The following is a 115,105-nucleotide window of genomic DNA, read 5'->3' as shown; positions in this document are numbered from 1 at the left end:
TGGTGCGAGAGGTAGCTTTCTGTCCCTGGTCAAGAACGGCCTCGGGCAGTTGCTCAGAAATAGCCACATCGACTCCAGCCCCGGGCAAGCCCGGAATTGTTATTGGTGAGGCGGCTCGGCCTGGAGGCCGGGCACGGCCTCCCATACAACCGGTGCGAAACTTCGCTCCATGTACTGGCCTCCCCGATCAGCCGGCGGTTTTGCCTGCTGATAGCTACAACGTAATTCCATAGCAACTAATTTCCGGCTTCATCTGTCGGCGATTCCTGTTGCGGCCGTGTGAATTCCGCGTGAACGGAGCTGACGGGTCAGGTGCCGAAGCGCCGCTGCCGGCCGGCATAGTCCCGGAGGGCGCGAAGGAAGTCCACTTTGCGGAAAGCGGGCCACAACGCCTCGCAGAAGTAGAACTCGCTGTAGGCGCTTTGCCACATCAGGAACCCTGACAGCCGCTGCTCCCCGGACGTCCTGATGACCAGGTCCGGATCCGGCTGGCCACGCGTGTACAGGAAGCGGGAAATATCGTCGACGGACAGCGTGTCAGCCAGTGCCGAAATGTCCGAGCCCTTGGCGACGGCGTCGTGAAGCAGCTCCCGCACGGCGTCGACGATCTCGCGGCGTCCGCCGTAGCCCACCGCCACGTTGACATGGATCTTTTCGCGTACCGGTGTGCGGGCTGTGAGCTTATTGAGCCGTTCAGCCAGGTAGTCGGGCAGGAGTTCGGGTGCACCCATGGCGTTGACCGAGATGTTCGCGTCCTCGTCCAGGCGGTCCAGGGTGTTGGCAATGATCCCCATCAGAAGATCCAGCTCCTCGCTGGACCGGCTCATATTGTCCGTGGACAGCATGTACAGCGTGACTACCTTGACCCCAAGTTCCTGACACCAGCCGAGGAATTCATGGATCTTGTCCGCGCCAGCCTGGTGTCCTTGGCTGGTGGGTGCATTGAACTGCTTGGCCCAGCGGCGGTTACCGTCCACCATCACGCCGATGTGCTTGGGAATGCGGCCGCCGGCAAGCTCGCTGAGCAGCCGCCTCTCGTAGAAGCCATAAAGGAACCCGGGCAATTCCATGGGGAGACTCACCTGACTTCCGTTACTGTTCGACGGCATTGCACATCCTAGGCTACCGTCCGCGACCGGGGCGGGTGTGCCGGGACGTGCCCGGCTGACCTGCCATGATTGTTACCCATGAGTAACTTAGGCAAACAGAGGATATTCTGAACCCATGAACAGCCAGACTCCTGACGGCCCCCGCGCGCCCTCCGCGGACCACGGCCACAGCCCCCTGGACGACGCAGCCGTCCGGCTGGCCGAGCTCCTGATGATCAAGCCCAAGTGGCGCGGGTGGATCCATACCGTCACGGCGCCGCTGGCACTGGCCGCAGGAATCGTCCTGGTGGTCCTCGCCCCCACTACGGACCGGAAAATCACCTCGGCCATCTACGCCGCCACTGGCGTCCTGCTATTTGGCATCAGTGCCATCTACCACCGCGGCAATTGGTCACCGGGCGTGAAGATTGTGCTCAAGCGTCTGGACCACACCAACATCATGCTGGTCATCGCCGGCAGCTACACACCCCTGGCCTGGTCGCTCCTGGAGCAACCCAAGGCGGTCCTGCTGCTCTGGGTCATCTGGTCCGGGGCCATCCTCGGCGTGCTGTTCAGGCTGCTGTGGACGGACGCCCCGCGCTGGCTGTACGTACCGATCTACATTGCACTTGGCTGCGGGTCGCTGTTCTACCTGCCCGAATTCTTCGCGGCCAGCGTCCCAGCGGCCGTTCTGATCTGTGTGGGCGGAATCCTGTACATCACCGGCGCAGTGTTCTACGCACTCAAGAAGCCCAACTTCAGCTACGAGCACTTCGGCTTCCACGAACTCTTCCACGCACTGACAGTCCTGGCGTTCGCGGCACACTTTACGGCGATCGCCATCGCCGTCCTCAGTTGACCGGGCGGGACCCGTGGAACTGGCCGGACCGGTGAATTGGCGGGGTCCGGCGGGTTCGCGGGAGTTCGGCCTGCGTTAGTCGCGGGGCCGGGACCGATCTGCGGACTGGCCCTGCCCGTTTCCTTCGAGGCCAGCCTCGCCGATCTCAGCATCCGGCTCCCCGGCAGCAACGAGGCCGTCGTGGTCGTCGGCCGCTTCAATGTCCGCGGCCTCGGCCGCTGCCTGGCGCTGTTCTTCCGCCTGCGCGCGGTAGCGGACGCGGCGGATGCGGCGGACCATGTCCACAATCAGCAACGTGGTGGCCAGCACAAAGAAAGCAGTCATGATGAAGCCCCACAGCCCAGGGGTGATCTGGTCCTCGGAGATGCCCTCACGCAGGCCGGGCGTCGGCAGCGGTGAGGGCGTGGTGGTCAGGGCGAGGAGCAAGTGATGCACTGTTCAAACCTTCTGTGGAAACTGATGGGCAGCCGGCCGGGGATTTCCGGAGGCGGGTCCGCGGGACCCGGACCAGCCCACTGCTTTTCTACACGGCATAGAATATGCTGCCGCCTCTATCTTAGCCCGGCGAAAAGGTCCTTTTCGGGCAATTCTGCGGGGACCCTGGACTCGATCAGGGAGTAGTCTTCCCACGGCCACACGCGGCGCTGCATCTCGGCGGACACGGCAAAGAAGAACCCCAGCGGATCCACCTGCGTGCGGTGCGCGCGCAGGGCGTCGTCACGAGCCTCAAAAAAGTCCCCGCAGTCGATCTGCGTGGTGGTGGCGTGGGCACCCCGCGGCGGCGTGTGGCCCTCCGCGTCCGTTTCCAGCCACGCGGCCAGCCGCTGGGCGTACGGGGACTGCAGGCCCGCTTCCTCCAGGGCAAAATGCAATGCGCGGAACCGGTCCGGACTGAAGGCCCTGTCGTAATAGAGCTTGCTGGGTTCCCAAGCGGCTCCGGCATCCGGATACCTGTCCGGGTCACCCGCAGCCGCAAATGCCTCCACTGCCACCCGGTGCGCCATGATGTGGTCCGGGTGCGGGTAGCCACCGTTTTCGTCGTAGCTGACGATCACCTGGGGCTTGAAATCCCGGACCAGCCGCACCAGCGGCGCCGCGGCGCGCTCCAGCGGCTGGACGGCGAAGGACCCGGCCGGCAGCGGCGGCAGCGGATCACCTTCGGGCAGCCCGGAATCCGTGAATCCCAGCCAGCGCTGCTGGATGCCAAGCACCTTGGCCGCCTGGTCCATTTCCAGTCGGCGCGCCCCGGCCATGTCCCGCTTGGGATGCGGCTCGCCTTCCACGGCAGGGTTCTGGATGTCGCCGCGGGATCCGTCGGTGCAGGTGGCCACCATGACTTCCACTCCGGCTGCAGCGTACATGGCCATGGTCGCCGCGCCCTTGCTGGACTCGTCGTCCGGGTGCGCGTGAACAGCTAGCAGCCGCAGCGTTGCCGGGGTATGGGTGGACGCTGTCATCGGGGACGGCTCCTTATTCTTCTGCGGCTGTTGTGACGGCCACTGGACTGAACGGACTGCATGACTGGACGAACGGGATAGCTGTGCGAGGGAGGGGTGCTGACCCGGACCGGACGGCCACGGCCTGGAACCGAACTAAACTGGACTGGTGACTACCCAGGATCAGCCCGCCGTGTCCCCGCCTGCAGACACTAGCCTAGCCAATCGTTATGGCAGTAAAAAGCAGCCCCTCCCGCGTGCGGTCAAACGTGGCATCGCCATAGCGGCCCTGGCAGCCGGAGTGGGGTTTATGGCCTGGGTCTCCACGTCCTCAGCCGTTTCCGACGTGACGTTCAAGGACGTCGGTTTCAGCACGATTGATGCCACTGCGGCAGAGGTTGATTTCCAGGTCACCAGGGACCCGGGAACGGCCGTCAAGTGCGCCGTGAAGGCCCTCGACTCCAAGTTCGCCGTGGTGGGTTGGAAAGTGGTGGATATCCCGCCCGGAGACGCTAACGAAACGGCCGACGGCGGCAGGACAATTTCGCAGCGCGTGACCCTGCGGACGGAGTCCTTGTCCGTTTCCGGCGTCGTGGACGACTGCTGGATTCCGGGCGCCGGGACGTAGCACCATGTGATCTGTGCCCCATCCCGGTTGGGTATGTCCAGAGTTTTGATTACAATGGGTCAATACCTTTACCCCGCTGAGCTGGTTGCTGAGTTCCACAAGTGGCCACCATTGCGGGGTCTTTTGCATGTATGACCATTAGGAGAAGTCCGTGTCTACCACCAACAGCGCGCCTGCAGCCTGGCTCACCCAGGAAGCTTTTGACCGCCTGAAGGCAGAGCTGGACCACCTTTCCGGCCCTGGCCGTGCGGAGATTGTCCAGAAGATTGAAGCTGCCCGGCAAGAGGGCGACCTGAAGGAAAACGGCGGCTACCACGCTGCCAAGGAAGAGCAGGGCAAGATCGAGGCCCGGATCCGCCAGCTGACCGCCCTTCTGCGCGATGCCCACGTAGGCGAATCCCCCGCTGACGACGGCATCGTCGAGCCCGGCATGCTCGTTGTGGCCCGGATCGCAGGCGACGAAGAAACCTTCCTGCTGGGATCCCGCGAAATCGCCGGCGACTCAGACCTGGACGTGTTCAGCGAGAAGTCACCCCTCGGCGCCGCAATCGTCGGCCACAAAGAGGGCGCGAAGCTCAGCTATACCGCGCCGAACGGCAAGGACATCACGGTGGAAATCATCTCTGCCAAGCCTTATGTAGGCTAAACGCGTCACACTGAACGCGCTCCAGGCCCAACAGGCCTGGCCAACGCCGGCTCCCCGTCAGGGGGCCGGCGTTTTTGCGTGCTTGGGGCTCAGCAACAGGGCAGCGACAACTCCTCCTGCCGCCCCGCCAAGATGCGCCTGCCAGGAGATGTAGCTTCCCATGATCGGCAACACACCCAGCAGGATGCCGCCGTAGACCATAAACAGCACCACGGCGAGCAGGATCTGCCGCCAGCTGTGGTTGAAGAAACCCCGCACCAGGAGGAAGGCGAACAACCCGAAAACCAGGCCGGAGGCGCCGACGGTGATGCCGCCGTCGCCAATCAGCCACACCGTCAGTCCGGAGCCCAGCCAGCTGAACCCCAGGGCCGTCAGGAACACCCGCGCGCCGGAGAGGAACACCAGGAAGCCGAAGACAATCAGCGGCAGGGCATTGGACAGCAGATGGTTCAGGTTGGCGTGCAGCAGCGGGAACGTCAGGATGTCCAGCAACCCGTCAGCGGACCGCGGCCGGAGCCCGAATGTCCGGTTCAGGGCGTGCAGGGTCAGCATGTTGAACAGTTCGATCACAAAGAGCACGGCCACAAAGCCGCCGGCCACCAACAGCCCGCCCTTCGCCCGCGAGGCTGTGGTTTCCCGGTTCCGCGGCTTTCCGTCCCCCATCGCGTCAAGCATGGCTGCTCCTAATGCACCACAATGGGCTGGAAGCCCTCAGCGCGGAGGGCGCCGAGGACCTGCTCACAATGTTCGTGGCCCTTGGTTTCCAGGTTCACGGTGATGGAAACGTCGCCCATGCTGATGGAACCACCAACACGGGTGTGGTCCAGGCCCGTGACATTCGCATCGTTTTCGGCGATGATGCGGGCGATGGTGGCCAGCGAGCCCGGCCGGTCATCAAGCATCATCCGAACTGTCATGTAGCGCCCGGCGGCGGACAGGCCCCGCTGAATGACTTTAAGCATCAGCATCGGATCAATGTTGCCGCCGGACAGGATTACGGCCGTGGTCCCGGGGTTTTCGATCTTGCCGTCCATCAAGGCGGCAACCCCCACTGCCCCGGCGGGTTCCACCACCATCTTGGCCCGCTCCAGCAGGAAGATCAGGGCCCGCGCGAGGGAATCTTCGCTGACGGTGACAACATCGTCCACGAGCTCGCGGATGATGCTGAAGGGCAGCTGTCCGGGCCGGCCCACGGCGATGCCGTCAGCCATGGTGGACACTTTCTTTAGCGGAACCAGTGCGTCGGCGGCGAGTGACGGCGGATATGCCGCAGCGTTTTCGGCCTGGACGCCGATGATGCGGATTTCCCGCCCAAGTTCCCTGGCCCGGGCCTTGACGGCTACAGCGACTCCGGCCAACAGCCCGCCGCCGCCCACACCCATCAGGATGGTGTCCACGTTGGGGATCTGCTCGAGAATCTCCAAGCCGATGGTTCCCTGGCCGGACACCACATCCACGTTGTCAAAGGGGTGCACAAACACCATGCCGGATTCGTCGGCGTAGCGCTGCGCCTCGGCGAGGGCCTCATCCACGTTGTGGCCGTGGAGGATGACTTCTGCGCCGTGGCTGCGGGTGGCCGCCAGTTTCGGAAGGGCTACGCCCAGCGGCATGTAGATGCGGGCTTTGATGCCCAGGCTCTTGGCAGCCACGGCCACGCCCTGGGCATGGTTGCCGGCTGACGCGGCCACAACACCGCGTTTTTTCTCCTCAGCCGAGAGCTTGGCCATGCGGACGTAGGCACCGCGGACCTTGAAGGAGCCGGCCCGCTGCAGGTTTTCGCACTTGAAGAAGACGTCGCCGCCTACCATCCCGCCCAGCGCCCGTGACGATTCCACCGGGGTCCGCATGATAATCCCCTCGAGCAGCTTCTGCGCCTCCAGGACATCGTCCAGCGTGACGGGAAGGGTTTCAAGGGTGTTCACGGACTTACTCTCCTTGGGTGGATACGGCTCCGGCGCCTTGGCTCAGGCCTGGGCGTCCGGATTGGCTGCTTCTGTGCTGGCTGCGGCGTCCTTGCCGCGCTTGGGCCTGCCGCCCGGCAACCGGACATCCCTGATGGAGTCATCATGGTCCGGGCCTGGCGTCACTGACCCTCCGGGGGTTGCCAGCACCTGTTCATGTTCCCACGTTCTGGCCGCGATGTAGCGAATCGCGGAGTTTGCTACGGCGAGGATGGGCACTGAGAACAGCGCGCCGGGGATACCCGCAAGGTACGAACCCGCCGCCACCGAGAGGATGACCGCCACCGGATGCAGGGACACTGCCTTGCCCATCACGAGGGGTTGCAGGATGTGGCTCTCCAGCTGCTGGACCAGCAGGACGATACCCAGCATGATCAGGGCGTTGACCGGCCCATTGGCCACCAGGGCCAGGAGCACGGCGACGGCCCCGGTCACCAAGGCACCGACCACCGGGATAAAGGAACCGATGAACACGAGCACACTCAGCGGCAGGGCCAGCGGCACCCCGATGATGGCTGCGCCGGCGCCGATCCCTACGGCGTCAACAAACGCAACAAACATCTGGATCCGTGCGTAGCTGACCATGGAAGCCCAACCCTTGCGGCCGGCACCCCAGGTTGCCGCACGCGCTTTTTTCGGGAGGAGGCGGACCAGGAACGCCCAGATCCTGTCGCCTTCGAGCAGGAAAAAGATCAGGATGAACAGGGCCAGCACCAATCCCGCGGCGAAGTGTCCCGCGGTGCTGCCGAAGGACAATGCACCGCTGAGGATGCTACTGCTGTTGTCCTGGAGTGCGGTGGATGCTTCCTTGAGGTACTGGTCGATCTGGTCGGCCGTGAGGTGCAGGGGTCCGTCGGCCAGCCAGTCCTGGACCTGCTTCACACCCGTCAGCGCCTGGGACCACAATTCGCCAAAGCCTGAAGCCAACTGGCGTCCCACCAAGGCGAGGGCGCCAACAATCACCCCGATGAACCCCACCACCGTAATGGCCACCGCGGCGCCGTTTGGCAGGCGCCTGCTCCGCAGCCAGCGCACCACGGGGCTCAGCAGCCCGGCCAGCAGTGCGGCCACCATGACGGGGATAATCAGCAAGGTGATCCGGCTGAGCAACCAGATCAGGGCACCGGCCATCAAAAGAATGAGGCCCAGCCGCCAGGCCCACGACGCAGCGATCCGGATACCGTACGGAATGTCCTGCTCAATCTCCCGGTCTGCACGCGCACTGGCTGGGCCGACAGTTTCCACCGGCCGGACCGTATCGGGTGCAGTGCCTGTGGGTGTTGAAGCGGGTGGGGTGGCGTCCTCGGCTGGCGTCATAGCCTAATACTTCCTCAGCACCGCCCCTTATGCGAAACGGCTACCCGGCCTCGCCCAGCACAGCTTCGATCCCCCAGGCCATCGTGAACGCTTCCCCGGCCGGGAGCCAGCGCAACCCGTCACCGGAGTTGAAGGCGTTGGCCGGACCGGTCATGGGTTCGATGGCCACCGCCTTGGGCCTGCCGGGCAGTTCAGTTGTCACAAAGATGTGGACGTAGCCGCAGGATTCGTCCTGCCACAAGGTGACGCTGCGGCCGTCAGGTGCGCTGAGCACATGGCGGGCCGCCCCGCCGTCGAACGTCAGGTCAGTCAGGGCGACGTCGACCTCGAGGTCCCCCAGCCGTTGGCCGCTGCGGAAGTCGCTGTCCCCGCTGACGGGCTCCGCGCTGCGGGGGATCAGGCGTTCGTCCGCCACCAGGCGGGTGCCGGCGACGACGGTCAGGGTCAGCTGGTCAACGTCTGCGTCGCCCAGCCGCAGGTATGGGTGGGCACCCAGGACGAACGGTGCCGGGGCACTGGAGTCGTTGACCAGCGTCTGCCGGACTTCCAGGCCAAGGTTCTCAGCGAGAAGGTACTGGACGCGGTGCCGCACCAGGAAGGGGTAGCCATGCTGCGGGTAGACAGTCGCCTCGAGGGTCACTGAGTACTGCGATTCATCAACCAGGCTGTAGGCGGAGTTGCGGAGCAGTCCGTGGCTGGCGTTGTTCCGTGAAACCTCGGTGATGTCCAGCTGCTGCTTCTTTCCATCGAGGTACCAGACCCCGTCCTCCACCCTGTTTGCCCAGGGCGCGAGGGTGATCCCGGCGGCGCCGGGGGAAATCTCGGCGTCCCCATAGGTCTCTGTGAGCAGGACACCGGCACGGCTGTACAGCCGCAGGCCTGCCGCCAGCTCAGTCACAACGGCCAGCGCGTCACCCCTGCGGAGTTCGTACTGCCGGCCGGTGGCGTAGGTCTGGAATCCGGCGGGAATGCCCGCGGCTGGGGCTGCACTCGAAGTCATGAGCACCACCGTAACAGGGGGCACGGCCAGCCTGCCATTGCCACAAATGTTATCTTTTGTGTGAAACTATTCTTTTTTGAGCGAAATATGGAATAATCGAGGCAACGCCCGCCGCCTGCCGGCACCAGCACACAAAGGACCCCCGCCATGACAGGTATAACCGCCACCACGCTCGCCGATGGCCGGGAGCTGATCTACTTCGATGACCTCGCAACCGCCCAGCCCCGCCCAGTGTCCACCACCACCGATCACCGGCCTCTGCCGGAGCGCGGTGAGCCTGGCGAAGTCCGGTTCGATGCCCTCACAGACGAATGGGTGGCCGTCGCGGCCCACCGGCAGTCCCGCACGCACCTTCCGCCCGCCGACCAGTGCCCCATCTGCCCCACCACGCCGAACAACCCCTCCGAGATCCCCGCGCCCGACTACGACGTTGTGGTGTTTGAAAACCGCTTCCCATCGCTGGGTCCGGCAGTGGGACCCGTGCCGTCCGCGCCGGCCTGGGGCACCACGGGGCCCGCCTACGGACGCTGCGAAGTAGTGGCATTCACGCCCGAGCACACGGGATCCTTCAGCAGCCTGAGTGAGGCACGCGCCCGGACTGTTGTAGAGGCGTGGGCGCACCGCACCGAAGCCCTCAGCAAACTGCCGGGGATCAAGCAGGTGTTCCCGTTCGAAAACCGCGGAGCTGACATCGGCGTCACACTTCACCACCCGCACGGCCAGATCTATGCGTACCCTTACGTCACACCCCGCGCTGGGGTCATCGGAGCGGCGGCACGCAAGTTCTATGATGGGTCCGACGGGCGCCAGACGCTCACTGGATCGCTGCTGCAGGCAGAACGGGAGGACGGGAGCAGAATGGTGATGGAGGGCGAAAATTTCAGCGCCTACGTGCCGTTTGCTGCCCGCTGGCCGCTCGAGATCCACCTGGTGCCGCACCGGCAGGTACCTGACCTGGCCGCCTTGAGCGGGGAGGAAAGGGACGAACTGGCGCATGTCTACCTTGACCTGCTCAAACGGCTCGATGCGCTGTATCCGACGCCAACACCGTACATTTCAGCCTGGCACCAGGCACCTCTCGACGACGTCCTGCGCCCCGCCAGCTACCTGCATCTCCAGCTGACATCGCCCCGCCGGGCAGCGGACAAGCTCAAGTTCCTGGCCGGCTCCGAGGCCGCCATGGGCGCCTTCATCAACGACACCACCCCGGAAAGCGTCGCGGAGCGGCTCCGTGCCGTAGTGGTGCCGGCGTCCAGCCACTCCCCTGCCCCAACTTCCCCCGCCCCGCTGGGGGCACTGCCTGAAGGAGCACACGCGTGAGCGCCTCCCCTGACCCATTAACTGCCCCGCTGGCCAGCCCGCCGGAACCCGGCACGGCCGATCTGGTCGCCCGCTTCGAGCAGGCGTTCGGCAGGCTGCCCGACGGCGTCTGGCAGGCACCGGGACGCGTTAACCTCATCGGCGAGCACACCGACTACAACGAGGGTTTTGTGCTCCCGTTCGCGATCGACAAGACCGCGCGGGTGGCTGTCGGAGTCCGCGCGGACTCCACGGTCAGGCTCCTGTCCACTTACGGTGACCACGGTATGGTCAGCGCCGACCTCGGCTCCTTGGCTGCGGCTTCCGCCAAGGGCTGGACGAAGTATCCGCTCGGTGTGATGTGGGCATTGCAGCAGCAGGGCATCACCGTTCCCGGGGTGGATCTGCTGCTGGATTCCAACGTCCCCCTGGGTGCCGGCCTGTCCTCGTCGCACGCAATCGAGTGCGCAGTCATCTCGGCGCTCAACGACCTGACGGGCGCAGGGCTGGAGGCGGAGGAGATGGTCCTGACCACGCAGCGCGCTGAGAATGATTTTGTCGGCGCACCCACAGGCATCATGGACCAGTCAGCGTCGCTGCGGGGATCAAAGGGGCACGCCGTGTTCCTGGACTGCCGCGACCAAAGTGTTCAGCTGGTTCCCTTCGAAGCAGAACCCGCGGGACTGGTGATGCTGGTGATCGACACCAAGGTCTCCCACTCACACTCCGACGGCGGCTACGCCTCGCGCCGTGCGTCCTGCGAACTGGGCGCCGAGGTCATGGGCGTCAAGGCACTGCGTGACGTCCGGTTGGAGGACCTGGAAGAAGCCGCCGGCCTCCTGGACGAGGTCACGTACCGGCGCGTGCGCCATATCGTGACCGAAAACGACCGCGTGCTGCAGACCGTGGAGCTGCTGGCCAGTGCGGGCCCGGGTTCCATCGGTGCCCTGCTGGACGCCAGCCATGCTTCCATGCGGGACGACTTTGAAATCTCCTGCCCGGAGCTGGATCTGGCGGTCTCCACTTCGCGCGCCAACGGAGCAATCGGCGCCCGGATGACCGGCGGCGGCTTCGGCGGTGCAGCGATTGCGCTCACCCCGGTGACATCGGAGCAGCAGGTGCGCGCCGCCGTCGTGCGTGCATTCTCGGAGGCGGGCTATACAGCACCTGACATTTTCACCGTGACCCCGGCGGCTGGAGCCATGCGTATTTCCTAGCGCGGATACACGCAAAAGAGGGCCCCACCTGATGCGAAATGCATCGGCGGGGCCCTCTTCTATTTGGTCGAAATTACGACGGCGGAGGCCAGGTTCTGCTGTCAGTCCTCGCCGCGGAGGATGGCCAGGACGCGGATGATCTCCACGTAGAGCCAGACCAGGGTGACCGTCAGTCCGAAGGCTGCGGTCCACGAGAAGCGCTGCGGTGCACCGCTCTGCACACCTGCTTCGATGCTCGTGAAGTCCATCACCAGGGAGAACGCGGCCAGGCCGATGGCCAGGATGCCGATGACAACACCAATAATGCCGCTGCGCATTCCGAACATTCCAGTCTGCAGGCCCGTCATCATCATCACGAGGTTGACCACGGAGAACAGGCCATAACCCACCATGGCGATCATGAAGAACTTCATGGCCTTGGGCGAGGCACGCACCTTGCCGCTCTTGAACAGGAGCAGCGTCACGGTGAACACAGACAGCGTACCGATGACAGCCTGCAGGCCGACGCCCGGGTACATCAGGTCGAGCACGCGGGTGAGTCCGCCGAGGAACAGGCCTTCGAGCCCGGCGTAGGCCAGGATCAGGGCGGGTGACGGCTGCTTCTTGAACGTGTTGACCATCGCCAGGACGAAGCCGCCCAGTGCGCCGACGATCATCAGGATGCTGGCCAGCCCCATGCTGACGAACATCGTCACTGCGGCGCCTGCCAACAGGACGCCAAGGCAGGCAGCTGTCTTGACGATGACGTCGTCATACGTCATCCGGCCGGTGTCCGCGGGGCCTGCAGCCGGCTGGTTGTACATCTGGCGTAGCTGCTCATCGGTCATGTTCTGCTGCTGGCCCCGACCGTTCTGGGGATCCATGACCTGGCCGGGAGCCCGCTGGCTGTAAGGCTGCTGGCCATACTGGGCCTGACCGTAGGGTGCCTGCGGGACACGCGGTGCCTGCGTTGCTCCACGGAAATTCTTTCCGTTGAAGATCGGGTTTCCGCCAAGTGCCATTGCTGGTGTCCTCCAAGTAAAGGGTTGAGTCGCGAATTAAGAACCACGCTACCAATATCTACGCGCTCACGCCCCAATAAGTTCCCCGGCCCATGGTGCCGAAACGCAACCGTGATGCATCCGCAGGGACAGTCGCCCGCCCCGCGGGCCGCGCGCAAGCCACGACGTCGCCTGAGGAATACCGTTGATCAACAGAAGTTGATTCGCGAACACTTCGCCAGGGCGCCTTAGCTGTAATGCAGTTGTTATGCGATTGCTACCGGACGGCCTCCTCTTACCCTAAAATTTGCCCCTGACGAGCTGTAACATAAACCACACACGGTGACGGATATCACAATCAGGCCCCCAACCTGGAAAAACACACCACCATCCGTCCCGTGACGTTTGCAGCGGTTGCAATGGCGCACCCCTGGCCACCCCACCCAAGTGGAGGATTTGAACTTGAGAAGTACACCCAAAGGCTTGCCGCACAGACGGCCGGGCGGATTGCTGAGAATGATAGGGGCCCTCTTTGCCTCTGTCGTGGCAATACTGCTCGTCGTTGCCCCCGCATCACAGGCCACTTCGCCGTCTCCGACACCATCCCCGTCGATTACGACCTTCCAGAACAACATCAGCGGCTTCCTACGGGATGACGCTCGCGCCCCCATCGCCGACGTGACCATAACCGCCAGGAGCGGGGACTTCGAAGGGACCGCCAAATCCGTGGCCAACGGGTCCTGGAGCATTGGCGTCCCGGTCCAAGGCACTTATGAGATCGAGCTGGACGAATCGACCCTGCCAGAGGGCATCAAGCTCGCGGACGGCCAGGAAAACCCCCGCAGCGTAACGTTCAGCCAGACCTCTAACCTCTCCGTGATTTTCGCCTTCGGTAAGGGGATCGTGGTCCAGCAGCAGGACTTCGGCCAGAACCTCCTCAACCGGCTCGTAGCGGGATTGAGCTTTGGGCTCTTGCTGGCGCTGGCGTCCGTGGGGCTTTCCCTGATCTTCGGAACCACGGGGCTGACTAACTTCGCCCACGGGGAAATGGTCACCCTCGGCGCTGTGCTGGTGTTCGGCTTCAACGCTATCGGCCTTCCCTTCTGGCTGGCGTTGATCCTCTCGCTCCTCGGCGGCGGCCTCTTCGGCTATGTCCAGGACGCCGGACTCTGGAAGCCGCTTCGCCGCCGCGGAACCGGCCTGGTGCCCATGATGATCGTCAGCATCGGACTCGCCCTCGCCGTCCGGTACGTCATCCAGTTCTACTTTGGCGGCGCCACACAGCAGCTGCCGTTTGCCCAGAGCACCGAGATTCAACTGGGTCCGGTGTCAATCTCCCCCAATAATCTCTGGTCCCTCGTCATCAGCGCTGTCGTGATCGCACTGATCGGAATCGTCCTCTTGAAAACCCGGCTGGGCAAAGCCACCCGCGCGGTGGCCGACAACCCCGCCTTGGCGGCTGCCTCCGGCATCGACGTCGATTCCGTCATCCGGATTGTCTGGGTTACCGGCGGCATGCTGGCCTCCCTCGGCGGAATCCTTTGGGCCTACTACCGGCCCGGTGTGACCTTCGACATGGGTTCGCAGATCCTGCTGCTCATCTTCGCCGGTGTGACCCTCGGCGGCCTCGGCACCGTCTTTGGCGCCCTCATCGGATCCATCATCGTCGGCATCTTCGTAGAGCTGACCACCGTTTTCGGCCTCGCTGCCGACCTCAAGTATGTGGGAGCACTGTTCATCATGATCGTTGTCCTCTTGTTCCGGCCCCAGGGCATCCTGGGTCGTCGCGAGCGCGTGGGTTAGGAGACAGCCATGGACTTCGGATTCATTCTCTCCAGCGCTGCCGGCGAACTCTTCAGCCCGACCACCGCGGCCTACGCACTTGCTGCCCTCGGACTGGCCGTCCACTTCGGCTATTCAGGCCTGCTGAACTTTGGCCAGGCCGGGTTTATGGCGGTAGGTGCCTACGGCTTCGCCATCTCGACGCTCACATTCGGTGTGCCCTTCTTTGTGGGACTGCTCATCGCCGTGATCTGTTCCGCCATCTTCGCCCTACTGCTCGGCATCCCCACCCTGCGGCTGCGAGCTGACTACCTGGCAATAGTCACGATCGCGGCCGCGGAAATCGTCCGCTACATCGTCACCACCAATCAGCTGACCGCGGTCACAGGGTCAGCAAACGGACTGGCCGCCTTCGAAGGCAGCTTCTATGCCATGAACCCGTTCCCGGCGGGTTCGTACGCTGGCATGAACAACCGGGACTTCTTCATCCGCGTTGTTGGCTGGGGTCTGGTCATCATCTGCTGCACCCTGGTGTGGCTGCTGATGAGGAGCCCCTGGGGCCGCGTACTCAAGGGCATCCGCGAGGACGAAAACGCGGTCCGGTCCCTGGGCAAGAACGTGTACGCCTACAAGATGCAGGCCCTTGTCATCGGTGGCGTGCTCGGCGCCCTGGCGGGCATGATCTTTACGCTCCCCCGTGGCGCGGTCCAGCCGGCCAACTACGGCACCGAACTGACGTTCTTCCTCTACACCTGCCTGCTGCTCGGCGGCCTCGGCACGGTGTTGGGACCCGTCATCGGCGCGATGATCTTCTGGGTAGTGCTGTCCCTAACACAGGGCATCCTGTACGGCCTGATCGAATCCGGCGCAGTCACCTGGCTGAACACAGTCCAGGCCGGCCAGCTGCGTTACATCCTTGTGGGTGTCGCACTGATGCTGCTGATGATCTTCAGGCCCCAGGGCGTCTTCGGCAACAAGAAGGAGCTGGCGTTCGCATGAGCACGCAAAGCGAAGAACCCCGTCCGTCGGAGGAAATTGACTACATGACGGACACGCGTCCGATCGCCGCCGGGGACACCGCTCCCGGCTGCAAGAAACGCGATCCGATCGTGGTGGCGGAAAACGTCACCCGCAGCTTCGGCGGCATCAACGCCGTCGACGTCGAATACCTGGAGATCCCGCGGCACAAGATCACAGCGCTGATCGGCCCGAACGGTGCAGGCAAGACCACCCTCTTCAATCTGCTGACCGGATTCGATATGCCGAACTCCGGCAAATGGCAGTTCGAAGGCAACAGCCTTGCAGGGGTTTCACCCTACAAAGTGGCACGGATGGGGATGGTGAGGACCTTCCAGTTGACCAAGGTCATGGGAAAACTCACCGTCATGGAGAACATGCGGCTCGGCGGCTCGGAACAGCCCGGTGAGCGCCTCTCCAAAGCCCTGTTCAAGGGCCTCTGGGGCGGACGGGAGAAGGAGATCACTGCCCAGGCGAACGTCCTGCTTGAGAAGTTCAAGCTGGACGCCAAGAAGGACGACTACGCCGCCTCGCTTTCCGGAGGCCAACGTAAACTACTGGAAATGGCACGTTCACTGATGGTCAGGCCCAAGCTGGTCATGCTGGACGAGCCCATGGCAGGCGTCAACCCGGCGCTGACCCAGTCCCTCCTGGACCACATCAAGAACCTCAAGGCCGAAGGCATGACCGTGCTTTTTGTGGAGCACGACATGAACATGGTGCGCCATATTGCCGATTGGGTGGTGGTGATGGCGGAAGGAAGGATCGTTGCCGAGGGCCCTCCTGGCGAGGTTATGAAGAATCCAGCAGTCATCGATGCGTATCTGGGAGCCCATCACGACGTTGACCTTGGCGACGCTGAGGGCATCAAGGAACTCGCAGCCGAGCTGGTGGCCGACGAAGAATCGATTGTCGGTACTGAGAACGCGGGCATCATCGCCATCGACGTCGTCGCAGAATCAGACAAGGCCCGCCACGAGAAGAAGGACAGCGAATGAGTGCCACGAGCGCGGCTCCGGCCGCAAGCACCGCAGGCTCCCAGGAATCCGTAGTTAAGGTGACGGACCTGATCGCTGGGTACCTTCCGGGTGTAAACATCCTGAACGGCTGCAGCATAGAAGCCCGCAAGGGTGAACTGATCGGCATAATTGGCCCTAACGGCGCCGGCAAATCGACGCTCCTCAAGGCCATGTTTGGTCTGGTCAAAGTCCATTCGGGCACCGTTGTGGTTCGCGGCCAGGACATCACCGGGTTGAAGGCCAACAAGCTGGTGACGAAGGGCGTGGGATTCGTCCCACAGAACAACAATGTGTTCGCCGCGTTGACCATCGAAGAGAACATGCAGATGGGCATGTTCCAGCGCCCCAAGGACTTCGCCGAGCGGTTTGATTTTGTGACCAGCCTGTTTCCCGAGCTCGGCAAGCGCCGGGCCCAGCGGGCAGGGTCGCTGTCCGGCGGCGAACGCCAGATGGTGGCCATGGGCCGCGCGCTGATGATGGAACCCGCAGTTCTGCTCCTTGATGAGCCCTCCGCAGGCCTCTCCCCCGTCAAGCAGGACGAAACCTTCCTGCGGGTGCACGAGATCAACCGGGCAGGGGTTTCCGTGATCATGGTGGAACAGAATGCCCGCCGTTGCCTCCAGATCTGCGACCGCGCTTACGTGCTGGACCAAGGCAGGGACGCTTACACCGGAACCGGGCGGGAACTGATGAAGGACCCAAAGGTGATCCAGCTCTACCTGGGCACCTTGGCGGACGAGGTCTAAGCCGCCTCCGTCGAGCCACCGTCCAGGAGCTGCACAAGGGCCGTCACCGTCAGGTGGCGGCCCTTCTGCGTGGCTGGCATGGTTCCCCGGTCAATGGTGCTTTCACAAGCACCTGCCTCCGTCGCCCTCAGCGTTTGCCGCACCCCTTCGCGCACCAAAAAAGAACCCCCGCCCGGTGCAATCCGGGCGGGGGTTCTTTGTGCAGGAAGCGGCTTTACAGCTTGCCGAATTCTTCCTTGGACGGTGCGTACTTGTTGTCGTCCTGGTACTCGTAGATGCCGATGTAGGCTTCCGTCGGGTCACCGGCGTCGGAGAAGGTCACCGGACCCGACTGGCCGTCGTAGTCGATGTCCTTGCCGTTGCGGAGCAGCGTGACGCAGGAAGCGAAGTCGGTGCACTTCTCACCCGACTCCGAGACTGCCTTGAGCTGCTTGGCAATTTCAACGCCGCTGGTGCTCTTCGCGGCTTCAGTGGCAAGGGCGATCAGGTTCACGGCGTCGTAGGATTCCCCTGCGTAGCTGTAGTCCTTCAGCGCCGGATCAATGGTCAGCAGCTTCTTCTTGAACGCATCCTTGGCGAACGTGCCTGGGATGGTTCCCTGGGCGCCCTTCAAGGTCCCGGCCTGGAAGTCCTTACTGTAGTCGGAGGTGTTGCCGTCCACGAGGAACATCTGGGTGGGCTTGACGCCCTTGCCCGTCATCAGCGGCACGATGCTCTTGGCCTGGTCAAACGTGATCAGGGCAATTGCGTCGGGCTTGGCCGCGATGACCTTGTCCACCTGGCTGCTGAACTGGGAGTCACCCTCGTTGAACAACTCTTCCGCAACCACCTTGCCACCAGCCGCTTCGAAGGCGGACTTGACGTTCTTGGCAAGGCCGGTTCCGTAGGCGTCGTTAAGTACGATCATGCCCACCGTCTGTGCACCACAGGTGGCCATGTAGTTGCCCAGGACCTTACCCTGCAGGACATCTGAGGGTGCTGTGCGCCAGTAGAGGCCCTTGTCATCCCAAGTGGTGAAGTCCGGGGAGGTGTTGGCCGGCGAGAACTGGATTACACCGGCACCGGTGATCTGGTTGATGACCGTCTTGGAGACACCGGATGACGCGGCGCCGATGATGGCGCTGACGCCCTGGCCGAGGAGGGCGCTGGTGGACTGCGTGGCGATATCTGTCTTGGTGTCGCCGGAGTCGCGGTGGATCACTTCCACAGGCTTGCCCAGGACACCTCCGGCATCATTGACTTCCTTGACGCCAAGGTTGACACCCGCGATCTCGGGCGGGCCGAGGAACGCCAGGGAGCCGGTGGTGGGGAGCAAGGAACCCAACTTGAGCGGCGTTTCCGTGACGGTGGTTGCAGCCGGAACAGCGCCGCCGGCGCTGGCCTGTGCTGTGCTTCCGGGAGCCGCGCCGGGAGCGGGGCAGGAGATCCCAGTTGCTGACGTGGTGGTTTCTGTCGAGCTCGGGGTGGAGGTACCACCACAGGCTGTAACCAGAAAGGCGACGCCGACGCTAAGCGCTGTGAGCTTGGCAAGACGGGGTGCCGCCGGGGAAAGTGAAATCATTGACAATCTCCTGGATCGAAAGGTGCGAACGGCCTTTGACGCGGATGATCAGGTGTTCCTGATTTAACTTCAAGCTAATGCAAATCCTCGGAGGATATAAGTGACTGAGGTCACATCCTTATAACAGTCGTTGCATATGCGGAATCAACGGCGGCAGTGCTCCGTCAGCGGTCATGCGGGAGCCCGCAAGGTGCCACGGGGGATAAATTTGTACCCCAGGTGGGACTCGAACCCACAACACGCGGATTTTAAGTCCGCTGCCTCTGCCAATTGGGCTACTGGGGCGCCCGGTCCATGGTATCCCGTCAGACGCCCGCAAGCGGCGCGGCGTACCGGAACGTCCCGTGGACCCCGCCGGGCCAGACTGCCAGCGGGAGCAGCTGGAAGTGGTCACCCCAGGCTTCGTCGGGCGGCAGGACACCAAAGGATGCGGCCGGGACAAAGCCAAAGCGCGGGTAGTATTCCGGGCTGCCCAGCAACGCAATCCCACCCTCCCCGGCCGCGTTGGCCCGGGCAATCGTGTCATTCATGAGGGCGCTGCCGATCCCATGGCGCTGCAGCCTGGGTGTCACGCCGATGGGCCCGAGCCCCAGCAACCCGAAGTCGCCCACCCAGCCCCGCGTGCTGATGACATGGCCGACGATTTCGTCGTCGAGCACCGCCACCACGCTGAATGCGGGCAGATAGTCGTCGCACTCGAAGAGCTGGCGGAGCACTTCCACCTCCGCAGGCTCCCCGTCCACCGGCAGGCCTGTGACCGGCGAGACTGCGAACGCATCGGCCGTCAACGCCAGGATCTTGTCCCTGTCCGCAGCCGTCTCGTTCCGGAGCACCAACTCGGGCCGTGGCACGTGCCGGCTGGCCGCTGACAGCTCGGCGAGTGCTTCGACGGCGCGTGGTGCGTCCGCCACCGGCACGAGCAGGTGGTCGTGGTGGAAGCCGGCCAGCACATTACAGCTGATCCTGGCCTCGGTCAGGGCTTTCCCGACGGCGGCGGTCAATCCTACAGCTTCCAGCGCAGAGTGCACCTCCAGGGTGATCCACGCCGCCACAAAGTCGTAGTGCAGCCCCAGGCTGTCCGCCCTCTCCCGCGGCAGGACCACAGTCAGGCCCTCGGCCTCGCGCACGGCAGCTTCGATGCCGGGCTCGAGCGGCCTGCCGTGCGGCCACAGGACGTAGACGTACTCCCCCTCCCGCAGTACCGGTTTCAGTGTTGCCAGCAGGGTCTGGAGGTTATTTTCGCCAGTCATGCTGACAGTCTAGAAGGGACTCACGGCGGGATACACAAAACGGCGGCCATCCCCGCATGGGGACAGCCGCCGTCGGGCGTTACAAATGCTGGGTCAGGACGCCGCTGCTACTTGGCGTCCGCCGTGACCGACTGCTTGGGGTCCACGCTGGTGGCCTCCGCAGAGCCCGGCTTTGCCGCTCCAGCGGATGCCTCCGGCGTGCTGGCCGCCGGAGCAGGCGCAGCCGCTGCAGGCTTGGGCGCCGGCGTGGCAGCAGCCACGAAGGCGCCGCGCGGGTTATCGAGATCGATCAGCTGGGTGGTGTCGCGGCCCATGAAGAACGCGAGGATCCAACCCATGATGACGCGGACCTTGCGCTCCATGGTGGGCATGGCCATGCCGTGGTAGCCGCGGTGTGCCAGCCAGGCGAGCGGGCCCTTGAGGCCGATGCGGCCCACGAGGTTGATGTTGGCGACGCCCTTCCACTCGCCGAAGCCGGCCACAGCACCCAGGTTCTTGTGCTTGTAGTCCTTCAGCGGCTTGTCCCAGCGCGAAGCCCACAGGTTCTTGGCGAGGCGCTTGGCCTGGCGCAGTGCGTGCTGGGCATTCGGGACGCAGGTGCCGTCCGGCAGCCCGCTGCCCGTGAGGTCCGGCACTGCGGCGATGTCGCCGGCAGCCCAGGCGTTGTCGATGATGCCTTCATCGCCGGCAATGCGCAGGTCCGGCAGGACGCGGACGCGGCCACGCGGTTCCAGCGGGAAATCGGAGGAGCGGATCATCGGGTTGGCCTGCACACCGGCAGTCCAGACGAGTGTGTCGGCTTCGAATTCCTGGGCCAAGGACTTGTCCGGGAGGTTGATGAGCTTCAGGGAACCCTCAGCGCTGTCCAGGGAGGTGTTAAGCAGGACCTCGATGCCGCGGCTGCGGAGGTGCTCCACAACCCATTCGGCCTGCGGTGCCGTGACCTCGGGCATGATGCGGCCCATGGCTTCAACCAGGACGAAGCGTACTTCTTCCTGGCGGATGCGGGGGTTGTTCTTGACCGCGGCGCGGGCCAGGTCTTCCATTTCGGTGATGCACTCGATGCCGGCGAAGCCGCCACCAACAACCACGAAGGTCAGTGCCTTGGCGCGAGCAGCCGGATCCGTGATGGTGGACGCCGCCTCGATGCGCTCCAGCACCTTGTTGCGAAGGGCCACAGCCTCTTCGATGGTCTTCAGGCCAATGCCCTTATCCGCCAGGCCCTTAATGGGGAATGTGCGGGTGATGGCGCCTGCGGCCACCACGATGTCGAAGTAGGGGATCTCGATGTGCTCTCCGCCGTCCGCGGGCGCCACCACGGCGGTGCGGTTGGCGTGGTCGATCGAGGTGACGCTGCCCTGGATGAGTTCAGTCTGCTTCAGGTGCTGGCGGTGCGAGACCACTGCGTGGCGGGCCTCGATGTTGCCGCCGGCCACTTCCGGCAGGAAGGGCTGGTAAGTCATGTAGGGCAGTGGATCCACGAGGGTGACGATGCCACCGGCATTCGCGATCTTCTTCTGCAGTTTGAGTGCTACGTACAGGCCGACGTATCCGCCGCCGACGACGAGTACCCGGGGACGGTCCTGGAGCTCTGGGGTGGTTGCCATGATTTAAGGATACAACAGTTTGTGAAAATCTTCACTAACTACGTTTTGCCGCCGGAATCAACGGTTTGGAAGGCTCCGGTATCGGGTTCTTCGCGCGCCGTTCCTGGGTTTCGGGCCGCCCGGCGCAGCTGGATGACGGCCGCTGCGATGATCGCCAGGAAGAGTGCCACTGAACCGATCACGACGGCGGCGCCAACGGCACTGTCACGCTGTGAAGGCGCCTTCGCCGCGGGCACAGTGGGCTCGGGCAGTGTGGGAACGGCGCTGGCCACTTCGTCGGTGGGCACCGGCGCCGGCGCACCAAGATTGCCCCTGCGGTGTACCCGGATCCAGTCCGAGATGGAGCCGAGCGGGTTGGCGGCGACTTCCGGGACGGAGTCCTTCAGGGCAGCCTCGGCGTTCAGCACGCCAAAGCCGTACAGTGGGTCTTTGCCGGCTGGACCGGCATCCTTGGCTGTGCTGACGATCCGGTTGATGACCTGTTTGGCGCTCATCTCCGGCCATTTGGAACGGATGAGTGCGGCCACGCCGGCAACGATCGGGGCAGCTCCGGACGTTCCCGCCCATTCTGCGTAGCCTCCGCCGGGCATCCCGCCCAGCAGGTTTTCAGCCGGGGCCGCCACTCCGATGCTGATCCCCTGGGAGGACGAGTCGACGCTGGCTATGCCCTTGCGGTCCAGGCCCGCGACGGTGAGGACGCCGGGGATGGTGGCGGGTGCGCCGACCTGGAGGTTGCCGCCCACGCGGTTGCCTGCCGCGGCCACGATCACCACATCTTTCTGCTCGGCATAGAGGAATGCCGCATCCCAGCTCTGGGGCCACTGCGGTGTGGCGCTGCCCAGTGAAATGTTGATGACTTTGGCCCCGTTATCCACTGCCCACCGGACAGCTTCCGGGATCTGGTCCTGATCGCTCTTGCCTGCGGGGTTGGCGGAGCCGAGCCACGTTGACACGGACAGGATCTCAGCTTCAGGAGCCACGCCAATCATGCCGTCCGGACCGCTGGCCGGAGCCTTGCCGGGACTCGGCGAAGCAGTGGCGCCGGCGGGCTGGTGTCCGCGCCCGGCCAGTATGGTCGCTACCAGGGTCCCGTGTTCGGGCTTCACCCCCAGGCTTTTCTGCCCGTTGGGAGTGCCGGCCCCGGACACGTCGAAGCCTCCGGTGACGGCGCCTTTCAGGTCAGGGTGCTGGGCATCCACGCCGCTGTCGATCACGGCGATCTTGACACCGGCGCCCTTGGAAACCTCCCAGGCCTTGGTAATTCCGGATTCGCCAAGCCAGTACTGTTTGTCCCGGTCAGCGTCGGCAGTGGCCGCAGGCGCCAGGGTAAGCCCGGCGGCCAGGCTGACGCCTGCCAGGGTCATCGCCAGGAGAGCTGACGCGGCCCGGCGGAACCGTGCGGTTGCTCTGGTCATGTGGGTTCCCATACGTGGTTGGCTACTGGCCTGGTTAGTGGATGCTCAGGGCAATTCCGTCAAGAATATCGTGTTCGCTGGCGGTGGCAGTCACTATCCGGCCCGCGGTGATTTCATTCAGCCGTTCGAGGATGCGCCGCCACACCAGCCCTCCGGCGCCCATCACGTCGACCCGGCCGGGGTGCATATACGCCAGTTCCGCACGTTCTCCCCTGGTCATGTGGAGGAGGTCGGTGGCGGCTTCGGTGATGGTGCCAAGGGACAGTTCCGCCCCGTGGATGGCCGCCGGCGAATACGCCGGAAGCCGGAGGGCGTGGGCGGTGATGGTAGTGATCGAGCCGGCCACCCCGACGACGGCGGTGGCGCGTTCCAGCGGAACGTCCAGTCCCGCCAGCGTAATGGCTGCGTCGACGTCGGCTTCCGCGGCGGCGATCTGTTCCGCCGTGGGCGGATCGTCCTGCAGGTGCCGTTCGGTCAACCGGACGCAGCCGACATCCACGGACTTCGCGGCCGTGACACCGCCGGCGGTACCGAGGACAAACTCGGTGCTTCCGCCGCCAAGGTCAACTACCAGCACGTGCTCGCCGTCAAGGACCGGCAGGACGCTGCTGGCCCCGGCGAAGGACAGGGCAGCTTCTTCATCGCCCGAGATGACCTCAGGCTCAACGCCCAGCAGGTCCCGGATCCCGTCGACAAAAACCTGGCGGTTGCGCGCGTCCCGGCTGGCCGACGTTGCCACAAAACGGACGGACTGGACACCGTGTTCGCGGATCATTGCGGCGTAATCCGCGGTGGCCGCGAACGTGCGCTCCAGCGCTTCAGGGGCGAGTTCGCCGGTGGCGTCCACGCCCTGGCCCAGCCGGACAACCCGCATTTCCCGGACAACGTCGGTGAGCTTCGGCGCCCCGTTACTGCGGTCGATGTCGGCGATGAGCAGGCGGATAGAGTTCGTGCCGCAGTCGATGGCGGCGACGCGGGTCATGCCCCTGCCCCGTCGGTTCCTGCGGTTTTGCGGACCGGAGCGGGCCGGCCCACGATCTCCGGCAGGCCCTGGGGTCCGTGCCGGCTGAGATCCTTCGACGGAGCCTCCCCCGCGGTGTCCCAGGCGCCGTCGCAATAGCAACGGTCCGCGGTCCACCATTCGCTGATTCCGGCGATGGCCTCATCTCCCAGCGGATTCACACCGGGCCCGGCCGCGAGCGAATGGCCCACCAGGACGTGGAGGCATTTGACCCGGGTGGGCATGCCGCCGGCGGAAATACCGTCAATCTCCGGGACGGACCCGATGCCGGAACGCTCGCCGATGGCCGCGCGGGCTCCAAGATAGTCTTCGTGTGCTGCACGGTAAGCGGCCGCGAGCGGCTCATCGGCGCTCAGGCGTTCATTCATGTCGTTCATCAGCCCGGCTGCTTCCAGCCGGGAAACCGCCGACGTGACGACGGGGTGCGTCAGGTAGAACGTGGTGGGAAACGGTGTCCCGTTGCTCAGCCGGGGCGCCGTGGCGGCGACGAGGGGGTTGCCGCAGACGCAGCGCGCCGGGATTTCCACCACATCGCGCACGGGCCGTCCCAACTGCCTGCTGAGTACTTCAAGATCATGTGCTGATGGCTGGCGGGACTTCTCCGGCGCAGTCGCCGTGTTTTTTTCCACTGGCGCGGGCCATCCTTCCTCTAGCTGTTCAGTCTGTGGCCGCGCGCCTGATGGACTCCCACAGGGAATCCACCCACGGCAGATCGGCGGGGTCTTGTGCTGCCGTGGCGGTCAGGCTACTGCTAGTTCCAGCCGGCAGATCGCTGCCGAAGACCCAGTAGCCGGATTCACCCGGCATAACCATGTTAATGCGGTCACGGGCCTGCTGTTTCACGTAGTTCGGATCCTGCCACCGTGAGATCTGCTGCCGCAGGCCGTCCTGCTCGGCCTGGCGGGCGGCAATATCGGCGCTGAGGGCCGCGAGTTCGGCGCGTTTGTCGAAGAAAATCTTCACGGTGGGCGCCAGCATGATGGTGATCGCAATCATGACCACGGCCAGTGCCAGCATGCGCCCGGAGAACGCCTTGGCAGGGACGGGCTGGGTTTCGTCCGGCGTGGTGTCAGGCCTCGGCGTCTTGCCCGCGGCCTGACCGCCGCTGCCCTTCCCCTGGCCTTTGCTGGCCGTGCGCCCGGTGTTCGTCGTGGACGTTCCGGCGTTCAAGGCCGTGCCGGTTTTGTCCTTGGTCCCGCCCTTTGCGCTGCCGGCTGCACCGCCAAAATCGGCGCGGATGACGCCTGCGTCTTCGTTGGCTGGGTCCGTGGTGGCCTGATGCCTCGAAGCGGCCTTGGGAACTTTGGGACGGCGGGTAGCCATGACACTCCTGAAACGTGCGGCCTGCCTCTGGCCGCAACTCTGCGCTTGATGCCGGCTCAATCAATGCCGGCTAAAACAAAACCGGTGGCTATGGTCTTTCAACCATAGCCACCGGTCAGAGGTTTAAGCGGCTACTAGCCCTTGAAACGCGGGAAAGCGCTGCGGCCTGCGTAGCGTGCGGCGTCGTCGAGTTCTTCTTCGATGCGAAGCAGCTGGTTGTACTTGGCAACGCGCTCGGAGCGTGCCGGAGCGCCGGTCTTGATCTGGCCGGCGTTGGTGGCCACCGAGATGTCGGCAATGGTGGTGTCCTCGGTCTCGCCGGAGCGGTGCGAGGTGATGGTGGTGTAACCGGCGCGCTGGGCCAGGCTGACGGCGTCCAGTGTTTCGGTCAGTGAACCGATCTGGTTGACCTTGACCAGCAGCGAGTTGGCGGTCTTGGTGTCGATGCCGCGCTGCAGGATGGCCGGGTTGGTGACGAAGAGGTCATCGCCCACGAGCTGGACTTTGTCACCGATGCTGTCGGTGAGGGTCTTCCAGCCGTCCCAGTCGTTCTCATCCAGGGGATCCTCGATGGAAACCAGCGGGTAGTCTGCCACGAGCTCGGCGTAGTAGGCGCTCATCTCGGTGGCGGACAGTGCCTTGCCTTCGAACTGGTAGGCACCGTCCTTGAAGAACTCGGAGGAAGCGACGTCCAGGGCCAGGGCGATGTCCTTGCCCGGGGTGTAGCCGGCGTTGGTGATGGCTTCCTGGATCAGGTCCAGGGCTGCACGGTTGGACGGCAGGTTCGGCGCGAAGCCACCTTCGTCACCGAGGCCGGTGGACAGGCCCTTGGCCTGAAGGACGGACTTGAGGTTGTGGTAGACCTCAACGCCCCAGCGGAGGCCCTCGGAGAAGGTCTCGGCGCCGATCGGGACAATCATGAATTCCTGGATGTCCACGTCGGAGTCGGCGTGTGAGCCACCGTTGAGGATGTTCATCAGCGGAACCGGCAGCACGTGCGCGTTGGGGCCGCCGAGGTACTTGTACAGCGGCAGGTCTGCGGAGGCGGCAGCTGCATTGGCAACGGCCAGCGAAACGCCCAGGATGGCGTTGGCGCCGAGCTTGGCCTTGTTGGGCGTGCCGTCCAGGTCAATCATGGCCTGATCGATGCTGCGCTGGTCGGTGGCGTCGAAGCCGGTCAGTGCCGGAGCGATCTGGTCGATGACAGCGTCAACGGCCTTCTGGACACCCTTGCCGAGGTAACGTCCCTTATCTCCGTCACGGAGCTCAACAGCCTCGTGCTCACCGGTGGAGGCACCGGAGGGTACTGCCGCGCGGCCGATCTGGCCATCTGAGAGCAGTACTTCAACTTCTACGGTCGGGTTTCCGCGGGAATCGAGGATTTCGCGGGCGTGGATGGCATCGATAAGCGCCATGGATGTGCTCCTTATGGGCGATTTTGGGGGAACGAACAGCTGGAAAAAGCGTTAAATCTGGGACGTCCTCGTCAGGACCAAGCCTAGTCGAGAGTGGTACAGGTTACGGAACCCTATCCATCACCCGGACGTCATGATGGCGACGCGAACTGGCGCCGGATGGCGCCCCGAAGGGCCCGTTCGGCGTCGAATCCCTTGGTACGCGCAGAGCCGACGACGGCGAGCAGCAGGTCGCCGAGCTCCTCCTCTGTTTCGTATGGCTCCGGTGATTCGGCGTCAGGTGATCGAGTCTGGGCCCACGACCGCAGGGTTCCCTGACCGAGCTTGCGAGGATAGGGAGCGGTTGGGGACCGCGAGGCCCGGTCGAGGTACTTCTGCGCCTTGGCCAGGGCCGGCAGGGCGTCCGGGATCCCTTCAAAGGGCCCCGTCCGCTCCGGGCGTTCCGCAGTCTTCACGGCATCCCACTTCCGGACGATCTCCGCCACCGAGGCAGGGAAACTGTCCTGCAGCCTGCCGTCGGGCCGGAAGACATGCGGATTGCGGCGGACCATTTTGGCACTCAGCCCGCGCGCGACGTCGTCGAACGTGAACGCACCACGCTCCTCGGCAAGCCGGGCGTGCAGCACCACCTGAAGCAGCACATCTCCCAGTTCGCCGCGGAGCTCGGCGTCATCCGCGCCGGTCTCGATGGTTTCGGCAAACTCGAAGGCTTCCTCCAGGAGGTATTCCACCAACGAGGCATGGGTGAGGGCGGCCATCCACGGGCAGTGCTCGCGCAGCTGGGCCAGGATGGCGACCAGCCGATCGATAGGAGCCTGCTCAGCCAAGGTTGTCGTAGGCGTCGTTGATGTACTCCACCAACGCTTCCTTCTCTTCAAGCGGCAGGAAGGATGCCTCGGCAGCGTTGAGCGTGAGCTCCAGCAGGTCGTCGAGGTCGTAGTCGAAGGTTTCCACGAGGAGCTCGAACTCGTCCGTCAGGGTGACGCCGCTCATCAGCCGGTTGTCGGTGTTGATGGTGACGTTGAAACCCAGCTGGTACAGCATGTCCAGCGGGTGGCTCTCGATGCCCTCGCCGAAACCGGCGATCGCCCCGGTCTGGAGGTTCGACGACGGGCAGATCTCCAGGGCGATGCCGCGGTCGCGGATCCAGCTGGAAAGGTCGCCCAGGGTGACCAGCCCGATGCTGTCCTCGTCGCCCGCGGCGGCGTCGTCTTCGTCGAACTCCACCATGATGTCCTCAGCGATGCGGACGCCGTGACCCAGGCGAAGTGCCCGGCCGTCAACGAGGGCGGACTGGATGCTTTCGAGTCCGGCAGCCTCGCCGGCGTGCACCGTCGCGGGGAAGTTGTGCTGGGCGAGGTAGGTGAAGGCGTCCTTGAACCGGGACGGGAGGAAGCCGTCTTCAGCTCCGGCGATGTCGAAGCCCACAGCGCCCTTGTTGCGGTGCCGGACAGCCAGTTCGGCGATCTCCTGGCCACGGTCTGCGTGGCGCATGGCGGTGATCAGCTGGCCCACCTGGATTTCGCGGCCGCTTTCGGTCACGGCGTCCACGCCGGCTTCGAGGCCTTCCTGGACTGCTTCAACAACCTCGTCCAGGGACATGCCCTTCTGGAGGTGCTGCTCCGGTGCCCAGCGAACTTCGCCGTACACCACGCCGTCGTCCGCGAGATCCTCCACGAATTCCCTGGCCACGCGGATGAGGCCTTCCTTGGTCTGCATCACGGCGACTGTGTGGTCGAACGTCTCCAGGTAGCGGACCAGCGAGCCTGAATCGGCGGACTCGCGGAACCACTCGCCCAGGGCCACAGGATCGGCGGATGGCAGCGTGTGGCCAACGGCCTCGGCCAGTTCGATGATGGTGGCTGGACGGAGACCACCGTCCAGGTGGTCGTGAAGCGAAACCTTCGGCAGGCTCTTCAGGTCGAAATCGATGGCAGGGGCAGCGTCAACAATAGGCTCAGTCACCTTCCAACCTTAGGGTCGGCAAGCGGCTTATGCCAGCCGCTACGTTCCGAGCTGCTCCGCCTCAGCCGGGGCAGACGCCAGCAGCGGGGAAGCCGCGGTATGCGCGGGCAGGGAACCTTCCGGGCCGCCGTCGAGCCATTCGTCCACCGTTTCCGCGTCGTTGCGGGCCAGGTGCTTGTGCCACCAGCGCAGCAGGTGGTCGATCAGGATGCCCAGCACGATGGCGAACACCACGGCAATGCCTGCGCTGAGCAGCGGGTTGTGGTGGAGCCAGGGGAAGGAGCTGGCCAGGATCCCGATGCCGATGGAGTACCCCACCCACGTGATGCAGGCGAAGGCGTCCAGCAGGAAGAAGCGGCGGTGCGCAAAGCCGGTGCTGCCTGCCACATAGTTGACCGCCACCCGGCCCCAGGGGATGTAGCGCGCAGTGAAAATCAGGACGGCGCCGCGCTTTTCGAGTTCGTACCGTGCCCAGCCGAAGGCCTTCTGCACTTTGGGCCGGCGCATCCACTTCCAGCGGTCAAGGCCGATCCTGCGGCCGAGCATAAAAGCCATGTTGTCACCGGCGATGGCACCGACCAGTGCAGTGGCGCCCAGGATCCAGAGATTCGGTTCACCGCTGTGCCGGGAGAACGCGGCAAGTGCCACAATCAGCGTCTCGCTGGGGACGACCATAGCAAAGCCGTCCACAAAGAAAAATACGAGCAGGATAGGGTATATCCACCACTCGCCCGCTGCGTGGAGCACAGTGTTATTTATGAACTCCACGGCTTGATTAATGAACTCCACGCGGGTCTTTTCTTCTAGACGGGACAGGCGCCTTCACAGTGACGTAAGTCGCTCTTCAGTGTCCCACGGCCAGGGCGTCGTTCGCTACGCTCGGGCGCCGCAAATCTCAGCCGTCCGGATCCTTCAGCCGCTCCACCACGGGAACCTTTCCCCGGATGCGGTTAATGACCAGATCCACCACTATGCCAAGGCCCACGGCGCAGACGATGGCGATGGCCGCGCCGAGCAGGTGGTTGTTCTCAAACCACTGGCCGAAGAACAGCCCGATACCCACAGAGTAGGAGGCCCAGAGCGTGGCGGAGAGCACCGTCAGGCCAACAAAACGCACGTGCGAATAGTGGGTCACGCCCGCGGTGAGGTTGACGGCAACCCTGCCGATGGGAATGAACCGCGCCACCAGGATGAGCGACGCCGGCCGCTTCCTCAGCTCGTCTCCTGCCCAGCGGAACGCTGCTTGCATACGCGGTCCGCGCATCCAGTGCCAGCGCCGGGTACCCACCCGGCGCCCGATGAGGTAGGCGATGTTATCGCCCGCGAACGCCCCGACGCCCGCTACGGCCATCAGCAGCCACGGATTGGGGACATCTGCGGTTGCGGCCACTGCGGCCAGGCCCACCACCACGGATTCACTGGGGATCGGCGGGAAAAACCCGTCGATCAGGCAGCAGGCCAGCACAAGGAGGAGCACCCATGGCTGCGCCGCGGCAGCGAGGATGAATTCGTTGATGGCCTGCATTGTCCCTATGCTATTCGGTCGATGATGAGCTGCTGCGCCGGGCGCGCCCCTTCCGGGGCGATCGTGACGGCGTGTTCAAGGGCTTCCTTGGCCCGCGCGAACTTCTCCGGCGTGTCCGTCAGCAACGTCATCAGCGGCTCGCCCGCACGGACCAAGGCACCGGGCTTTGCATGCATGCGGATGCCGGCACCTGCCTGGACGGCGTCTTCCTTGCGGGCACGCCCCGCCCCGAGGCGCCACGCCGCAACGCCCACTGCCAAGGCATCAAGCCCAACCAGGACACCGTCGGCCGGGGCGTAAATAACCTCGGATTCCTTGGCGACCGGCAGCTTGGCGCGCGGATCTCCGCCCTGCGCTTCGATCATCCGGTTCCAGACGTCCATGGCCCGTCCGTCCTTCAAGGCGGCGCGCGGATCGGCGTCGTGGACACCCGCGCACGCCAGCATCTCTTCGGCCAGCCGTACGGTGAGTTCGACGACGTCCTCCGGGCCGCCGCCGGCCAGGACCTCCACGGATTCCTCCACTTCGATCGCGTTGCCCGCGGTGAGGCCGAGGGGGGTGCTCATGTTGGTCAGCAGCGCCACGGTGTTCACCCCCGCGTCCTTGCCGAGGGCCACCATGGTTTCGGCCAGTTCGCGGGCCCGGGCCTCGTCCTTCATGAATGCGCCGCTGCCCACCTTGACATCCAGAACCAGGGACCCCGTGCCTTCGGCGATCTTTTTGCTCATGATCGAGGACGCGATCAGGGGAATGGCCTCCACCGTGCCGGTAACGTCGCGCAGTGCGTACAGCTTCTTGTCCGCCGGCGCCAGCCCTGCCCCGGCAGCGCAGATCACGGCGCCCACGTCCTGAAGCTGTGCCATCATTTCGTCGTTACTCAGGGCCGCCCGCCAGCCGGGGATGGACTCCAGCTTGTCCAGGGTGCCGCCGGTGTGGCCAAGCCCCCGGCCGGACAGCTGAGGCACGGCAACACCGAACACTGCCACTAGGGGTGCCAGCGGCAGTGTGATCTTGTCCCCTACTCCCCCGGTGGAATGCTTGTCGCTGGTAGCCTTCACGCCGCCGTCGGGCCGCCGGAGGCCGCCGAAGTCCATCCGTTCACCCGAGGCGATCATCGCGGCCGTCCAGCGCGAAATCTCGGCGCGGTCCATGCCGTTGAGCAGGATGGCCATGTTCAACGCGGCCATCTGTTCGTCCGCGATGACCCCGCGGGTGTAGGCGTTAATGGTCCAGTCGATCTGCTCCGGACTCAGGACACCCCGGTCCCGCTTGGTGCGGATGATGTCGACGGCGTCGAATGCCTCAGTTGCCTTTGTCACCGTGGATCCTCCAGGTTTTGGGGACCGAATGCGTCGGGCAGCACCTGGTCCATGGTTTTGATTCCTTGGGTGGTCATGAGTTCCATGCCTGGTGCGCGGAATTCATAGAGAAGCTGCCGGCAGCGGCCACACGGCATCAGCGCGTTGCCCGCGGAGTCCACGCAGTAGAAGGCCCGCAGCAACCCGCCACCGGTCATCTGCAGGTTTCCCACCAGGGCGCATTCAGCACACAGAGTGAGCCCGTAGCTGGCGTTTTCCACGTTGCAGCCGCTGACCAGCCGTCCGTCCTCGGTGAGGGCCGCGGCCCCCACCGGGAACTTTGAATACGGGGCATAGGCGTTTTTCATGGCGTCGACGGCCGCAGCCTCCAGTGCCCGCCAATCGACGCTGAGCGAAGCCCGTTCCTGTTCCATGGCCGTCACCCCTTGACGTACGGGATGCCGCTGGCCGCCGGTGGCCTGGACCGGCCCACCAGCCCGGCCACGGCCAGCACGGTCACCAGGTAGGGCAGCATGGCCATGAACTGGCTCGGCACCGGGGTCCCGATGATGGTCACGATGCTCTGCAGGTTGTCTGCGAAGCCGAACAGCAAGGCGGCAAAGAACGCTCCGATGGGGTTCCAGCGTCCGAAGATCAGCGCCGCGAGCGCGATGAAGCCCCGTCCGCCGGAGATCTCCTTGGTGAAACTGTCGATGGCCACGAGCGTGAAGAACGAGCCGCCGATGCCGGCGATGGCGCCACCCAATGTGACGTTCCAGAAGCGGGTGGCGTTGACCTTGATGCCCATAGTGTCGGCGGCCTGCGGGTGTTCACCCACCGCGCGGACCCTAAGGCCCCACTTGGTCTTGAAGAGGCCAACCCACACAACGATAACGGCGACGTACATCAGGTAGCCCACCACTGACTGCTTGAACAGGATGGGACCTAGGATCGGGATTCCGGAGAGGACGGGAATCTCGACGATGTCCAGGCCCGGCGGTGAGTTGAACTTTGCCTTGTCCGCCTGCATAACGGTGCTGAACAGGAATCCGGTGACGCCGGAAATCAGGACGTTGAGCACCACGCCGACGATGATCTGGTTGACCAGGTACCTGATGCTGAACACCGCGAGCACCATGGACACCGCCGCGCCGGCAACAGCGGCCGCAAGCAGGCCCACGAAGGGGTTCTGCGTAATGCTGGCCACGATTGCCGCGGTGAAGGCGCCGCCCAGCAGCTGGCCTTCGATGGCGATGTTGACTACCCCGACCCGCTCGCACAGCACACCGGACAAGGAGCCGAACACCAGCGGGACGGCAAGGGTGACCGAACCGGCGATGAGCCCGGCCAGTGAAATGCTGGGCGTCCGTGCACCGCCCACCACCCAGATGAGGAAGGCTACGACAAACAGCACAGTAAAAGTGATGGTCAGCCAGGCCGGGGTGGGCCGGGCCTTGGTCTTCAGGAAGACGGAGTAGGCCGCCAGCCCAAGCATCAGGACCGAGAGAATGATGCCGCCCGGCATTGCGGGAATTTCCAGCGCAGGAAGCTGGAAAAAATCCCCGCCGGTGGAAATTCCGAACCTTGCGGTCTGCGCTGGTCCCATCAGGCCGAAGAAAATGAAAGCGACGAGTCCCAGCGCCGAGAGCAGGACTGGGGTTTTCCAAAGGACCGGTTTGCCGGATGTTGCCTGGGCTTCCTCGGCCTGGGGCGCTGCTCCGGGGGTTCCGCGTCCCGGCAGGGGCGATGTTGCTGTTGCGCTCATGCTGCGCCTCCGGTGGTTGCTGCCTGCTGGGTTTTTCCGGCCGTGGCCGGTTTCTTGCGGCGGGGGTTAAGCCCGAAGACTGCCCGGACCAGCGGAGGTGCCGCGATAAAGAGGACAATCAGCGACTGGACCACCAGGACAATGTCGATGGGAGTTCCGGTCTGGATCTGCATCTGCACGGCACCGGCGCGGAAGGCGCCGAACAGCAGCCCGGCAGCGAAGGTGCCCCACGGCGTCGAACGTCCCAGCAGCGCCACCGTGATGGCGTCAAAACCGTAGGTTGCCGCGACACCGTCGGTCAGGACCTTTTCGGTGCCTGCCACCTGGGCCACTCCCGACATTCCGGCGAGTGCGCCGGCTATTGCCATGACCAGGATGGTGGACCGCGAGACATTGATTCCGGCGGTCAGCGAGGCCTTGGGGTTGGCCCCGACGGCCCGGAATTCAAAGCCGACGGTGGAGCGGTTCAGCAGCCACCACACCAGGACGGTGGACGCGATGGCCAGGACAAAGCCAAGGTGCAGGCGGTACTGGGAGCCGAAAATCTGGGGGTATACCGCGGTGGGATCCAGGATGGGCGAGATCGGGTTGGACTCCCCCGGGCGCTGGAACGCCGGCGTGTTCAGCAGGTATCCCAGGAAGTACAGCGCAATGTAGTTGAACATGATGGTCAGGATGACTTCGTGGGCACCTGTCCGGGCCTTCAGGAGACCAACCAGGCCACCCCAGAGGGCGCCTCCCACGATGCCTGCCACAAGGACGAGCAACAGGTGCAGGCCCAACGGAAGGTGCAGGGCGAAACCGACCCAGCCCGCCAGGATGCCGGCCATGATGATCTGGCCCTGGGCGCCAATGTTGAACAGGCCGGCCCGGAACGCGAGCGCGACGCCGAGGCCTGCCGTGATGAGCGGTGTGGCGATGGTGAGGGTTTCCATCAACGGCGCGAACTGGACCGCGAGGCTGGAACCCCTGGGGTTGAAGACCGAGCCCTGGAACAAGGCAATGTAGGACTGTGTGGCGGCCTGCCAGACTGCGGAGAGGAAGTCTGTGGGCCGGGCGAACAGATACGCCGAGGTGGTGCTGACGCGCTCGTCCGTGGCGGCGATCAACAGTCCGCCCAACACAAGTGCCAGCAGCACCGCCAGGACTGAGACCATGCCGCTGCCGGTGAAGATCTTCCGGAGCAGCGTGTCCGGCCCGCCGGGCAGCTTTCCGCTTTGGGCGCTGGCTGGTACGGCTGAAGGGCTGATGGCGCCGCCGGCCGTGTCCACGGCCACCCCGGCGGCGGTTTCGTCCGCCGCCGGGGTTGGCTCGTCCGCTTTCGCTTGCTGGTCCGCATGCTTAGGGTGACGCTCTTCAGGCATGGTCGCCTCCTTCGGCGCTGGAGGTTCCGCGGCGTTCTGCGGCGGCGGAGTCAGTCTTGTCAGCCGCTGATGTGTCAGCGCCGGTCTTGCTTACGCTCGTCGTGCCTGAGCCGGTCTTGTCAGGGCTCGTCTTATCTGCGCTCGCAGCGTCCTCTGGTGAGATGCCGGCCATCATCAGGCCCAGGACGCCGCGTCCGGTCCCTGCCGGAACGATTCCCACCAGTTTGCCCTTGTAGAGCACTGCGATACGGTCGGCGAGTTCCATGACCTCATCCAGTTCGGTGGAGATGATCATGACAGGCGTGCCCTGGTCGCGTTCGGCCACGATGCGCTTGTGCAGGAACTCGATGGACCCCACATCCACACCCCGGGTGGGCTGCGACGCGATGAAGAGGCGCAGTGGCCGGGACAGCTCCCGTGCCATGACCACCTTTTGCTGGTTGCCGCCGGACAAGGTGCCCGCCGCCAGCATGCCCGACGTCGTCCGCACGTCGAACTCATCGATCCGCGATTTTGCGTTCTCCAGGACCTTCGCAGGGCTCATGCTGATGCCCTTGGCAAACGGTGGCTGATCGTACCGGTCAAGGATCAGGTTTTCGGCGATCGAGAACGTGCCGATAAGGCCGTCAACAGACCGGTCTTCCGGGACGAAGCCGACGCCGGCGTTGAGGACGTCCTTAACGCTGCGGCCCACGAGCTCCTCGTTGTCCAGGAGAATGGAGCCCTGCACGCGCTCCTGCAGTCCGAGGATGGCTTCGGTCAGTTCGGTCTGCCCGTTGCCCTGGACGCCCGCAACGGCCAGGATCTCTCCGCGCGCAATGTCGAAACTGATGCCGTCCACGGTGTGCTGCCCGTTCGGAGCAATGACTGTGAGGTCCTTGACCTGGAAAGTCTTCTCTTTGGGGCTGGCGGGGGCTTTGTCGAGCGTGAGGCTGACGGCGCGGCCCACCATCATGGAGGCCAGCTCTGCTGTGGAGTCACCGGGACTGGCCGAACCCACAACTTTGCCGCGGCGGATCACGGTGATGGTGTCCGAGACAGCTTTCACTTCACGCAGCTTGTGTGAGATGAAGACAATCGAGGTTCCGTGGGACTTGAGCTGGCGCATGATGTCCAGCAGTTCGTCGGTTTCCTGGGGCGTCAGCACTGCCGTGGGTTCATCCAGGATGAGGACCTTGGCGTCGCGGACCAGGGCTTTGATGATTTCCACCCGCTGCTGGACGCCCACCGGGAGGTCCTCCACCAGGGCGTCGGGGTCGACGTCGAACCCGTAGCGGTCAGAGATCTCCTTGATCTTGCGCCGGGTGTCGTCCAGGTTGAGGAAACCGCCGGCTTTGGTGGACTCGGCGCCGAGCGCCACATTCTCGGCCACGGTAAACACGGGAACGAGCATAAAGTGCTGGTGCACCATGCCGATGCCGGCGGCCATGGCGTCTCCGGGGCCGCGGAAGTAAACAGGTTTGTCGTCGATGAGGATTTCGCCCTCAGAGGGCTCGTAGAGCCCGTACAGCACATTCATCAGGGTGGACTTGCCGGCCCCGTTCTCGCCCAGCAGACAGTGGATCTGTCCGGGTTCAACCACCACGTCAATGTGGTCGTTGGCGAGCAGGGAGCCGAAGCGTTTGGTGATCCCTCTGAGTTCAAGTTTCAAAACTCTGACCAATCTCGAAGCGTCCGTACATGAACCGGACGGGATATGAGGCTGCAGCACCAGCCTAGTGCCTTCAGCCCCGGGCGGGCGGTAGCGCGGGGGCATGCAAAGCAACGCAAAGCGCCACCTCCCGGGCAGTCGATGACCTTCCGGGGGCGGCGCTTGGCGAGGATTACTATACCTTGGGGCTTGCCCCTGACTCGACCTTCAGCTTCCCGCCGACGATGTCCTTCTTGAGCTGGTCCAGCTCGGACTTCAGGTCGGACGGGACCTGGCCATCGAAGCCATGGAAAGGTGCCAGCTGGACGCCGTCGTTCGCCAAGGTGCCCACGTAGGGCGTGTTGGTGAACTTACCTTCCTTGTCGTCCTTAACCACAGTTTCAACGGCTTCGCCCATAAGCTTCATGACCGAGGAAAGCATGATGTCCTTGTATTCGGGTGCGGTCAGGAATCCGTCAGAGTCAACCCAGATCATCTTGACGTCCTTGCCGGCCGCTTTAGCCTCCATCAGGGCTGCACCGGCGCCCTTGCCAACCGGACCGGCGACGGGCATCACAATGTCCGCGCCCTGGTCCAGGAAGTTCTGGGTGAGCTGCTTGCCCTTGTCCTGCTTTTCGAAGTCGCCCGTGAAGCTGCCGTCCTGGGCTGCCTTGTCCCAGCCAAGGACCTTGACGTCCTTGCCCTTCTGCTCGTTGTAGTACTTGACGCCGTCGGCAAACCCATCCATAAAGATGGTCACGGTGGGAATCTCCCGCCCGCCGAACGTGGCCACACTTCCTGTCTTGGTGGTGCCCGCTGCCAGGTAACCGGCCAGGAAGGCTGCCTGGGCGGTGTCGTAGATGATCGGCTTGACGTTGCTGATGGGCGGGTCGTAACCGAAATCGATGATGGCGAAGTGGCTTTCCGGGTTGGCCGCGGCCTGGGCCTTGGTGGCGTCACCCAGAAGGAAACCGATGGTCAGGGTGAGGTCGCAGTTGGCAGCAACCATGGCACGGAGGTTCGGCTCGAAATCATTGTTGGTTTTGGACTCGACCTGGTTGACTTTAATCCCCAGATCCGCTTCAGCCTTCTTCAGCCCCTCATAGGAGGACTGGTTGAACGACTGATCATCGAACCCGCCGGAGTCGGACACGATGCAGCCGGTGTAATCGCTCGCCGTTGCGGTGGGGCTGCTCGCCTCGGGAGGCGCACCGCAACTGGTCAACAGGAGTGCGGTAGCACCCATGGTCGCCACGCTTGCAACTGAACCGCGCTTGAGGTGTGCACGCAGTGATGTCTTCAAAATTCCTCCAGGATGAAGAGAGATGCGCTACGACATGGATTCAATGAGTGTCTGTTTCAACCCTGAAATTCTGTTTTCACTGACGGTCCGCAGCACTGCGCCGAGGCGCTCTGATAGAACCAACATTAGTGGCCTGCAGCACATCGGCTACCACATTGGAGCTGGATCCTGAAGATTGTTGAGAATTTGTTACCAACCAGTAGGGAGCGGCTGTGCATCCCCTCCGGTTAGGCGCGAACGTACACTTGGGGCCCCGCGAAACGGGGCCCCAAGTGTACGTTCGCGCCAAATGAGGCGGGGGGTGGCCGCTTAGAGGCGCACCAGCATCTTGCCGGTGTTCGCGCCGTCGAGCAGGTCCATGAATGCCCGCGGGGCGTTCTCCAGGCCGCCCACTACCGTTTCGTCGTACTGGACTGAACCGTCCGCAAGCCAGGCTGACATCTTCTCGAAGAATTCAGCACTGTGCTGGCGCTGTCCGCCCACCAGGAACCCGCGCAGGGTGAGCTGCTTGCCAATGACCAGCATGAGGTTCCGTGGGGCCGGCGTGGGCTCGGTGGAGTTGTACTGGGCGATGGCGCCGCACATGGCCACGCGGCCGTCCACGTTGAGAACAGCCAGTGCGGCTTCCAGGTGCTCGCCGCCCACGTTGTCAAAGTAGACATCAATGCCAGCCGGCCCTGCGGCCTTGGCGAGCTGCTCCCGTACCGGCCCGTCGTTGTAATTAAAGGCCGCGTCGAAGCCCAGTTCCAGGAGCCGTGCAACCTTGTCCGGCGTGCCTGCGCTTCCGATCACGCGGGAGGCACCCATCGCTTTGGCGATCTGGCCCACGAGCGAGCCCACGGCTCCCGCCGCACCGGAGACGAATACGGCGTCGCCGGGCTTGAACTCGGCCACCTTCAACAAGCCCGCGTACGCAGTGAGGCCGGTCATGCCCAGCGCTCCGAGGAACGCCGACGCCGTCGCCAGGTCCGTGCGGGCAACCGAAGTCGCCGCCGCATCCAGCACAGCGTACTCGCGCCACCCCAGCTGATGGACGACGGCGTCCCCCACCGCGCGCCCGTCGGCCCTGGACGCAATAACCTCACCCACGGCCCCGCCGTCGAGCGCTGCATCCAGCGCGAAGGGCGCTGAGTATGACTTGACGTCGTTCATGCGGCCGCGCATGTAGGGGTCCACGGAGATGAAGAGGTTGCGGACCAGGATCTGGCCGTCCTGAAGCTCCGGCAGTGGCGATTCGGCCAGCCGGAAGTTTTCCGGGACGGGGCGTCCCGTGGGGCGCGATGCCAGGCGGATTTCACGGGTTGACGTGGGCAGTGCGGTTATTGTGCTCATGCTGCGAACTCCAGGATCTTGATGTCCACGGTCATGTTTCCGCGGGTGGCGTTGGAATAGGGGCAGATCTGATGCGCTTTGGCCACCAGGGACTCGGCCGTGGCGAGATCCAGGGCCGGCACCGCGATCTCCAGTTCAGCGGCGAGGCCGTAGCCCACACCGTCAGCCAGCGCGCCAAAGTGGATCTTGGCCGCCACGGCTGAGTCGGTCAGGTCTGCGCGCTCCTTGCGCCCCACGAGGCGGAGCGCCGAGTGGAAGCAGGCCGCGTAACCGGCGGCAAACAGCTGCTCGGGGTTGGTGCCCTGGCCGTCACCGCCCAGCTCCACGGGGCTGGCCAGGCTGACATCCAGCTTGCCGTCGCTGGTGCGTGCGTTGCCGTCGCGGCCTTCGCCGGAAGCCAGGGCCTCGGCAGTGTAGAGAGTTTTCATATGTGGTCCGTCCTGTTGGATGTGGATAACGGAAATCTAGGGCGCTCAGTGCGCGCGGTGAAGGGCCTCGGTGAGCCGTTCCAGCGTGGTGCGAAGCTGTTCCAGCTCATCGGCTGACAATCCGGCGGCGTCCGCGAGGTGCCGTGGAATCGCATTGGCTTTGCTGCTGAGCGAGCGTCCGGCCGGGGTCAGGTGGACTGCAACGCGGCGCTCGTCCTCCCCGGACCGGCGGCGTTCCACGAGCCCCATGGCCTCGAGTCGCTTGAGCAACGGCGACAGTGTGCCTGAGTCAAGGCCCAGCTCCTCGCCGAGCTCCTTGACGCCCTTCGGCTCCGACTCCCAGAGGACCAGCATCACCAGATACTGCGGATACGTCAGGCCGATATCTTCCAACACTGGGCGGTAGACCGCTGTTGCCGCGCGGGAGGCGGAGTACAGGGCAAAACACACCTGGCGGTCGAGTCGGGGGGCTTCAGTCATGACCTAAACGATAGTGCACAATTCAGTTGTGCACAACTTACCTCGTTGGGAAAGCGCGAACGTACAGTTGTGGCCCGGCTGTTGGGGCCAGAACTGTACGTTCGCGCTTTATTAGGGGGCTTAAGTGTACGTTCGCGCTTTTTAGGGGCTTAGGTGTACGTTCGCGCTGGTGGGAGGCCTTGGGCCTAGAGGTCGCGGATGGTGCGGAGGGCTGCTGCCGTGAGGACCTGGATACCCAGGCCCAGGGCACGTTCGTCCAGGATGTAGTCACCTCGGTGCAGGTCATACTCTTCGCCGCCCGGGGTTTTGGTGCCCAGCCGCATCATCGCGCCAGGACGCTCAGCCAGGAACCAGGCGAAGTCCTCGCCGCCCATGGACTGCGGCGTCAGCACAACGGCGCCCTCACCAATTTCGGCGCGGGCTGCGGCCTCAATAAGCGCGGTCTCGTGCTCGGAGTTGACCACCGGCGGCACTCCCCTGGTGTGTTCCAGATGGACGTCCACACCATAAGGCGCGGCCACCTGCTGCACCACCTCGTCCAGGAGCTCACCGGCATCGTGCCAGGCGTCGCGGTCCAGGCAACGCATGGTGCCCGCCATGTAACCCGTGCCCGGAATGGCGTTGGGTGCCGATCCTGCGTTGATCTGGCCCCACACCACGGACACGCCGCTGCGGACATCCACCCGGCGGGACAGGACCGCGGGGACGTTGACGGCGATCTGCGCCAGCGCAAACACCAGGTCCTCGGTGAGGTGCGGCCGGGAGGTGTGGCCGCCGCGGCCGCTCAGTTCGATCTTGATGGTGTCCGAAGCGGACGTAATTGCGCCGATGCGCGTACCGATGCGTCCGACGTCGATCCTCGGGTCGCAGTGCAGCGCAAAGATACGCGGCACACCTTCCAGAACGCCCTGCTCGATGCACGAAAGCGCGCCGCCGGGCATGGTTTCCTCGGCGGGCTGGAAGATGATCCGGACGGATCCGCCCAGCGGCGACTCCTGGTGCATGCTCTGGAGGACCAGGGCAACGCCAAGCATGGTGGCGGTGTGGACATCGTGGCCGCACGCATGCGTGACGCCATGGTTCTTGGAGGCAAACGGCAGGCCGGTTTCCTCGATGATGGGCAGGGCGTCAATGTCACCGCGGAGCGCAGTGGCGATCGGACCCTCGCCGATGTCGACGGTAAGGCCGGTGCCTTCAAGCCGACGCGGGGACAGGCCGGCGGCTTCGAGCCGCACCACGAGCTTGTCCGTGGTGCGGAATTCCTTGAAGGAAAGCTCGGGGTGCGCATGCAAATCCCGGCGGAAGTCGATCAGCTCCGGCAGGAGTGGTTCCAACCATGGCCGCACTAATGCGGTGGGCTCGGCTTCAGTAGTGTAATTACGCACTCATTTACTCTAGCGAGCGTCCACGGAATAGCGTCATCAGGGCGGGCGCGTTACAGATTGTGCCGCGGCTGAACATTCCCGACCGGGCTACAGAACGTCGGTATCGCCGCTGGCCTTGAGCGCGTCTACGGCTCCCTTGACCCGCTGCGCATGCTGTTTGGTGGTCACCAGGAGAGCATCACCGGTATCAACGATGACCACGTCCTTGATGCCGATCAGGGCGATCACGCGCTTGGTGTCCGAAACCACCACACCGCTGGCATTTTCGGTGAAAACGCGGGCGCCTTCGCCGATAACGGTGACGTCATCGACTTCCCGCGCACTGTTGAGCCGGCCCACAGAAGCGAAGTCCCCGACGTCGTCCCATCCGAAAGTGCCCGGCACAACGGCCACATCACCGGCGGCGGCGGCTGGCTCGGCCACTGCATAGTCAATGGCGATCTTGGGCAGTGTGGGCCAAACACGGGCGGTGACGGCATCGCGTTCGGGAGTATCCCAGGCCTGGGCGATCTCCTGCAGGCCCTTAAACAGGTCCGGCTGGTTGGCCTCAAGGTGCCGCAGCATCAAGGCAACAGGAGCCACGAACATTCCTGCGTTCCAGACATACTCGCCGCTGTCCACATACTGCTGGGCAACTTCCTCGTCCGGTTTCTCCACGAACTCCACCACGGCCTGCGCGCTGGGCGCACCGTCGATGTGGAGTTTCTCGCCGGCGCGGATGTAGCCGAAGCCGGTGGACGGGTGGGTCGGCTTGATGCCGATGGTCACGATCTTGCCGGCGGCGGCCGTGTGGATGGCCTCGCGAACGGCCTGCTGGAACAGGTGGTCAGGACTGATGACCTGGTCCGCAGCGAAGGAACCCATGATGGTGTCCGGGTCGCGCTCATACAGGATGGCGGCTGCAAGGCCGATGGCGGCGCCGGAATCCTTCGGCTCGCTCTCCAGGACCAGGTCCGACTCCTGAACCTCGGGCAACTGCCGGCAGACGGCGGCCCGGTGCGCAGTGCCGGTCACCACCAGGACGCGCCTACCTGCGAGCGGCTCGAGGCGGTCGTAGGTGGCGCGCAACAATGTACTGCCGGACCCCGTGAGGTCGTGCAGAAATTTGGGAGCGGCTGCTCGTGACAGGGGCCAGAGGCGGGTCCCCACTCCGCCTGCCGGAATCACCGCAATAAAGCGGTTCAGGGGTGAATCCGGGCTTGTCACTTTGTCTGTACTCATCACGGCCTACTTTAGCTGACGCGCCGTGAACTGCCCTTTCAGATCCCTCCGCCAACTCCCGCGGGCGCGCCATAGTGTGGTGTTCGTCTCATCTGCAGGCAAAATGCGGGCATTGCGGGGTCACCAAGGAGTTCCTAAATTGAATAAGCTGTGAGCGAAGCCTAGATTTAGGCCTGAGCTACGAGTTGCTCTCGCAGCAGGCGTTCCCCCCGCGTGGATCTCATGCCAGCGCCGCTGTGTTGCAGGGAGGTTTATCAGTGCCGACAAAACCAGCTGGCACCTTGTACCGCGGCCGTGAAGGCATGTGGTCCTGGGTAGGACACCGGATTACCGGTGTAGTGATCTTTTTCTTCTTGTTGGTCCATGTGCTGGACACCTCATTGGTGCGTGTGTCCCCGGAGGCCTACACGGCTGTCATCGGTGCCTACAAGAACCCCCTTATGGCCCTGGGTGAAACGGGCCTGGTTGCCGCGATTGTTTTCCACGCCTTTAACGGCCTGCGGATCATCGCCGTCGACTTCTGGAAGAAGGGCGCCAAGTACCAGCGCCAGATGCTGTGGACCGTCCTGGCCCTGTGGGTAGTTGTGATGGTCGGCTTCTCCATCCGCCACCTTTCCCTCGCACTTGGAGGTCACTAAGCCATGACTGCAACTATCGAAAACCCGCGGAGCGGGAAAACCAGCAGCGGCAAGATCTCCCCCCAGTACCGCCGGACCGGCAGCAGCAGGGGCAACTTTGAAATGCTGGCGTGGCTGTTTATGCGCCTGTCCGGCATTGTGTTGGTGGTGCTCATCTTTGGCCACCTCTTTGTGAACCTCCTGGTGGGCGAAGGCATCCACGCCATCGACTTCGGCTTCGTCGCCGGCAAGTGGGCTGACCCGTTCTGGCAGGTCTGGGACCTCGCCATGCTGTGGCTGGCCATGCTGCACGGCACCAACGGCGTACGCACCATCATCAACGACTACGCCGAGAAGGATTCAACCCGTCTCTGGCTCAAGATCGTCCTTTACGCGGCCACCACAGTGATCATCGTCCTTGGCACCCTGGTGATCTTCACCTTCAACCCCTGCCCCGTGGTTGACGGAGTTCCGCTGCCCGGCGGCTTCTGCCCCGCGTAGCCAGTTCGTCCGCTGCCCGCGGTGAGCCGCAGGCTGTATTTTGCGGTGCAGGCAACGCCCGCCCGTTGTTTTATAGCGAATTTTGAGAGAAAGAGCGCCCAAGTATGCAGGTCCATAAGTACGACGTCGTCATCGTCGGTGCCGGTGGCGCTGGCATGCGCGCCGCGATCGAGTCCGGTCAGCGCGCGCGAACAGCAGTACTGACCAAGCTCTACCCCACCCGCTCGCACACCGGTGCTGCGCAGGGTGGCATGTGTGCTGCCCTTGCCAATGTCGAAGAAGACAACTGGGAATGGCACACGTTCGACACCATCAAAGGCGGCGACTACCTGGTAGACCAGGACGCCGCCGAGGTCATGGCGAAGGAAGCCATCGACGCCGTGCTTGACCTGGAAAAGATGGGCCTGCCGTTCAACCGCACGCCCGAAGGCCGGATCGATCAGCGCCGCTTCGGTGGCCACACCCGCGACCACGGCAAGGCGCCCGTCCGCCGTGCTTGCTACGCAGCAGACCGCACCGGCCACATGATCCTGCAGACGCTGTACCAGAACTGCGTCAAGCACAACGTGGAGTTCTACAACGAGTACTACGTCCTTGACCTCCTGACGGTCGAGGAAGACGCCGTCCGCGAGGACGGCACCCCTTACAAGCAGAAGCGTGTTGCCGGCGTTGTGTCCTACGACCTCGCCTCCGGTGAGCTGCACGTGTTCCAGGCCAAGTCCGTGATCTTCGCTTCGGGCGGCGCCGGCAAGGTCTTCAAGACCACCTCCAACGCCCACACCCTGACCGGTGACGGCATGGGCATCGCATTCCGCAAGGGCATCCCGCTGGAAGACATGGAGTTCTTCCAGTTCCACCCGACAGGCCTCGCCGGCCTGGGCATCCTGCTGTCCGAAGCCGCCCGCGGCGAGGGCGCGATCCTGCGCAACTCCGAGGGTGAGCGCTTTATGGAGCGCTACGCCCCCACCATCAAGGACCTGGCACCGCGCGACATCGTGGCCCGCTCCATGGCCAACGAAGTCCGTGAAGGCCGCGGCTGCGGCCCGAACAAGGACTACGTCCTCCTGGACCTGACCCACCTGGAGCCGGCTCACATCGATGCCAAGCTCCCGGACATCACCGAGTTCGCCCGAACCTACCTGGGTGTGGAACCGTACACGGAGCCGGTTCCGGTGTTCCCCACGGCGCACTACGCCATGGGCGGCATCCCCACCAACATCACCACCGAAGTCCTGCAGGACAACGACACCGTCATCCCGGGCCTTTACGCCGCCGGCGAGGTTGCCTGCGTTTCGGTCCACGGCTCCAACCGCCTGGGCACCAACTCACTGCTGGACATCAACGTGTTCGGCAAGCGCGCCGGCATCGCCGCAGCGGAGTACGCCAAGACTGCTGACTTCGTGGACCTTCCGGAGGACCCGGAGGCCTATACCATCGAGCTGCTGGATATTGCCCGCAACGGCAACGGCGACGAGAAGGTGGCGGTAATCCGCAAGGAACTCCAGGACACCATGGACGCCAACATGCAGGTGTTCCGGACGGCTGACACGCTGAACCAGGTCCTGAGGGACATCGAGTCCTTCGAGGCGCGGTACAAGAAGATCAGCGTCCAGGACAAGGGCAAGCGCTTCAACCTGGACCTGCTCGAGGCCGTTGAGCTGGGCTTCCTGCTGGAACTGGCCAAGGTCATGACCGTGGCTGCACTGCACCGTGAGGAATCCCGCGGCGGACACTTCCGCGAGGACTTCCCGGAACGCGACGACGAAAAATTCATGAAGCACTCCATGGCATATAAGGATGACCACGCCCCGGCCGACGGCTCGGCAGAGGCAATCGCCGGCATCCGTCTGGGCACCAAACCGGTTGTCTTTACCCGCTACGAGCCGATGGTGAGGAAGTACTAAGATGACCGCTGAACTTGCTGAGCCAGCCTCCAAGATCGAACTGCCCGCACACATCGGAGGCGGCGGAGAGATCCCCACGTTCGACGTCACCCTGCGCGTTCGCCGTTACAACCCTGAGGTGTCCGAGGACGCCAGCTGGGATGACTTCAAGGTGACCATGTACGGCACCGACCGTGTGCTGGACGCCCTGCACAAGGTCAAATGGGAAATTGACGGCAGCGTTTCGTTCCGCCGTTCCTGCGCCCACGGTGTCTGCGGTTCCGATGCCATGCGCATCAACGGCCGCAACCGCCTTGCCTGCAAGACGCTCCTGAAGGACTTGGACACCACCAAGCCCATCACCGTTGAGCCCATCAAGGGCCTGCCGGTGGAGAAGGACCTGATTGTGGACATGGAGCCGTTCTTCCAGTCCTTCCGCGAAGTCATGCCGTTCCTGATCAACAAGGGCCACGAGCCCACCAAGGAACGACTGCAGTCCGCCGAGGACCGTGAACGCTTCGACGACACCACCAAGTGCATCCTCTGCGCGGCGTGCACGTCCTCCTGCCCGGTGTTCTGGACCGACGGCCAGTACTTCGGACCGGCCGCAATCGTTAACGCCCACCGCTTCATCTTCGATTCCCGTGATGACGCCGGCGACATGCGCCTGGAAATCCTGAACGACAAGGAAGGCGTGTGGCGTTGCCGCACCACCTTCAACTGCTCCGAAGCATGCCCCCGCGGCATCCAGGTGACCCAGGCAATTGCCGAAGTCAAGCAGGCAATTCTCTCCCGTAAGATCTAAATTCCGCCAAGCCTAAGCAACGCGGGGTCACTCCGCGCCCAATAAACCCTTGTTATTGGGCCGGAAGTGACCCCGCGTTGCTTTAACTGGAAGGTGAGCGATGTCCCGCTCCGAAAAAGTCAGCTTCGAAGGATCCACCGGCGAGCTCCTGTCCGGCATCGTCGACGTCCCGGAGGGGCCGGTGCGGGGCTGGGGTGTGTTCTCGCACGGCTTCACCCTGGGCAAGGACAGCCCCGCGGCGTCCCGGATGTGCAAGGCGCTGGCTGACACCGGCATCGGGATGCTCCGTTTCGACAACCTGGGGTTGGGCGAGTCCGCCGGCTTTTGGTCGGAGGGTTCCTTCAGCCACAAGGTGGCTGACACCGTTGTTGCCGCCGAGTTCATGCGCAACCAGGGAAGGGCCATCTCCCTGCTGGTAGGCCATTCCTTCGGTGGAGCGGCGGTACTCTCGGCCGCCCGCCAGATCCCGGAGCTCGACGCCGTCGCAACAGTTGGGGCCCCGTTCTCCCCCAAGCACGTGGCCCACGTCTTTGACGCCGCACTGGATAAGATCCTCAGCGAGGGCAGCGCGGAAGTGGACCTCGGCGGGAAACGCGTGGAGATCCGGAAACACTTTGTGGAGGACCTGGAGAACGCGGACCTCACTGACTGCATCCGTCAGCTGCACAAGCCGCTGATGGTGCTCCACTCCCCCACGGACAACACCGTGGGCATCGAGAACGCCAGCACCATTTTCCAGACGGCGCGCCATCCGCGGAACTTCGTCTCCCTCGAGGGCAGCGACCATCTGCTGACCGGCAAGGGCCAGGCCGCCCGGGCGGCCAGGATTATTTCTGCCTGGGCAGACCAGTACCTCGACGCCGGGAAGTAGCAGCCGCACTGCCTGGGTGCCCCGCACCGGGGCGCTTCCCGTCACTGTGACCCTCCACGGGTACCTTGCCTGGCTGGACCCGCCGGGAGCCCCACAGGGCTTTGTCGTGGCCAGCAGGCGCGTGCCTGAGGTCCGCTTCTCTGATGGTGGACCAGCCGGCGGACACCAGGTAGACCTGGCTAACCAGGTTGAACCAGATCAGCAGCCCGATGATGATGGCGAACGGTGCCAGGAGGGGGTTCCGTCCCGCACCGGCGAGCAGTTCGGTGCTGAACACCTGCAGGACCGTGGTGCCCACGGCGGCAAGGATGGTCCCCTCCAGAAGGGCCCGCCTGGATAGCTTGAGGCCACCGGCCAGCCGGAACATAATGACCGCCGTGACCCAGTTGAGCGTGAGCGGCACCCCGATCTTGATCAGGGTGGTCAGCGGACCTGCCACCACCGGATCCAGCTGCAGGAAGTCCGTGACCCAGCCGGCCGCCGTGCCGAACACCAAGGACGCTCCGGCGCTGATCACCAGGGCCACTCCCAGGAGCAGGAGCGTGCCGGCGTCGCGCAGTTTGAGGACAATCGGATTGATCTTCAGGGGCGGCAGCTGCACTACGCCGCGCAGGCCGTCGCGGAGCCCGGCGATCCAGCCCAGTGACGTGATGACCGTAACCACGGCCGCAACCACGGCCGTCCAGCCGAGGCCGTCCGGGTTCAGGAGGTCCTTCGGATCAACGAGGCCTTCTCCCCCGCCCACCTTCAGCAGTCCGGGCGCGCTCTGGGCCACGCTGCCGATAATGGTGTCCAGCAGTGCAGGCTGGCCGCGCAGCACCAGGCCGGCAACGGAGAAACCCGTGGCCAGCAGGCCCGTGATGGAGAAGAACATGTTGAAGCCGATGCCGGCGCTCATCAAGGGGCCATGCTGGAGGTTGTAGTGCTGGAAGGCGCGCATCGGCCGGAAGGCATTAAGCCGGGCAAGCAGCCACTGGAGCATCGCGAGCAAGCTGGCCACCGGGCCGCCGTCGGACCTTCTGGCTTTGCCCCACTCCATCCGTTTCTGGATGACGGCGAGCGACAGGTGCGCCTGATCAGTGGGGAGCGGTGGCTCCGTTTGCGTCGGCGTCCGCGGCTGTGTTGGCGTCCTCGGCGAAGGACCCGCCGTCGTCGTCAGTTTCGGTCCCAAAGTCCAACTCTTCCCGTAGCTGCCAAATGCCGTCGGCATCGTGCTCGTAGAGTCCCATGCTAACCACCGGGAAGGTCGCCCGGTAACTTTCAAGCACCGTTTCGGCTTCGTCCAGGCTTTCGGGCGCAACATCGTGGGCGATGGTGACATGCGGGTGGTACGAGAACGGCAGGTCGCGTTGCAGCGGGCCCGTCTGGAGTTTTTCGTGGAGCTCCACGCAGGAGTCGAATCCGTCCTCCACCTTGATGTAGACCACCGGCGATACCGGGCGGAACGTTCCGGTGCCGGCAATAGTGACCATAAACGGGGCCTGCCGGCGCGCCACCTCGCGGACGTGCGCCTCAGTGGCTGCCCAGTCCTGGGTAGGAGTGGTGGTGACCAGCGTGATGTGCGCCGGCACCACTCCCGCCATGGGGTCCCCGAAGGAGGCCCGCCACCGTTGAAGTTCCTTGGCGATGGCAGGGGGAAAGCCCAGAATGACGCCTACGCTCATTCCTTCGCTGACATTGCTGGCGGCCGACATCGAGCTAGCGGACTCCTGCAAGGCTGAGGGACGGCAGGAAGCCCATGCGCTCATAGACCTGGCCAAGGGTCACAGCGGCGATTTCCCTGGCCCGCTCAGCGCCTTGGGCCAGCAGCCGGTCCAGCTCGGCCGGGTCAGCCATCAGTTCATTGGTGCGGTTCCGCAGCGGCGTGATGAAGTCCACTACGACCTCCGCAAGGTCCACTTTCAGGTGGCCGTACATCTTGCCCTCGTACGCCGCCTCCAGCTCAGCCACGGACTTCCCGGTGAGCGTGGAGTAGATGGTGAGGAGGTTGGAGACCCCGGGCTTGGCTTCGGCATCGAATCGGACCTCGGATCCGGTGTCGGTGACCGCGGACTTGATGCGCTTCGCCGCGAGCTTGGGGTCCTCCAGCAGCTGGATGGAACCGTTGGCCGACTCGCCCGTCTTGGACATCTTGGCGCTGGGATTCTGCAGGTCGTAGATCTTGGCGCTGGCCTTGAGGATGGTGGCTTCCGGCACCGTGAAGGTGTGGCCGAAGCGGGTGTTGAAGCGCTGGGCCAGGTTCCGGGTGAGCTCCAGGTGCTGCCGCTGGTCCTCCCCCACGGGCACGAGGTCCGTCTGGTACAGCAGGATGTCCGCGGCCATAAGCGTGGGGTAGGCGAACAGGCCAAGCGTTGCGGCGTCCGCGCCCGACTTCTGGGATTTGTCCTTGAACTGGGTCATCCGTGACGCCTCGCCGAAGCCGGTGATGCAGTTCAGGGCCCAGGCCAGCTGGGCGTGCTCGGGGACGTGGGACTGCACAAAGAAGATGCTTTTGTCCGGGTCGATGCCGGCGGCAATGTACTGCGCGGCAACCACCCGGGTGCGCTTGGCGAGCTCGGCGGGATCGAAGTCCACGGTAACGGCGTGCAGGTCCGGGATGAAGAAGACGGCATCATATTCGGCCTGCATGTCCACCCAATTGCGGACAGCGCCAATGTAGTTGCCCAGGTGCAGGGAGTCGGCAGTGGGTTTGGCACCGGAGAGGATGCGTTTTTTGGTCACCGGGGAAGTCGGGCTAGTCATGGGGGAAGAACCTTCGGGGCTTAGAGCCGGTAGTCCACTACCAGCGGGGCATGGTCAGAGAAGCGGGTGTCCCACGAGGGCGCCCGGTCAACCACTGCCGAAAACGCGGCGGCGGCGAGGGCCGGAGTGGCCAGGTGGTAGTCGATGCGCCAACCGGTGTCGTTGTCGAACGCCTGGCCACGCTGCGACCACCAGGTGTAGGGGCCGTCGACGTCGCCCGCCAAGCCACGGTGAACATCCATCCAGCCGATGTCCTCGCCGAAGAAGCGGTCAAAATAGGCACGCTCGTCAGGCAGGAAGCCAGCCTTTTTGACGTTGCCCTTCCAGTTCCGGATGTCCCGCTCGGTGTGGCCCACGTTCAGGTCACCCACCACGAGGGCGTGGTCGCTGTGCTTGGTCAGTTCCGGCAGACGGGTGCTCATGGCATCCAGGAACCGGTACTTGTCCACCTGCTTCTGCGTGCCCACTTCACCGGAATGCACGTAGGCGCTGGCAACCGTCAGCTGCGTGGGGTTCCCCGCGGCGTCGGCCACTCTGAAATCAGCCTCAACCCAGCGGCCGGCGGTGGCGAAGTAGTCATCGCCGATGCCGTTGCGGATGTCCAGCGGCTCTTCACGGGACGCAATGGCGACGCCGGCGCGGCCTTTGGCCTCGGCTTCGGCGTGCAGGATGTGCCAGCCATCACCGAGCAGCTGGCGCACGATAGCGTCGGGCGCCCGGACTTCCTGGAGGCAGAGAATGTCCACCTCGCGGGGCTCCAGCCATGCCGCCATACCGTTCTTGTAGGCAGCCCGGAGGCCGTTGACGTTGACTGATGCGATGCGAAGGTGGTCCTTCTTCAATGCCGAGATCACCCGCACTACTCTAGTCGATGATGGTTCCACTGACCGGGTCGCCGGTGCCGCCGCCGGCTCGGATCATGTCGCGGGCGTTGGTGGCTGTGATCTCTATGGTCTCCAGCGCGCGGCGGATCGTATCCTGGTCCGCTGCCTCACCCTTGGCGCGCTCCTTCTCCACCACCTGGATCTGCACCTGGACGATCTTGAACGAGTGGTCCAGCTTGAGATCGCGGACCTCGTCCGCTTCGGTGCGTTCGTACACCACTCGGGTGCCGCCGTGGTCGGCAGAGGACGACGACGGCGCACGGCCGGCTGCGCTGTTGAAGGCGTTCTGGGCTTCCGTCAGCTTAGCGCCGGCTTTTTTGGCGGCCTTCTGGATGCTGAACACCACAAAGGCCGCGAGGGCCAGCCAGAAGGCGGCGATGACCGCCACAACCCAGCCCACGACGTCGTTCTGGTTGGCCGCGAAGATCACGGCAACCAGGAAGGCGATGACAAAAACCATCATTCCCGGGCCGCTGATCCGGAGCATGGAGAAGCCGCTCTTGGACCGGCCGGACGGGGATTGAGGATTACCCAGTGATTGCATGGGTCCATTGTCTCAAACGCCGCGGCGCACCAAGGCACCTTCTTCCGCCGGCGAACATCACGCCCTGCCGTTAAGGCCCGACGGCGGCCCGCGCCTCCCGTAGGAAGGTGCGCGCCGCCGTCGGACGTTACTTGTTCTGCGCCCGGGACTAGGCGAGGCCCGCCTGGCGTTCGGCGGCTTCGACCACGTTGGTCATCAGGAGCGCCACCGTCATGGGGCCAACGCCGCCGGGGTTCGGGGAAATCCAGCCGGCCACCTCCGCCGCGGCGGGGTCGATGTCGCCGTGGACCTTGCTCTTGCCCGTGGCAGGGTCGGTCTCACGCGTGACACCGACGTCGAGCAGTGCAGCGCCAGGCTTCACGTCCGAGGCCTTGACGATATGCTTCACGCCGGCCGCGCCCACGATCACGTCGGCCTGCCGGAGCAGCTCCGACAGGTTGGTGGTGCCGGTGTGGGTCAGGGTCACGGTGGCGTTGATCTCGCGGCGGGTGAGCAGCAGGCCAATGGACCGGCCGATCGTGACGCCACGTCCAACCACCACCACGTGTTTGCCTTTGAGGTCATAGCCGTTGCGCAGCAACAGCTCAATGACACCCCGCGGTGTGCAGGGCAGGGGCGTGTCGATGGGGCCGTTGACGTTGAGCACGAGACGGCCGAGGTTGGTCGGGTGCAGGCCGTCAGCGTCCTTGGCGGGGTCGATCCGCTCGAGGATGGCGTCCGTGTCAATGTGTTTGGGCAGCGGCAACTGCACAATGTATCCGTGGCAGTCGGGATCCGCATTGAGTTCGTCAATGAGGGCCTCAACCTCGGCCTGGCTGGCGTCCCCGGGTAGTTCACGCTGGATCGAATTCATCCCGATCGCCACCGACTGCTTGTGCTTCATCGACACGTACAGCTGCGAGGCCGGGTCCGCACCCACGAGCACTGTCGCGATGCCGGGAACGATGCCGCGGGCCTTTAGGGCCGCCACCCGTTCGGTCAGTTCTGCCTTGATGGCTGCGGCGGTGGCCCTGCCGTCAAGGATCTGTGCGGTGGACTGTGTCATTCCATCTGCTCTTTCTGGTGGTGAGCGGTATTGGTGGGCTCATGCCGACGGGATCCGCCGCCGTTTGTGCGGCAGCGGATCCCGTCGGCTGTTCCGGATCAGTTTCCGGGTGCCCTGTCAGTGCGGCGACTTAGGCGTGAGGCCCGCGGTTCACCACTGTTCGTGCTGCGGGTACAGCGGGAAATCGGCGGCGAGCTTGTCCACGCGGGACTGAAGGGCGTCCACGTCCGTGGCGGAGCCGGCCTTCAGTGCGGTGGCGATGATCTCGGCCACCTCGGTGAACTCCTCGGCACCGAAGCCGCGGGTGGCCAGGGCCGGGGTGCCGATGCGCAGGCCGGAGGTGACCATCGGCGGGCGCGGGTCAAACGGAACCGCGTTGCGGTTCACGGTGATGCCCACTGAGTGCAGGAGGTCCTCGGCCTGCTGGCCGTCCAGCTGCGAGTTGCGCAGGTCCACCAGGACCAGGTGCACGTCCGTGCCGCCGGTCAGGACGGAGACGCCGGCTTCGGCGACGTCGGCCTGGTTGAGGCGGTCAGCAATGATCTTGGCGCCTTCGAGGACGCGCTCCTGGCGCTCCTTGAACTCCTCGGTGCCGGCGATCTTGAAGGCCACGGCCTTGGCCGCGATGACGTGCATCAGCGGGCCGCCCTGCTGGCCCGGGAACACGTTGGAGTTGATCTTCTTGGCCCACTCCTGCTTGGCCAGGATGACACCGGAGCGGGGTCCGGCGAGGGTCTTGTGCACGGTGGAGGTGACGACGTCGGAGTACGGCACCGGGCTCGGGTGCAGGCCTGCAGCCACCAGTCCGGCGAAGTGTGCCATGTCGGTCCAGAGCAGCGCGCCCACTTCATCGGCGATGGAGCGGAAGGCTGCGAAGTCCAGGTGGCGCGGGTAGGCGGACCAGCCGGCGATGATGACCTGGGGCTTCTCGGCGATGGCCTGCTCGCGCAGCTTATCCATGTCAACGCGGAAGTTGTCCTGCTCCACCTGGTAGGCAGCCACGTTGTAGAGCTTGCCGGAGAAGTTGAGCTTCATGCCGTGGGTCAGGTGGCCGCCGTGGGCCAGTGAGAGGCCCAGGATTTTGTCACCGGGGGTGATCATGGCGGACAGTGCTGCGGCGTTCGCCTGTGCACCGGAGTGCGGCTGGACGTTAGCGTACTCGGCACCGAACAGTGCCTTGACGCGGTCGATGGCCAGCTGCTCGGCGATGTCCACATATTCGCAGCCGCCGTAGTAACGGCGGCCCGGGTAACCCTCGGCGTACTTGTTGGTCAGGACCGAGCCCTGGGCTTCCATCACGGCGCGCGGGGCGAAGTTTTCAGAGGCGATCATTTCCAGGGTGCCGCGCTGGCGGCCAAGTTCCTGGCTGAGGACTGCTGCGATTTCGGGATCGAGCTCGGCCAGCGACTGGTTGCTGACGGCGGATGTTGTGGTGGCGGTAGTAGTCACGAAAAACTCCTGGCTAGGGATACGGGCACTGCTAAGGTCAGGCTACCGGCTGGCGCACATCACCGCCCCTTGATGACAGGGCGTGAAAATGAACCACATCCTTGAAAGGTGCAGCTCCGGTAAGACATGACCCTCGGCCCAGGCGTACGATCCGTGGTCTTCGTGATTGCCACTCCCTGGTGGTTAGCCACCCAACGCCAGTTGCGACCCCACCAGACTACCAAACGCGGGCGTACCGCGCGGGTAGGCTTGTAGGCGTGACTGAAGAACAGCTGAACCGAGCCTACGTATTGACCCTGTCCTGCCCGGACCGCCCCGGAATTGTCCACGCGGTGGCCGGAGCACTCCTGGTGGCGGGCTGTAATATTTTGGACTCGCAGCAGTACGGCAGCCCCGCAACCGGCAACTTTTTTATGCGGGTGGAAGCGACGACGACGGCTTCCCGTGCCGAAGTCCAGGCGGCCCTTGAGCCGGTGGCCCACTCCTTCGGCATGCAGTGGAGCCTCAACCCTGTGGGCCAGAAAGTGCGCACGCTGCTGATGGCCAGCACGTCCGCGCACTGCCTCAACGACATACTGTTCCAGCAGCGTTCCGGCACCCTGCCAATCGAGATCCCCGCAATCGTTTCCAATCACCGCGACCTTGCCGGGCTGGCCGAGTTTTACGGCATACCGTTTCACCACCTCCCGGTCACCCCGGACACCAAGGCCCAGGCCGAGGACAAGCTGCGCGCCCTTATGGCCGAGCATGATGTCGAGCTGACCGTCCTGGCCCGCTACATGCAGATCATTTCGGATGGCCTGTGCGCGGAGCTCGCCGGCAAGGCCATCAACATCCACCATTCGTTCCTGCCGTCCTTTAAAGGCGCCAAGCCGTACCATCAGGCCCACGCCCGCGGTGTTAAGCTGATCGGCGCGACGGCGCACTACGTCACCGCCGCCCTGGACGAAGGGCCCATCATCGAGCAGGAAGTCATTCGCGTGGACCACGCCCGCACCCCTGAGCAGTTCGTGCAGATGGGCCGGGACGTGGAGGGCCGCACTTTGACGCAGGCCGTCCAATGGCATGCCGAGCACCGGGTGCTGCTGGACGGCAACCGGACAGTGGTCTTCAACTGACAGTCGCTTACCTGAGGCGCTTACCTGAGGCGCTTCAACTTACGGACGGGGACCAGCATGGACGCAGCATCTGAGGTTGGACCGGAGGAACCCGGCAACGAGCAGCGCCTCGCCGAGTTCTACAACCGCCGTGCGGCGTCCGGCTGGGATCATCCCCTTGCACCGCGGCGGGTGGCTGAGCGCGATCGGTTCATCAGCCTGCTGAAATCCGAAGGCCGCCACGGCGTCCTGGAGGTCGGCACTGGTGCCGGCCTGGACGGCCTGAAGTTTGTCCAGGCGGGCATCCACTACACCGGAGTTGATCTCGCCGAGGAGCAGGTCCGGCAGGCCCGGTCCAGGGGGCTTGACGTCTCGGTCGCGAGCGCCCGGAGGCTGCCTTTCGCCGATGGCGCGTTTCCTGCGGCCTGGTCCATGAGTACGCTGTTGCACATCCCCGCAGCTGATATCGACGGCGTGCTGCGCGAACTGGTGCGCGTCACGGCACCCAACGCACCCATCGCCGTCGGCCTCTGGTCCGGTGACGACGAAGAAGTGCTGAACCCGGAGGACGACGTTGTACCCCGGCGGTTCTTCAGCCGGCGCAGCGACGACACAGTGCGGCAGGTCTTCGGACGGCACGGCGTGATTGAGGATTTTGTCACCTGGCCTGAAGGCACGGGCGAGGAATCCGGCCCGGGCGCCGGCAACTGGACGCAGCACTACCAGTTCCTGGTCCTCCGCACCCCCGGGCCAACTAACTAGCGGGGGCGGATGTCCTAGGCTTGGCCCATGGCTCCCCTTTACGATTTCGCCGGCAATACACCGGCTGTCCACGATTCCGCCTTTATTGCCCCCACCGCATCGATCATCGGTAACGCCACGCTCGCTGAGAATTCGAGCGCGTTCTACGGCGTCTCCGTCCGCGCTGACACCGCCGCGATCACGGTGGGTTCCGGCAGCAACCTGCAGGACAACGTGGTGCTGCACGCGGACCCGGGCTTCCCCTGCACGGTCGGGGCAGGGGTCAGCGTGGGGCATGCCGCCGTCGTCCACGGCTGCACCGTGGAGGACGACTGCCTGATCGGCATGGGCGCCACCGTCCTGAACGGCGCGGTGATCGGCTCCGGCTCGCTCGTGGCGGCCGGCGCCGTCGTCCTGGAGGGCACGGTGGTGCCGCCCCGGTCACTCGTGGCCGGCGTCCCCGCGAAAGTGCGGCGGGAACTCACCGACGAGGAATTCGACGGCGTGAAGCAGAACGCCGCCCGCTACGTCGAACTGGCCCGCGCGCACCGGGAACTGCACGGCTAGTCCCCACCCGCCCCTAACCCTCAGTCCAGGGCGATCGGTCCGATGGCGTCCAGGAGATCGCCCGGACCGGGGTTGCCCGGCGCCGCCGAACCGCCCAGGTGGTTCACCACACCCCACACCGCATTCAGGCCGGTGGTCACGGCGCCGTCGGCCCAGCCCGCGGTGAAGGACACATCGTCACCGGCGAGGAAGATCCCGCGCTGGGATTCGGGCAGCTTGTCCTGCTTGAAGTGCGTGAACAGCCGCTGTTGGTACCGGTAATGCCCCGGCAGGTTCGCCTTAAAGGCACCCATGAAGTTTGGATCGGCTTCCCAGGAAACGGTGATGGGCTGTCCCACGATGTGGCTGGCGATGTCCACGTCCGGGTAAATCTGCTCCAGGGAGTGGAGCATCAGCTCAACCCGCTCGTCGGCATCCAGGGACAGCCATTTGAGCGCGTCATCGTTCCAGGTGTAGGACAGCAGGATCACGGCCGGCTTGTCCGGGCCGTCATCGAGGAGGTAGGTGGCCCTGTTGAGCCGGTCCGTCAAGGTCATGGATAGCACCTCGCGGCCGGTGTCCGGATCGATGTCCTTCCAGAACGGACGGTCCACCATCACAAACGTCTTGGACGACTGCATGTAGTGCGAGCGCTCGATCGCGGTCCACAGTTCCGCCGGGAACAGCGCCTCCTCTGTGTGGATGCGCGTTGACAGCAGCCAGGACTGGCACGTGGTGACCACGGCAGGGTAGCTGGCCTCGCGGCCCCAGCGCTCCCTGATCCGGAGGTCGCCGTCGGGGTCGCGGCTGATCTTGCCGACAGCCCCGCGGGGCGATCCGGAGTGGAGCGACGCCAGGGACGTTCCGTCCGGCCAGTGCGCCATGCCCGACGGCGCGTGCTGCCACAGTCCCTCAGGGAGCCGTTGGGCTCCCCCGCTGATGAGCCGGTGCTGGTCGTCTGCGTCCGTGTAGACCACGCGGAGGATTTCCAGGATGGAGTTGGGGAAGTCTGTGTCCCAGCCGCCGGTGCCGAAACCCACCTGGCCAAAGGCTTCACGGTGCGCGAAGCCGGCTTCCTTGAACGACTGGCTCCCGGCGATGAACCCGTAGAAGGTCTGCTCGTCCATGAGCGGCAGCAGTTCGTTCCAGAGCTCCTTGATCCGGCCGGTGTCGCGGGCCCGGATGGCCTCCTGCATTTCGACGAACTTCGCGCCGTCGTTCACTGCCGCCTTCCAGGCATCGGCCACCTCGCGGAAGAACGGCGGCAAGTCCTGTGGAGTCTCTGCGTAGTACTTCTGGCCGGCCAGTTCGATCACGGTGCTTGACGTGACGGGTGCCAACGGGTTGGGGAAATCCTGCGTGTCCAGCCCCAGCAGGTCCACGTAGTGGTAGAAGGCCCTGCCGGACACGGGGAACCGCATGCCGCCAAGATCGGCCACCACGCCGGGAGCGGACGGAAAACCGGCCGTCCGCAGTCGGCCGCCGATCTGGTCCGCTTCGTAGACAACAGGGCGCAGGCCCAGCTTCATCAGTTCGTACGCCGTGACGAGGCCCGAAAGCCCCGCACCGACAACCGCCACTTCGGTGCCATATAGCTCCGGCGGAACCGCACCGAGCCCTGCCGGGTGGGCGAGGTAGTGGTCGTAGCTGAACGGAAAATCGGGGTTCAGCATGGTGATGGGGCCAGCCTGGGTGCTGGATGGGTCAGAAGCCGGGAGTTCGGTGGCGACGGTCATGAAAGCTCTGCCTTCGTTTGTTCGAGGGTGGACAGCGTTGAAGATTCCGGCCTGCTCAGTTCACGGTATTCCTCATGGCTCAGCGCCGCTACCCTGGAGTTCCGCCGCCCGTAGCCGAAGTAGGCGGCCACGCCCACCAGCATCCAGATTCCGAAGGTCACCCAAGTGTCGGCACCGAGGTTGGCCATGAGGTAGGCGCACATCAGGGCGCCGAGGATCGGGGTCAGGGGGAAGAGCGGAACGCGGAACGTGCGCTCCAGTTCGGGCCGGGTGCGGCGCAGGTAGATCACGGCCACGTTGACCAGCGCGAAGGCGAACAGGGTTCCGATGCTGGTGGCGTCGGCCAGGGCACCGAGCGGGACCAGCCCGGCGGTGACGGCGACGGCGGCGCCCACCAGGAGCGTGCCGGCCGCGGGGGTGCCAGTCCGGCGGGAGACGCGGCCGAAGATCTTCGGGATGAGGCCGTCGCGGGACATGGAGAGCAGGATGCGGGTCTGGCCGTAGAGGACAGTCAGGACAATGCTGGCGATGGCTAGGACTGCGCCGACGGCGAAGACGAGGGCGATCCACGGCTGGCCGGTTGTTTCCTCCAGGATCTTCACCAGCGTGGCTTCGGTACCGTCGAACCACCCCCACGGGCGGGCGCCGATGGCTGCGACCGCTACCAGGACGTAGATGGTGGTGACGATGACCATGGAGAGCATGATGGCGCGGGGCAGGTCGCGCTTGGGGTTGCGGGCTTCCTCGCCGGCGGTGGAGGCGGCGTCGAAGCCGATGTAGGAGAAGAACACCCGGGACGCGGCAGCGGAAACCCCGGCGGCGCCCATGGGCAAGAGCGGTTCAAAGTTGCCTGCGTTGAAGGCGGTGAAGGCCACGGCGCAGAAGAAGAGAAGGATACCCACCTTGACCACAACGATGGACGTGTTGATCCAGGCGCTTTCCTTGGCTCCGCGGATCAGCAGGATGGTGGCCAGCACCACGATGACCATGGCCGGGATGTTGACCAGGCCGCCGTCGCCCGGGGGCTGGGACACGGCGTCGGGCAGGACCTGCCCGAACACGGCCAGGGCCTCGTTCACGTACTGGCCCGCGCCCACGGCAACGGCTGCTACGGAGACGGCGTACTCGAGGACCAGGCACCAGCCGCAGATCCAGGCCATGCCTTCGCCCATGGTGGCGTAGGTGTAGGAATAGCTGGAACCGGAGACGGGGACCATGCCCGCCATTTCCGCATAGGACACGGCTGAAAGCAGCGCGGCGAACCCGGCGATCGCGAACGAGATCCAGATGGCGGGGCCGGCGAGCGGAACGGATTCGCCGAGGATGACCAGGATCCCGGTCCCCAGGGTGGCGCCGACGCTGATCATGGTCAGCTGCAGGACTCCGAAGCTGCGGACCAATTTCGGTCCGCCCTGGCCGCTTTCCGTTTCGCTGACCATCTGTCCGATCGGCTTACGGCGCAGCAGTTGCGCGCCCAGCCCAGGACGGCCGGCAGTCCGGCCCGTGGCAGGTCCGGAGAGTGTTGGCACAGTCATCGTTGACGTCCGTTCGTGAGTAGTTGTCGGTTTCCCTCATCCAGCGTAGGGGTGTGAGCCGCATCTCAGGGATGTGCAAAGTGACCTATAGTTTTCAATCATGAGACGTAATGCACCACACATCGCCAGCGCCGGACACGTCGGCCAGGGGTCCTTCCATGCAATCTGATACTGCGGAACACCTAGACGCGGTGACCCTGGGCCAGTTCCTGTCAGCACTCCCCCGGGACGTAGCCGTTCTTCACGATGCCGGCAATTCCGGCGCACCGTTGCGCTGGGTGGAGCCCAGCGAGCTGGAGGATCCCACGCCCTACCTGCTGGATGGGGAGTTTGTCCTGACGGCGGGCCTGCCTTTCCTGGATGACGGCGGCACGAAGGAGCGGGCGGACGCGTACGTCCGGCGGCTGGTCGGCGCAGGCGTCGCCGCTTTGGGGTTTGGCCTGGAGCCCTACTTCGACGCCGTCCCGGACCACGTGCTGTCAGCCTGCCGGAAACACCGGCTCACCCTGGTCAGGATTCCTCACAGCGTCCCCTTCGCCGCCATCGGACTGGAGTTCTCCCAGCTCCTGGAATCCGGAAATGCACGGGTCTTCCGTCAGCTGGCGGAGACCAACCGGCAACTGATGCGGGCTGTACTGTCGGCCAGGCCCGAGCACGAGCTCCTGTCCGCGCTGGCACAGCGGGTTCCGGCATGGGCCCAGCTTTTCGGGGCGGACGGCCGGGTGCGGGCCCGAGCGGCAGCGGCCGGGATCGGCGGGACCGGCCATGGTGCCGCCGTCGAACCTTCCGCCCTGCAGCCCATGCTGAAGCGGCTAATGGCAGGCAACGGACCGCGGGTGGAGACGGACTCGTTGCCAGCGAACGGGTCAGCCCTGGTGTTTGGCCACCCGCTCCGGAGCACCAAGGACGCCACCCTTGGGGCCCTCATCCTTGGCACGGACAGGCCGCTGACTCCGGCCCAGAACAGCGTGGTGTCATCGGTGGTGGGGCTGCTGGAACTGCTGGTACGCCAGCGCACCAGCGGCTCGCTCGCCCCCAGCCAGCTGGCAACGGCACTCCTGCTGCATCCGGAGAGCCTGACCGCCGGCTCAACCCGGCAGCTGAACGTCCTTAGGGACCTCCTGGCCCAAAGCGTTTCCGGAACCCGGTCCGGTGCCCTTCGGGTGGTGCTGGGCATTCGGGCGGATGCGTCGGCGCCTGCGTCGGCGGATGGTCCGGTCAGGGAGTTGCTGCAGTGGCGCAGGCTCTTCGACACGAAGATGGTGGAACTGACGGAATACGGGTTTGCCGCCGTTACGCGGTTCAAAGTGGACGACACGCTGTTGCATGAGGTGGAGGAACTGGGCTGGCGCCTGGTGGTGGGCGATCCCACCGAAATGGCCGGCCTTCCTGCCGCCTACCAGCGCGCGGCGTCGCTGCGATCCCGCGTCCAGGCAAGCGGAGAAAGCGTGCGGGTGGATGAAGTCACGTGGACCGTCGCTGGACTGTTGGGCCGCAGCGCCGGCACCATGCTTGCCGCCAGGCTGCTGGAACCGGTCCTGGCGCAGGAGCCTGACCGCCGGAGCTCCCAGCTCGCTGTCCTGAAGTCATGGTTGGGCGAAAATGGCAACTGGGATGCCACAGCCAAGGTGCTGAGCCTGCACCGGAACAGCGTGCGGCGCCAGATCAATGCACTGGCCGAACTGCTGGCCATGGACCTTGGCTCCGCCCAGGTCCGGGCTGAACTGTGGATTGCCCTGCAATACGTGGACGGCATGGAGGCCGGGGTGCCTCAGATGCCCCAGGACCGGTAGAGGTCGGGGCGGCGTTCACGGAGGTACGGCACCACGTCACGGGCATTTCGGGCGGCGTCCGGGTCCACCTCGGCGTACAGGATTTCGGTTCCTGGCCCCGCCGCGGCCAGCAGCGAACCGTCCGGTCCGGCAATCACGCTGCCGCCGAGGAACTCGCAGCCGTCCTCGGTTCCGGAGTGGTTGGCGTAGGCGATGGTCAGTTGGCTTTCCAGTGCCCTGGCTCGCAGCAGTAGCTGGGGAACGCTCTCGAATCCATGCGCCAGCGCGGTGGGCACCAGGAGCAATTCTGCGCCGCCCATTGCCGCGGCCCGGACCGTTTCGGGGAATTCCACGTCGTAGCAGATCACCATGGACGTCCGGAAGCCGTTGAAGTCGACGACGGCGGGACCCGCCTCCGCGGGGCTGAACGCCGCGCGTTCGTCATCACCAAAGAGGTGCACCTTCGCGTAGTTAAGAAGCTCGGCCCCGGTGGCGTCCACCAGCGTGGACGTGATGTGCCAACGGCCTCCGTCGCCGACTGACGGAAGGCTGTACACCAGGGCGATCCCGTGGCGGACGGCGATGGCGGCGAGCGTCTCCCTGATGGCGGGAAGCGTGGCAGGGTCCAGTTCCGCGCGGAGCCTCAGCGGGGCGTAGCCAACGGGGAAGAGTTCAGGGGTCACCAGAACTGATGCGCCCTCCGCGCTGGCCGCCCGGGCAGCCGCATCCAGGGCGGCGCAGTTTGCATCCACGTCGAGTACGCGGGCGTTCGCCTGCATCAGGGCCAGCAGCACCGTTTCCACCTCACATGATCGGGACGGCCGCAGGAAATATGCGTCCGATTTTTCCAGCCTAACCACCGGCACTGAACGGCTCCGGGGCCAATTGCACCGGCCAAAGCCCCAGGCGGACGGATCGTCCCATCATTTTGTCTCAATCGGCAGGCCTATTGCGTTAACTTCTTGACTACAAGAGTCAAAGTAGGGCAATCTTCTTTTCATGTCCGCCACACCGCGCTCGCCGAGGAGCAAGCCAAAGAATCCGGGATCCCAGTCAGCCCTCCGGCAACTGAATCAGCAACGGATCATCGAGACCCTCATGAGCGGGCCGTCCACCCAGGCCGAGCTTGCACGCCAGACCGGTCTGTCCACTGCAACGGTGTCCAACATCGTCAAAATCATGCAGGATGCGGGCCTGGCTTCGACGGAACCGATCACCAGTTCCGGCCGCCGGGCGCTCAATGTGCGGCTCAACAGCAACGGCGCGGTGGCGGTGGGAATCGACTTCGGCCGGCGGCACTTGCGCGTGGTCCTGGCATCCCTGAGCTACCACGTGATCGCGGAGGAGTCCGTCCTGCTGCCCCTCGGCCACCAAGCCGAGGAAGGCATCCGGGCCGCCGTCGGACTACTCGACAAACTGCTGCAGCAAAGCGGCGTTGACCGGTCCCTCGTGGTAGGTGCCGGCGTCGGAATTCCCGGCCCCATCGACCGCCGGACCGGCACCGTGGCGCAGGGCGCCATCCTCCCGGAATGGGTGGGCATCAACATCCTCCAGCATCTGGAGGAAAAGCTCAATATCCCCGTGTTCGTTGACAACGACGCCAATCTTGGAGCCTGGTCCGAGGTCACGTGGGGACCGCATACCGGAGTCAGTAACCTGATGTTCCTCAAGATCGGGTCGGGCATCGGCGCCGGCCTGATCCTCAACGGCGCGCCCTACTACGGCACGGTGGGCATTACCGGAGAAATCGGCCACGCCACCATCCACGAGCACGGACTCGTGTGCCGGTGCGGCAACCGCGGCTGCCTGGAAACCATTGCCTCCACCACCACCATGATGGAGCTGCTGGGTCGCGGTGAAGACCCACCCCTGACGCCTGCGGACATCGTGCGAAAGGCCCTCTCACGCGATTCTGCAACGCTCAGGGTGGTGGACGATGCAGGCCTGGCGGTCGGACGCGCCCTGGGCAACGTGGCCAATCTGATCAACCCTGAAGTGATCGTTGTGGGCGGTCCCCTTGCGGGGCTGGGCGACCTGCTGCTCGATCCCATCAGGCGGGGGCTGATCAGGCATGCAGTACCGGTGATCGGCGAGACCACCACGCTGACGATGTCGTCCCTCGGAGACCGCGCCGAGGCTCTGGGGGCGGCCGCGCTGGTGTTCCAACACGCCGGAATCCGGCGTGCGTAGCCGTTTTGTTATCCGGAAATTGCGTTAAAGACTTGACGACAACCGGTGTGATCAAGTTTACTTTTTCATCAGACGACCCTGCGCTTGCTGGGCGGACAACGAAGTCATGCATTGGAGGCGTAAGGGCAAATGACGTCCCACACCACGCACACTGACCCGGTCATCCTGGAGATGCGCTCCATCACCAAGGAGTTTCCCGGCGTTAAGGCACTGTCGGAGGTAAGCCTTCGGGTCAAGGCCGGCGAGATCCACGCCATCTGCGGCGAAAACGGCGCCGGCAAGTCAACCCTGATGAAGGTGCTTTCCGGCGTCTACCCGTATGGCAGCTATGACGGCGACATCGTGTACCAGAATGAAATCCAGCAGTTCAGGGACATCCGGGCCAGCGAGGCGGCCGGCATCGTGATCATCCACCAGGAGCTGGCCCTAATCCCGGAGCTCTCCATCATGGAGAACATCTTCCTGGGCAACGAACCAACCAAGCGGGGAGTCATCAACTGGGCGGAGGCGCGCCTCCGGTCCACCGAACTGCTGGCCCGGGTGGGACTCAGGGAAAACCCGGACACCCCCATCAAGGAGATCGGCGTCGGCAAGCAACAGCTGGTGGAGATCGCCAAGGCGCTGAACAAGTCGGTCAAGATCCTCATTCTGGACGAGCCAACCGCAGCGCTGAACGAATCCGATTCCCAGCACCTCCTGGACCTGATGCTGGGCCTCAAGGGCAAAGGCATCACGTCGATCATCATTTCCCACAAGCTCAACGAGATCGAACAGATCGCCGATTCCATCACCATCATCCGGGACGGCAAGGCGATCGAAACTCTCGATGTTAAGGCGGACGGCGTCGACGAGGACCGCATCATCAAGGGCATGGTGGGCCGGGCGCTGGAGTCCCGTTTCCCCGACCACACCCCCAAGATCGGCGACGTGTTCTTCGAGGTGAAGGACTGGACTGTGGGACACCCCGCCATCCAGGACCGTTTGGTCTGCAAGGGTTCGAATTTCCATGTCCGCCGCGGCGAGATCGTCGGGTTCGCCGGACTGATGGGCGCTGGACGCACCGAGCTGGCGCGGTCGGTGTTTGGCCGGTCCTACGGCCGGTTCATCAACGGGCGCATCTACAAGGACGGCAACGAAGTCACGCTCAAGTCAGTCCGCCAGGCCATCGATGCCGGCCTAGGGTACGTCACCGAGGACCGGAAGTCGCTGGGACTGAACCTCCTCGATGACATCAAGACCACCACTGTCTCGGCCAACCTGAAAAAGATCAGCCACAACAGCGTGGTGGACACCAACGCGGAATTCACTGTGGCCGAGCAGTACCGGAAGTCGCTGCGCACCAAAACACCGTCCGTCGAGGAAGGCGTGGCCAAGCTCTCCGGCGGAAACCAGCAAAAGGTGGTCCTGGCGAAGTGGATGTTCACGGACCCGGACCTGCTGATCCTGGACGAGCCCACCCGCGGCATCGACGTCGGGGCCAAGTACGAGATCTACGGCATCATCCAGGAGCTCGCCAACCAGGGCAAGGGCGTCATCGTGATCTCTTCGGAACTGCCCGAACTGCTGGGCCTCTCGGACCGGATCTACACCATCTTCGAAGGCGCCATCACCGGTGTCCTGAACAAAGAGGAAGCGAGCCAGGAAAGCCTGATGAAACTTATGACCTCCGCCCGCAAAGCCGCCTGACCCTCTGGAATTCTCCAGATCCTTCCAGATACAAGGACTGAAACAATGAACGCGCTTAAGAAGCTTTTTGGCGGCAACACCCGCCAATTCGGGATGATCTTCGCCCTGGTCGCGCTGATCATCTTCTTCCAGATCACCACAGAGGGCCGCACGCTCACCCCGGGCAACGTCATCAACCTCTTCAACGGAAACTCTTACATCCTGATCCTGGCCATCGGCATGGTGTTGGTCATTATCGCCGGCCACATCGACCTCTCCGTCGGTTCGGTCGCCGCGTTTGTCGGTGTCACGGTCGCCCTTGCCATCCGGGACTGGGGCATCCCCTGGTACGCGGGCGTGCTTATCGGCCTGCTGCTCGGGGCGCTGATCGGAGCCTGGCAAGGGCTATGGACGGCGTATGTGGGCATCCCCGCGTTCATCGTCACACTGGCAGGCATGCTGCTGTTCCGCGGCTTTAACCAGTTTGTGGGCAAGTCCAACACCATCCCGGTGCCCAATGACTTCCAGTTCCTCGGCTCCGGCTACCTCCCGGAGGTGGGACCGAGAACCGGCTACAACAACCTGACGCTTCTGATCGGCCTCGCCGCCGTCGCCTTCGTGATCGTCAGTGAAATCCGCAGCCGACGCACCGCGAAGGCCCTGGGTGCCGAAGTGCCGGAGACCTGGGTGGTTGTCCTCAAGCTCGTCCTGGTCTGCGCCGCGATCCTGTACGCAACGTACCTCTTCGCCACCGGCCGTCCGGGCACCTCCTTCCCCATCCCCGGCCTGATCCTCGCCGTCCTGGTCATCATCTACGGGTTTGTTTCCGCCAAGACGGTGGTGGGCCGACACATTTACGCCGTGGGTGGCAACCGCCACGCGGCCGAACTCTCCGGCGTCCAGTCCAAGAAGGTCAACTTCTTGGTCATGATGAACATGTCGATCCTTGCCGGCCTCGCCGGCATGATCTTCGTGGGACGCTCCACGGCTTCAGGCCCGTTCGACGGAGTGGGCTGGGAACTGGACGCCATCGCGGCTGTATTCATCGGCGGCGCCGCCGTGACTGGCGGTGTGGGCACCGTGATCGGGTCCATCATCGGAGGCCTGGTCATGGCAGTTCTGAACAACGGCCTGCAGCTCCTGGGCGTTGGTGCGGACCTCACCCAGATCATCAAGGGCCTGGTCCTGCTCATCGCCGTCGCGTTCGACGTCTACAACAAGACCCAGGGTAAGAAGTCCATCATCGGCATGATGACCAAGAACTTCAGCCGCAACTCCGGCACCGGCCCGTCGAACCCCCTCCAGCCCGACGAGACCACTTCCACCAAGGAAGCCATCTCCAGGGAAGCCTGACCGTCAACACCTTTGCAACTCACACCACATCAAAGAAAGAGAAACAACAATGCGAATGATTGGTAAAGCAGGAAAGGCTGCAGCTGTTGCTGCTATTGCGGCACTGGCGCTGACAGCCTGCGGCCGCTCCGACACCGGCACCACCGGCGGGTCCAGCGAGGGCGCCGGCGGCTTCGAACAAAGCTCGTCCATCGGCGTCGCACTTCCCCAGAAGACCAGTGAAAACTGGGTCCTGGCGGAGAAACTGTTCAACGACGGGCTCTCCGGCGCCGGCTTCAAGGCGGATGTACAGTTCGCCAACGGCGGCGTCTCAGAGCAGCAGAACCAGATTAGCGCCATGATCACCAAGGGCGCCAAGGTCATCATCGTTGGTGCCATCGACGGCGCGCAGCTGGGAACGCAGCTGAAGCAGGCCAAGGACTCCGGCGCGACGATCATCGCCTATGACCGCCTCCTGCTGAACACCGCGAACGTGGACTATTACGTGGCCTACGACAACTTCAAGGTCGGTGTCCTCCAGGGCCAGGCCCTGCTCGACGGGATGAAGGCCAAGAAGGCATCCGGACCGTACAACATCGAGCTGTTCGCCGGGTCCCCCGACGACGCCAACGCCAAGGTCTTCTTCGACGGCGCCATGAGCGTCCTGAAGCCGAAAATCGACGACGGGACACTCAAGGTTCTTTCCGGCCAGGTTTCCTTCGAACAGGCTGTTACCCAGGGCTGGAAGGCTGAGAACGCCCAGCGCCGTGCAGACACATTGCTCACCGGCAGCTACGGCACGGCTTCCCTGGACGGCGTCCTGTCCCCGAACGACACCCTGGCCCGCGCTGTCCTGACGTCAGTCAAGGCTGCCGGCAAGCCGCTCCCGATCATCACCGGCCAGGACTCCGAAGTTGAGTCCGTGAAGTCCATCCTTGCCGGCGAGCAGTACTCCACCATCAACAAGGACACCCGCAAGCTCGTTGAGCACGCGATCGTGATGGTCAAGGATCTTCAGGCAGGCAAGACGCCTGAGGTCAACGACGACAAGTCCTACAACAACACGGTGAAGACCGTACCCGCCTTCCTGCTGCCGCCGGTCATCGTGACCGCCGCCAACGTGAAGACGGCCTACGCGGACGATCCGGTACTGGGCCCGCTGACCAAATAACGCGGACTAAGCACGCGGTCCAAGCAACGCGGTCCACCGGTTTACAAAGAATGCCCCGGCTCCCCACAGGGAGCCGGGGCATTCCGCGTTCCAACGCTCTCTCACTTAATTCACGCTTTTCACCGACGCTCTTTCACTTCCCGCGGCGTTTCACAGCCCAAACACAGCTTCGCCCGCCCTCCTGCACAGGCCCGGACGCGAGGGTAGGAGCAGATGCCGGCCTTCCGCCGGCCCCAGATCCTAGGAGTACAGTGAGCGTCCTTGCCCGGAGTGTTGGCAATGCCTTCAGAAACAAGGTCCGGACAGCTGCGGTGGTGGCAGTCCTGGCCGTCGCGATCGGACTTGCCCTGGCCATGCTGGTGGCCAACCAGGCCGTCGGAGCCAAAGTCCAGGAGCTGAACGCATCTGTCGGAACCGTCCTGACCGTCAACCCGGCCGGCGGCCAGGGCTTCGAAGGCGGCGGCGAACCGCTGACTGCCGAGCAGACCGCCACCGCAGCGGCCGTCCCCAACGTCAGCTCCGTCGTCGGAACCAGTGCACTCAGGCTGCGGAACGCTGCCGAAGCCGCTGCCCAGACGGCGGCCGGCACCCAGGCTGGCCCCGGCGGCGGCCAAGGCGGTCCCGGCGGACAGTACGCCACCACGCTGACCACCAGCCTCACCGCAGCCATCGACGCCGGCACCCTCGGCGGCCGGAACCAGGCCGCGAACGGCACCACGGGAACCACCACCGCGCAGCCGGTACGCTCGCTTCCCATCACCGCAACCGGGATCGGCGCCGAAGTGGACACCACCGGCAAGGCGCTGACCATCACCGAAGGCTCGGGCCTGGGAGACTACACGGCTGAGTCCGCCAACGCCCTTCTGGGAACCACTCTGGCCGAGAAGAACAACCTGGCCATCGGCTCCACGTTCACCATCAACGACCAGACGTTCACTGTGGCAGGCGTCTTCGATTCAGGCACCACGTTCGGCAATAACGCCCTGTACCTGACCCTGCCCACGGCGCAGACCGTCGCGGAGCTGCCCGGCGAGCTGTCCTCGATGATCGTCACGGTGGACAGCATGGAAAACCTCCAAACCGCCAAGACCGCGCTCGAGTCCGCCCTCGGCACGGACAAGGCCGACGTCACCCAGGGCCAGAACCTGGAGTCCGCCGTCAGCTCGCTCGGCAGCGTCAAGAACATCTCGTTCATCGCCTTCGTCGCAGCCCTGGGCACCGCCGGACTGATCATCCTGCTGATCATGGTCATGCTGGTCCGCGAGCGCCGCCGGGAAATCGGTGTCCTCAAGGCGATCGGAGCGCCCAACCGCACCATCGGCCTGCAGTTCGTGCTGGAGGCGCTGGTGCTGGTGGCCATGGGCAGCGCGGTGGGCGCCGCCGTCGCGTCCTTTGCCAGCGGAGGCATCGCTTCCGCACTGATCAGCACCAACACGAGCACGACGGCGGCAGCCACCGCCGGGCGCGCCGCACGTACCGGCGGGGCTGGCTTCCCCGGCGGAGCTGGCCTTCCCGCCGGGAGCCCCTTCGGCGGTGCTTCCCAGCTGCTGACATCGGTCACCGCCAGCGCCTCCCCCGGCGTCATCGCCGCCGGGATCGCAGCGGTGTTCGGCGTGGCCATCATCGGCGCGCTGGTCCCTGCACTGCTCACGGCACGCATCCGTCCCATCGAAGTCCTGCGAGGAGAATAGCCATGATTGAAGTCAAGAACCTGGTCCGCACTTTCAACTCCGGTGACCGCACCATCAAGCCGGTCAACGACGTCAGTTTTGTTCTCGAACAGGGCACTACGGCCTCCATCGTCGGCAAAAGCGGCAGCGGCAAGAGCACGCTATTGTCCCTCCTGGGTGCGCTGGACAAACCCACCAGCGGAGACGTCGTCGTCAACGGCGTGAGCCTGGCCGGGATGCCGGACGGCAAGCTGACCGAGTACCGGCGCCGGGACATCGGGTTCGTTTTCCAGCAGTTCAACCTGATCCCCAACCTTTCGGCGATGGACAACGTCATGCTGCCCATGGAGTTCGCGGGCGTGCGCAGGGCAGAGCGTCGACAGCGCGCAATGGACCTTCTGGAGCAGGTGCAGCTGGACCCGGAGAAACAGGTGCGGCGCATCAACCGGCTGTCCGGCGGCGAGCAGCAGCGTGTGGCGATCGCCCGGGCGCTGGCCAACGAACCCAAACTGATCCTCGCGGACGAGCCCACCGGCAACCTGGACGAACAGACCGGCGATCACATCATCGAACTGCTCAGCTCGCTCAGCCGTGATCACAACACCACCATCCTCGTGGTCACCCACGACAAGGCGCTGGCCAACAAGACGGACCGCCGCTTCAGGCTCCAGCAGGGCAGGCTGACGGAAGAACCGGCGCGCGCCCTTGTCTGACGTCCGAAGTAGTACTGGATGAGAGGATGGTCACCATGAGTGCGCCCATTGCCACACCGTGGCTGTCCAGTCAGTCCGACCAGGATCCCCGGTCCGCCACCGGAAAACCTCTGCGGTGGGGCGTCATAGCCACCGGCGGGATCGCGCGGTCGGTCTCGCAGGACCTGGCCCTGCTTTCTGACGCCGAGCTTTACGCCGTCAGTTCCCGCTCACAGGGCACCGCGGAGAGTTTCGCTACGGACTACAGTTTCGCCAAGGCATACGGGGACGACGACGGCGTGCCCGGCTACCAGCGGCTGCTCGCCGATGAGTCGGTGGACGTGGTGTACATCGCCACACCGCACGCCCAGCACCACGAGATTGTGCTCGCTGCGCTCAACGCGGGCAAGCACGTCCTGTGCGAAAAGGCGTTCACCATCAATGCCAGGGAAGCGACCGAGCTCGTCGATCTTGCCCGTGAACGGAAGCTCTTCCTCATGGAGGCCGTATGGTCCCGCTTCCTCCCGGGCATGCAGCGGGCGTTCGAGATTGCCGCGTCCGGGGAGCTCGGGGACGTGCACTGGGTGACCGCTGACCTGGGCTTTCCCGCGCCGTATTCCCCGACGTCCAGGCTGTGGGCCAGGCAGGATGGTGGCGGCGCCCTCCTGGACATCTCGGTTTACCCGCTGCTGTGGGCAGTAGGAACGCTGGGGTTCCCGCAGACGGTCAGTGCCACGGGCTTCATTAATGACGACGGCGTTGACGCCCAGAACGCACTGACCCTCGGCTACCACCATGGCGCCCAGGCCCAGCTGACGTCCTCGCTCCTGGCCTACGGTCCCCGGACGGCCACCGTGGCGGGCAGCCTGGGCTATCTCCAGAGTGTTGGTTCCATCAACAATCCGCGGGAGCTGGTGATCGGTATCGGCAGGGAAGAGTTGCGCACGGAGGCGTTCGACGTCGTCGGCATCGGCTATACCTACGAACTGCGCGAGGTGACCCGTTGTATCCAGCAGGGTCTGACCGAGAGCCCGGTCATGCCGCTGGAGGATTCCATCAACACGATGCGGCTCTTTGACGGAGTACGCGGACAGCTGGGCGTCAGCTACCCGAATGATGCCCACTGAATTACCGGGTTCTTACCGTTTCGGGACTGTGACTTTTTTGTAAACACGTTTGACACTTGCCATTCGGCTATCGATGGGTGAGTGACAAATTAGTAAGTTTGCTGGATTTATTTTCAATTTCCCTAGACTTGCTCCACACAGGAGTCTTACGCTGATGAAATCGTAGGTCTCAACGGTACTGGGGGTGGTACGCATGGCTAAAGTTCGATCGCCTTGGCGTGCTCTCCGGCCGCTGCTCCTCGCAGGTGCGGTAACCGCCACCTGGCTCACACTTTCCGCGTCCGCCGCAACGGCAGACTCTTCGAGGGATTCCGGGTCCCTTCTGGGCGGCGTCACTTCGTCGGTTTCGTCCCTGACCGCGCAGCTGACCGGTGCCGTCTCTCCCATTCTTGACGCCGCTTCGCCGGCCCCTTCACCCGCCGGACTCCTGCAGCCCGCAGTGGGCAATGTGGCGGGCACAGCGGATCAGCTGATCTCCGCCGTCCCTGTGGTGAAGAGTGTGGTTCCGGCGGGCACCGTCACGGCCGTGGCCGTCCCGATTGCCGCAGTGGTGGACACCGCTGCGGATGACCTTATTGAGACAGTCGCACCGCCCCTCACCGATGCCGTACCGGTCCTTGAACCTGTGCTGAAGCCGGTTGTCGACCTGGTCGATGCGACCGTTCCGTCCGCTCCGGTCACGGTGCCCGGGCTGCAGCCTCTTGAAGAGATTACCTTCGTCGCAACTGATGCCGTAACGAACTCCCCCGGCTCTGCCGAGAACCTGCTCGCCGTCACGGGCACGTCATCGCTGCCGGTTCCGGCCGGCACAGAAATGCACGCAGTCCCGGCAGAAATCCCCTGGACCACGGATCCTTCGACGCCTGCGGCTCCGGCCCCGGCCCCGGCAGGACCGGCTTCGGGGGCAGGGAGCGGCGCCTCGCCCTCCGGCGCCTCAGGCTCTTCTGCCTGGCTGGACGAGTTCGGTTTCAACGTGCCGCTTCTGGGGGTCTTTCCCATCAGCGGATCACCGGATCATGCCCCGTCACCGGTGTCATTCGACCCCGGTTCCTCTCCTGACTAGTTGAGCCCTCCTGCCCTTCTTCATGGGCAGAACACGGCCTCAAGGCGCTGACCAGCGCCCCAAAACAACTTCTCAGGAGAGAACATCATGAATTGCAACCTTCGCAGGGGGCTGCTCAGCACCCTCTTTGCCGGCGGCCTACTCGCCTTCGGTGCCACCGCAGCCAGCGCCGCGGACACAACGAACGGACCGGATCTTTCCGCATCCGCCCTGGTCTCAGCCGCGGCATCCGTTGACACGACGTCGTTGGGTCTGCTGGGTGGCCCAACGCAGTCGGATACTGCGGATGTCGCTGCTGTAGTCGACGTCAATCTTGGCCTCGGTGACGGCCTCCTCGGCGGCACCCATAGCAGCGGAACCGGCAACGGCAACACCACCGCCGACGTAGCTGCAGCAGCCGACGTCAACCTTGGGAACAACCTCCTCGGCAGCAGCAACGGCAGCGGAACCGCCGCTGACGTCGCCGCGGTAGCCGACATCAACCTCGGCGGCACGGACGCTAGCGGAACCACCGCCGACGTCGCCGCCGCCGTCGACGTTAACCTCGGCAGCGGGACCGGCACCACCACCGCCGACGTAGCTGCAGCAGCCGACGTCAACCTTGGGGACAACGTCCTCGGCGGCACGGACGGTGGCGGAACCACCGCTGACCTAGCTGCATTGGTCGACGTTAACCTTGGAGACGACGTCCTCGGCAGCACCAACGGCAGCGGGACGAGCAATACCAACACCGACGTAGCTGCAGTGGTCGACGTCAGCCTTGGGGACAACGTCCTCGGCGGAACGGACGGTGGCGGAACCACCGCTGACGTCGCCGCAGCAGCGGACATCAACCTCGGCCTCGGCGACAACGTCCTCGGCAACAGCAACGGCAGCGGCACTACCGCCGACGTCGTAGCCGACGTTGACCTGGGCCTCGGCCTGGGTGATGGCGTCCTCGGCGGCACCGACGGCGGCCTCGACGCTGCTGTTGATGTAGATCTGGGCCTGGACACGTCCGGCGCACTTGATGACGTGAATGTTGCTCTCGATGCATGCGTCATCATCGGCGGCGGCACCAACGGCTGTGGAACCCCGGGTACTGAAACCCCCGGTACGGAAACGCCCGGCACTGACACCACGGACCCGGGAACCGGCACAACAGGTGACACTGACACCACGGATCCGGGTACTGGCACAACAGGGAACACGGACACCACGAACCCGGGAACCGGAACCACCGGCACCACGGGAGCTGGCACGACCGGTATCACTGTTCTTCCCGCCGGCACCACCACCGGTTCGGTATCTGCTGCCGCAAACACCATGGGCAACAGCACGGGCAACACCTCAGTCCAGGGGGGCACCAGCATGCTGGCCAAGACGGGTATGGATGCTTCACTGATCCCGCTCGCCCTGATCCTGCTGCTTGCCGGGCTGCTGATGCTGATGCGGCGCAAGCGCGCATAGGCAGCCAGCCTGCCTAATCCAGGCGACCCAGAAGTAGTTCCACACGGTCCCGTCGTTAGCGGCACCTTCAGTTTCTTCGAAAGGGGGTAGGCCACCGGAAAGCTCGACTACCAGCACTTGTCCCTGTGCCCGGAGGCCCGGCCGGGAAGGTCTCGATGACTTCCCAGCCGGGCCGCCGGCGTGCCGGCAGACGATCGGAAGGAAGCCCTACCGGCCGGTATCATTGGGGAAGAATAGTGCCACAGCGCACCGGGAGGAACTGGTCATGGTGGCGGATTCGCCTAGCTCCATCAAGAATGAAGTGCTCGGCGGACGCTATCGGCTGGCGGACATCATCGGCCGCGGTGGCATGTCATCCGTCTACCGCGCCCGGGACGAAAACCTGGGCAGGGATGTCGCACTGAAGCTCTTCGCCCCACAGGCACCGGATGCCAACGAGCTCAGACGCCAGGAATCCGAAATCCAGCTGCTAGCAACACTTAACCATCCCAGCCTGGTCACGCTGTTCGACGCAGGCATCGATACCCGTATCCTGGACGAACCCCGCCCGTTCCTGACCATGGAACTCGTGGAGGGCCAGGACCTCCGCAGCCGGATCAGGCACAGTGCAGTTCCCCTGGACGAGCTTGCAGTCATCGGGGCAGGCGTAGCTGACGCGCTGGCCTACGTGCACAGCCTGGGCATCATCCACCGCGACATCAAGCCCGGGAACATCCTGCTCGTGCAGATCCGTCCGGGCGAGCCTCTGCGCGCCAAACTCACGGATTTTGGCATCGCCAGGATCGCCGACGCAGCCCGGCTGACCGCCACGGGAACCATGGTTGGAACAGCCGCTTATCTCAGTCCGGAGCAGGCTATGGGTTCTCCCCTGTCGGCCGCCACCGACATCTACTCGCTGGGCCTGGTTCTCCTGGAATGCGTCAAGCAGACCGTTGAGTTCCCGGGCAGCGCAGTTGAATCCGCAGTAGCCCGGTTGCACCGGGCACCCGAGATCCCTGCTGACGTTCCAGCGGAGTGGGCCGATCTGATCCGTTCCATGACTGCCATCGAACCGCTGGAACGTCCTGCCGCGGCCGAGGTTGAATCCGTGCTGCGCCAGGCCCTGGTGTCACCAGTCTCAGCACCGGGCGAGCTTGAACCGGAGGCCACCCGAGTACTCCCGGCCATGCCGTTCAGGCCACCGTCCTTCGCCATCACTGCTGAATCCGACCTGCCGGTGGTCCGGACCCCCAAGACCCAACGGGACGTCACCCGCCGTTCCGAGCCGCGGAGCTGGGTCCCGGGCTTGTCCCGTCTCCGCCACACCCGAAGGCGGTTCTGGACGGTCATCGTTTTGGGCGTTCTCGCCGCTGGAGCAGCCGGAACGGCGTTGACCTTGAGCCTGGCACCTCAGCCAATGCCCGACGTCGTTCCCTACCCCGCCGTCACCGGCACTTTGGGCGACCATCTCAAGGAACTTCAGGAGAGCGTGAAACCATGAGCAGTGCACAGAATCACCGTTGGCGTTCTGCGGCAGCCCACGGCCTCACGGCTGCCACAGCGGTTCTGCTGGCCGGTTCGTTGGCAGCGTGCGGCCCGGCTGAGACCGGCCTTCAACGTGATGCCGCCCACCAGCTCCAGGAACGGGTCCTCCGCGTCAGCCAGGCTGCCGCCGTCAACGACCTGTCCGGCGGGCTGTCAGCCCTGGACAGCCTCGACGCCGATCTCGCGTCCGCTGTGGGAACGGGACAGGTGACGGAGGAACGCCGGCGCAGCATCACCACGGCGGCTGCTGCTGTCCGCGCAGACCTGACGGCGGCAAAGACCGCAGAGGACGCCGCAGTAGCGAAGGCCGCTGAGGACGCGGCCGCAGCACAAAAGCAGGCAGATGCGGATGCTGCTGCGGCTGAGGCCGCCAAGGTGGCCCCCGGACCGGCATCTCCGTCGTCCGATGAAGGCAAGGGAACCAAAGGCAAGGGCAAGGGCGACGACTGACTGCCAGTCGGACGGCCCGTCCAGCTTATTAACCCACCCGTGCTTCATCCCGCGTGATCGAGAAGATGAAAGAGGCGGCGCCCCGGTTCCCCGGGGCGCCGCCTCTTAAAGTTCGATTCCGCTTAGCTCAGGGTCGCAATGACCTTATTCAGCGTGGCCGACGGACGCATCACAGCCGATGCCTTGGCCTCATCCGGCCGGTAGTAACCGCCGATGTCCACCGCTGAGCCCTGCACAGCGGCCAGTTCGCCGACGATGACGTCCTCGTTGGAGGCAAGCGCTTTGGCGACAGCCGCGAACGATGCCGCCAGTTCCGCATCCTCGGTCTGCTTGGCCAGTTCCTCGGCCCAGTAGCGGGCGAGGAAGTAGTGGCTGCCACGGTTGTCCAGCTCGCCGGCGCGGCGGCTCGGGGACTTGTTTTCCAGCAGGAAGGTTCCCGTTGCCTTGTCCAGGGTGTCTGCCAGGACCTGCGCGCGGGCGTTGTCCGTGGTGGTGGCCAGGTGTTCGAAGCTGACGGCGAGTGCCAGGAATTCGCCCAGGCTGTCCCAGCGCAGGTGGTTTTCCTTGAGCAGCTGCTGGACGTGCTTGGGGGCAGATCCGCCGGCGCCGGTCTCGAAGAGTCCGCCACCGTTCATCAGGGGAACAACGGAAAGCATCTTGGCGCTAGTGCCCAGTTCCAGGATGGGGAACAAGTCCGTGAGGTAGTCGCGGAGCACGTTGCCGGAGACGGAGATGGTGTCCTCGCCCTTGCGGATGCGCTCCAGGGTGAAGGCCGTTGCCTTCACCGGGGACATGATTTCGATCTGCAGGCCCTCGGTGTCGTGGTCCTTGAGGTATTCGGTGACCTTGGCGATGAGGTTGCGGTCGTGCGCGCGGGTCTCGTCCAGCCAGAACACTGCGGGAGTGTTGGAGGCGCGGGCGCGGGTGACGGCCAGCTTGACCCAGTCGCGGATGGGGGCATCCTTGGCCTGGCAGGCGCGCCAGATGTCACCGGGTGCAACCTCGTGTTCGATCAGGACGGCGCCGGAACCGTCAACGATCTGCGCCGTGCCGGCTTCCTGGATCTCGAATGTCTTGTCGTGGCTGCCGTATTCCTCGGCGGCCTGGGCCATCAGGCCGACGTTCGGGACGGTGCCCATGGTGGTGGGGTCGAAGGCGCCGTGGGCGCGGCAGTCGTCCAGGACAACCTGGTAGATGCCGGCGTAGGAGCTGTCCGGAAGGACTGCGAGGGTGTCGGCTTCCTTGCCGTCCGGGCCCCACATGTGGCCGGAGGAGCGGATCATGGCGGGCATGGAAGCGTCAACGATGATGTCTGAGGGCACGTTGAGGCTGGTGATGCCCTTGTCCGAGTCCACCATGGCCAGGGCAGGGCCGTCGTCGAGGCCCTTCTGGATGAGCGCCTGCACTCCTTCACGCACGTCCTCCGGCAGCTCCTCGAGGCCACTCAGGATGGCGGCCAGGCCGTTGTTGGGGCTCAGGCCGGCGGCGGTGAGCTGCTTGCCGTAAGTCTCGAACAGTTCGGAGAAGTAGGCCTTCACCACGTGGCCGAAGATGATGGGGTCCGAGACCTTCATCATGGTGGCCTTCAGGTGGGCGGAGAAGAGGACGCCCTCTTCCTTGGCGCGTACTACCTGGGCTGCCAGGAACTCGTCCAGCGCTGCGGCGCGCATGACGGTGCCATCAATGACTTCGCCGGCCAGCACGGGGAACGGCTTCTTCAGGACCTTGACCGAGCCGTCTTCGCGGACCAACTGGATGGCGATGGTGCCGTCGGACGCGATGACCACGGACTTCTCGTTGGCGCGGAAGTCGTCAGCCGTCATGTATGCAACGTTGGTCTTGGAATCAGCGGACCAGGCACCCATGGAGTGGGGGTTCTGGCGGGCGTAGTTCTTGACGGACAGCGGCGCACGGCGGTCCGAGTTTCCCTCGCGCAGGACCGGGTTCACAGCGGAGCCCTTGATCTTGTCGTAGCGGGAGCGGACGGCCGTTTCCTCGTCCGAGGAGGGGTTGTCCGGGTAGTCGGGCAGGTTGTAGCCCTGGCCCTGCAGCTCGGCGATGGCGGCCTTCAGCTGCGGGATGGAAGCGCTGATGTTGGGCAGCTTGATGATGTTGGCATCCGGCGTCTTCGCCAGTTCTCCGAGTTCAGCAAGGGCATCACCGATCTGCTGTTCCGGGGTGAGGTAGTCACCGAACACGGAGATGATGCGGCCTGCGAGCGAAATGTCACGGGTCTCCACCTCCACACCTGCGGTCGAAGCAAACGCCTCGATGATCGGCAAAAACGAATAAGTAGCCAGCATCGGCGCTTCGTCGGTGTGGGTATAGATAATCTTGGACATGCGCGGGCGTCTCCCTGGAGGTCGGCTGATTTTTTTGGAAATTTGTTCTATTTCACCTCCCTTAACTTACCCGAGGACAGGGCTTTGGACCGTACCGGGGCGGCCGGACGGCCCTGCATTACAGCGGATTGGGGCATGGTGGAACTCCCGACGGCGGTGCGCACCCGTGGCGGCAGGCCGCCGTCGCGCTTCACCTCCGGGAGACACCGGCGCAGGTGAGGATCCGGTCAGCGCCGCTTGTGGGGTATGTCACTGGGCCAGAGCTGTACGTATTTGAGGTCCTGGCGGCGCAGCTCCTCCGTCGCCGTGAACGAATGCACAGGATCTACGTCACGCAGTTGCACGGCTGCGGCGTAGGCCTCAACATCCGGGGAAGCACTTTGTCCACCCTCAGCAGTTACATGCCGGCCGTTGACGGCGGACCTTTTGGCGGACTTCCAGAAAGCAATCACGATGGGACCCCAATTCAGTGAGAGCCCGGAGCCCAGATCGGACGTGCTGTACAGGAAAAATACCCTTCGGCCGCCGGTTTCGCCAGAGCTGCGGCACAAGTCTGCGGGCATCCACATCCGCTGCGGGCCCTACCGGCGGCGTCACTACTATTTACAAATTTGTCATGCGTCGATAAGTTCTAGGGGTCACGCCGTGGGCCGTCCCTGGCCCCCATCCGTTTTAGACAGGACCATAATGACGCTAACCAGCTCCTTGTCCGCAAGCTTCCTGAGCCTTTCGGCAGCTGCCCTCATTGCGCTGGTTGGCGCCGGGGGCGCACATGCTGCCCCCTCGGCGTCGGACGAAAAAACGGTACCTTCGGTTGCCCGAGCCGCAGCGGACAGCACTGGAGCAGCCGACTACTGGACATCGGACCGCATGCGCGCCGCGATTCCCGGCGACGTACTGGCCAGCAAGGCGGTGGCACGCGGTAAATCATCCAGCGCTGCGAGCGTGCTGAAGGGGCCCAAAACGACGGTCACGGGCACCCAGGGCAAGCCCACGCTCGCGCAGCCTGCGGACCCGGTAGCCCACATCGGCAAGGTGTTCTTCACCCTCGGCGGCCAAAATTACGTCTGCTCTGGAAACGTCGTGACGGCGTCGAACAAGAGCACCGTTGCCACGGCCGGACACTGCCTTAACGAGGGTCCCGGCACGTTCGCCTCTAACTTCGTTTTTGTCCCCAAGTACAAGGACGGTGTGGCCCCCTACGGCGCGTGGACCGCCGCCGAGTACTTCACGCCCACTCAGTGGAGCGCGGGTGGGGATATCAGCTACGACACCGGCTTTGCCGTGATGGACCCGCAAGAAGACGGCACGCTGCTGGAGAACGCCGTTGGTGGCTCCGGCGTGGCATTCAACGAAGCCCGCGGCCTGCAGTACACCGCCTACGGCTACCCCGCCGCCAATCCCTTCAACGGCGAGCGGCTCTGGAGCTGCACCGGCACCGCCACCAAGGACAAGACCAACCCGCAGTTCGGCACGCAGGGAATCCCGTGCGACATGACCGGCGGCTCTTCAGGCGGCCCGTGGTTCATCGGCAGCGGCTCCGACGGCTTCCAGAACTCCATCAACAGTTACGGCTACAGCCCGAAACCCGTGATGTACGGCCCGTACTGGGGCAGCGTCATCGAAGAGGCCTATTTCAGTGCCGCAGCAGCCTAGGAAAACCTCGCCCGACGAGGCACACGGGAAAGGATCCGTCAGCCACAGCAAATCGGGCCAGACCCGCGAGGAGATCCTCGAGTACTGGACCAAACAGCGAATGGCCGCCGCAAAGCCCCGGGAGCTCCGGCTTCCGGAAGGGGGTCCGCGCCTCATGCAGCGGGGCGCGGACCCGATACAACGTCCTTCCTAGCTGCCCGTTAAAGCCCGACGGCGCCTGTCCCCTTGGTGGGGACGGGCGCCGTCGACGTTGGGCCCACGCCGGCAGGGTTCCCTGGCCGAAGAAGCGAGGTCAGGGAGCCGGTGGGTGGGCCCACGCCGGCAGGGTTCCCTGACCGAGCTTGCGAGGTTAGGGAGCCGGTGGGTGGGCCCACGCCGGCAGGGTTCCCTGACCGAGCTTGCGAGGTTAGGGAGCCGGTGGGGATTAGTGGAAGAAGTGGCGGGCACCCGTGAAGTACATGGTGATGCCGGCCGCGTTGGCTGCGGCCACGACTTCCTCATCCCGGACGGAACCGCCCGGCTGCACCACGGCGCGGACTCCCGCGTCGATCAGGATCTGCAGCCCGTCAGCGAACGGGAAGAACGCGTCGGAGGCGCCGACGGCACCGTGGGCGCGCTGCGGTGCAACGCTCGCCTCTGTCGTCGATGGACCAGCGGCACCGCCGGCACCTTCGACGTCGGACTCCACCGAAACGCCCAGCGTGTTGGCACGCTCCACGGCCAGCTTGCAGGAATCGAGGCGGTTGACCTGGCCCATGCCGATTCCGACTGCGGCACCATTGTTCGCGAGCAGAATGGCGTTGGACTTTGCGGCGCGGCAGGCGGTCCAGGCGAAAGCTAGGTCCGCGAGGGTCTTTTCGTCAGCGGCTTCGCCGGCGGCGAGGGTCCAGTTGGCGGGGTTGTCGCCGTCGGCGTCCACCTTATCGCTCATCTGTACCAGGACACCGCCGGAAACCTGGCGCATTTCTGCCGGGTAGCGGCCGTAGCCTTCGGGCAGGGCCAGCAGGCGGATGTTTTTCTTCTTGGCGAGGATCTCCACGGCTTCCGGCTCAAAGTCCGGGGCAATGACAACTTCGGTGAAGATGCCGGCAACGGTCTGTGCCATGGTGGCGGTGACCGTCCGGTTGGCAGCGATGACGCCGCCGAAGGCCGAAACGGGGTCGCAGGCGTGGGCCTTGGCGTGGGCATCGGCGATCGGGTCTGCAACATCAGCGGAACCGACGGCGACACCGCACGGATTGGCATGCTTGATGATGGCGACGGCGGGTTCGGCGAAGTCGAACGCGGCGCGGAGGGCCGCGTCGGCGTCAACGAAGTTGTTGTAGCTCATGGCTTTGCCGTGCAGCTGGTCGGCCTGCGCGATGCCTGCCGGGGCTGCCTTGTCCACGTACAGCGCAGCCTGCTGGTGCGGGTTTTCGCCGTAACGGAGGACCTCGGAGCGCTCCAGCGACAGGCCGGCGTAGGCAGGCCAGTCGATAATGCCGTCGCCGTCTTCATCCAGGAACTGGCTGGCAGTCCAGGTGGCCACGGCGGTGTCGTAGGACGCGGTGTGGGCGAACGCCTTGGCGGCCAGCCGGCGTCGGGTCTTCAGGTCAAAGCCACCCTCAGCGGCGGCGGTGACCACGGAGCCGTAGAACGTGGGGTCAACAACAATGGCGACGGCGGCGTGGTTCTTCGCTGCCGACCGCACCATCGCCGGCCCGCCGATGTCGATCTGCTCAACGACGTCGTCCTGCGCGGCGCCGGACTTCACAGTCTCAACGAACGGGTAGAGGTTCACCACAACCAGGTCGAAGGTTTCGATCTCCATGCCGGCGAGGGTTTCCATGTGGGCCGGGACGCGGCGGTCCGCCAGGATCCCGCCGTGGACGCGCGGGTGCAGCGTCTTGACGCGGCCGTCCAGCATTTCCGGGGACCCGGTGACTTCTTCGACTTCCTGGACCGGGATACCGGCCGCAGCGATCTTCTTCGCCGTGGAACCGGTGGAGACGATCTTCACGCCGGCTGCGTGCAGGCCCCTGGCGAGATCCTCCAGACCGGTCTTGTCGTAAACCGAGATCAGCGCCCGGCGGATGGGAACACGGTCAATGGATACACGGTCAGGCTGCGTGACGCTCACAAAAAGTCTCCGTCTGATCTCGCGGAACAGTGCCGCGGTTGGTGGGGATAGGCCCAGTTTATCGTGTTGCACGGGTTGCCCCGATTGCCGGCAGCACTGTGAACGTCAGTGGGCACCGTTAGAGTTTTCTCAGGAGGCTGCGATGAATACTTACACCACTGTGCCCAGCGGCGAACAGGTGGTCCAGGAACTGCCCTGGCGTTGGAAAGTCCAGGGCAGGATCTTCGTGATCGGCGGCCTCGGCTTTATGTTTGATGCGTGGGACGTTACGCTCAACGGCATCCTCATCCCGCTGCTCTCGACGCACTGGGCCCTGGCTCCCGGCGAAGTGGCCTGGGTGGGGACGTCCAACCTGATCGGCATGGCCGTAGGCGCGTTTGTGTGGGGCACCGTCGCGGACACAATCGGGCGGAAGAAGGCGTTCACGGCCACGCTGCTGATCTTCTCGCTCTTTACCGTGCTGGGCGCGTTCTCCCCCGATTTCATCTGGTTCTGCGTGTTCCGCTTTATGGCCGGCTTTGGCCTGGGCGGCTGCATACCGGTGGACTATGCGCTGGTGGGTGAGTTCACCCCACGCAAGCAGCGGGGGAAAGTCCTCACCGCGATGGACGGCTGGTGGCCGGTGGGCGCGGCCCTCGCCGGCTTTGTGTCGGCCGGCCTCGTGGCCGTATTCGGCGATTGGCGGCTCACCATGCTGGTGATGGTGCTGCCTGCGCTCCTCGTGTTCTGGGTCCGGCGCAGCGTCCCGGAATCCCCGCTGTTCCTCATCCGCAAGGGCCGGCGCGACGAAGCGGCCAAGGTCATCGACGCCCTCGTGGCCGCAACGGGTGCCAAACCGCGCGCCTACAGCCTCCCAGACGCGCAGGAAGTCCCGCGGCTCTCCGCCGGCAGCGCCTGGCATCAGCTGCGGCTGGTGTGGCAGTTCAACTGGAAGATCACCGCCACGGCCTGGGCTTTGTTCTTCAGCATCCTGCTGGTGTATTACCTGTCCCTGACGTGGATGCCGCGGATCCTGATCGGCGCGGGCTTCGCCGAGTACAAGGCGTTTGTGACCACGGCGTCAATGGCGGCTGTTGGGCTTCTGGGCGTCGTGGTGGCCGCGCTGCTGGTGGAGCGTGTTGGCCGCAAGTGGATCCTGGCCATCACGGGCCCACTGTCCGCCCTCACTTTGGTGATCGTGGCGTTTGTGGTGGACATCCCCACGGCCGCGGTGTTCTGGCTCCTGGTGTTCGGGTTTGTGGTGCAGATAGCGATTCCCGTGCTCTACGCCTATGTGTCTGAGCTGTACCCGACCGAGCTCCGCGGTAGCGGCTTCGGCTGGGCCTCCACGTTTTCGCGGCTGGGGGCTGGATTTGGGCCCCTGATATTCGCGAACTACTTCTGGCCCGAGCTGGGCCTGGCCACGTCCTTCGCCCTGGCCGGCGGGCTGGTGCTGGTGGCTGTCCTGTGGATGGCGTTCTTCTCCCCTGAGACCAAGCAGCGCCGGCTCGAGTAGCCAGCTTTCTCCTCTCCCCCAACTAGGTAGCGCTAACTGTCGTTCTGAGCCCGCAAAACGACAGTTAGCGCCACCTAGTTTGGGGACCAGCCGCGGCTGAGCAAGGCTGAACGGACTTTGGCGACGGCGGCGCGGGCTTCGTTCTCCATGTGCCGTCTCGAGATCCGGACCATCAGCCACCCCGCCCTGGCAAAGTCCTCTTCGCGGGCAATGTCGCGGACGATCTGCGCCGTCTCGGAATGGCCTTCGCCGTCGTACTCCACTGCAACTCTTTGTTCCGGATAGGCGAGATCCGGTTGACGTACGACGCCGTCGCCCAGTTCCACAGGAACGTTCAGTCGCGGTTCAGGCAGGCCGCGGTACTCCAGAGCCAGCCTAAGTTTGGTTTCCTGCGCGGAGTCGGACCCGATCCGGGCCTGTTCAAGGGCAAGGCGCGCCTTCTGAATGCCAGGCGTACCTTTGTGCCGATCGAGCATGTCCGCCAGGCCTGCCGGCGTCGCATAGGGCTCGGATCTGCCCTCGAAATCAGGCCTGGGAATCCTCAGCAGATGATCGGCGACGACGGTCAACTCGTCAATGCGCATTTTCCGGGCACAATCCAGCCAAGTCCGCGTCCGGGACGTGATGAACAGACCATTCATGGTGACAATTTCGTCGGCAAAGAACTGTCCCCTGTGACCTTTAACCCCTGGGCGGCGCATGATTGCTACCGTGTCCGGGCGCGAGATATGAATCAGTGGATTATCGCTCCCCGGCAGGAACCCCGGAAACTGCCATAACTGGAATGCAGAGGCATGCGACGCTGCCGCGAACTCAGTCACCAGGGTGTAAGGCCGGACGCTCGGCGCCAGGTCTGAAACGCTCAAGTGGTCCGCCCTTGGCACCCGGACTCCACGGGTGGGCCGCCCCAGACCCTCGTGACGTAACTGCCGTTCAGTGATCCCGGCGTCGGACGCTTCTTTCAACGTGAACGGCAGCGCAGCCAGCGGATCCGGCAACGGACGGGGAACTTTCATCTGCCCATGTTGGCAGCCTCGCGAAAACTTCGCTGAAGTTATCCACAGGTTCCGCCCGCCTGCCCAACTAGGTAGCGCTAACTGTCGTTTTGAGACTCCAAAACGACAGTTAGCGCTACCTAGTTGGGTGGAGTAAGGGCTCGGGGTGGGGGTTAGCGGGCCGAAGCGGCGGCGGGGAGGGCCAGTTCTGCCAGCGTGTTGACCAGGAGGCGGCGCTCCACCACCTTGATGCGTTCGTGCAGGGATTCTTCGGTGTCGCCCGGTTCAATCGTGACGGCTTCCTGGGCGATGATGGGCCCTGTGTCCACTCCGGCGTCGGCCCAGTGCACCGTGCAGCCGGTGACCTTCACGCCGTAGGCCATGGCGTCGCGCACTCCGTGGGCGCCGGGGAAAGCTGGCAGCAGGGCCGGGTGGGTGTTGAGGTACTTGCCGTTGAAGGCCGCGATGAAGTCGGCGCTGACGATGCGCATAAAGCCTGAGGAGACCACCACGTCCGGGGCATAGGAAGCCACCCGGGCGGTCAGCGCGGCATCCCATTCGTCGCGCGTGGGGAAGGAGTTGAAGTTGACCACAAAGGTCTCCAGCCCGGCTTCCGAGGAGCGTTCGACGCCGTAGGTCCCCTCCCGATCGGCACCCACCGCCGCTATTTCCACGTCCAGCTCCCCTGCCTTAACGGCGTCGATGACTGACTGGAGATTGGACCCGGTACCGGAAACGAGGACTACGATGCGCATGGGTCTAGCTTATGGGCACGCTCGCGTAGGCTGGAAAACATGAACAACACCCCGGAACCGGCTGGCCAACAGCGGACCAAAGAGCCTCTCAGCGAGGCCGCCAAGGGCTCACTCGCCAAAACCCGCAACCTCTTCCGGATCTTCATTGTCACCGTTCTGGGCGCCTTCTTCGTATACCAGCTCGACGTCAGTTACCTCTGGCTCACCGGCATCCTGACCGCCGCGAGCTTTGTGCTGGGTATCCTCCTGCTGGTCCGTTCGGCCACGCTCAAGGAGTCCAAGCTGGTGCTCTTCGGCACCATCTCGGGATTGGTGGTGTCCCTGATCCTGCTGCTGGTCATCCTGGCGACGGCCCTGTTCTTCCGCCAGGTCCAGGACTTCCAGACCTGCTCGCGGCAGGCCCTCACGGACCAGGCGCTCTCCAATTGCCGGGTCCAGCTGGAAAACTCGCTGCCGGGTCTCCGGTAGCAGCCACATAGGCACCACACCCGGGCCGGCGCCACGAAAGACTAGCGGCTCAGCTCCGCTTCCTCATCCACGTGCTGCTGGCGTTCCAACCACGGTCCGGCCGCGTAACCGATCACGACGCCGATGCCCACCTCCGCGGCAATCCACAGTCCCATCCACAATGGATCGGGCCCAATGGCGGTGAGGCGGCCCAGGCCGGCAGAGCCGCGGGCCAGCCAGGCCAGCGCGGCAGCAAGCAGCCCGGACGCAACCCCAACCAGCGCGCCGAGGGCAAGCGTGGACACCGTGGCCGTGAACCAGCGTGCGTCCATCTTGATGGAGAGCCATTCGTCAAAGTGGTTTTCGCCTTCGCGCAGGAACCACCAGCCGGCCAGGACACCCGCCAGGACCGGTACCGCCAGGGCCACGAACCCGTAGTCCAGCGGACCTGACGGGATGGCAGCGAAGACCGGGATGGACGGCAGCGGGCCGGTGGCGGTGCCCAGCGGGCCTACCTGCGAACCCACGCCCAGGGCAAAGCCCGAGCCCGAGACCCAGGCCAGCGCAAAAATCACGAGGTTAGGCAGGTACCCAAGCTGCGCAATGGTGAGCGCCGCACCCCCTACCGCGCCAGCGTCGAGCGCTTCATAGACCGAAATCACCAGGTTCCAGTGGATAAAGAGGTCCACGGCCAGGAGCATACCTGCGAGCGCAAACGCCGCCAGAAGGGCCACACAACCCGCCTTCGCCGCGGAACCCAAATACGAGCCCGCCCAGCGGGAATGCTGGCTGGTGCGGGAGATCCAGTCCACGGCGTCGACACCGATCAGCCGGCTCCATGAGCCGGCCTCGCGGCGGGCGCCGATCACCATGCCGAGGGCGAACGGGATCAGCGGGATGAGCATGGCGAACCAGATGTTGATAACGACGTCGGCGGTGCGGCACACAAAGGCGGTGGCCGCGCCGAACGCGGAGTAGACCACCCAGGACCCGAGCAGCGCCTGCCACAGCTGGTCCGTATAGGAGGCACGGGCCAGGCGCCGTCCCGCGCGCCAGGCGAGCAGGAACGGAATCAGGGTCAGCCCGAGCGGCACCAGGGTCAGCAGGCCGGAGCCTGAACGGCCGGCGGCGCCAGCCTCACCGGACACAACTGCGAGCTGCAGCGGCACCCCGTGAATCAGCAGCCAGCCCTGGCCGGCTAGACGGGCCAGAGCATCAAAGGCGGTGTTCTGGAAACCCGCCGTGGCCCAGACGGCCACAATGGGAACCACCGCCAGGAGCGCGGAGATGATGGCGGCCTGCGCCGTTTCGAGGCCTCCCTGCAGCCACAAGGGCATGGGAAGGCCACGGTCTCCGGTCTGATCAGCGCGCAGTTTCATCGTGTCCCATGGTGTCACGGCCTGGGCGTCGGACCGGGCTTCGACAGGCTCATTCGCCCTGCGAGACGTGCCTCACCAGAGTTCGTAGTCCGCCGCGCTGAGCATAAAACCGCGCCCGGTGCGGAGGTGCGCGCAGACCATCCGGCCCGGCTCCCGCGAGCACACCATGTTGCCGATCCGGACCGTGTGCCCGTCCTCCATCCACGGTCCGGGAAACGTTGGCCCGGCCGCCGTCTCCGCTTCCATCGGCGAGACGCCGTCCCCGCACAGGCCGTACTGCGCGCCGCCGTCCACCGTGACCACCGCATAGCCGCCGAAGTACTGGCTCACCCCGGAGCACTGGCCCTTGATATCGCCAGGACGCGGCGCCACGTCGCTAAGGAGGTGGCACGCCGCACCTTCTGCCCCGATGGAGCACTGCATGTCCTTGTTCAGAGACTGCACCACCACCGGCAGTGTGGCCCGCCACGGCTTCACATTCACCTTGGGCAGGAGCTCCTCCGCGCGGTTCAGGGGCCGGCCCGCCGGCGTTCCCGGCGAAGCAGCGGACGGCGACGGCGGGGCGGCCGCCGCCGGTGATGGCGCCGTCGTCGGGAGTTCCGTCTGTCCGGGTGCCTCTTGGGGGTCGCTCACCAGCAGCGCGCCGACGGCCGGTGCCCTGCCCTCCGGGACCGTGACGCTGCAGGCCGAGGCGAGGAGCACAAGTGCGGCCGCAAGCACGGTACGGGCGAGGATTGGCAAGGATCGCATAAGGGTCCCAGTCCAGCAGAAGACCCCCGTTCTGTCGCTGGGCAGAAGTCCCCATCCGGGCTTGATCCGGCGCTTTTTTCGTAGGTCCGCCGTAAAATTGGAATGTCCGCAATCATGGTTGGAGGCAGAAAAATGACTACCGCATCCCCGCATGCACACGGCGTTCATTTTGGGCGCGCTGACGTCCAGAACGTCGGCATCGGCGCAGGTATTGTCTTGTTGTTGGTGGGTGTCCTGGGCTTTATCCCCGGCGTCACCACTCAGTACAGCGAATTGATGTTCCTGGGACCTGATTCCCATGCGATGTTCCTTGGCCTGTTCCAGGTGTCCATGCTGCTCAATATTGTGCAGTTGGCCATCGGCGCCACGGGCTGGGCGATGTCCCGCACCGAACATGGCGCACGGAACTTCCTCATCGGGGCAGGCGCGCTGTACATCGTCCTCGCCATTTTCGGTCTCAGTGTCGGTGTGAGTTCGGCGGCCAATTTCCTGTCGTTCAACATGGCTGACAACTGGACCCACTTGGTGCTGGGCGTCGTAATGGTTGCCTGTGGCTGGCTGTTCTCACGGAACATGTCCGGCGAGAGGAAATAGCCCGGAAATGACAAACCGGGATACAGGAGCCGCGAATGAGAAATGATCCATAAGTTCTAATTTTCGTCCTACTGCCGGTGCAGTTGTCGCGTTCCGCGAACAGCTGCACCGGCTCCTTTACGCCTGCCCAACCCACACTCCTGTAAATTTTTTCACTTTACTTAGGAAGAACCGTTGACTCGCTAAAAATATTCACTATAGTTATGTGAGTCAGATCACCCAGCGAAAGAACCGCGATGACCACCGAGAGCGCAACCCAAGCCCCGCCTGCCACCAGCGCCCTGCTGGCGACTGTCGGCAACAAGGTGCGCACCATGCGCAAGGAAAAGGGCATGACCCTCGCCAAGCTCTCGGAGATCACCGGCCTCAGCCAAGCGATCGTCAGCCAGATAGAACGCGGCATGGCGAACCCGTCCTTCACCACCCTGGCGCAACTGGCCCACGGACTGGATATCCCTGTAGGGAGATTCTTCATTGGCCAGGAACAAACGAAATCCCCCGTGGTCCGTAGATCCGCGCGGCGCAGCCTGAAGAACGTCACCCGCGAATCCGTGGGCGGAGCAGAGCATGAACTGCTCACCCCGGACCTCAACGGTGGCATCGAAGCCCAGTGGATCAGCACTCCCCCGGGTCATGACACCAGTTCAACCCCTTTTACCCACAGCGGCGAGGAGTTCTGCTACATCATCTCCGGCCGCAAGGATGTCTACCTGGACGGCGTCTGCTACAGCCTGGAGGAGGGCGACTCCATCACCTACTCCTCAGAGATCCCGCACTGGTACAAAAACAGCTACGAAGAGGTATGCGTAGCGATCTGGGTCAACGCACCACACGCGTGGTAATCCTGCCGTCCCCAAGCGGCGCCAGCGTTTTCCCATAACTGTCCGGACACAAACTGTGGCCGCCGACAATCCTTGCCACTTTCGCATCAAGCGCCTGCTTCAACAGGCGTCGATGCGTCATACCCTCCCACGCCTCCGCAGGCGTAAGCGTAAGGACACTTCCATGCTCGATATTCAAACGACGGACAACGCAGTCACGTCAGCTTCTCCCACCCGCAAGAACGAAAAGTTCACCCCCGAGGTCCGCAAGGGCCTGCTGGGACTGGGCCTGGGCAACGCCCTGGAATGGTACGACTGGATGGTCTTTGGCCTCCTCTCGGCCTTCATCGGCCCCAACTTCTTCCCCAACACCGATCCGCTCTCCGCCACGCTGAACGCCCTGGCGGTCTTCGCCGTCGGATTCGCCTTCCGGCCGCTAGGCGGCATCCTGCTCGGCACTCTCGCGGACCGGATCGGGCGACGCAGGGTGATGCTGATGTCGATCATGCTGATGGCCGGCACCACCCTGGTCATCGCCGTCTGCCCCAGCTACGAACAGATCGGCGCCTGGGCCGGCATCATCCTGGTGGCCTGCCGCATCCTGCAGGGCATCTCCACCGGCATCGAAGCCCCGCTCTCCACCTCCCACGCAGTGGAACTGGTCCCCGAAGGCCGCGAAGGCTACGTCGCCGGCATCATGTCCTTCTACGTCAACATCGGCATCCTCCTCGCCTCGCTGGTCAGCTTCCTCTGCAGCCTCACCCTCGGCGGCGCCGTGATGGCTGACTGGGGCTGGCGCGTCCCGTTCATCATCGGCGCGGCCTTCGGCTTCGTGGTGGTCTACCTCCGCCGTGCGCTCCCCGAAACCATGCGTCCGGAGGAAATGGCCAACAACTCCTCCGGCACCGTCTGGACCGGGGTCCGCAAGCACTGGCTCTCTGTCCTGGCCATCATCTTCGTGGTCGGCGCAGCACAGGCCTACAACTACGCCTGGAACGTCGGACTGCCCAGCGCCGCCCGCAGCGGCTTCAAGGAAGACCCGACCGCGGTCTTCGCCCTCACCACGGCCCTGGGCGTCATCCTGGTGGTGGGCAGCTGGATCATCGGCAAGCTCGCTGACGGCAAGTCCATGTCCCGCTGGTTCCTGATCACCCGCGTCCTGGCCATCCCGTCCGTGTTCCTCATGCTGATGTACGTCCAGCCCGGCATCGGCGGCTTCGCAGCAGTCCTGCTCGGCGGCTCCCTGGTCCTGGTCCTCAACATGACCCTCTACAACGTGGTCAGCACGTCCCTGATGCCCAAGAACTGCCGCGGCACCGGGGTGGCCCTCGGCTACGGCATCGGCGTCGCCCTGTTCGGCGGCACCGCTTCCTACCTGCTGGTCTGGCTCCAGTCCATGAACCTCAGCTGGGTCTTCCCGGTCTACGTGGCTGTCCTGTCCATCCTCAGCATCGTCTTCTACCTCGCCGCCCGCCGCACCAACGGCCTCTTCGTCGGAAACTAAGGATCCTCCATGAACTCCCCCGCAACATTCAGCTCGCTGGAACTGTCAACCACGACGGCGGACCTCACCGCCCCGGTCATCTCCCGCTCCAACGTCCTCGTGGTGGGTGGTGGCCCCGCAGGTGTGGCCGCCGCCGTTACCGCGGCCCGCTCCGGCGCCACGGTCACCCTGCTGGAACGCTACTCATCGCTGGGCGGCCTCGCCTCCGGCGGCATGGTCCTGGTGCTGGACGACATGATCAACGGCCAGGAAATCACGGTCACGGGCATCGTGTCCGAGTACGTGGAGCGCCTGCAGAAGCTGGGCCTCGCTGTGGTCCCGCCCGCCGATGACCGCAAGACCTCCGAGGAACTCTGGAACAAATGGGGCCGCTACGGCACCTTCGACTTCCACTCCCACACCAGCCCCAAGCCCATCTGCTACGCCGCGGCGTTCGATCCGGACGGCTGGAAGCGCGTCTCCAACGATCTGGTCCGCGAGGCCGGCGTGGACCTGCGCCTGCACTCCTGGTTCTCCCGCCCCATCGTGGACAACGGCGTGATCAAGGGCGTCATCTGCGAGACCAAGCTGGGCCCGCAGGCCTTCATGGCGGACATCGTCATCGACACCACCGGCGACATCGACGTCGCCTCCCGGGCCGGCGCCAGCTACGCCAAGGACAACTACCTCACCACCCTCGTTTTCCGGCTGGGCAACGTGAACACGGACGCAGCCGAAGCGTTTGAGCAGGCCAACCCGAAGGAAGCCCGCGCCATCAACCGCAAGATCAAGCGCCTCCTCGGCGGCGCCTGGGAGCTGTGGTGGCTCAAGACGCCCATCGACGGCGTGGTCTGGTGCAACGCCCCGCACATGACCGGCTTCGACGGCGTGGACCCGGCCGACATGACTGCCGCCGAGTTCGCCGCCCGCGACCGGATCTCCGAGGCCGTGGACTACGTCCGCGCCAACCTGCCCGGCTTCGAAAACTGCTACATGCTGGACGTCGCCTCCCAGATGGGCGTCCGCCAGACCCGCCTGCTGCAGGGCGAGTACGTCATGACCAAGGACGACGTCACCCAGCGCCGGCACTTCGCGGACACTGTGGCCCGCGGCCGCGACTACTACTACCCGTACCGCTCGCTGCTGCCCAAGGAAGTGGACCAGCTCCTGGTGGCCGGCCGCCACTACTCCGCCACCCCCGAGGCGCAGAAAATGTCCCGCGAGATCCCGCCCTGCATGGCCATGGGCCAGGCCGTCGGCGTCGCCGCTGCCCTCGCCGTCGAGAACGGCATCCTTGTCCGCGAGGTGTCCGCACTGGACATCCAGCAGGGCATGCGCCGGCACGGCGCCGACCCGGGCGACGTCCCGTCGTCGAACGCCACCGTGGACGCCGATGCGGCGGTGCCGGCATGAGCACCATCACTGAAGAACTGACGGTCGCCGCGGAACGCACAACGGCTGAACGCACGACGGCGGCACCCGCCACCGCGGCCACAGCAGGTTCTGCCCAGCCCACCTCGACCCCGCTGCCGCTGGACGGCATCAACATCGTGGACTTCACCCAGGTGTTTATGGGCCCGTCCTGCACCCAGTTGCTGGGCGACTACGGTGCGGACATCATCAAGGTGGAACGCCCGGGCGCCGGGGACATCTCACGCAACTCGTTCCCGGACCAGGACGGCCAGGACAACCCGATCTTCCTGTCCATCAACCGGAACAAGCGCAGCATCTCCGTGGACACCCGCACCGAGGAAGGCCGCAACGTGCTGCACGTCCTGCTGGCCGACGCGGACGTGGTGGTGAGCAACTTCCGCTCCGGCGTGATGGAGCGGATGGGCTTCGGCTACGAAGAACTCAAGGCCGAAAACCCGGGCATCATCTGGGCCTCCGGCACCGGCTTCGGCCCCGTGGGCCCGTACTCGCACAAGGGCGGCCAGGACGCGATCGCGCAGGCCTACTCGGGTGTGATGTGGCGGCGGGAATCGGACGACCAGAAGCCCGCCATCTACCCCACCACCCTGTGCGACTACATCACCGGCATGCACCTGATGCAGGGCATCCTGCTGGCGCTGCGCACCCGGGAAACCTCCGGCGTCGGCCAGAAGGTGGAGGTGACCATGTACGACTCCATGCTGCACCTGCAGATGCAGGAGGCCTGCATGCAACTCAACCGCGGCTACGAGGTCAACTGGGGCGCCATGCCGCTCAGCGGCGTCTTTGAAACCACCGACGGCGCCGTGTGCATGGTGGGCGGCTTCACCCCGGACCCGCTGGCCCGTATCTCCAAAGCCCTCTGCCTGGACGAGGACCTCACGCTCCGGCCCGAATTCGCCAACCTGGAGCAGCAGTTCAAGCACAAGCCCGCGCTGCAGGCGATCTTCCGCGAGCGCATTGCCACCAACAGCACCGAATACTGGACCGGCAAACTGGAGGACCAGGGCCTCCTCAACGCCCCCGTCCACACGCTGGAGCAGGCCCTGGCCGACGCGCAGACCGAGGCCAACGGCATGATCGTCGAGGCCGAACACCCCGGCGTGGGTACCGTGCGTATGCTCAACGCGCCCATCCGGCTCTCCGCCACCCCGCCCACCGTCCGGCGCGTCGCACCGCGGCTCGGCGAGCACAACGTGGAGGTCCTGCTGGAAAACGGCTTCGATGAGGAAACCATCGAACGCCTGCAGCAGCTGGGGGTCCTGCGGTGACGGCGGTTGTGGAACAGGGCGTCTCAGTTCCGAACGTCGTAGACCAGGTCACCCTGACCATCACCAACCACGTGGCCACGGTGGTGATTGACCGCCAGCACGTGCTCAACGCCGTCGACGGCACCGCCCAGGCCAGGCTCAACGAAATCTGGGAACAGCTGGAGGCCGATCCCAGCGTCCGCGCCGTTGTTATCACCGGAGCCGGCAACCGGGCGTTCTGCGTCGGGGCTGACATGTCCGCCGCCGCCGTGGACAAAACCGGCCTGGAGTACTGGGCCGGGCTGGACCCCAACGGGTTCGGCGGCCTCAGCCTGCGCACGTCGTTGGACGTGCCGGTCATCGCCCGGGTCAACGGCTACGCGCTGGGCGGCGGCATGGAGATGGTGCTCGGGGCGGACATCGTGGTGGCGTCGGAAAACGCCAAGTTCGGACTGACGGAACCGCGGGTGGGGCGTTTGGCGCTCGACGGCGGCATCCACCTGCTGGTGCGCCGCATCCCCCACACCCTGGCGATGGGCATGCTGCTCACCGGCCGGAAAGCGGACGCCGCCGAAATGCAGTCCATGGGCCTGGTCAACGAGGTGGTTCCCGCCGACGGGCTCGACGCGGCGGTGCACCGCTGGGTGGACCAGATCCTGGCCTGTGCCCCCACCTCCGTCCGCGCCGTGAAGCAGATGGTCACGCAGACCGGCCACCTCACGGCCAAGGAAGCCCGCGGCCTCCGGCTGCCGGCACTTATGGCCGCCCTGGACAGCGAAGACTCGGCCGAAGGCGTCCGCGCCTTCCAGGAAAAGCGGCAGCCTGTCTGGCCTGGCCGCTGATGCCCAACAACTCAGAGGAGGATTCAATGACTGACTCACTGAATAACCCAACCGGGACGGACACGCGAGAAACCCTGGCACCAGGTGTGTGGGGCGTTGTGGCCACACCATTCCAGGGCAGCACGCTGGACGTGGACCTGGACAGCCTATCCGGATTGGTGGAGCACTATGAGGCCATCGGCACCACGGGACTGACGGTCCTGGGCGTATTCGGCGAAGCCGCAGCCCTCACCGTGGAAGAACGCCGTCAGGTCCTGGAGATCGCCGTCGAGTGCACAAACCTCCCGCTGGTGGTGGGCGTGACTGCCCTGGCCACGCGACCGGCCATTGAGGAAATCCGCGCCGCGCAGGACGTGGCCGGCGGGCGCCTGGCGGCCGTTATGGTGCAGGCCAACTCGGCCCGGCCGGAGGTGGTGATCGCCCACCTGGACGCCATCCACCGGGCCACCGGCGCCAAGGTGGTGTTGCAGGACTACCCTCTGGCAAGTGGCGTCAGCATCCCCACCAAGGCGCTGATCTCGGTGGTGAAGTGGTGCACTTTTGTCATCGCGGTCAAAGCCGAGGCGCCACCCACCAGTGTGGCCATCGCCGAGCTGACAGCCGCGCTGGTTGGCAGGGTGTCCGTTTTCGGCGGCCTGGGCGGGCAGGGACTCCTGGACGAACTTATGGCCGGCGCGGCCGGAGCCATGACCGGTTTCTCCTACCCCGAGGCCCTCATCGCGTGTGTCCGGGCCTGGCAGGGGGACGGCTACCAGGCCGCGCGGGACCAGCTGCTGCCGTACCTGCCGCTGATCAATTTTGAGCAGCAGGCGAAGGTGGCCCTGGCCATCCGGAAGGAATGCCTGCGTGAACGCGGCCTCATCAGGGACGCAGGCGTACGTCCACCGGCCGCCGGCTTCCCCGAAGACCTCAGGTTCAGCATGGGCACCCACCTGGGTGAGGCAGCCGCGGCCGTTGTAGGGCAGTCCGCCCCCAGCAGCGCAGCCACACCCGCAGGGAGGATCTGATGGATCTCGGAATCGCCGGAAAAACAGCCCTGGTAGCCGCATCTACGGGCGGCCTGGGCTTGGCCATAGCCAAAGCCCTAGCGGCCGAAGGTGTGCGGGTGGCCATCATCGGACGCCGCCGCGACCGTGCGAAGGAGATCGTGGCGGAACTGCACGGCGTGCACGGACACAGCGCCCACGCCAGCACCGGCTTTGACGCCGTGGCCATCGAGGCTGACCTCACCACGCCGGAAGGCATCGAGTCCGCCGTTGAACAGACCGTGGCGGACCTGGGAACCATCGACATCCTGGTCCTCAACGGCCCCGGCCCGAAACCCGGCGCCGCGGCCACCCTGAGCTCCGAGGACATGGCCGCCGCCTTCGATCTCATGGTCAAGCCGCACCACGCGCTCGTCTCCCGCGTCCTTCCGGGCATGCGGGAACGGCGGTGGGGACGGATCCTGGCCGTCGGTTCCAGCGGAGTGGCCGCACCCCTGCCCAACCTTGCCTTGTCCAACACCGGCCGCGCCGCACTGGCCGGCTACCTCAAGACCCTCGCCGCCGAGGTGGCCCTGGACGCGGTGACCGTCAACATGCTGTTGCCCGGGCGGATCGCGACCGACCGCGTGGCCGAACTGGACCACGCCGCCGCCAAACGCCGCGGCACCACGCTGGAAGAGATCCAGTTGGAATCCCGCAAGAGCATCCCCGCCCGCCGCTACGGCGAACCGGAGGAGTTCGGCGCCGCCGCCGCGTTCCTCTGCAGCGCGCCGGCGTCGTACATCACCGGCGTCGCGCTCCGGTGCGACGGCGGCCTGATCCGCAGCCTGTAGCTCACCCCTCATTCTTCTTTCCGACGACCCGAAGGAACTCCATGACTTCCACAGCACTTTTGCCCGGCACCGCAACCGACCGCGAGCTCATCACCGCCCGGCACCTCATCAACGGCGAATGGCTCGGCGAGGCCGACACCGAGCGGCTCAACCCGGCCCGCCCGGGCGAGCTTGCAGCCCTCTCCCCCAGCGGCACCGCCGCAGATGTGGACGCGGCCATCACGGCCGCCGCCGCGGCACAGCCCGGCTGGGCGGCCCTGCCCGCACCGTCCCGCGGCGCGATCCTCATCACCGCCGGCAACCTGCTGATCGAACGGCAGGCGGCCATCGCCGAAGACCTGGTCCGGGAGGAAGGCAAGACCCTCGCCGAGGCCAAGGGCGAAGTGAAGCGCGCCTCCGACGTGCTGCGCTTCTTCGGCTCGCTCGGCTGGGCCGCCACCGGCGAAGTCCTGCCCAGCGGACTGCCGGACACCACCATCACCACCCGGCGCGAGCCGCTGGGCGTCGTCGGGCTCATCACGCCGTGGAACTTCCCCATCGCCATCCCGGCGTGGAAAACAGCCCCCGCCCTGATCAGCGGCAACGCCGTGGTCATCAAGCCGGCCGAGCTCACCCCGCTCTCCGCCACCCACCTGGCCCGGGCGCTGCAGGACGCCGGACTCCCCGCCGGCGTGTTCAACGTGGTGCACGGCAAGGGCCGCGTGGTGGGCGACGCCCTGGCCCGCGACCCGCGCATCGCCGGACTTTCCTTCACCGGTTCCACCAATGTGGGACTCGGCCTGCAGGAAATCCTCAACGCACGGCGCGCCCGCGTCCAGCTGGAAATGGGCGGCAAAAACGGCGTCCTGGTCCTCGACGACGCCGATCCCCGCAAGGCCGCCCAGGTGGTCGCCGCCGGCGCCTTCGGGCTCACAGGCCAGGCGTGCACCGCCACGTCCCGCGTGTACGTCACGCCCGGCGTCCGGGCCGCGTTCCTCGAGGCCCTGACCGAGGAAGCCGCCGCATACACCGTCGGCGACGGCCTCGAAGCTGCCGGCCCCGACGCTGTCCGGATGGGGGCCGTGGTGAGCAGGCAGCAGTTCGAGCAGGACCAGGCGGCGGTGCGCACCGCCGTCGAACGCGGAGCCACCCTCCTGCACGGAGCGTACGACGGCGACTCCGCCGGCGCGCTTTTCTTCCCGGCCGCCGTGCTCACCGATCTGCCGTTCGACGACGCCGCCGTGACCGAGGAGATCTTCGGGCCCGTGGTGACAGTCCTGGAAGTGGACGACTACGAGGCCGGACTCGCAGCCATCAACGACTCCCGCTACGGCCTGACCGCCGGCATCTGCACCGACTCCCTGGCACGCGCCACGGACTTCGCCGCCCGGGCGCAGGCAGGCGTGATCAAGGTCAACCGGCCGACGGCGGGCCTGGACCTGAACGTGCCGTTCGGCGGTGTCAAGGACTCCTCCACCAATACGTTCCGCGAGCAGGGCCGGTCCGCGCTGGACTTCTTCACCTGGGGCAAGACCGTTTACACGGGTGTGTAGCCAGCCGTGACATACGTGATCGCGCAGCCGTGTGTGGATGTGAAGGACAAGGCGTGCATCGAGGAATGCCCGGTGGACTGCATCTACGAAGGCGAACGCTCGCTCTACATCCACCCGTCCGAGTGCGTGGACTGCGGGGCCTGCGATCCGGTGTGCCCCGTGGAGGCCATCTACTACTCGGACGACGTCCCGGATGAATGGGCCGACTATATCCGGGCCAACGTGGAGTTCTTCGACGAGCTGGGGTCCCCGCAGGGCGCCGCCGGCCTGGGGAACCTGGGCCTGGACCACCCGGTGGTCGCCGCCTGCCCGGTGACCACGCCGGTCGCTGGTTGAGCCTGTCGAAACCCCCGCCACTTAGCGCGAACATACAGTTGAGGCCCTTTCCTGTTGGAATTTAGGGCCTCAACTGTACGTTCGCGCCAAAGGCCGCACAGGCCATGGAGCCTGCAACAATGGCCCCATGAGCGACATCATCCTGGGCTGGGACCCGGCCGGCCGGAACCGCTGGAATTACGCGGCCGTTGTTGAACAGGTCACCCTGACCGGGCTGCGCCTGGAGCCCTGGAACGTGGGCCGGAGCGTTGCCGCCGGCGCTGGCGTGTGGCTGGTCCTGCTGGGAGCGCACGGTCCCGGTTTGATCGGCCATGGCCTAGTCCTGTCGGAGTCCGCGCCCATCCCGGATCAGCCTGAATTCACCGTGCAGGTGGCCTACGATGCGCTCCTGCCGCTGGGCGACCACGTGCCCGCGGCGGTCCTCGACGAAGCGGTGCCTGGCGTCGCGTGGGACACTGCCGAAACCGAGGGAATCGAGCTCGGGCCCGGCGATGCGGCGGCCATCCGCAGCGTTTGGGCCACTCACGGGCCGGCGCAGGGACCGGACCCCACCCAGCCTGTGCCCGGCACCTACCCGGATGCCGCCGTCGTGCGTGTCACCGCCAACCGCTACGAGCACGACCCCGTGGCGCGGCGGGCCTGCATCGCGCACCGCGGCACCAACTGCGCGGCGTGCGGGTTCTCCTTCGAGCTGGCGTACGGGGAACTCGGCAAGGACTTTATCGACGTCCACCATGTGGTGCCGGCGTCCCAGCTTGGCGGCGGCTATCTGCTGGACCCGCTCACGGACCTGGTCCCGCTGTGCCCCAACTGTCATGCCATGGCACACCACGGGGTGAATCCGCCGCGCACGGAAGCTGAGCTGCGGCACATCATGGCCGCCGCCGGTTTCCTCCGCGGAACCACCGTTGCCCCCGAGGAGATCGAGGCCCAGCGGGTTGCCCGGGAGATCCTCGGCAAATAATCAACAGCCCACCCTCTGGACTCTTGGGCAGGTGCGAACGAGACTGTCTACAACAGCTGGCCACGCTGACCGGAATTGCACGCACGCAAACCGGCAGGGCCTGGTCAGGTGCATTTATTGGGGATGTGCGGCGAGGCCTTTCCGCACCCGTGAAAGGACCTCGTCATGCCGGATCTGTCAGCGTTCTTCCCGCTTCTTGCTGCGATTATCGGGGCAATACTGGTGGTCGGTGTGGTGTGGGGAGCCATCAAACTGATGTGGAAGGTGGCGGAGCCCAACGAGGCCCTGATCATCTCCGGCCTCACCCGCGGAACCCTGGAAACCCGGGCCGGCATGGACTTCAAGATTGTCACCGGAAAGGGCGCCCTGGTATTTCCGGGCCTGCAGACCGTCCGCACGCTTTCCCTGACACTGAATGAAACAGAACTCAAGGTTTCCTGCGTGACCTCCCAAGGCATCCAGGTGATTGTTGAAGGCGTGGTGATTTACAAAATCGGTGATGCCCCGCCGTTTATCGCGAACGCGGCCAGGCGTTTCCTGGGCCAGCAGCCCAAAATGGAAAGCCAGGTATACAACGTCTTTGAGGGCCACCTGCGCTCCATCATCGGCAGCATGACCATGGAAGAGATCATCCGCGAACGGGACAAACTGGGTTCCCAGGTCCGGAGCGCCAGCGGGGTGGAAATGGAGAAGCTGGGGCTCGTGGTGGACTCGCTGCAGATCAAGGACCTGCAGGACCCCACCGGGTACATCCAGAACATAGCCAAGCCCCACATAGCCCAGGTCAAAATGGAGGCCCGAATCGCCGAAGCCACCCGGAACCGTGAGGCGGCTGAGAAGGAAGCCGAGGCGGCTGCCCTGATCGCGGACGCGCAGAGCCTTTCGGCCATCCGGCAGTCGGTGGCGCAGGCAAACGCCGAGCGGGCCAAAGCCGAGGCCGCCCAGGCGGGACCGCTGGCGGATGCGACGGCCAGGCAGCACGTCGTAGTCCAGGAAACGGAAGTGGCCAAACTTGAGGCGGACAGGGAGGAGCAGAAGCTCCAGACCACCGTCCGGAAGCCCGCCGATGCCAAGGCGTACGCCAAGCGGACCGACGCGGAGGGCCAGAAGGCGGCGGACATCAGCGCCGCCGAAGCGCTGGCCCGCCGCACGGAACTTGAGGCGCAGGCGAATGCCCGCCGGACGGAACTGACTGCCCAGGCGAACGCCACTGCCGCTGCGGCTGCGGCCGGAGCCACGAAGGTCACTGGCGAGGCCGAAGCGGCTGCCACCAGGGCCCGCGGTGACGCCGCGGCCTCCGCCATCAAAGCCAAGGCGCTGGCCGAGGCGGACGGCATCAAGGCGCGGGCCGAAGCGCTCGGGACCAACCAGGACGCCGTCATTTCGCAGCAGCTGGCCGAAAACATGCCGGCCATCATCGCCGCAGCCGCCGAGCCTTTCTCCCACGTGGGCCAGATGACCGTGCTCAACGGTGGCGAGGGTGTCAACAAGATGCTGGGCGGCATCCTCGCCCAGGTGGGAGACTACCTTCCGGCCTTGTCCTCGGCGCTGAAGAACAACCGGGAAGGTAAGCGCCCCGAGAAAGCCCCCGATGCATAAAAACGTTGACCGGAGCCTGACCGGCAAGATCGGCCGCGTGACGGGCCGCATCGGGCCCGGAACGCTCGGCGAGGTCATGCTGCCCTACCTGGGCGGCACCAACGCCTTCCATGCCCGCCCTTTCGACAAGACGAGCGTCTTCGCCGTGGGCGACGAAGTGCTGGTCATCTATTTCGAGCCACCGCAAACCGTCTATGTGGACGAGCTCCCGGACGTGCTGCGGCACGGCGAAGGCGGCTGACCCCAACGCTGATCTGTTAACCAAACCTTTCCCTCGACTCAACCCGGGTGACCCCGCACCGACAGGCGCCGCGCCCACCTTGGAGGGGTGAGGATCGCAATTGTTGCCGAGTCATTCCTGCCGCTGATGAATGGGGTGACCCACTCCATCCTGAGGGTGCTTGAACACCTGGAGGACCAGGGCCACGAGGTCCTGGTCATCGCCCCCTCCACCCATGCGGTCGCCGAGTTCGCAGGACCGGCCGAGGTAGTTCACGGCGCAACAGTGCACCGGGTTCCCGCCGTTCCACTGGCCGGCTACACCAACGTGCGAGTGGCGATGGGCGGTGTGTACCGGGTCAAGCGAATCCTTGCCGACTACGCACCCGACGTTGTCCACCTCGCATCGCCGTTTATCCTCGGGTGGCGGGCAGTGCAGGCCGCGCATCAGTTGGGGATCCCCACCATAGCCATCTACCAGACCGAGGTTCCCAGCTACGCCGCCCGCTATGGTGTGCCGTTCCTGGAGAACTGGGCGTGGAACCGGGTGGAGAACATCCACCTGCTGGCCACCCGGACCCTGGTGCCGTCCACTTTCGCGCTGAACCAGTTGCGCGGCCGCGGGATTCCGCGGGTGGGCATGTGGCGTCGCGGTGTGGATACCGCGCGGTTTTCGCCGGAAAGGCGCGACGCCGGGTGGCGGGCAACGGTTGCCCCCGGCGGTGAGCGGATCATCGGCTACGTGGGCCGGCTGGCCATCGAAAAACAGGTGGAAGACCTCGCAGCGCTCGCCAATGTCCCGAATTCCAGGCTGGTGATTGTGGGTGACGGACCCCAGAAGTCCGCCCTGCAGGAGGCCTTGCCGGACGCCGTGTTCACCGGTTTCCTGGGCGGTGCGGAGCTGGCGAAGGCAGTGGCGTCCTTCGATCTTTTTGTCCATCCCGGCGAGTTCGAAACGTTCTGCCAGACCATCCAGGAGGCCATGGCCTCGGGGGTACCGGTGGTCGCAACAGGCCGCGGCGGGCCTTTGGACCTGGTGGAAAACTCCCGCACCGGCTGGCTGTACCGGCCCGGCGACCTGGCCGGGCTGCGTGCGCATGTGATGGACCTGATGGGCGATGACGCCAAGCGCCGCGCGTTCGCCACGGCAGCGCACGCCTCGGTCCAGGCCCGGACATGGCCGGTGCTCAGCGCTGAACTGTTACGTCATTACGGATCAGTAATCGCCGGGGAACCAGTGCTTGAGCCTGTCATTCCGGTGGTAGGGCCTGTGAAAACCAGAAGCACTCGCCGCCCGGTGGTTGAGCCTGTCCAAATCAAGAGTGGAGCATCCCTGTGAAAATTTCGGTGATCGGCTGCGGCTACCTCGGCGCGGTGCACGCCGCCACGCTCGCATCCATGGGCCACACCGTGGTGGGTATCGACGTGGACGCCACCAAAGTGGACCAGTTGGGCCGCGGCCTGGCCCCCTTCTTCGAACCCGGCCTGGACGAGCTGCTCCGTGATGGACGCAGCACCGGCCGCCTCAAGTTCTCCACCGACGTCGCCGCTGCCGCCGGCGCCCAGGTCCACTTCCTGTGCGTCGGGACACCGCAGTCCAAAACGTCCGACGGCGCCGACCTCACCTTCCTCGTTTCAGCCACCGAGGCGCTGCTCCCGCACCTGGCGAGGGACGCCGTCGTCGTTGGTAAATCAACTGTGCCCGTGGGCACGGTGGACATGCTTCAGGGCGTCCTCGCGGGGCGGCCGGACGTGCAGCTGGGCTGGAACCCGGAGTTCCTGCGCCAGGGCACCGCGGTGAAGGACTCACTGGTGCCGGACCGGCTGGTCTACGGCGTGGCGGGCGGACGCCCTGCGGCCTTCAACCCCAAGACCGGGGCGCCGCGTGCGGTGACGGCTGCGCTGGATGCCGTGTACGAGCCGCTGCTGAACGCCGGCATTCCGCGCCTGGTGTGCAACTTTGCCACGGCGGAACTGATCAAGTCGGCAGCGAACGCGTTCCTGGCCACCAAGGTCAGCTTCATCAACGCCATCTCCGAACTGTGCGACGCGTCCGGCGCGGACATTGCCGAACTCAGCGAGGCGATGGGAATGGACCCGAGGATCGGCAACCGCTACATGCATGCCGGGCTGGGCTTCGGTGGAGGCTGCCTGCCCAAGGACATCCGCAGCCTCCGCAGCCAGGCCGCTGCGCTGGGCGTGGATCCGGTCAACGACTGGATGGGCGTGGTGGATGCCATCAACGTCCGCCAGCGGACCCGAACAGTGACCCTGGCCGCGGAACTGTGCGGCGGCGGGCTCTCCGGACGCGCCATCACCATCCTCGGCGCCTCCTTCAAGCCCGAGACCGATGACATCCGCGACTCCCCCGCCCTTGACGTCGCGGCCCGGCTGGCAGCCGCCGGCGCGCACGTAACGGTGACCGATCCGAAAGCCGTCAACCACGCGTGGCTGCGGTATCCGCAACTGCGCTTCGAAGCTTCAGCAACGCGGGCTTTGGAGGATGCGGAGCTGGTGCTGCTGCTTACAGAGTGGGACGAGTACCAGCGCCTGAGCCCCATTGCTGCGGGCGATTTGGTGCGGCGGCGCGTGATCCTGGACGCCAGGAACGTGCTCGATGCCAGTGCCTGGCAGGCAGAGGGCTGGGTGGTCCGCGGGCTGGGCACCAACGCGGATGCCAGTCAGGTTTCCGAGGCCCGCCTCACAGGAGTGCATAACTCTTAGCCCGTTTACGTACCGATCACAACCGGCACTTTATGATGTGCGTGGGGGTGGTAGCGCATGGGGGGTTCCAGGCGGCAGGACAAGGATCTGGGGGCGCAGAGTTTCGGCGCGTTCCTTGATGCCAGCCCGGATGCGCTTCTGGCTGTCAACGCGGACGGCACCATCAAAATGGCCAACGCGCAGGCCAGCAGGCTTTTCGGCTACACGCGCGATCAGCTGATCGGAAGCAACCACTGGCTGCTCCTCTCAGACGGCTTCCGCAATGAAACGCGGCTGCTTCAGGAGCACCTGCAGGCGAAGCCGGATGAACTGCAACCGCCGCGGGAAGTCTTCGGACTGCATCGGGACGGCACAGAGTTCGCTGCCGAGGTGGCGGGCTCGCTGCTGGACCACGGCGGTTCGCAGGTTTTGCTGGTCTCAGTCCGGAGCACCGAACACCGCAAAGGAGCTGACGCCGACCTCCGCGAGGCTATGTCGCTGCTGACGGCCACCCTCGAATCCACGGCGGACGGCATCCTGGTGATCAGCTCCGACGGCAGTATTGCCGGGTTCAATGACCAGTTCTTGAAAATGTGGGGCATTCCGCCCGAGTTACTGGACGGCGACACTGAAGACCCCATCATGCGCCTCATCGTCTCCCAGGTTGCGGATCCGGAGGCCTTTTTGGCCCGGCTCACAGAGGTTGCGGAAAACCCGGGGGCAGAAAGCCACGACGTGCTGGACTTCAAGGATGGCAGAACCTTCGAACGGTATTCCCGGCCCCAACGGGTGGGCGAGAAGATCGCTGGCCGGGTATGGAGCTTCCGTGATGTCACGCCGCGCAGGCTGGCGCAGGAGCAAGCCGAGCAGGCCATGACTGACCTGGCTGCCCAGGCGGAACAGCTGCGGGCCCTGGCTTTCCAGGATCCGCTTACCGGGCTGGCCAACCGGGCGGTATTCAACCAGTCCCTCACAGCGGCTCTCGCCGAGCCACGCCTCAAGACCGTGGATGTCCTGCTTGTTGACCTGGACGATTTCAAGGAAGTCAACGACATCCTTGGCCACCAGGCAGGCGACGACATGTTGGTGGAAGTGGGACGCCGGCTCCGCGGCTGCGTGCCCACCGCGGACGTGGTGGCCCGCCTCGGCGGCGACGAGTTTGTGGTGCTGCTGACGGCCTGCCCCGACGCCGATGCCATAGCGGCATGCATCGTCCGCTGCCTGCACGTGCCCGTGACCATCAACGGCACGTTGCTGCGGCCGAGCCTCAGCCTGGGGCTCGCCTCCGTTGGCAAAGAAGCAATGGTCGCCTCCGAATTGCTCCGCGAGGCGGATATCGCCATGTATGCGGCCAAGGCTGCCGGAAAGAACCGCTTCCTGCGCTTCCATCCGGACATGATGACGGCCCTGGTGCAGCGCACGGAGATGGAAGCGGCGCTGCAGCTCGCGGTCACCCGGGGCGAGATCTCCGTGGCCTTCCAGCCGATTGTCTCCCCGCGGACCGGGCAAACGGTCCAGTTCGAGGCCCTGGCCCGCTGGGACCACTACGGCGAGCGGATTCCGCCGTCGGACTTTATCCCGATGGCGGAGCGCAGCGGCCTGATCGGCGAAATCGGCAATGAAGTGATGGGGCTCAGCCTGGTGCAGCTGGCGCCGTGGCTGCACGAGGACCCATCGCGGTCACTCGCGGTGAACGTGTCCGGCATGCAGCTGCAGGAACCAAATTTTGCCGACGGCGTCCTCCGCCTGGCAGCGGCCTGTGGCGTGGGCGCGTACCAGCTGGTCCTGGAAGTCACCGAAAGCGTGTTTTTCGACCCCGACTGCGGCCTGATTCGCCAGCTCAGCAGCCTGCGGGAGGCCGGCGTCCGGGTGGCCCTGGATGACTTCGGCACAGGCTATTCGTCGCTGGGCCGGCTGCAGGACCTGCCGGTGGACACGGTAAAAATCGACCGCACCTTTGTGTCCATGGTGCGGACGGGACAGGAACGGCTGCCCATCCTCAGCTCCATGATCAACATGGCCCACAGCCTGGGCCTGACCGTCACCGCCGAAGGCGTCGAAACGGCGGTGCAGGCTGATTACCTCACAGCTCTGGACTGCGACTCGTTGCAGGGGTACCTGTTCTCGCTGCCGGAGTCCGGCCAACGGTTGGAGCTGGCAAGCCGGCAGGCGGAAGACGCCCTGGCAGCCCTGGCGGCCCGGCGGCCAAAGACCGGCTGAGCCGAACATGTATCCCACTTCGCGAGGACAATGAACCTATGGACGTCGTTGTCATTGAAACACGGCCGCTCGGGGACCGCAGCTACCTGGTCCACGACGGCGAGGTGGCCCTGGTCATCGATCCGCAGCGGGACACGGACCGGGTGGAGGCCGCGGCCGCGGAGGCCAACGTCCGGATCACCCACGTTGCCGAAACCCACCTGCACAACGACTACCTCACCGGCGGGCTCATCCTGGCCCGCGCGCACGGTGCCGAGTATCTTGTGAGCGCAAGCGAAGACGTCGGGTTTGAACGCACGCCAATAGCCGACGGCGGCACGGTCCAGGTGGGCCGGCTCACCGTTAAGGCCGTGGCCACGCCCGGCCACACCCACCACCACCTCAGCTATGTGGTCAGCGACGGCGATGAACAGGCCGTGTTCTCGGGCGGCAGCCTGCTCTACGGGTCGGTGGGGCGCACTGATCTGGTCAGCGGCGAGGACACGGAACGGCTCACCCGTGCCCAGTACTCCTCGGTCCGCAGCCTGGCCGCCGAGGCCAAGCCGGACGCTGCCCTGTACCCCACCCACGGGTTCGGTTCGTTCTGTTCATCCGGGCCGGCGTCGAGCGTCCGCGCCTCCACCCTTGCCGACCAGCAGGAAACCAACCACGCGTTCACGGACGCCAGTGAGGACCACTTTGTCCGGGAGCTCATCAGCAACCTGACCGCCTACCCGTCCTACTACGCACACATGGCCCCTGCGAACCGGACGGGGCCGGAACCGGCGGACCTCACTGTGCCGGAATCCGTGGAGCCGGCGGAGCTCAGCCGCCGGCTCGCGGACGGCGAATGGGTGGTGGACCTGCGCCACCGGGTGGCGTTCGCCAGGAGCCATCTGCAGGGTTCGGTGAGTTTCGAGTACGGCCGCGGCTCCAGTTTCACCGCCTACCTGGGTTGGGTCCTGCCCTGGAACCAGCAGCTCACTCTGGTGGGATCAGCAGAGGACGTCGAAAAGGCCATCCGGGACCTGTCCCGCATCGGCATCAACTCCCCCGATGCCGCCCTCGGAACGGAACCGTCGGCACTCGCCCCGGGCACCGCCGTCGTGCATTATCCGCGTGTGGACTGGGCCGAAATGCTGCACGGACGCGGGCCCGGGGACGTGGTACTGGATGTCCGCCGGACAGATGAGTACGACGCCGGCCACCTCGCCGGGGCGGTGAACATCCCGCTGCATGAGCTGCTGGGGCGGATGGTCGAAATTCCGGCCGGCGCGGTGTGGGTGCACTGCGCCACCGGATACCGCTCCGGGGTGGCGGCAAGCCTGCTGCAACGCTCGGGACGGCAGGTAGTTCATGTGGACGCGAAGTACCGTCCTTCTTGAGTTGTGAGGGATATCATAAGGATGCGTCTCTGCCCAGGTCTCGGGCGGGCCCAGGTCTCGGTTTTTTGTGGGTGACGGGCGCACCTATGGGGAGGGATCCGCGTGTCTCAGACCGGTCTTCTGGAGAAACGTCCCGCCATCAGCAGGAGAACGGCCAAGCTGGTTTGGCTGATCGCGCTGGGTGCTGTGGTGCTGGCCGTTCTCGGGCTTTTTTTCGCTGCCAACAGCGGCACTCCCGCCGCCGTCGTCGCGGGCGATTTTGCCATCCTCATAGCTGCCATTCTGGCGGGTCGCAGCTGTGCCCACGCCGCCTGGCAGGGCGGGGTGAACGCCCGGGCCTGGATGCTGATGTCGGCGGCCGCCTACGTATGGGCGGCCGGGCAGCTCGTCTGGACGTACTTCGGGCTCGCCAACAACCATGTTGCCCCGTTCCCCTCACTGGCTGACGCCCTGTTCCTCGCGTATTCGGTGCCGGCCGCCATCGCGCTTTTCAGCTTCAAGCGCCCGGGCGGCACCACCCGGGTGGGGTTGGTCCGTACGGCACTGGACGCCGCGGTGATCGCCGGCGCAGTCCTGGTGGTCAGCTGGTACACGGCGCTGGGCCCGGCGTTCAGCTCGGAAGGCGACCTCCTGACCCGGCTCACGTCCATGGGCTACCCCGTGGTGGACGTGGTCATCACGTCGCTGGTGCTTGTCCTGGGGATGCGCCGGCAGCCAGGCGAACGGCTGCCGTGGCTGTGTTTCGGCGGTGGCCTGCTGGTCCTCACCATCACGGACAGCATCTACGTGGGCTTAACGTCCGACGGCGTCACGGGAGTCACCGGCTCACCGCTCGCCTTGGGCTGGATTATCGCTTTCCTCCTGATTGCGCTGGCACCGCTGCTCCCCTATGCGGAAAACCCGCGGCCGGACCGCAAGGCGTTTGCGCTGGCCCTTGAACTGCTCCCCTACGCGCCGATCCTGGTGGCCGTTATGATGGTCGCCCAGGAGCACGTCAGCGAGATGAGCGCCTTCCTGCTGACGGTGGCCAGGATCACCGTGGCCCTCATCCTGGTCCGCCAGGTCCTGATCATCATCGAAAACCTCACCCTCACCACCGGGCTGGAGCAGGAGGTGGCTGCCCGGACGGCGGAGCTCGAGGGACTCGGCGCGATCGTCAAGTCCTCCTCGGACGCCATCCTGAGCACCACGCCGGAGGGCGTCATCACCAGCTGGAACCCGGGAGCGCAGCATCAGTACGGCTACACGGCCCAGGAAGCGATCGGCCGCGACGCGCGGTTCCTGCTGGCGCCGGGGGGTATCGCCGGTGCCGCCGAGGTGTTCGACCAGCTCCGCGCCAGCGGCCAAGCCATGAGCTTCGAGATGGAGCACCTGACAAAGGACGGCGCCGCCATTTCCGTATCGATGACCGTCTCCCCCATCCGGGACGAGACCGGCCGGCTCAGCGGGTTGGCCACCATCGCCAGGGACATTACCCTGCGCCGTGCCGCCGAGCAGGAGCTGAAGGCGGCCCGGGAAGCAGCCTTGGAATCCAGCAGGCTCAAGTCCGAGTTCCTGGCCACCATGAGCCACGAAATCCGCACCCCCATGAACGGCGTGGTGGGGCTGACGGCACTGCTGCTGGAGACGCCGCTGGACCAGACGCAGAAGCAGTACGCCCAGGGCGTCAAGGGCGCCGGTGAGGCGCTGCTTTCCCTCATCAACGACATCCTGGACTTCTCCAAACTGGAAGCCGGCAAGGTTGACCTGGATATCCGCGCCTTCGATCCCCGCGTCCTGGTGGAGGAAGTGGCGGGCTTGCTGACCGAGCCCGCGCAGGCCAAGAACCTGGAGCTGATCGCCTACTGCGAACCGGACGTTCCGGCCAGGCTGCACGGTGATTCCGGCCGGATCCGCCAGATCCTGCTGAACCTCGCCTCCAACGCCGTCAAGTTCACGGCGTCCGGGGAAGTTTCCATCCGCGTGACCACCGAGACACCGGACGCGAAACCCGGCGCCACCGCCATGGTCTGCTTCGAAGTCCGCGATACCGGCATCGGCATCGACCCTGCGCACCACGCCCGGCTGTTCGAATCCTTCTCCCAGGCGGACGCTTCCACCACCCGGCGCTACGGCGGGACCGGCCTGGGCCTGGCCATCTGCAGCCGGCTCACTGATGCCATGGGCGGCGAGATCGGCCTGGACAGTGCTCCTGGCGAGGGCAGCACGTTCTGGTTCCGTATCCCCGTGCCCGTCGCTCCGCCGTCCACGGACCCCGTGCCGGCCGCCGGTTTCCTCACCGGTCTCCGCGTCCTGGTGGTGGATGACAACGCCACCAACCGCCTGGTGCTGGAATCCCAGCTGCGCGGCTGGAAGCTGCAGCCGGAGGCGGTGCCGGATGCCCGCGCTGCGTTGGCCCGCGCTCACGAAGCCGCAGCAGACGGAGTGCCTTTCCACCTGGCTGTGCTGGACCTCTGCATGCCTGATACCGATGGCTTGGAACTGGCCCGCGAGCTCAAGGCCGACGCCGGACTGGCGAACATCGAGCTGATCATGCTCACGTCCACCATGCAGGTCAACGCCGCCGAGATCGCCGATGCCGGGGTCCGCGAATGGCTGATGAAACCGGTCCGCAGCTCCGAGTTCTACAACCGCCTGGTCCGGCTGATGTCCACGAGTGAACACCACGCCCCGGCGTTTTCCGCGGTTGGCCGGTCTTCCGATGCTGACTTGTCCTCTGAGCCGTTCGCCGGCTCCTCCGCTGGGCTGACCCTTGAGGGGAGGCCCCTTGAGCCGTCCCGGGGCCGCATCCTGGTGGTGGAGGACAACGAAGTGAACCAGCTGGTGGCCCGGGCCACGGTGACCAAATTCGGCTACGCGGTGGACGTGGTGGCCGATGGCGCCGAGGCCGTGGCGGCCACCGCCAGCACCCGCTACGCCGCCGTCCTGATGGACTGTCACATGCCGGTGATGGACGGGTTCGAGGCCACCCGCGTCATCCGGCGGCGCGACGGGGCCAGCCATCTTCCCATCATCGCGATGACCGCCGGCGCCCTGGACGGGGACCGGGAACGCTGCCTCGCCGCTGGCATGGACGACTACCTCTCCAAGCCGGTGGACGCCGCCGCACTTGAAGCGGCCCTCACCCGATGGGTCCCCGAACAGGCGACGCTCTCTTCGCCGGAAGAGCTCGAGGCTACTCGGCCGGACGACGCTCGCCAGCGCGAGGCACCTGGGATGCTGGCTGTCACCGGTGGCGGTGCGCCGGCGCTGGATGCGGACCGGCTCGCCATGCTGCGCGGCCTCGGACCGGAGGACGGCCTGGGCTTGCTTCCTGCAACAACGGAGGCCTTCCGGAAGGACGTTCCCGCACGTCTCGCGGCGTTGCGCGAAGCGGTGGCCGGCGGCGGCGGACCGGCCCTGGCTCAGGCGGCGCACGCACTGAAGGGTGCGGCGGCCAACATCGGCGCCACCGCCGTCGCAAGCCTCTGCGGCGAACTGGAGGACCTGGGACGCAGTGGAAGGCTCGACGGCGGCCCGCAGCTGGTCGGCCGGCTTGAAGCTGAGCTGGTGCGGGTGGACTTTGAACTCGATCTAGCGCTGGAGGTGACACAGTGAAAGTCCTCGTGGCAGATGACGATCCGGGCTCGCTCCTGGTGGCACGCGCCGCCGTCGAACGTTCCGGCCACGACTGCCTGACGGCGGCCGACGGCGACGAGGCGTGGGCCCTGTACCTGGAACACCAGCCCGATGTTGTGGTCACGGACTGGATGATGCCCGGGATGGATGGGCTGGCATTGTGCCGGGCCATCAGGGCACGCGAGGCTGACCTGTACACGTATATCGTGCTGCTGACGTCGCAGGGATCCAGGGACGATGTGCTCGCCGGGCTTGAGGCCGGGGCTGACGACTACGTCACCAAGCCACTGGACCCGTTCGTCCTGCATGCGCGTCTGCTCGTGGCGCTGCGGGTGACCACGCTGCACGCGGACCTGGCCCACTACCGGAAAGTGCTGTCGCAGCAGGCGCGGACCGATCCGCTCACCGGCCTGCACAACCGGCTCAAGCTCTCCGAGGACCTCGAGCAGCTGCATGCGCGCAGCCGGCGGTACACGGAGGGGTACTGCGTTGCGATGTGCGACGTGGACAACTTCAAGAGCTACAACGACATCTACGGGCACCAGGCGGGCGATCTTGCACTTCGGGCCGTGGCGAAGGCCCTGGTGGGCGCGGCGCGGAGGAGCGATGGAGTGTACCGGTACGGCGGCGAGGAGTTCCTGCTGGTGCTGCCGAACCAGTCGCAGCTGAACGCCAAGGCCTTTATGGAACGGGCACTGGACAGTGTGCGCGAGCTGGAGATTGTCCACTCCGGGGATCCGCTGGGCCAGCTGACGCTGAGCGCCGGCATTTCCGCGTTCAGCGCCGAGCACCAGGCCGACGCCGACACCCTCCTGGGCGAAGCCGACGCCGCCCTCTACGCGGCCAAGGCGGCCGGCCGGAACCGGGTGGAGCTGGCCCTGTAACGGTTGGGCCTGACCTGTATTGGCCGGTGGCTACGCGGCTTTCTTGCGCTGCTTCGGCTGAACCGACTGCGTCTTACCGGGCTGCTGCTGCACCGGATGGCGTTTCACGGGCTGCTGCTGGGTTACCGGGCGGTGCTGTGCAGGCTGTTTCGTCGCCGACTGCTTTGCGGCTTCAGGCTCGGCGGGAATTTCCTCGTCCTGCACCACTTCATCCTGCGCCACTTCGTCCTGCAACGTCTCAACAAACGCGTACATGCGGTTGCGGCGCCAGCGGCGGACCAGGTCCACACCGGCCAGGATGCCGGCCAGCGGTGTCAGGACAGCTGCGGCGTAGACGAACAGCATCCACGTCAAGGTAGCCATTGGCGGCTGGTTGTTGTTCAGCAGAGACAGCCCGCCGAACATGGCGATGATCCAGAACAGCACCACTGCCGTCAGCACCGCGGCCGCGGGGAAGTACTGGTTGCGTACGATCTTCTTCAGGGTTTCCATGCATTTTCCTCCTGCCTGGCCGGGGCGCGGCGAGAGGCCGCATGAACACCAGTATGCGGCTGGCGGACCGTGGATTTGTGCAACACGCAGGAGTGGTGACGAACATAACTGCGGCCAGGTTTCGACAGGCTCAACCACCGGCAGGGGTTCCCTGTTGAGGGCACAGCCAATAGCGTGGAGGCCAACTGCCCCTGACCTTGGAGGACCCCATGCGCAAAGTCACGTCCGGCCTGTTCCACTCCGTTGACGGCGTCGTCTCAGACCCGTTCCTCTGGCAATTCGACAGCTTCGACGACGACCTCGGCAAGGGCCTGACCCGCATGATCGAACGTGTGGACACCGTGGTGCTTGGCCGGGTGAGCTACCAGGAGTGGGCTGGGTACTGGCCAACAGCTTCGAAGGATGACGACTTCGCCGGCTTCATCAATCCGGTGGAGAAGTTTGTGGCCTCCCGGACCCTGACCGAGCCGCTCGAGTGGCAGAACTCGCACCTGATAGAGGGACCTCTGGAACAATTCGTGGCTGGCCTGAAAGAGCGCGACGGCGGAGAAATCGCCGTCACCGGCAGCATTTCCGTGGTGCGCCAACTGCTGTTCGCCGGGCTGCTCGATGAGCTGACCTTGATGACCCACCCCGTGGTGGCCGGCAGTGGCAAACGCCTGTTCGAGGTCGGCGACCCCATAACGCGGCTCAGCTTGAAGGACCAGTACCGGACCACGAAGGGCAACGTCATCAGCACGTACGCGCTGCTGGACGAATAAGGGAACGCCCCGTTCGTCAGGCACCGTTCCGCTCGATGCACTGGCCGATAAGCCGGGCACCCTCCGGGAAGGCGCCCGGATTCGTCCCCGAGTAGTTGAGCCGGATGAACGGGCCTGCCGGTTCGGCCGGAAACCACTCGTTTCCGCCGGCGATGATCACCCCGGCGGCTTCGCAGTCGCGGGTCAGCCGTTCGAGGTCGGTCCCGTCGGGCAGCCGCGCCCACAGGTTCAGGCCGCCCTTGGGCACCTGCTCGATGTGCGCCTGCGGGGCGTGCTGGCGCAAGCTGGTGACCAGCAGGTCGCGGCGCGACTCGAGCTGGTGGCGGAGGCTGCGAAGGTGCGTCTGCCACCCGGGCTGCGTCACGACGTCGAGCGCTGCCGCCTGGAGCAGCCCGCTGACGTACATCGATTCGGCCGCCCGGTCCGCCAGGATGCGCTCCCGCGCCGGACCGCGGGCGATGACCGCGGCGACGCGGATGGACGGCGAGACACTCTTGGTCAGCGAGCGCAGGTACACCACGTGGCCGGAGTCGTCGCGGGAGGCGACGGGCACGGGGTTGGAGGTGATGCCGAAATCGTGCGCCCAGTCGTCCTCTACAAGGAACGCCCCTTTCACGCGCACCACGTCCAGGACCTGTTCCCGCCGTTCAGCAGACCACTGCGCACCGGTGGGGTTGGCGTAGTTGGGCTGCGCGTAGAACAGCCGAGCGCCGGACTCGTCAAACGCGCGGGCCAGCTCTGCCGCTTCCGGACCGTCCGGTCCGCTGGGGACCGGGACAACGCGCACGCCGGCCTGCGCCGCGGCCAGAATGGCGCCCCAATAGGACGGCGATTCCATCAGCAGGGGCTGCCCGCGGCCCGCGAGCGCGGTGAAGATGGAGCTGAGGCCGCTTTGGCTTCCGGGGAGTACGACGACGTCGCTCGGGTTCGGCGGGGTGGTCCCGGCCGGCGTGGAGGCACCGAGTTCGTGCGCGAACCACGACTGTAGTTCGGGCATTCCGGCCGCGGGCGGACGGGACAGGGCGGCGTCGCCCCGGGCTGCGCGGGCAAGGGCTGCCCTCACCAGCCGCTCCGGCAGGAGTTCGCGGTCCGGGTAGCCGGAGTGGAAAGTGATGGCATCGTTCGGCACGCTGCGCATGGTACTGGAGGCCGGCGGCAGCGGTGCCAGCGGGGAACGGAGGGCCGCCGTCTGCCAGCCGTAGTCGGAGGGTCTGGCGCTCCGGACGGCGCGCACAAACGTCCCGACGCCGGGCCGGCTCTCGATCAGCCCCTGGGCTGTGAGCGTCTGCAGGGCCTTCTGCACCGTCACAGGACTGGCCTGGTAATCGGCCACCAGCGACCGCGTGGACGGCAGCTTCGCACCGGGGGCGGCCGAAGAAAGCCAATTCTTCAGATGCGCCACAATCCGGGAACTGCTATCGTTATTCATGAGAGACAACAGTAGCGCTACTACGCTTTTATCGCCAGTGATACCGGCCCGACAGCCCACTGGACTCTGGTGGGGTCTCCTCGGAGTAGCGGCGTTCTCGTTCACGGTTCCGTTCACGAAGGTGGCCGTCGAGTCCCTGTCCCCGCTGTTCATCGGGTCAGGCCGTGCAGTGGTGGCCGCCATCCTTGCCGCCTTCGCCCTGGCACTCACCCGGCAGCGGCTCCCCCGGAGCACGCAGTGGGTGCGCCTCGCGGTGGTGGCCGGCGGCGTCGTCGTCGGGTTTCCCCTGCTCACGTCCTTTGCCCTCACCAGCACCCCGGCCAGCCACGGTGCCGTGGTGATCGCCCTGTTGCCCGCAGCGACGGCGGTGGCGGCCGTTCTTCGGGGACGCGAGCGTCCACGCCGGGCGTTCTGGCTCATCACCGGGGTGGGAGCGCTGGCGGCCATCGCTTTCGCCTCCATGCAGTCCGGCGGATTCGGGCAGCTGCACTCGGCGGATCTGCTGCTTCTCGGCGCGGTGGTGGCCGCGGCCATCGGCTATGCGGAGGGTGGCCTGCTGGCCCGTGAGCTAGGTGCCTGGCAGACGGTGTCCTGGGCGCTGGTGCTGGCGTCGCCGCTGATGGTGTTCCTGGTGGCGGTGTCCGTGGCACAACAGCCGCCGTCGGGCACGCCGGTCCAGTGGCTGGCCTTTGCGTACCTCGGCGTGGTCAGCATGTTCCTCGGCTTCTTCGCCTGGTACCGCGGCCTGGCCATCGGCCCCATAGCCCAGGTCAGCCAGGTCCAGCTTGTCCAGCCGGTGCTGACCATCTGCTGGGCGGGCCTCCTGCTCGGCGAGGCCCTGACGTGGAGCACCGTCGTCGGCGGCATGGCTGTCATCCTCTGCGCCGGCGCCGCGGTCCGGGTCCGGCTCAAGCCGGCGCCCGTCCAGCCCGCCGTTCTGCAACCTGCCGTCACTCGCGCCACAAGCACCTCGAACCCGTGAAGGACTAGCACCATGTACACACCAGCCCACTTTGAAGCCGGCCCCGACGCCATCCAGGAACTGCTGACCAGGCCCGGCGCAGCGAACCTGGTCACCACAACATCAGGAGGCCTGCTCGCAACACTGCTGCCGTTTGTCTACGACCCGTCGGTGGGCGAACACGGGGCGCTGCACACGCACGTCGCGAGGAACAACCCCCAGTGGTCCGAACCGGCCATGGGAGAGTCCCTGATGATCATCCAGGGCGCGGACGCCTACATTTCGCCGTCCTGGTACGCGTCCAAGGCCGAGCACGGACGCGTGGTGCCCACGTGGAATTACTCGACGGCGCATGTGTACGGCAACCTCGTGGTCCATGACGACCCCGAGTGGATCGCCGGCCAGGTCAGGCGGCTCACCGGCGTTCACGAAGCCGGCTTTGAGCACCCGTGGAGCGTGGA

Annotated in this window: 105 protein-coding genes and 1 tRNA gene (2 of these 106 only partly in view); 54 read left to right on the top strand and 52 right to left on the bottom strand. The window is 65.2% G+C overall.

Going from position 1 to position 115,105, the window contains the following annotated elements; all coding sequences use genetic code 11:
* Positions 1-67 carry the beginning of a PhoH family protein gene (locus tag ACZY0Q_RS12050; RefSeq protein WP_463917139.1) on the bottom strand. 1,364 nt of this gene lie to the left of the window's left edge, so only the first 67 of its 1,431 coding nucleotides appear in the window; the start codon lies at positions 65-67; the stop codon falls past the left edge of the window.
* Between the two features lie 241 nt (positions 68-308).
* The gene (locus tag ACZY0Q_RS12045; protein WP_463917137.1) at positions 309-1,070 is read right to left on the bottom strand and encodes an isoprenyl transferase; all 762 of its coding nucleotides are present in this window, start codon (positions 1,068-1,070) and stop codon (positions 309-311) included.
* Positions 1,071-1,224: 154 nt separating this feature from the next.
* Here ACZY0Q_RS12045 and trhA point away from each other — a divergent pair, with 154 nt between their 5' ends.
* Positions 1,225-1,947, top strand: a complete 723-nt coding sequence (trhA, locus tag ACZY0Q_RS12040; RefSeq protein ID WP_463917135.1) for a PAQR family membrane homeostasis protein TrhA — start codon at positions 1,225-1,227, stop codon at positions 1,945-1,947.
* Between the two features lie 75 nt (positions 1,948-2,022).
* Here trhA and ACZY0Q_RS12035 read toward each other — a convergent pair whose 3' ends face one another.
* Positions 2,023-2,382: a hypothetical protein gene (locus ACZY0Q_RS12035; RefSeq protein WP_463917134.1), complete on the bottom strand. Its 360-nt coding sequence runs from the start codon at positions 2,380-2,382 to the stop codon at positions 2,023-2,025.
* A 116-nt stretch (positions 2,383-2,498) separates the two neighbouring features.
* The gene (gene mca, locus ACZY0Q_RS12030; protein WP_463917132.1) at positions 2,499-3,404 is read right to left on the bottom strand and encodes a mycothiol conjugate amidase Mca; all 906 of its coding nucleotides are present in this window, start codon (positions 3,402-3,404) and stop codon (positions 2,499-2,501) included.
* Positions 3,405-3,552: 148 nt separating this feature from the next.
* On the opposite strand from mca, the gene ACZY0Q_RS12025 reads away from it, so the two are divergent.
* Positions 3,553-4,011, top strand: coding sequence for a DUF4307 domain-containing protein (locus ACZY0Q_RS12025; protein ID WP_463917131.1), 459 nt, complete (start codon positions 3,553-3,555; stop codon positions 4,009-4,011).
* A gap of 151 nt (positions 4,012-4,162) precedes the next feature.
* Positions 4,163-4,657, top strand: coding sequence for a transcription elongation factor GreA (greA, locus tag ACZY0Q_RS12020; protein WP_463917129.1), 495 nt, complete (start codon positions 4,163-4,165; stop codon positions 4,655-4,657).
* A gap of 57 nt (positions 4,658-4,714) precedes the next feature.
* Here the strand turns inward: greA and ACZY0Q_RS12015 are convergent, their stop codons facing one another.
* The 4 genes from ACZY0Q_RS12015 to ACZY0Q_RS12000 are packed head-to-tail and all read right to left on the bottom strand — an operon-like array spanning position 4,715 to position 8,935.
* The gene (locus ACZY0Q_RS12015; RefSeq protein WP_463917127.1) at positions 4,715-5,332 is read right to left on the bottom strand and encodes a rhomboid family intramembrane serine protease; all 618 of its coding nucleotides are present in this window, start codon (positions 5,330-5,332) and stop codon (positions 4,715-4,717) included.
* Positions 5,333-5,340: 8 nt separating this feature from the next.
* On the bottom strand, positions 5,341-6,579 hold the full coding sequence (gene ilvA / locus ACZY0Q_RS12010) for a threonine ammonia-lyase (protein ID WP_056343503.1): 1,239 nt from the start codon (positions 6,577-6,579) through the stop codon (positions 5,341-5,343).
* 42 nt (positions 6,580-6,621) lie between these two features.
* Complete coding sequence (locus ACZY0Q_RS12005; protein ID WP_463917126.1) at positions 6,622-7,935, bottom strand: AI-2E family transporter; 1,314 nt, start codon at positions 7,933-7,935, stop codon at positions 6,622-6,624.
* Positions 7,936-7,975: 40 nt separating this feature from the next.
* A complete protein-coding gene (locus tag ACZY0Q_RS12000) occupies positions 7,976-8,935 on the bottom strand; it encodes an aldose 1-epimerase family protein (RefSeq protein WP_463917123.1) in 960 nt (319 codons plus the stop codon).
* A 147-nt stretch (positions 8,936-9,082) separates the two neighbouring features.
* Between ACZY0Q_RS12000 and galT the strand changes: the two genes are divergently transcribed.
* Together galT and galK are read left to right on the top strand one after the other, a co-directional pair.
* Positions 9,083-10,255, top strand: a complete 1,173-nt coding sequence (gene galT, locus ACZY0Q_RS11995) for a galactose-1-phosphate uridylyltransferase (protein ID WP_463917122.1) — start codon at positions 9,083-9,085, stop codon at positions 10,253-10,255.
* Entirely contained in the window at positions 10,252-11,451 is a 1,200-nt protein-coding gene (gene galK, locus ACZY0Q_RS11990; protein ID WP_463917121.1) for a galactokinase, read from the top strand. Before galT ends, galK begins: the two co-directional genes overlap by 4 nt.
* 101 nt (positions 11,452-11,552) lie before the next feature.
* Here galK and ACZY0Q_RS11985 read toward each other — a convergent pair whose 3' ends face one another.
* Positions 11,553-12,452, bottom strand: a complete 900-nt coding sequence (locus ACZY0Q_RS11985) for a Bax inhibitor-1/YccA family protein (protein ID WP_463917118.1) — start codon at positions 12,450-12,452, stop codon at positions 11,553-11,555.
* 495 nt (positions 12,453-12,947) lie between these two features.
* Here ACZY0Q_RS11985 and ACZY0Q_RS11980 point away from each other — a divergent pair, with 495 nt between their 5' ends.
* The 4 genes from ACZY0Q_RS11980 to ACZY0Q_RS11965 are packed head-to-tail and all read left to right on the top strand — an operon-like array spanning position 12,948 to position 16,995.
* Positions 12,948-14,234: a branched-chain amino acid ABC transporter permease gene (locus ACZY0Q_RS11980; protein ID WP_463917117.1), complete on the top strand. Its 1,287-nt coding sequence runs from the start codon at positions 12,948-12,950 to the stop codon at positions 14,232-14,234.
* 9 nt (positions 14,235-14,243) lie between these two features.
* The gene (locus ACZY0Q_RS11975) at positions 14,244-15,212 is read left to right on the top strand and encodes a branched-chain amino acid ABC transporter permease (RefSeq protein ID WP_463917115.1); all 969 of its coding nucleotides are present in this window, start codon (positions 14,244-14,246) and stop codon (positions 15,210-15,212) included.
* Positions 15,209-16,228 carry an ABC transporter ATP-binding protein gene (locus ACZY0Q_RS11970; RefSeq protein WP_463917112.1) on the top strand — a complete coding sequence of 340 codons (1,020 nt, stop codon included), beginning with the start codon at positions 15,209-15,211 and terminating at the stop codon, positions 16,226-16,228. The genes ACZY0Q_RS11975 and ACZY0Q_RS11970 overlap by 4 nt, the downstream gene beginning before the upstream one ends.
* A complete protein-coding gene (locus ACZY0Q_RS11965; RefSeq protein ID WP_463917111.1) occupies positions 16,225-16,995 on the top strand; it encodes an ABC transporter ATP-binding protein in 771 nt (256 codons plus the stop codon). The genes ACZY0Q_RS11970 and ACZY0Q_RS11965 overlap by 4 nt, the downstream gene beginning before the upstream one ends.
* 214 nt (positions 16,996-17,209) lie before the next feature.
* On the opposite strand, the gene ACZY0Q_RS11960 is transcribed toward ACZY0Q_RS11965, so the two are convergent.
* From ACZY0Q_RS11960 to ACZY0Q_RS11845, 24 genes are all read right to left on the bottom strand, one after another.
* Positions 17,210-18,556 (bottom strand): ABC transporter substrate-binding protein, encoded by a 1,347-nt coding sequence (locus ACZY0Q_RS11960; RefSeq protein ID WP_463917109.1) that lies wholly within the window; start codon positions 18,554-18,556, stop codon positions 17,210-17,212.
* Between the two features lie 211 nt (positions 18,557-18,767).
* A tRNA-Leu gene (locus ACZY0Q_RS11955) sits at positions 18,768-18,841 on the bottom strand.
* 20 nt (positions 18,842-18,861) lie between these two features.
* Positions 18,862-19,806 carry an N-acetyltransferase gene (locus tag ACZY0Q_RS11950; RefSeq protein ID WP_463917106.1) on the bottom strand — a complete coding sequence of 315 codons (945 nt, stop codon included), beginning with the start codon at positions 19,804-19,806 and terminating at the stop codon, positions 18,862-18,864.
* Positions 19,807-19,913: 107 nt separating this feature from the next.
* Positions 19,914-21,413 carry an NAD(P)/FAD-dependent oxidoreductase gene (locus ACZY0Q_RS11945; RefSeq protein WP_463917104.1) on the bottom strand — a complete coding sequence of 500 codons (1,500 nt, stop codon included), beginning with the start codon at positions 21,411-21,413 and terminating at the stop codon, positions 19,914-19,916.
* A 38-nt stretch (positions 21,414-21,451) separates the two neighbouring features.
* Entirely contained in the window at positions 21,452-22,828 is a 1,377-nt protein-coding gene (locus ACZY0Q_RS11940; RefSeq protein WP_463917102.1) for a S8 family serine peptidase, read from the bottom strand.
* Positions 22,829-22,862: 34 nt separating this feature from the next.
* Positions 22,863-23,810: a Ppx/GppA phosphatase family protein gene (locus ACZY0Q_RS11935; protein ID WP_463917100.1), complete on the bottom strand. Its 948-nt coding sequence runs from the start codon at positions 23,808-23,810 to the stop codon at positions 22,863-22,865.
* Positions 23,807-24,478 carry a DUF501 domain-containing protein gene (locus ACZY0Q_RS11930; RefSeq protein WP_463917097.1) on the bottom strand — a complete coding sequence of 224 codons (672 nt, stop codon included), beginning with the start codon at positions 24,476-24,478 and terminating at the stop codon, positions 23,807-23,809. Before ACZY0Q_RS11930 ends, ACZY0Q_RS11935 begins: the two co-directional genes overlap by 4 nt.
* A 28-nt stretch (positions 24,479-24,506) precedes the next feature.
* The gene (locus tag ACZY0Q_RS11925; protein ID WP_463917095.1) at positions 24,507-25,172 is read right to left on the bottom strand and encodes an FtsB family cell division protein; all 666 of its coding nucleotides are present in this window, start codon (positions 25,170-25,172) and stop codon (positions 24,507-24,509) included.
* Between the two features lie 134 nt (positions 25,173-25,306).
* On the bottom strand, positions 25,307-26,587 hold the full coding sequence (eno, locus tag ACZY0Q_RS11920; protein ID WP_056343550.1) for a phosphopyruvate hydratase: 1,281 nt from the start codon (positions 26,585-26,587) through the stop codon (positions 25,307-25,309).
* Positions 26,588-26,718: 131 nt separating this feature from the next.
* Positions 26,719-27,345 (bottom strand): MazG nucleotide pyrophosphohydrolase domain-containing protein, encoded by a 627-nt coding sequence (locus ACZY0Q_RS11915; protein ID WP_463917563.1) that lies wholly within the window; start codon positions 27,343-27,345, stop codon positions 26,719-26,721.
* A gap of 61 nt (positions 27,346-27,406) precedes the next feature.
* Positions 27,407-28,552: an adenosine deaminase gene (locus ACZY0Q_RS11910; protein WP_463917093.1), complete on the bottom strand. Its 1,146-nt coding sequence runs from the start codon at positions 28,550-28,552 to the stop codon at positions 27,407-27,409.
* A gap of 39 nt (positions 28,553-28,591) precedes the next feature.
* A complete protein-coding gene (locus ACZY0Q_RS11905) occupies positions 28,592-29,320 on the bottom strand; it encodes a DedA family protein (RefSeq protein ID WP_463917091.1) in 729 nt (242 codons plus the stop codon).
* A 127-nt stretch (positions 29,321-29,447) separates the two neighbouring features.
* Positions 29,448-30,077, bottom strand: a complete 630-nt coding sequence (locus ACZY0Q_RS11900) for a DedA family protein (RefSeq protein WP_463917088.1) — start codon at positions 30,075-30,077, stop codon at positions 29,448-29,450.
* Positions 30,078-30,082: 5 nt separating this feature from the next.
* Complete coding sequence (locus ACZY0Q_RS11895; protein ID WP_463917086.1) at positions 30,083-31,396, bottom strand: thymidine phosphorylase; 1,314 nt, start codon at positions 31,394-31,396, stop codon at positions 30,083-30,085.
* The gene (locus tag ACZY0Q_RS11890) at positions 31,393-31,809 is read right to left on the bottom strand and encodes a cytidine deaminase (protein WP_463917083.1); all 417 of its coding nucleotides are present in this window, start codon (positions 31,807-31,809) and stop codon (positions 31,393-31,395) included. The genes ACZY0Q_RS11895 and ACZY0Q_RS11890 overlap by 4 nt, the downstream gene beginning before the upstream one ends.
* A 5-nt stretch (positions 31,810-31,814) precedes the next feature.
* Positions 31,815-33,140 carry an ABC transporter permease gene (locus tag ACZY0Q_RS11885; RefSeq protein WP_463917082.1) on the bottom strand — a complete coding sequence of 442 codons (1,326 nt, stop codon included), beginning with the start codon at positions 33,138-33,140 and terminating at the stop codon, positions 31,815-31,817.
* The gene (locus ACZY0Q_RS11880; RefSeq protein ID WP_463917079.1) at positions 33,137-34,504 is read right to left on the bottom strand and encodes an ABC transporter permease; all 1,368 of its coding nucleotides are present in this window, start codon (positions 34,502-34,504) and stop codon (positions 33,137-33,139) included. Before ACZY0Q_RS11880 ends, ACZY0Q_RS11885 begins: the two co-directional genes overlap by 4 nt.
* Entirely contained in the window at positions 34,497-36,155 is a 1,659-nt protein-coding gene (locus tag ACZY0Q_RS11875) for an ABC transporter ATP-binding protein (RefSeq protein ID WP_463917077.1), read from the bottom strand. The genes ACZY0Q_RS11880 and ACZY0Q_RS11875 overlap by 8 nt, the downstream gene beginning before the upstream one ends.
* Positions 36,156-36,330: 175 nt before the next feature.
* Entirely contained in the window at positions 36,331-37,437 is a 1,107-nt protein-coding gene (locus tag ACZY0Q_RS11870) for a BMP family lipoprotein (protein ID WP_463917074.1), read from the bottom strand.
* 309 nt (positions 37,438-37,746) lie between these two features.
* Positions 37,747-38,769 carry an NADP-dependent oxidoreductase gene (locus ACZY0Q_RS11865; protein ID WP_463917073.1) on the bottom strand — a complete coding sequence of 341 codons (1,023 nt, stop codon included), beginning with the start codon at positions 38,767-38,769 and terminating at the stop codon, positions 37,747-37,749.
* Positions 38,766-39,197, bottom strand: coding sequence for an organic hydroperoxide resistance protein (locus ACZY0Q_RS11860; protein ID WP_463917070.1), 432 nt, complete (start codon positions 39,195-39,197; stop codon positions 38,766-38,768). The genes ACZY0Q_RS11865 and ACZY0Q_RS11860 overlap by 4 nt, the downstream gene beginning before the upstream one ends.
* Positions 39,198-39,242: 45 nt before the next feature.
* A complete protein-coding gene (locus ACZY0Q_RS11855) occupies positions 39,243-39,677 on the bottom strand; it encodes a MarR family winged helix-turn-helix transcriptional regulator (protein WP_463917067.1) in 435 nt (144 codons plus the stop codon).
* A 185-nt stretch (positions 39,678-39,862) separates the two neighbouring features.
* Positions 39,863-41,062: an amidohydrolase gene (locus tag ACZY0Q_RS11850; protein ID WP_463917064.1), complete on the bottom strand. Its 1,200-nt coding sequence runs from the start codon at positions 41,060-41,062 to the stop codon at positions 39,863-39,865.
* 87 nt (positions 41,063-41,149) lie between these two features.
* A complete protein-coding gene (locus ACZY0Q_RS11845) occupies positions 41,150-42,283 on the bottom strand; it encodes a mannose-1-phosphate guanylyltransferase (RefSeq protein ID WP_463917062.1) in 1,134 nt (377 codons plus the stop codon).
* 257 nt (positions 42,284-42,540) lie between these two features.
* Between ACZY0Q_RS11845 and sdhC the strand changes: the two genes are divergently transcribed.
* The 5 genes from sdhC (at position 42,541) to ACZY0Q_RS11820 (ending at position 46,960) form a co-directional block, all read left to right on the top strand.
* On the top strand, positions 42,541-42,921 hold the full coding sequence (gene sdhC / locus ACZY0Q_RS11840) for a succinate dehydrogenase, cytochrome b556 subunit (RefSeq protein ID WP_082576094.1): 381 nt from the start codon (positions 42,541-42,543) through the stop codon (positions 42,919-42,921).
* Positions 42,922-42,924: 3 nt separating this feature from the next.
* A complete protein-coding gene (locus ACZY0Q_RS11835; RefSeq protein ID WP_463917059.1) occupies positions 42,925-43,401 on the top strand; it encodes a succinate dehydrogenase hydrophobic membrane anchor subunit in 477 nt (158 codons plus the stop codon).
* 104 nt (positions 43,402-43,505) lie between these two features.
* Entirely contained in the window at positions 43,506-45,305 is a 1,800-nt protein-coding gene (gene sdhA / locus ACZY0Q_RS11830; RefSeq protein ID WP_463917057.1) for a succinate dehydrogenase flavoprotein subunit, read from the top strand.
* Position 45,306: 1 nt separating this feature from the next.
* Positions 45,307-46,089, top strand: coding sequence for a succinate dehydrogenase iron-sulfur subunit (locus tag ACZY0Q_RS11825; RefSeq protein ID WP_463917055.1), 783 nt, complete (start codon positions 45,307-45,309; stop codon positions 46,087-46,089).
* Positions 46,090-46,189: 100 nt separating this feature from the next.
* A complete protein-coding gene (locus ACZY0Q_RS11820; protein ID WP_463917054.1) occupies positions 46,190-46,960 on the top strand; it encodes an alpha/beta hydrolase family protein in 771 nt (256 codons plus the stop codon).
* On the opposite strand, the gene ACZY0Q_RS11815 is transcribed toward ACZY0Q_RS11820, so the two are convergent.
* From ACZY0Q_RS11815 to glyA, 7 genes are all read right to left on the bottom strand, one after another.
* Positions 46,917-47,999: a YihY/virulence factor BrkB family protein gene (locus ACZY0Q_RS11815; protein ID WP_463917052.1), complete on the bottom strand. Its 1,083-nt coding sequence runs from the start codon at positions 47,997-47,999 to the stop codon at positions 46,917-46,919. The two genes, ACZY0Q_RS11820 and ACZY0Q_RS11815, sit on opposite strands and share 44 nt — an antisense overlap.
* A 37-nt stretch (positions 48,000-48,036) precedes the next feature.
* Positions 48,037-48,654, bottom strand: a complete 618-nt coding sequence (locus ACZY0Q_RS11810) for a 2'-5' RNA ligase family protein (RefSeq protein ID WP_463917050.1) — start codon at positions 48,652-48,654, stop codon at positions 48,037-48,039.
* A gap of 4 nt (positions 48,655-48,658) precedes the next feature.
* On the bottom strand, positions 48,659-49,702 hold the full coding sequence (gene trpS / locus ACZY0Q_RS11805; protein WP_463917049.1) for a tryptophan--tRNA ligase: 1,044 nt from the start codon (positions 49,700-49,702) through the stop codon (positions 48,659-48,661).
* Positions 49,703-49,722: 20 nt separating this feature from the next.
* Positions 49,723-50,556 carry an exodeoxyribonuclease III gene (locus tag ACZY0Q_RS11800; RefSeq protein WP_463917046.1) on the bottom strand — a complete coding sequence of 278 codons (834 nt, stop codon included), beginning with the start codon at positions 50,554-50,556 and terminating at the stop codon, positions 49,723-49,725.
* A 10-nt stretch (positions 50,557-50,566) separates the two neighbouring features.
* Positions 50,567-51,130, bottom strand: a complete 564-nt coding sequence (locus ACZY0Q_RS11795) for a hypothetical protein (RefSeq protein WP_463917043.1) — start codon at positions 51,128-51,130, stop codon at positions 50,567-50,569.
* Positions 51,131-51,278: 148 nt separating this feature from the next.
* Positions 51,279-52,175: a bifunctional methylenetetrahydrofolate dehydrogenase/methenyltetrahydrofolate cyclohydrolase gene (locus tag ACZY0Q_RS11790; RefSeq protein WP_463917040.1), complete on the bottom strand. Its 897-nt coding sequence runs from the start codon at positions 52,173-52,175 to the stop codon at positions 51,279-51,281.
* 150 nt (positions 52,176-52,325) lie between these two features.
* A complete protein-coding gene (glyA, locus tag ACZY0Q_RS11785) occupies positions 52,326-53,624 on the bottom strand; it encodes a serine hydroxymethyltransferase (RefSeq protein ID WP_463917037.1) in 1,299 nt (432 codons plus the stop codon).
* Positions 53,625-53,881: 257 nt separating this feature from the next.
* On the opposite strand from glyA, the gene purU reads away from it, so the two are divergent.
* From purU to ACZY0Q_RS11770, 3 genes are read left to right on the top strand one after another with little or no spacing between them, the layout of a single operon-like run.
* Positions 53,882-54,742 carry a formyltetrahydrofolate deformylase gene (gene purU, locus ACZY0Q_RS11780; protein ID WP_463917034.1) on the top strand — a complete coding sequence of 287 codons (861 nt, stop codon included), beginning with the start codon at positions 53,882-53,884 and terminating at the stop codon, positions 54,740-54,742.
* A gap of 57 nt (positions 54,743-54,799) precedes the next feature.
* Positions 54,800-55,483, top strand: a complete 684-nt coding sequence (locus ACZY0Q_RS11775; protein ID WP_463917031.1) for a class I SAM-dependent methyltransferase — start codon at positions 54,800-54,802, stop codon at positions 55,481-55,483.
* Positions 55,484-55,510: 27 nt separating this feature from the next.
* Positions 55,511-56,029: a gamma carbonic anhydrase family protein gene (locus ACZY0Q_RS11770; RefSeq protein WP_463917029.1), complete on the top strand. Its 519-nt coding sequence runs from the start codon at positions 55,511-55,513 to the stop codon at positions 56,027-56,029.
* A gap of 20 nt (positions 56,030-56,049) precedes the next feature.
* Here ACZY0Q_RS11770 and ACZY0Q_RS11765 read toward each other — a convergent pair whose 3' ends face one another.
* Positions 56,050-57,744, bottom strand: a complete 1,695-nt coding sequence (locus ACZY0Q_RS11765) for a flavin monoamine oxidase family protein (protein ID WP_463917026.1) — start codon at positions 57,742-57,744, stop codon at positions 56,050-56,052.
* A complete protein-coding gene (locus ACZY0Q_RS11760) occupies positions 57,741-59,279 on the bottom strand; it encodes an amino acid permease (RefSeq protein ID WP_463917023.1) in 1,539 nt (512 codons plus the stop codon). Before ACZY0Q_RS11760 ends, ACZY0Q_RS11765 begins: the two co-directional genes overlap by 4 nt.
* Before the next feature lie 158 nt (positions 59,280-59,437).
* Between ACZY0Q_RS11760 and ACZY0Q_RS11755 the strand changes: the two genes are divergently transcribed.
* Entirely contained in the window at positions 59,438-61,072 is a 1,635-nt protein-coding gene (locus ACZY0Q_RS11755; protein ID WP_463917020.1) for a PucR family transcriptional regulator, read from the top strand.
* Here ACZY0Q_RS11755 and ACZY0Q_RS11750 read toward each other — a convergent pair.
* Positions 61,051-61,845 (bottom strand): carbon-nitrogen hydrolase family protein, encoded by a 795-nt coding sequence (locus ACZY0Q_RS11750; RefSeq protein WP_463917018.1) that lies wholly within the window; start codon positions 61,843-61,845, stop codon positions 61,051-61,053. The genes ACZY0Q_RS11755 and ACZY0Q_RS11750 overlap by 22 nt on opposite strands.
* Before the next feature lie 205 nt (positions 61,846-62,050).
* Between ACZY0Q_RS11750 and ACZY0Q_RS11745 the strand changes: the two genes are divergently transcribed.
* The 11 genes from ACZY0Q_RS11745 to ACZY0Q_RS11695 all read left to right on the top strand — a co-directional run bounded on the left by ACZY0Q_RS11745 (position 62,051) and on the right by ACZY0Q_RS11695 (position 75,384).
* Positions 62,051-63,241, top strand: coding sequence for an ROK family transcriptional regulator (locus ACZY0Q_RS11745; protein ID WP_463917017.1), 1,191 nt, complete (start codon positions 62,051-62,053; stop codon positions 63,239-63,241).
* A 129-nt stretch (positions 63,242-63,370) separates the two neighbouring features.
* Positions 63,371-64,927 (top strand): multiple monosaccharide ABC transporter ATP-binding protein, encoded by a 1,557-nt coding sequence (mmsA, locus tag ACZY0Q_RS11740; protein ID WP_463917016.1) that lies wholly within the window; start codon positions 63,371-63,373, stop codon positions 64,925-64,927.
* A gap of 45 nt (positions 64,928-64,972) precedes the next feature.
* A complete protein-coding gene (gene mmsB / locus ACZY0Q_RS11735) occupies positions 64,973-66,259 on the top strand; it encodes a multiple monosaccharide ABC transporter permease (protein WP_463917013.1) in 1,287 nt (428 codons plus the stop codon).
* Between the two features lie 49 nt (positions 66,260-66,308).
* The gene (locus ACZY0Q_RS11730; RefSeq protein WP_463917012.1) at positions 66,309-67,409 is read left to right on the top strand and encodes a substrate-binding domain-containing protein; all 1,101 of its coding nucleotides are present in this window, start codon (positions 66,309-66,311) and stop codon (positions 67,407-67,409) included.
* Positions 67,410-67,660: 251 nt separating this feature from the next.
* A complete protein-coding gene (locus tag ACZY0Q_RS11725; RefSeq protein ID WP_463917010.1) occupies positions 67,661-69,100 on the top strand; it encodes an ABC transporter permease in 1,440 nt (479 codons plus the stop codon).
* Between the two features lie 2 nt (positions 69,101-69,102).
* A complete protein-coding gene (locus tag ACZY0Q_RS11720; protein WP_463917009.1) occupies positions 69,103-69,792 on the top strand; it encodes an ABC transporter ATP-binding protein in 690 nt (229 codons plus the stop codon).
* Between the two features lie 35 nt (positions 69,793-69,827).
* The gene (locus ACZY0Q_RS11715; RefSeq protein WP_463917008.1) at positions 69,828-70,898 is read left to right on the top strand and encodes a Gfo/Idh/MocA family protein; all 1,071 of its coding nucleotides are present in this window, start codon (positions 69,828-69,830) and stop codon (positions 70,896-70,898) included.
* Positions 70,899-71,091: 193 nt separating this feature from the next.
* Positions 71,092-71,961: a hypothetical protein gene (locus tag ACZY0Q_RS11710; protein WP_463917007.1), complete on the top strand. Its 870-nt coding sequence runs from the start codon at positions 71,092-71,094 to the stop codon at positions 71,959-71,961.
* A gap of 87 nt (positions 71,962-72,048) precedes the next feature.
* Positions 72,049-73,410: an LPXTG cell wall anchor domain-containing protein gene (locus ACZY0Q_RS11705; RefSeq protein ID WP_463917005.1), complete on the top strand. Its 1,362-nt coding sequence runs from the start codon at positions 72,049-72,051 to the stop codon at positions 73,408-73,410.
* Positions 73,411-73,675: 265 nt separating this feature from the next.
* Positions 73,676-74,890 (top strand): serine/threonine-protein kinase, encoded by a 1,215-nt coding sequence (locus ACZY0Q_RS11700; protein WP_463917003.1) that lies wholly within the window; start codon positions 73,676-73,678, stop codon positions 74,888-74,890.
* On the top strand, positions 74,887-75,384 hold the full coding sequence (locus ACZY0Q_RS11695) for a hypothetical protein (protein ID WP_463917002.1): 498 nt from the start codon (positions 74,887-74,889) through the stop codon (positions 75,382-75,384). The genes ACZY0Q_RS11700 and ACZY0Q_RS11695 overlap by 4 nt, the downstream gene beginning before the upstream one ends.
* A 122-nt stretch (positions 75,385-75,506) precedes the next feature.
* Here ACZY0Q_RS11695 and ACZY0Q_RS11690 read toward each other — a convergent pair whose 3' ends face one another.
* Both ACZY0Q_RS11690 and ACZY0Q_RS11685 read right to left on the bottom strand, forming a co-directional pair.
* The gene (locus tag ACZY0Q_RS11690) at positions 75,507-77,726 is read right to left on the bottom strand and encodes an NADP-dependent isocitrate dehydrogenase (RefSeq protein WP_463917001.1); all 2,220 of its coding nucleotides are present in this window, start codon (positions 77,724-77,726) and stop codon (positions 75,507-75,509) included.
* Between the two features lie 227 nt (positions 77,727-77,953).
* Complete coding sequence (locus ACZY0Q_RS11685) at positions 77,954-78,178, bottom strand: hypothetical protein (RefSeq protein WP_463917000.1); 225 nt, start codon at positions 78,176-78,178, stop codon at positions 77,954-77,956.
* Positions 78,179-78,413: 235 nt separating this feature from the next.
* Between ACZY0Q_RS11685 and ACZY0Q_RS11680 the strand changes: the two genes are divergently transcribed.
* Positions 78,414-79,382, top strand: coding sequence for a trypsin-like serine peptidase (locus tag ACZY0Q_RS11680; RefSeq protein WP_463916999.1), 969 nt, complete (start codon positions 78,414-78,416; stop codon positions 79,380-79,382).
* A gap of 424 nt (positions 79,383-79,806) precedes the next feature.
* Here the strand turns inward: ACZY0Q_RS11680 and purH are convergent, their stop codons facing one another.
* The gene (purH, locus tag ACZY0Q_RS11675) at positions 79,807-81,501 is read right to left on the bottom strand and encodes a bifunctional phosphoribosylaminoimidazolecarboxamide formyltransferase/IMP cyclohydrolase (RefSeq protein ID WP_463916997.1); all 1,695 of its coding nucleotides are present in this window, start codon (positions 81,499-81,501) and stop codon (positions 79,807-79,809) included.
* A 142-nt stretch (positions 81,502-81,643) separates the two neighbouring features.
* Here purH and ACZY0Q_RS11670 point away from each other — a divergent pair, with 142 nt between their 5' ends.
* Complete coding sequence (locus tag ACZY0Q_RS11670) at positions 81,644-82,996, top strand: MFS transporter (RefSeq protein ID WP_463916996.1); 1,353 nt, start codon at positions 81,644-81,646, stop codon at positions 82,994-82,996.
* A 74-nt stretch (positions 82,997-83,070) separates the two neighbouring features.
* On the opposite strand, the gene ACZY0Q_RS11665 is transcribed toward ACZY0Q_RS11670, so the two are convergent.
* Together ACZY0Q_RS11665 and purN are read right to left on the bottom strand one after the other, a co-directional pair.
* Positions 83,071-83,817 carry an endonuclease domain-containing protein gene (locus ACZY0Q_RS11665; RefSeq protein WP_463916995.1) on the bottom strand — a complete coding sequence of 249 codons (747 nt, stop codon included), beginning with the start codon at positions 83,815-83,817 and terminating at the stop codon, positions 83,071-83,073.
* A gap of 347 nt (positions 83,818-84,164) precedes the next feature.
* Entirely contained in the window at positions 84,165-84,746 is a 582-nt protein-coding gene (purN, locus tag ACZY0Q_RS11660; protein ID WP_463916994.1) for a phosphoribosylglycinamide formyltransferase, read from the bottom strand.
* Between the two features lie 39 nt (positions 84,747-84,785).
* On the opposite strand from purN, the gene ACZY0Q_RS11655 reads away from it, so the two are divergent.
* A complete protein-coding gene (locus tag ACZY0Q_RS11655; protein WP_463916993.1) occupies positions 84,786-85,214 on the top strand; it encodes a hypothetical protein in 429 nt (142 codons plus the stop codon).
* Between the two features lie 41 nt (positions 85,215-85,255).
* Here ACZY0Q_RS11655 and ACZY0Q_RS11650 read toward each other — a convergent pair whose 3' ends face one another.
* Together ACZY0Q_RS11650 and ACZY0Q_RS11645 are read right to left on the bottom strand one after the other, a co-directional pair.
* A complete protein-coding gene (locus tag ACZY0Q_RS11650) occupies positions 85,256-86,572 on the bottom strand; it encodes a cell division protein PerM (RefSeq protein WP_463916992.1) in 1,317 nt (438 codons plus the stop codon).
* A 72-nt stretch (positions 86,573-86,644) separates the two neighbouring features.
* Positions 86,645-87,322, bottom strand: coding sequence for a hypothetical protein (locus ACZY0Q_RS11645; RefSeq protein ID WP_463916991.1), 678 nt, complete (start codon positions 87,320-87,322; stop codon positions 86,645-86,647).
* 132 nt (positions 87,323-87,454) lie between these two features.
* On the opposite strand from ACZY0Q_RS11645, the gene ACZY0Q_RS11640 reads away from it, so the two are divergent.
* The 19 genes from ACZY0Q_RS11640 to ACZY0Q_RS11550 all read left to right on the top strand — a co-directional run bounded on the left by ACZY0Q_RS11640 (position 87,455) and on the right by ACZY0Q_RS11550 (position 111,001).
* Positions 87,455-87,916, top strand: a complete 462-nt coding sequence (locus ACZY0Q_RS11640) for a DUF4383 domain-containing protein (RefSeq protein WP_463916989.1) — start codon at positions 87,455-87,457, stop codon at positions 87,914-87,916.
* A gap of 236 nt (positions 87,917-88,152) precedes the next feature.
* Positions 88,153-88,758, top strand: a complete 606-nt coding sequence (locus ACZY0Q_RS11635) for a helix-turn-helix domain-containing protein (RefSeq protein WP_463916986.1) — start codon at positions 88,153-88,155, stop codon at positions 88,756-88,758.
* A 163-nt stretch (positions 88,759-88,921) separates the two neighbouring features.
* Positions 88,922-90,241, top strand: coding sequence for an MFS transporter (locus ACZY0Q_RS11630; RefSeq protein ID WP_463916985.1), 1,320 nt, complete (start codon positions 88,922-88,924; stop codon positions 90,239-90,241).
* 9 nt (positions 90,242-90,250) lie between these two features.
* Complete coding sequence (locus ACZY0Q_RS11625; RefSeq protein ID WP_463916982.1) at positions 90,251-91,633, top strand: FAD-dependent oxidoreductase; 1,383 nt, start codon at positions 90,251-90,253, stop codon at positions 91,631-91,633.
* Positions 91,630-92,922 (top strand): CaiB/BaiF CoA transferase family protein, encoded by a 1,293-nt coding sequence (locus ACZY0Q_RS11620; RefSeq protein WP_463916980.1) that lies wholly within the window; start codon positions 91,630-91,632, stop codon positions 92,920-92,922. Before ACZY0Q_RS11625 ends, ACZY0Q_RS11620 begins: the two co-directional genes overlap by 4 nt.
* Positions 92,919-93,743 carry an enoyl-CoA hydratase-related protein gene (locus ACZY0Q_RS11615; protein ID WP_463916978.1) on the top strand — a complete coding sequence of 275 codons (825 nt, stop codon included), beginning with the start codon at positions 92,919-92,921 and terminating at the stop codon, positions 93,741-93,743. Before ACZY0Q_RS11620 ends, ACZY0Q_RS11615 begins: the two co-directional genes overlap by 4 nt.
* 26 nt (positions 93,744-93,769) lie before the next feature.
* A complete protein-coding gene (locus ACZY0Q_RS11610) occupies positions 93,770-94,750 on the top strand; it encodes a dihydrodipicolinate synthase family protein (RefSeq protein ID WP_463916976.1) in 981 nt (326 codons plus the stop codon).
* Positions 94,750-95,562 (top strand): SDR family oxidoreductase, encoded by an 813-nt coding sequence (locus tag ACZY0Q_RS11605; protein ID WP_463916973.1) that lies wholly within the window; start codon positions 94,750-94,752, stop codon positions 95,560-95,562. Before ACZY0Q_RS11610 ends, ACZY0Q_RS11605 begins: the two co-directional genes overlap by 1 nt.
* Positions 95,563-95,603: 41 nt before the next feature.
* Positions 95,604-97,094, top strand: coding sequence for an aldehyde dehydrogenase family protein (locus ACZY0Q_RS11600; protein WP_463916971.1), 1,491 nt, complete (start codon positions 95,604-95,606; stop codon positions 97,092-97,094).
* Between the two features lie 6 nt (positions 97,095-97,100).
* Positions 97,101-97,430: a ferredoxin gene (gene fdxA, locus ACZY0Q_RS11595; RefSeq protein WP_463916969.1), complete on the top strand. Its 330-nt coding sequence runs from the start codon at positions 97,101-97,103 to the stop codon at positions 97,428-97,430.
* Positions 97,431-97,557: 127 nt separating this feature from the next.
* Positions 97,558-98,394 (top strand): HNH endonuclease, encoded by an 837-nt coding sequence (locus tag ACZY0Q_RS11590; RefSeq protein WP_463916967.1) that lies wholly within the window; start codon positions 97,558-97,560, stop codon positions 98,392-98,394.
* A gap of 165 nt (positions 98,395-98,559) precedes the next feature.
* Positions 98,560-99,993 (top strand): flotillin family protein, encoded by a 1,434-nt coding sequence (locus ACZY0Q_RS11585; RefSeq protein WP_463916964.1) that lies wholly within the window; start codon positions 98,560-98,562, stop codon positions 99,991-99,993.
* Positions 99,986-100,234, top strand: a complete 249-nt coding sequence (locus ACZY0Q_RS11580) for a hypothetical protein (protein ID WP_463916962.1) — start codon at positions 99,986-99,988, stop codon at positions 100,232-100,234. The genes ACZY0Q_RS11585 and ACZY0Q_RS11580 overlap by 8 nt, the downstream gene beginning before the upstream one ends.
* An 87-nt stretch (positions 100,235-100,321) precedes the next feature.
* Positions 100,322-101,551, top strand: coding sequence for a glycosyltransferase family 4 protein (locus tag ACZY0Q_RS11575; RefSeq protein ID WP_463916960.1), 1,230 nt, complete (start codon positions 100,322-100,324; stop codon positions 101,549-101,551).
* Positions 101,548-102,936, top strand: a complete 1,389-nt coding sequence (locus tag ACZY0Q_RS11570) for a UDP-glucose dehydrogenase family protein (RefSeq protein ID WP_463916958.1) — start codon at positions 101,548-101,550, stop codon at positions 102,934-102,936. The genes ACZY0Q_RS11575 and ACZY0Q_RS11570 overlap by 4 nt, the downstream gene beginning before the upstream one ends.
* Before the next feature lie 57 nt (positions 102,937-102,993).
* On the top strand, positions 102,994-105,135 hold the full coding sequence (locus ACZY0Q_RS11565; RefSeq protein WP_463916956.1) for a putative bifunctional diguanylate cyclase/phosphodiesterase: 2,142 nt from the start codon (positions 102,994-102,996) through the stop codon (positions 105,133-105,135).
* A gap of 38 nt (positions 105,136-105,173) precedes the next feature.
* On the top strand, positions 105,174-106,499 hold the full coding sequence (locus tag ACZY0Q_RS11560; protein WP_463916954.1) for a rhodanese-like domain-containing protein: 1,326 nt from the start codon (positions 105,174-105,176) through the stop codon (positions 106,497-106,499).
* 102 nt (positions 106,500-106,601) lie between these two features.
* Positions 106,602-110,096 carry a response regulator gene (locus tag ACZY0Q_RS11555; RefSeq protein WP_463916952.1) on the top strand — a complete coding sequence of 1,165 codons (3,495 nt, stop codon included), beginning with the start codon at positions 106,602-106,604 and terminating at the stop codon, positions 110,094-110,096.
* Positions 110,093-111,001, top strand: coding sequence for a GGDEF domain-containing protein (locus tag ACZY0Q_RS11550; RefSeq protein WP_463916950.1), 909 nt, complete (start codon positions 110,093-110,095; stop codon positions 110,999-111,001). Before ACZY0Q_RS11555 ends, ACZY0Q_RS11550 begins: the two co-directional genes overlap by 4 nt.
* Positions 111,002-111,031: 30 nt before the next feature.
* Here ACZY0Q_RS11550 and ACZY0Q_RS11545 read toward each other — a convergent pair whose 3' ends face one another.
* Positions 111,032-111,493, bottom strand: coding sequence for a hypothetical protein (locus tag ACZY0Q_RS11545; RefSeq protein WP_463916948.1), 462 nt, complete (start codon positions 111,491-111,493; stop codon positions 111,032-111,034).
* A gap of 209 nt (positions 111,494-111,702) precedes the next feature.
* Here ACZY0Q_RS11545 and ACZY0Q_RS11540 point away from each other — a divergent pair, with 209 nt between their 5' ends.
* Positions 111,703-112,254 carry a dihydrofolate reductase family protein gene (locus tag ACZY0Q_RS11540; protein WP_463916946.1) on the top strand — a complete coding sequence of 184 codons (552 nt, stop codon included), beginning with the start codon at positions 111,703-111,705 and terminating at the stop codon, positions 112,252-112,254.
* Positions 112,255-112,270: 16 nt separating this feature from the next.
* Here the strand turns inward: ACZY0Q_RS11540 and ACZY0Q_RS11535 are convergent, their stop codons facing one another.
* Complete coding sequence (locus ACZY0Q_RS11535; RefSeq protein WP_463916943.1) at positions 112,271-113,683, bottom strand: aminotransferase-like domain-containing protein; 1,413 nt, start codon at positions 113,681-113,683, stop codon at positions 112,271-112,273.
* Here ACZY0Q_RS11535 and ACZY0Q_RS11530 point away from each other — a divergent pair.
* Both ACZY0Q_RS11530 and ACZY0Q_RS11525 read left to right on the top strand, forming a co-directional pair.
* Positions 113,682-114,665, top strand: a complete 984-nt coding sequence (locus tag ACZY0Q_RS11530) for a DMT family transporter (RefSeq protein ID WP_463916942.1) — start codon at positions 113,682-113,684, stop codon at positions 114,663-114,665. The two genes, ACZY0Q_RS11535 and ACZY0Q_RS11530, sit on opposite strands and share 2 nt — an antisense overlap.
* A 12-nt stretch (positions 114,666-114,677) precedes the next feature.
* Positions 114,678-115,105 carry the 5' portion of an FMN-binding negative transcriptional regulator gene (locus ACZY0Q_RS11525; protein WP_463916939.1) on the top strand. The gene runs 202 nt beyond the window's last position, so the window shows 428 of its 630 coding nt (coding positions 1-428); its start codon is at positions 114,678-114,680; its stop codon lies off the right edge, out of view.

The organism is Pseudarthrobacter lactosi (genome assembly GCF_055412785.1).
The sequence above is the reverse complement of the archived record's forward strand: the minus strand, read 5'-3'. Positions and strand labels throughout refer to the sequence as shown.

Bases quoted from the DNA above. Each gene is read 5' to 3' on its own strand.
- ACZY0Q_RS11970 (WP_463917112.1), top strand. From the start codon at position 15,209: ATGAGCACGCAAAGCGAAGAACCCCGTCCGTCGGAGGAAATTGACTAC.
- trhA (WP_463917135.1), top strand. From the start codon at position 1,225: ATGAACAGCCAGACTCCTGACGGCCCCCGCGCGCCCTCCGCGGACCAC.
- ACZY0Q_RS11560 (WP_463916954.1), top strand. From the start codon at position 105,174: ATGGACGTCGTTGTCATTGAAACACGGCCGCTCGGGGACCGCAGCTAC.
- ACZY0Q_RS11590 (WP_463916967.1), top strand. From the start codon at position 97,558: ATGAGCGACATCATCCTGGGCTGGGACCCGGCCGGCCGGAACCGCTGG.
- ACZY0Q_RS11705 (WP_463917005.1), top strand. From the start codon at position 72,049: ATGAATTGCAACCTTCGCAGGGGGCTGCTCAGCACCCTCTTTGCCGGC.
- ACZY0Q_RS11760 (WP_463917023.1), bottom strand. From the start codon at position 59,279: ATGACTGTGCCAACACTCTCCGGACCTGCCACGGGCCGGACTGCCGGC.
- ACZY0Q_RS11980 (WP_463917117.1), top strand. From the start codon at position 12,948: ATGATAGGGGCCCTCTTTGCCTCTGTCGTGGCAATACTGCTCGTCGTT.
- eno (WP_056343550.1), bottom strand. From the start codon at position 26,587: ATGGCGCTTATCGATGCCATCCACGCCCGCGAAATCCTCGATTCCCGC.
- ACZY0Q_RS11890 (WP_463917083.1), bottom strand. From the start codon at position 31,809: ATGGAACAGGAACGGGCTTCGCTCAGCGTCGATTGGCGGGCACTGGAG.
- ACZY0Q_RS11635 (WP_463916986.1), top strand. From the start codon at position 88,153: ATGACCACCGAGAGCGCAACCCAAGCCCCGCCTGCCACCAGCGCCCTG.
- ACZY0Q_RS11720 (WP_463917009.1), top strand. From the start codon at position 69,103: ATGATTGAAGTCAAGAACCTGGTCCGCACTTTCAACTCCGGTGACCGC.
- ACZY0Q_RS11530 (WP_463916942.1), top strand. From the start codon at position 113,682: ATGAGAGACAACAGTAGCGCTACTACGCTTTTATCGCCAGTGATACCG.
- purN (WP_463916994.1), bottom strand. From the start codon at position 84,746: ATGCGCATCGTAGTCCTCGTTTCCGGTACCGGGTCCAATCTCCAGTCA.
- ACZY0Q_RS11745 (WP_463917017.1), top strand. From the start codon at position 62,051: ATGTCCGCCACACCGCGCTCGCCGAGGAGCAAGCCAAAGAATCCGGGA.
- ACZY0Q_RS11795 (WP_463917043.1), bottom strand. From the start codon at position 51,130: ATGCAATCACTGGGTAATCCTCAATCCCCGTCCGGCCGGTCCAAGAGC.
- ACZY0Q_RS12045 (WP_463917137.1), bottom strand. From the start codon at position 1,070: ATGGAATTGCCCGGGTTCCTTTATGGCTTCTACGAGAGGCGGCTGCTC.
- ACZY0Q_RS11710 (WP_463917007.1), top strand. From the start codon at position 71,092: ATGGCTAAAGTTCGATCGCCTTGGCGTGCTCTCCGGCCGCTGCTCCTC.
- ACZY0Q_RS11755 (WP_463917020.1), top strand. From the start codon at position 59,438: ATGCAATCTGATACTGCGGAACACCTAGACGCGGTGACCCTGGGCCAG.
- ACZY0Q_RS11580 (WP_463916962.1), top strand. From the start codon at position 99,986: ATGCATAAAAACGTTGACCGGAGCCTGACCGGCAAGATCGGCCGCGTG.
- ACZY0Q_RS11865 (WP_463917073.1), bottom strand. From the start codon at position 38,769: ATGAGCACAATAACCGCACTGCCCACGTCAACCCGTGAAATCCGCCTG.
- ACZY0Q_RS11605 (WP_463916973.1), top strand. From the start codon at position 94,750: ATGGATCTCGGAATCGCCGGAAAAACAGCCCTGGTAGCCGCATCTACG.
- ACZY0Q_RS11965 (WP_463917111.1), top strand. From the start codon at position 16,225: ATGAGTGCCACGAGCGCGGCTCCGGCCGCAAGCACCGCAGGCTCCCAG.
- ACZY0Q_RS11655 (WP_463916993.1), top strand. From the start codon at position 84,786: ATGAACAACACCCCGGAACCGGCTGGCCAACAGCGGACCAAAGAGCCT.
- ACZY0Q_RS11915 (WP_463917563.1), bottom strand. From the start codon at position 27,345: ATGGCCGCCCTCACCCATGCCTCGTTGGTGGAATACCTCCTGGAGGAA.
- ACZY0Q_RS11935 (WP_463917100.1), bottom strand. From the start codon at position 23,810: ATGACCCGCGTCGCCGCCATCGACTGCGGCACGAACTCTATCCGCCTG.
- ACZY0Q_RS11845 (WP_463917062.1), bottom strand. From the start codon at position 42,283: ATGAGTACAGACAAAGTGACAAGCCCGGATTCACCCCTGAACCGCTTT.
- ACZY0Q_RS11900 (WP_463917088.1), bottom strand. From the start codon at position 30,077: ATGCAGGCCATCAACGAATTCATCCTCGCTGCCGCGGCGCAGCCATGG.
- ACZY0Q_RS11630 (WP_463916985.1), top strand. From the start codon at position 88,922: ATGCTCGATATTCAAACGACGGACAACGCAGTCACGTCAGCTTCTCCC.
- ACZY0Q_RS11640 (WP_463916989.1), top strand. From the start codon at position 87,455: ATGACTACCGCATCCCCGCATGCACACGGCGTTCATTTTGGGCGCGCT.
- ACZY0Q_RS11770 (WP_463917029.1), top strand. From the start codon at position 55,511: ATGGCTCCCCTTTACGATTTCGCCGGCAATACACCGGCTGTCCACGAT.
- ACZY0Q_RS11945 (WP_463917104.1), bottom strand. From the start codon at position 21,413: ATGGCAACCACCCCAGAGCTCCAGGACCGTCCCCGGGTACTCGTCGTC.
- mmsB (WP_463917013.1), top strand. From the start codon at position 64,973: ATGAACGCGCTTAAGAAGCTTTTTGGCGGCAACACCCGCCAATTCGGG.
- ACZY0Q_RS11815 (WP_463917052.1), bottom strand. From the start codon at position 47,999: ATGGAGTGGGGCAAAGCCAGAAGGTCCGACGGCGGCCCGGTGGCCAGC.
- ACZY0Q_RS11855 (WP_463917067.1), bottom strand. From the start codon at position 39,677: ATGACTGAAGCCCCCCGACTCGACCGCCAGGTGTGTTTTGCCCTGTAC.
- ACZY0Q_RS11715 (WP_463917008.1), top strand. From the start codon at position 69,828: ATGAGTGCGCCCATTGCCACACCGTGGCTGTCCAGTCAGTCCGACCAG.
- ACZY0Q_RS11960 (WP_463917109.1), bottom strand. From the start codon at position 18,556: ATGATTTCACTTTCCCCGGCGGCACCCCGTCTTGCCAAGCTCACAGCG.
- ACZY0Q_RS11975 (WP_463917115.1), top strand. From the start codon at position 14,244: ATGGACTTCGGATTCATTCTCTCCAGCGCTGCCGGCGAACTCTTCAGC.
- ACZY0Q_RS11695 (WP_463917002.1), top strand. From the start codon at position 74,887: ATGAGCAGTGCACAGAATCACCGTTGGCGTTCTGCGGCAGCCCACGGC.
- ACZY0Q_RS11950 (WP_463917106.1), bottom strand. From the start codon at position 19,806: ATGACTGGCGAAAATAACCTCCAGACCCTGCTGGCAACACTGAAACCG.
- ACZY0Q_RS12000 (WP_463917123.1), bottom strand. From the start codon at position 8,935: ATGACTTCGAGTGCAGCCCCAGCCGCGGGCATTCCCGCCGGATTCCAG.
- ACZY0Q_RS11730 (WP_463917012.1), top strand. From the start codon at position 66,309: ATGCGAATGATTGGTAAAGCAGGAAAGGCTGCAGCTGTTGCTGCTATT.
- ACZY0Q_RS11790 (WP_463917040.1), bottom strand. From the start codon at position 52,175: ATGACACAGTCCACCGCACAGATCCTTGACGGCAGGGCCACCGCCGCA.
- ACZY0Q_RS11925 (WP_463917095.1), bottom strand. From the start codon at position 25,172: ATGGCTACCCGCCGTCCCAAAGTTCCCAAGGCCGCTTCGAGGCATCAG.
- ACZY0Q_RS11680 (WP_463916999.1), top strand. From the start codon at position 78,414: ATGACGCTAACCAGCTCCTTGTCCGCAAGCTTCCTGAGCCTTTCGGCA.
- ACZY0Q_RS11820 (WP_463917054.1), top strand. From the start codon at position 46,190: ATGTCCCGCTCCGAAAAAGTCAGCTTCGAAGGATCCACCGGCGAGCTC.
- ACZY0Q_RS11600 (WP_463916971.1), top strand. From the start codon at position 95,604: ATGACTTCCACAGCACTTTTGCCCGGCACCGCAACCGACCGCGAGCTC.
- ACZY0Q_RS11835 (WP_463917059.1), top strand. From the start codon at position 42,925: ATGACTGCAACTATCGAAAACCCGCGGAGCGGGAAAACCAGCAGCGGC.
- ACZY0Q_RS11885 (WP_463917082.1), bottom strand. From the start codon at position 33,140: ATGAGCGCAACAGCAACATCGCCCCTGCCGGGACGCGGAACCCCCGGA.
- ACZY0Q_RS11565 (WP_463916956.1), top strand. From the start codon at position 102,994: ATGGGGGGTTCCAGGCGGCAGGACAAGGATCTGGGGGCGCAGAGTTTC.
- ACZY0Q_RS11620 (WP_463916980.1), top strand. From the start codon at position 91,630: ATGAGCACCATCACTGAAGAACTGACGGTCGCCGCGGAACGCACAACG.
- ACZY0Q_RS12015 (WP_463917127.1), bottom strand. From the start codon at position 5,332: ATGCTTGACGCGATGGGGGACGGAAAGCCGCGGAACCGGGAAACCACA.
- ACZY0Q_RS12005 (WP_463917126.1), bottom strand. From the start codon at position 7,935: ATGACGCCAGCCGAGGACGCCACCCCACCCGCTTCAACACCCACAGGC.
- ACZY0Q_RS11535 (WP_463916943.1), bottom strand. From the start codon at position 113,683: ATGAATAACGATAGCAGTTCCCGGATTGTGGCGCATCTGAAGAATTGG.
- galT (WP_463917122.1), top strand. From the start codon at position 9,083: ATGACAGGTATAACCGCCACCACGCTCGCCGATGGCCGGGAGCTGATC.
- ACZY0Q_RS11825 (WP_463917055.1), top strand. From the start codon at position 45,307: ATGACCGCTGAACTTGCTGAGCCAGCCTCCAAGATCGAACTGCCCGCA.
- ACZY0Q_RS11545 (WP_463916948.1), bottom strand. From the start codon at position 111,493: ATGGAAACCCTGAAGAAGATCGTACGCAACCAGTACTTCCCCGCGGCC.
- ACZY0Q_RS11585 (WP_463916964.1), top strand. From the start codon at position 98,560: ATGCCGGATCTGTCAGCGTTCTTCCCGCTTCTTGCTGCGATTATCGGG.
- trpS (WP_463917049.1), bottom strand. From the start codon at position 49,702: ATGACTAGCCCGACTTCCCCGGTGACCAAAAAACGCATCCTCTCCGGT.
- ACZY0Q_RS11540 (WP_463916946.1), top strand. From the start codon at position 111,703: ATGCGCAAAGTCACGTCCGGCCTGTTCCACTCCGTTGACGGCGTCGTC.
- ACZY0Q_RS11985 (WP_463917118.1), bottom strand. From the start codon at position 12,452: ATGGCACTTGGCGGAAACCCGATCTTCAACGGAAAGAATTTCCGTGGA.
- ACZY0Q_RS11650 (WP_463916992.1), bottom strand. From the start codon at position 86,572: ATGAAACTGCGCGCTGATCAGACCGGAGACCGTGGCCTTCCCATGCCC.
- ACZY0Q_RS11670 (WP_463916996.1), top strand. From the start codon at position 81,644: ATGAATACTTACACCACTGTGCCCAGCGGCGAACAGGTGGTCCAGGAA.
- mmsA (WP_463917016.1), top strand. From the start codon at position 63,371: ATGACGTCCCACACCACGCACACTGACCCGGTCATCCTGGAGATGCGC.
- ACZY0Q_RS11810 (WP_463917050.1), bottom strand. From the start codon at position 48,654: ATGTCGGCCGCCAGCAATGTCAGCGAAGGAATGAGCGTAGGCGTCATT.
- mca (WP_463917132.1), bottom strand. From the start codon at position 3,404: ATGACAGCGTCCACCCATACCCCGGCAACGCTGCGGCTGCTAGCTGTT.
- ACZY0Q_RS11625 (WP_463916982.1), top strand. From the start codon at position 90,251: ATGAACTCCCCCGCAACATTCAGCTCGCTGGAACTGTCAACCACGACG.
- ACZY0Q_RS11690 (WP_463917001.1), bottom strand. From the start codon at position 77,726: ATGTCCAAGATTATCTATACCCACACCGACGAAGCGCCGATGCTGGCT.
- ACZY0Q_RS11775 (WP_463917031.1), top strand. From the start codon at position 54,800: ATGGACGCAGCATCTGAGGTTGGACCGGAGGAACCCGGCAACGAGCAG.
- ACZY0Q_RS11765 (WP_463917026.1), bottom strand. From the start codon at position 57,744: ATGACCGTCGCCACCGAACTCCCGGCTTCTGACCCATCCAGCACCCAG.
- ACZY0Q_RS11940 (WP_463917102.1), bottom strand. From the start codon at position 22,828: ATGACCAGAGCAACCGCACGGTTCCGCCGGGCCGCGTCAGCTCTCCTG.
- ACZY0Q_RS11700 (WP_463917003.1), top strand. From the start codon at position 73,676: ATGGTGGCGGATTCGCCTAGCTCCATCAAGAATGAAGTGCTCGGCGGA.
- ACZY0Q_RS11610 (WP_463916976.1), top strand. From the start codon at position 93,770: ATGACTGACTCACTGAATAACCCAACCGGGACGGACACGCGAGAAACC.
- ACZY0Q_RS11645 (WP_463916991.1), bottom strand. From the start codon at position 87,322: ATGCGATCCTTGCCAATCCTCGCCCGTACCGTGCTTGCGGCCGCACTT.
- sdhA (WP_463917057.1), top strand. From the start codon at position 43,506: ATGCAGGTCCATAAGTACGACGTCGTCATCGTCGGTGCCGGTGGCGCT.
- ACZY0Q_RS11860 (WP_463917070.1), bottom strand. From the start codon at position 39,197: ATGAAAACTCTCTACACTGCCGAGGCCCTGGCTTCCGGCGAAGGCCGC.
- ACZY0Q_RS11880 (WP_463917079.1), bottom strand. From the start codon at position 34,504: ATGCCTGAAGAGCGTCACCCTAAGCATGCGGACCAGCAAGCGAAAGCG.